The sequence below is a fragment of the Ruminococcus flavefaciens genome, assembly GCF_900119075.1.
Classification (GTDB): Bacteria; Bacillota; Clostridia; order Oscillospirales; family Ruminococcaceae; genus Ruminococcus; species Ruminococcus flavefaciens_Q.
The window spans coordinates 1-115,343 of sequence record NZ_FPIP01000003.1 but is presented as its reverse complement, the minus strand read 5'-3'; the positions used below and the strand labels follow the sequence as shown (position 1 = coordinate 115,343).

The following is a 115,343-nucleotide window of genomic DNA, read 5'->3' as shown; positions in this document are numbered from 1 at the left end:
GTTATGCGATTTTTAAGAGCTTGTGACGGGATTCGAACCTGCGACCTGCGCATTACGAATGCGCTGCACTACCAGCTGTGCTACACAAGCAAATATTAAATTTTAGGGATAAGACTTGTCCATTACGAATGAGCTGCACTACCAACTGTGCTACACAAGCATTATTAAATTTTTAAATTTGTAAGGGTGCTGCACGGTTGTCGCTTTATTTTCAGTCCGAGACCTGCTCATATCCGGTCAGAAATAAGTCGCACTGCTTCGCTTTCGCTCTCATTGCTCCATATTTCTTCCCTTCGCGAACTCCCTTCATCTGCCACTGGCAGCGGTCGTCTGCTCAGCAAATTCGCTGCACGGGGAGCTGTGCTACACAAGCATATTAAATTTTTGAATTTGTAAGGTGCTGCACGGCTGTCGCTTTATTTTCAGTCCGAGACCTGCTCATATCCGGTCAGAAATAAGTCGCACTGCTTCGCTTTCGCTCTCATTGCTCCATATTTCTTCCCTTCGCAAACTCCCTTCATCTGCCACCGGCAGCGGTCGTCTGCTCAGCAAATTCGCTGCACTACCAACTGTGCTAAATTTTAGGGTTAAGACTTACTAATTGTCGGTCAGAAATAAGTCGTTCTGTTCGCATACGCTTCCATTACTTCATATTTCTTTCGCAAACTATGCTCACCCAATATGCATTCGCAACATTAATATTATACACTAAAGCCTGTGAAAAGTCAAGTACTTCTCCCTTATTTACAGCAGGCAGAAAAAAGGACTTCCTATCGGAAGTCCTTTTGTATAATGCTTATTTTGCGGCTTCGATGTATTTATTTTCGCTGTCCCACTTAAAGTTTCCTGTATCTACAAGAAGCTGTAAATTATCCTTAGTGATAACATAAGGAACCAGCAGATAAGACTGTATATATTTTACGCCGTTATTGTAGGACTCGCTATCGTAATTTACCTTGACATCGCCGAAGCTTTCTGTCAGCTTAGCTGTAGGGATACCGCCGTCAAGGAGCATTTTACACACGCCGAAAGCAACAGCAGCCTCATCGTTAACATTCTTATAAACTGTCATTGACTGCTTTCCGTCGACGATATTTTTAAGATTAGCGATATCGCCGTCCTGACCTGTGATTATAGGAGTATTACCGCCCTTATAATCGGAAGCTAAAGCGTTTGCAACTCCGAGGGCAGTTGAATCGTTAGCGCAGAGAACTATATCCAGACTCTTATCGTCATTATAATATGATGCAAGAGTCTCCTTCATATTCTTTTCTGCATTTTCTGTAGTCCAGCCAATGGTAGCGACCTGCTCAAAGGCATTTTTGCCTGAGAGTATATGCAGGGTTCCGTTGTCCACATAAGGCTTTAGAACATCATACGCGCCGTTAAAGAAGTAACGTGCGTTATTATCGCCTTCATCGCCTGCAACGAACTCGATATTATACTCAGTTGTCGTGCTTATCAGGTGAAGCTGATCTCTTACGTATTCGCCCTGAAGCTTTCCTACAGTAAGGTTATCAAATGAAATATAGTATGTAAGAGCGCCGGTGTTCATGATAAGGCGGTCATAAGCGACTACAGGAATATTCTTTTCCTTTGCGCCTGCGAGAGTATCAGAAAGGGTACTTCCGTCAACTGCGGCGATAAGGAGCAGATCAACACCGTCGCTGAGCATACCGCTGATATCCTCATTCTGCTTGTCGGCGTTGTTCTCCGAGAACCTGAGGTCAACCTTATATCCTGCCTTTTCAAACTGAGACTTCAGTGATTCGCCGTCGCTGTTCCAGCGCTCAAGCTCCTTGGTAGGCATTGCAATGCCGATAGTCTTTTTTGTGTCACTGTTTGTCGTCTGAGAATCGGTTTTCTTTTCACCGCATGAAGCCACTGAGCATCCGATAGCCAGTGCAGCCGCAGCAGCTAATAATTTTTTCATAGAGAAATCCTCCTTAAATTTTAATACCCCTAAAAATCATTTTCACTATGCCTTCTTATATTATATTTTACTATATAAAACACAATATGTCAAGGTTGGGGCTGATGATTTGTGTAAAACATTCAAAACCTTTGCTCCTGACTGAGCAAAAACACTGATATATGTTCAAACAGTTATATTTTACCTTGAAGCACCTATATAGATATGCATATGAACGCCCCACCGTTTATATTCGAAGCTTATCGGCGAAGCCGTGACATATGAGGCATCAAAACGCATTTTTCGCCTTGACAAAGCACCAAACTCATGATATACTAAAAAAAATATTAAAAACTGAGGAATCATCATGCTGAATCAATTATTAAATAAGATCGAGCGCAAATGCCGAAAATTCGCTATCTCCAACCTCATGCTCTATATAGTTCTTGCAATGTCTGTTGTGTGGATAGCAAGCATTATACTCGCAACCAATCCCAACAACAACGTAAATCTGCTGGAGCTGATCTCGTTCAACCGTTACAAGATACTTCAAGGAGAGGTATGGCGAGTCTTGTCATTCGTGTTCATGCCGCCTTCGACGCTGTTCATACTTATCCCGATCATACTGTATTTTTACTGGTTCATGGGTTCATCGCTGGAATACAAATGGGGCGCTTTCAAGTTCAATATATTCTACTTTACAGGCGTTATCGGCTGTATCGCCGCAGGCTTCATAATGGGCTACGCTACCAGCTATTACCTTAATCTGAGTCTGTTCCTTGCATTTGCTATACTGTTCCCAAACGAACAGCTTCTGGCGTTCTTTGTTATACCGATAAAGGCAAAATGGCTGGCACTCGTTGACGGTATCATACTGCTGTACGATTTTATCAAGGGCGACAACTTAACGAGAATATTCATTATACTCTCAATAATAAATATCATAATATTCTTCGGCAAGGACTTCTTCTCCATGATATATTATTGGATAAGACGCTTTAAGTACAGACATATCAAGAAAATAAAGTAAGAAAAAAGCTCCCGACGGGAGCTTTTTTTGATACATAATACGAAATCACAGCGTAAATCAGGGCTATTTTACACTAAAAATCACGCACTCTCAGATAAAGTTTGTGAATAATTCGACTTGAATATTTTGAAAAAAACGTGTATCATATATCTTGTATTCGTATAAACAAGCTTTTTTACCTAAAGAAAGAGGGAACATTATGAAAAAAAGAATTATAATGTGCATCATAGCTTCTGCAATGATATGCGGCAGTCTTGCTTCATGCGGCAAAAGCGTCGGCACAGGCAGCAGCAGCTCAAATGCACAGCCTGCAACTACCGCTGCACCTACAGAGGAAGCAACAGCGGCTGCGAGCGAGGAGAGCACAGAGGCACAGGCTGACACAACAGCTCCTGCAAGTCAGGCAGCAACATCAGCTGTTTCAGGCGAGCTTATCGCAGAGGCAGCAAGGGTTCTCAACAACCTTAATTCAATTGATTATATCTGCGGCGGTTCAAGCGTAGAGGTAGACGAGAGCACAGTTCTCAACGTTGATAACAAGTACCCATACACAAAGGTAACAGACTCACGTTTCAGCTCCGTTGAAGATGTGAAGAAATACGTTACAGACGCAGTATGCGGAAGTCTCCTTGAATCAAGATATAAATGTATTTATGAGGGCGAGCCTGCAATGTTCACAGACAGCGAGGGCTCACTGTGGTTCTTGCAGGGCGCAAGAGGCTGCGGCTTCTCATTCAACAGCGATCCTGTGATCTCAGACGTTACAGATGATTCATTCACTATAACAGCTAACTTCGACGATTACGGATCAGATTCCACAATGGTTGTAAAGGCTGTCAAGGAGAACGGTCTCTGGAAAGCAAGTTCATTCAGCATCAACGGCGAAGCAGAAAACAGAAGATAATTCAAAGGCGGTGGTAAAGAAATTTATCACCGCTTTTTTCTTAGCTCTGCCGCTATATGGTTTATACATTATTTTTTTCGTCATTAACAAAAAACTATTGATTTTTCGGTACTTATATTGTATTATAAAAGAAAGAAATGAATAAATACGGAACGGGAATACATCAAGAAAAGGAGCTGATACTATGAAAAATAAAATTATAGCCTTGGCGCTGGCGGCTATATGCTTCGGAAGCGCGGCTGCACCCAATGTTATGCCCGCACAAGTTATCGCCGCTGACAGCGATACATCGCAGACAGTAAAGAATATGACTCTCGACGACGTACAGGAGCTCTCAAAAAAGGGCAAGAAGCTGGACTGGTCCGACTTTTCGGGCTTTAACGTAAAATGGCGCAGTACCATTGCCTATTCCAGATTCGCAAAAATAGAGCTGGGCAATGATCTCTTCCTTGTGGTAGGCGGCGAGCCGAATTACCGTCCCGAGGTAGTATGGCTTTGCTACAAAGACACCGAGACATACGTCGATGTGAAAACAGGCGATGTCAGTGCATTCATAAGCAAATACGCAAAAACAGACACTGTTACCACAACCACAGCCGCAAAAACGACAACGACAACAGCTAAAACAACTACCACAACTGCAAAAGCGACAACTACAACAGCCAAAACTACTACAACTGTTCCAACAACAACTACCGATTCAACGATCAAGGATCTTGGTGTGTTGGAGGAAGGCAAAATAATGACGCTTGATGATGTATGGGAGATATGTCTCAGAAATCGCCTTGAGCTTTCATGGGCAGATTTCAAAGATTTCAAGGGAGAGCGTCTGCCTGACAATAACGGAAATCAGCAATATAAATTCGTCATAGATGATACCTATTCTCTCCTTCTTACAGGTAATCCGCCTAAAAGTCCAATAGACATCTTCATGGTTTATAAAGACCAAAATGGCGTCGATGTCCGTATAGATGATGTTGTTTCATTTTTACTTGAAACAGCAACTGTTAAGGTGACGGCAACGGTTATGGAAATAAACGAAAATACTGTTATTGTAAAGCCGGTTGAAGGATCGGAAGAACTTAAAAGTTATGATAGGTTCAATTTGTCATTAAGATATCTTGGCGATATAAAACCAACTCAAGGCATGAAGCTTGAAATCACATACATAGGCGGTATACTTGAGACTAATCCTCCACAGTTTGTCTATGTACATAATGTAACTGTAGTCTCGGACGTGCCAGAAGTATTAAAGGGCGACGCAAACTGCGACGGTCAGGTTGATATGGCAGACGTTGTTCTCATTATGCAGGCTATGGCAAATCCTAATAAATATGGCATAGACGGTACAGCAGAGCATCATCTTACCGAGCAAGGCAAGATAAACAGTGATATGGACGGAAACGGACTTACTGTCGGTGATGCACTGGCTATACAGAGGAAGCTTCTCGGTATCGAAGAATGCGAAAAGCTGACTATCAAGCTCAATACTCTTATCCCGCAAAACGGCTCGGAATATGTTGAAATGAAAGCCGACGAGACTATGGTGAGCAGCTACGATCAGGCAAGCAGCTCCCTTAACGGAATGGGCGTGTGGTTCAAGTTTGAGTCGCCAAAATATCCTGTTACTGTCAGCACTGAAAACGGCAAATTCAGAATATTCAACTATAAAGGCGGCGGTTTAGGCTCTGTCGACGAGGTGGGCAAGTCCTACACTGTAGGCAGAAGCGGCGAGGTATGCTTTGCTCCCGAGAACGGAAAACTCTCCGACGACTATAAAGCCGAGGTAAAGGTAACAGGCGAGGAAAACGGCAAGACCGCAGACCTCGGAACTCTCGTCATCACCAAGACCGACAAAAATACCAAGGGAGTTTTATCGGTCACATTCAAAAAGGCTGGCAGCGCTTCACTGGCAGGAAAGAAGTTTTATTATGAAAAAGAAGGCTTCGGCGGCTACTGCAATATCGAATTCAATGAAGACGGTACATTTTTATATTCTCCGGGAGTTCTGAGCAGCTATCTCGGCGGAGGAACATGGAAAATATCGGGAGATACTGTTATCCTTACCGAGAAAAACGAGGGCGAAGGAAAAACTATCACCAACCGCTTTAAAATCGCAGGAAATGACATTGTCTATATAGCAGACGGCTCTGACGGCTTGCGATATATGGAAGTCAAGGACGGCGAGAAATTCAGCATAACGGCAGCTGACACATCAGATCTTGAAATAATAAGACAGCAGCTATCTGACTTCTTTACCGCCGAAAAGATAGACTATTCGGTTATCCCAAGAGACAAAATGCCCGAGCAGTTTGCGGATAAGTATGTATTTATACAGGTAAATACCGCTGATACAAGCTATGCTGCACGTTATGGTGCGTTTTTGAAGTCTTCCGACATCGACAGCAGCCTTATAAAGTCTATCCCCTACAAAATAGACAGCGACACAGAGCTCAACAAGATAAGAGCCCTGCTGTACTGCTATATTCTCGAAAACAATATCAATGCAAGCATTGATCCTACAGATGAAGAAGCAGACTTAAAAAACAAGACTGTTCTTGTAAAGTACGCTGATTCTGAAAAAACTCGCACACAGCTGGAAAACTTCCTTAAAGAAAAGAATATCGACCTTAAATTAGTCGAATTTTTTGCAGTTGAATAATAATCGCAAAAAGCTCCGCAAACGCGGAGCTTTTTTGTAGGGGCTGATGCCCACATCAGCCCGTCATATTGATTCGCAACTCACGGGGCGATGTGGGTGACTCCCTGTAGTACAGGGAGATGTCCGCAGGACAGAGGGTACGGGTGCCTGTTAGGCATCGCCCCTACAGGTTAACGGTTAACGGCTAAAAAAGGACTTCCCTGCGGAAGTCCTTTTTTCAATATCAGCCCTCGATCTTAGGAAGATTTGCAATTGACTTTGCAATTTCCTCGTCAGTCGGGATATAGTCGCTCATCTTGCCGTCGTTGTATGCGCCGTAAGCGTACATATCAAAGTAGCCTGTACCTGTAAGACCAAAGAGGATAGTCTTCTCCTCGCCTGTCTCCTTGCACTTGAGAGCCTCGTCGATAGCAACGCGGATAGCGTGGCTGCTCTCAGGAGCAGGAAGGATACCCTCAACTCTTGCGAACATCTCAGCAGCCGCGAATACAGCTGTCTGCTCAACGGAAGTAGCCTCCATGAGTCCCTGATCGTAGAGCTCTGAGAGTGTAGCGCTCATGCCGTGGTAACGGAGACCGCCTGCGTGGTTTGGTGAAGGCATGAAGCCGCTGCCCAGTGTATACATCTTCTGGAGAGGGCAAACCTTACCTGTGTCGCAGAAGTCGTAAGCGTATGTACCTCTTGTAAGGCTTGGGCATGAAGCAGGCTCAACAGCGATGAAGCGGTAATCAGCTTCGCCGCGGAGCTTTTCGCCCATGAATGGTGAGATAAGTCCGCCAAGGTTGGAACCGCCGCCTGCGCAGCCGATGATGATATCAGGCTTGATGTTGTACTTGTCCATAGCAGCCTTTGCTTCAAGACCGATGATAGACTGGTGGAGGAGTACCTGTGCAAGAACGCTTCCGAGAACGTAACGGTAGCCTTCCTTTGTTGTAGCAGCCTCAACAGCCTCGGAGATAGCGCAGCCAAGGCTTCCGCCTGTGCCGGGGAATTCCTCAAGGATCTTTCTTCCTACCTCAGTTGTGGTTGAAGGAGAAGGAGTTACTTTTGCGCCGTATGTACGCATAACCTCGCGGCGGAAAGGCTTCTGCTCGAAGCTTACCTTAACCATGTATACGTTGCAGTCGAGGTCGAAGTATGAGCAAGCCATTGAAAGAGCTGTACCCCACTGACCAGCGCCTGTCTCTGTAGTAACGCCCTTGAGTCCCTGCTTCTTAGCGTAGTAAGCCTGAGCGATAGCGGAGTTGAGCTTGTGGCTTCCGCTGGTGTTGTTGCCCTCGAACTTGTAGTAGATCTTAGCAGGTGTGCCAAGCTTCTTCTCAAGGAAGTAAGCTCTTACGAGAGGAGACGGACGGAACATCTTGTAGAAGTCCTGTATCTCCTTAGGAATGTCGATATAAGGTGTATCCTCGTCAAGCTCCTGCTTAGCAAGTTCCTCGCAGAAAACGCGGCTGAGGTCCTCTAATGTACAGGGCTTGCCTGTAGCAGGATTAAGAAGGGGAGCAGGCTTCTTCTTCATATCAGCGCGTACATTGTACCACTGCTTAGGAAGCTCGTTCTCCTCAAGATAAATTTTGTAAGGGATCTTTTCATCTGACATTGACATAATAATATCTCCTTTTCTGAAATAAAAATATTTATCGGCGTATATATCGGGACATAAAAAAGCTTCTGTCCCTGCAAAAATGCTGGGACAGAAGCTGTATACTTCTGCGGTGCCACCCTGCTTGACGCCTTTGCGTCCTCTCAGTTTGTACGTAAATACAAAGGTTTTGTTAACGCAGACCTCTGCGTCTTACCTACACAAGGAGCCTTTCCCCCTCTTCGGCTCGCCCTCGGAAGCCCATTCACACCTGTTTCGCATACCTGCTCACACCCGCCGCAGGCTCTCTGAAATGCTCACACAAGAGCTACTTACACTTCTTCATCGGTTTACTACTGTAAATTGTAACACAGCAGAGCCATGATGTCAAGGGGATAGGTCCAAATTCTCCAAAAGCGCCGAATATTTAGGCGATGAGCAGAAAAAAACTGTTGTGAAGCTTCAAAATATCACGCATTATATCGCCTTTTCAGATAAATATCAATGGAAAACGGTATATCAAATATCAAAAAAGGACTTTTCAACTGCCTGCAAACGTGATATAATAGTATAACAGTCCTTGCGGACAGGCGGTCACTTGATATCGCTTCTGTACTTTGCACGGGTGCGCGAGATACTTTCCTCACTGCGCTTGATAAGGTTAAGGAGCGATGACGAGTACTGGGCGTAGTCCTTCTGCAAGGTCGCAGTAGTAACATAGAGGGTATCGAAATTATCGACGCAGTCGTTGCCGTCAAGGGCGATTCCGCTGGACGCGGCTTTGATGTTGGCTTCACTCATGGATACGATAGCATTTGCACTGTCGTTTGCGATGACCTTGGGTATGCGGAAAAGCTTCTGGTCATTATGAGGATTTGCGTTGTAAACGATACGGAAAAGCTTGTAAACAGACAGCATAAGATATGATGAAACCTCTTTGATAAGAGTAATGCTGTTAGCCTTCTGCGCAAGGCTGAAGAGCAGACTGATAGAGTTGTTGATGATACGTCTGTTGAAGTTGATGATCTCGGGTGAAGGCATCTTCATGCTGTTGTTTCCGTCGTCATCAGGGATATCCTCGATAGTGATAGTCTTGCCCTCGGGCTCTGGAGTTCTTCCAAGGAGATAGTCACAGGAAACATTATAGTAATCAGCGATCTTAACAAGGAAATTCAGACCACATTCTCTGATACCCTTTTCATAGTGAGAGAGCAGTGCCTGAGATATGCCCAGATCTGTAGCAGCCTGCTTCTGACTGATGTGTCTTTCCTTACGCTGCAGTGTTATTATTCTTGCGAAATCCGAGTTCATTGAAATTCCTCCTAAAAGATTATTTTAAAATCTGTTACTATTATTATAATACAAAATGTATAATTTGTAAATACACAAAAACGTGAAACTATTCGTGGAAATTTGTAGTATTTTTCGTGAATTTTACTAACAGTTAAAAAAACGAGCAGTATTTTTGTGCATATTATCCTATCGGTATGATTGCCGATATATTCAACGCAAAGGAGAAGTCATGAAAGGTTACAGGATAAGTATTCTCCGTCACGGCATGACGGAGGCAAACGAAAAGGGCGTTTACATCGGCAGCACTGACCTGCCCCTTTCCAATAAGGGCGCAGCAGACCTTGCTGCAAAAATGGACGAATTTGACTACCCCACCGTTCACAGGGTATACACCTCGCCCCTCAAACGATGTACCGAGACCGCCGATATACTCTTTCCCTACACTGAGGTAGTCCCCGTGGACGACCTGAGAGAGCTTGATTTCGGCGATTTTGAAAACAAGAGCATTGACGAGCTTGCAAAGCGCGAGGACTACAACAAGTGGCTCCGCGGCGGCAAGGACAACCGTCCCCCGAACGGCGAAAGTCTTGAGGAAATGACCGCCCGCTGCTATAAAGCGCTCCACGCCATAATCATGGACATGATGGAGTCGGGGCTCACCCACTGCGCCGTTATCACTCACGGCGGTATCATCTCAAATATGCTCAGCTGCTTCGGACTGCCCAAGTACGATCCGAAAACGCTCAGCTGCGACTTCGGAATGGGCTTCGAGCTCATGGTAACAGCTCAGATGTGGCTGAATTCACAGGCATTCGAGATACTTGGCTACTGCCCCTACGAGAAGCTTGACGAAGCCGACGACGAGTATTGATAAATCTGTGGGGGGCTGCTTTTGGCAGTCCGCAAGCCGAAAAACAAATATAAACGCCTCTGAATAATATGCCATGCTTTGGCAATAATATCTGCAAAACCATTTTTCGGAGGCGCAGATATGAAAATTCGGGAGCTTATCCGCTTTTCACGTGGCTTGCTCATGGGCAGACGGGCACGGACTATGATGATATGCATTCTCCCTCTCGGCGCGGAGCTCTTCTTCCGCTTCGCAGAGGCGGCGGTGTACAGTATGCTGCTGTATTTCGGCAATATCGAGCCTATACGGCTCTTCGGCGGCAGCAGTCCCGTACAGCTGGGAGTAACAGCGGCGAGCACGCTTCTGCGGCTGCTGACTACAGCTCCCCTTATGTATGCGGCGGCGTACCGCCTTTACGGAATGACCTCGGAGCTGCCGCAAAAGCGCTGTGAAGCCTTTTCGCGGATACTGCTGAGAAAATGCACCTTCAAACGCAGCATTTCCGCGGCGCTGTGGACAAAAGCCGTGGGACTTCTTGCACTTGCTCCTGCGGTGTTCTTCGGAACTGCCGCATACGGACTAACAGGCGAAAAGCTGAGCCCTCGGGAGGCTTTTCTTGCGGCAAACGCCCTGTTTCTCACAGGAGTATCGGTCATTTTATGGCTTTCGCTGAAGCTCTGCTTTGCCGCTGTGCCTTACATTTTAGTGCGATTCCCGAAGATGACAGCTTTTAGGGCTATGATATTCTCGGTAGGCTTCATGCGCGGCAGAAAAAGCGTATTACTGCGGCTTCTGGCGGTGTACCTGCCCCAAATGCTGACAATTGCAGGACTTCCCTACGCACTTACAAAGCTGATGACCGCTTTTTCACTCAGTATCGACATTTTTATCAAGGAGGACGAATACCTTGAAGCAGATAGAGCTTACGGTAGACGCCGAAAGTCCCATAACTCTGGAAAAATTCCTTTTGGCAAAAAAAGGCGTATCAAGGCGGCTGCTGACGAAGCTTAAACGGCAGGAGGGCGGCATTACCCGAAACGGTCAGCTTGTCCGCAGCATAGATATGGTTCAAAAAGGCGAGGTAATAGTCCTGAATCTTGAGGACGACAGCTTCTTAGAGCCGAATCCAAGCCTTAATGTGCCGATAGCCTATGAAAACGACAGCCTTGTGGTGTTCAACAAGCCCAGCGGTATGCCCGTACACCCGTCCATTCGTCATCAGGGCGACACTCTCGGGAATTACTTTGCTTCTCTCTATCCCGAGCTCACATTCCGCTCGGTGAACAGGCTCGACCGCGACACCTCGGGGCTCTGCATAATAGCCAAGGACGCCCACGCAGCAAAGCTCTTGCAGGGCTGCTGTGAGAAGGTCTACTACGCCGCTGTACACGGAGCTATCCCCGAAAGCGGCACTATAGACGCTCCCATAGCCAGAGAGCGCGAGTCCATAATTCTGCGTTGCGTCCGCGAGGACGGACAGCGAGCCGTTACCCATTACAAGCGGCTGATGATGAACGAGAGGTACTCCCTTGCGGAGATACACCTCGAAACAGGCCGTACCCACCAGATAAGGGTGCACTTCGCTCATATCGGAGCTCCCCTCGCAGGCGACGACCTCTACGGCGGACTCCGCGACGATATACCGAGGCAGGCGCTCCACTGCGGTCAGCTAAGCTTCCGCGAGCCGCTGACAGGTGAACCTGTTACCGTTACCTCAGAACTGCCCGAGGATATAAAAAGACTGTTTGACCATACATAAAACTATCCCCGAAGCGGTAAACATAGTACTTACACAGAAATTTTATGCTTATTATTGAGAGAACTCTTTTGATAAAAGGCTTTTCTCGTATCTTTTTCAAGACCGTTATTTCATTTTTTCTATAATAGAGCCCATAAAAAAACTTGCCCCCCTATATTACTATAGGGGGCTCTATTATAGAAAAAATCAGCTAAAAGTCTTTGGAAAGGGGTTCGGGGGAGAACCTTTCCTCAGAAAGGTTTCCCCCGATAAATAACTATAAACTTCTATATGAGTATCACGGTTAGCGCTTCGGGGATAGTTTATATCATGAATCATAGAAATTACGTCCATCATCGGTAACAAGTCTTTCGGACTTGGGATACTCGAATATCTTGGGATCGTTTGCATTCTCGGTCAGGTAATCAGCGAATTTGCGTGCATACCATTTAGCAAATACAAGATTATGCATAAGGTAATTGCCGCAGTTTACTGCTGATGAACCGGGAACATCTTCTGCGTCCTCGACTGATCTGAACGCCTTGATGAGCAGTCCGCACACCTCACTTGGCTTGTGGTTGCCTTTAAGGATAAGATAAAAACCAGTCAGACAGCCCATTGGTCCCCAGTATATTACCTGATCCTTCCATTCATCGTCGTTTCTCAAGTATGTAGCGATAAGGTGCTCCAGAGTGTGCATTGCAGCCACATCAACGGGAGGCTCGATATTTGGTCTTGTGACTCTCACGTCATAAGTAGTTATCATATTATCTCCAAGAGTATCTACTCTGCTGACATAGATACCGGGGATTATCTTAGTGTGGTCAACGGAAAAGCTGGGTATAAGGTCCATATTTATATCTCCTTTCAAATGAAAAACATTGTTTTTTTCAACATTTACATTATATCATACCCCTTTTGCCCTGTCAATAGAAATGCAGAAACTTTTCCGATATGTTTTGTAGGATTACTCTTTTTTAGCATATTTCTTGATATTTCAAATAAAATGTGTTATAATATAATTTGCTTACGTAAAAAGGAAGAAAGGAGACGGTGCAATGAACAGAAAAAGCCGCGAGGAATTCTACAGGCGCTACGGCGAACCGCAGAAGTCATATTCACGCAGTAATTCGGGCTTTTTTGAAAAATTCGGACGCTTTGCCGCAAAAACTATCACGGCTGTTTTCACAGGACTGCTGAAAAGCGTTAAGTTCATTCTTTCCGAGCTTCTCAGCCTTGGCGTTTCTATACTGAAATTCTTCCTCTGGGTTTTAAAGGAGCTTACAGCGCCCTTCCGCGAGCGCTTCAATATAAACAAGGACATGACCAGAAAGGTCAACAAAGCAAAAAAAGAAGGCGCAGAGGAGTACAAAAAGGCTCTCTTTGAGTTCTGGTGCTCATATCTTTTCGGCGAGGACGGAGTTTTCTACACCGCCTTCAACTATATCCTGCCAACTCTTTCAATAGTGTTCCTTGTGGGCATTATCCGCTACGGCTCGGGACTTGAATACGGTCTGAGCGTTGAGTACAACGGCAGAGAGATAGGTATGATAACCGCAGAGGCTGACTTTGAGGAAGCCGAGCGCGAAGTCCAGCAAAGAATCGCATACCACGACAGCGACGAGCCCATTGACCTTTCGGCTAAGTATTCGCTGAAGATCATAAATGAAAACGACACTATAGTCTCCTCGGCTCAGCTTGCCAACGAAATGCTTGAAGCCTCAGACCACGCCCTTACAGAAGCCTACGGCATCTATATCGACGGCAAATTCATCGGCGCTGTCAAGGATAAGGAGCCTATACAGGACGCCCTTAACGAGAGGATACTCAACTTCCGCATAGACGGCATAGTCAAGAACATCGAGTACAAGAACAGTATCGAGTACTCTCACGGTATCTACCTTGCGGACAGCGTCATGGAAAAACAGGAAGCAATCGACCTGCTGACCTCCTCCAAGGAGAAAAAAGCCGTTTACATTGCGAAAAACGGTGATACAGCAGCTACTATAGCCCAGAAATACAACATGGATTACGACAAGCTCATAGAGCTCAACCCCGATATCAAGAACAACTGCCGCAAGGGCACTTTTGTAAACGTTGTCGAGACCGAGAGCTATCTGCCTATACAGTACGTCCGTGAGATAGATCCTATATCCTTCCTTGATTATGAGACTATCGAGGTGGAGACCAGCTCCCTCAACGAAGGTGTAAGGGATATCCTTGTAAAGGGCAGACGCGGCGAAAAGACAAGCCACATCGAGGTAACATACATCGACGGCAAGGAGTACTCGCGCAAGACCATAAGCACAAAGATAACCCGTGAGCCTGTTGTCGAAAAAATAGGAATAGGCATTTACGCCGCAAGACCTGACAGCTCAAGCACTGTTCTTACGGGCTCGGGCGAATTCGGCTGGCCTGTTGACGGCGGCTGGGTAAGCGATATATTCGGCGGCACAAGAAACCACAAGGGTATGGATATCGCCGCAAGCACAGGTACAGAGATATACGCGGCAGCCGACGGCGAGGTAGTTTCCGCAGGCTGGAACACAGGCGGCTACGGCTATTTCGTACAGATAGGTCATACCGACGGCTATCAGACGGTATACGGTCATATGAGCGCTGTTCTGGTAACTGAGGGACAGTTCGTAGCACGCGGTCAGCTTATCGGAGAGGTCGGAAACACAGGTAACTCCGACGGCTCGCACTGTCACTTTGAGGTGCGCCATGAGGGTATATGCCTTGATCCTGCGCTGTATCTGAACACTGTTGACAGCTTCAACGACGACAGAGACAAAAAGGACAGCAAGGATAAGGACAAAAAGAATAAGAAGAACTGACAAAACAGCCTTAGAGATGAACTCTAAGGCTGTTTTTAGTGATTAGTGAGTAGAACTATGATGTAGGGGACGCCGCCCTCGGCGTCCCGTTGGTTACTTATTACGTAAAAGCGGGCGTGACACAAGTCACGCCCGTCATGTTATTCTTCTGTTTCGTCAGTGGTCTCCTCGCTGTCGGTCTCGTTCTCTGTATTTGTCACGGATACGTCCTCAAAGGACTTGGTAGAAACTTCCTCAACAAGCGGTTTCTTGTTCTTGTACACCGTAACGATAAAGCCGTCAACGTTATTTCCCGATATCTCGTATCTTAAGCCGTTTGGCACAGGAACTGTTGTCTTTTCCGCGCCGTCGTCGGACTTAACGAAGTATACCTCATATTCCACGTCCTTGTCGTCCTTGAATTCAAGGTGCTCGCCGTCATACGGGTGATTGCGTATAAGGTCGATGTACTCCTCAAGACAAAGGTCGTTGGAGTCCATATAATAGGCATGGGGAACGCCTACATAGCGGAAATGCCACGGCTCGTCCTCTATCTTGGTTATCTTTTCCTTAGCCTTTCTGTAGCGGACGATAAAGCCGTATTTATAGCAGTTCGCATTGAGCCACGCATAATCGCCTGTGCCGTCGTAATCGTAGTTATCAGCCTCTGTGAAATCGAAAGCAAGTCCCGATTCATGCTCACTGAAGCCAGGCTTTGCCACCTTTGTGGACTTTCCGTCCTCGGACTGGGCAACATCATCGTCATAGAGCTGCTGCTGGAACTCCTTGGTACGGTATGAGCCGTAGATTATGAGCTTGTCGTTGTTGTACTGGTCAGAGAAATCCTGTATCATACGCGCCATTGGCTCATAGACCTGACGGAGTATGGTATAGGTGGAATCTACTGCCGAGAAACAGGTATAGGAGTTCTCCTCATTCATCTCTATAATGCTGACAAGATCCTCGTCGCCGCTGTAGTACTCGTGATCCTCGTTTACAAGGATAAGGTCTCCGCGGAACTTGTCCTTGGTATCAACTGACTTTGATTCAAATATTATCTGGTTAGGATCGGGAACAGTAGTGCTCTCGTTATCCGTTGCCTCTATATCCTTATCGTCAAAATAAGGGGAGGTCTGTACCTCCTTGGCTTCCTTCAGTGCATTTCTGACAAAAAAGCCGCCTGCTCCGACAAGAACAAGGCTTATGACTATTTCTGTCATAGTCTTGGCACGTCTTATGCTTTTTTCCTTGCTTATCTTTTTATTTTTAGACATACGTCTCTCCATTCTGCTGCCGTTTGCAGCTCTTTCTGGGAGTCCATAAAGCTCCCGCAGCTTTTGTTCTTTCTATATCTCTCTTTTACGAATATCGGGACAATTAAATCATGATACAATGTTCGTACAACGAACATTATATCATATTTCGCGGCAAAAAAACAGCCTTTCTGAGTTATATTTGTAAAATTGCGGTATATGCTCAAATATATGGCAGAAAAACTGTGCTTTTTCGACAAGGTCTGCACCTGTATTATCTCCCGTAAAGGGACAGATTTCCCATACATTCTGCATATAACGTTAATGTATACAAAAAACCACCCATGTTCATCACCGTATTGCACAATCTTTTATGAAGCCCTTAAAAACGCTTGAAAATGAATTAAATTAATGCTATAATATATTTGTGAAAGTATAGGCAGAGCCGTATATGAGCGGCTTTACAAACCACCGCTCCAAGCTATGATGGCTCTGTGTTTTTTCTGTATTTTCGCTATAAGGAGTGATGTTTATGAAATGTCCACAGTGCGGAACAGCAAACGAAGCGGGTTTCAGGTTCTGCGTGAAATGCGGCGTCAACCTTGAAAATCCGCAGGATATTAATATTGAACAGGTCGATATGGGCGGCTATCATTCTGAAGAAGATTCTGCAAACGGCGGTTTTACCCTCGGCAGCGGCACCTTCACTATCAGCGATAAACCTTCGAGAGATTCGTCCTCCGACTTATATACAGCAGCCGAACTGAACGATTCCGACGAGGAATTTGATTTCAGCAGTATTGACGAGCCATTTATACCTCACCTTGACACTGGAAGAGTCACACTCCCCGAACAAACAAAGGCTGTAAGACAGGCACAGATGCAGAATGCAGGCTTCCGTCCACAGGGCGGAATGGCAGGAATACCGCCTCAGGGCATGATGCAGGGGCTTCCTCCGCAGGGAGCCATGGCAGGAATACCTGCCCCACAGGGCGCTATGCAGGGTATCCCACCTCAGGGCGGAGCTATGGCAGGAATACCTGCCCCACAAGGCGCTATGCAGGGGCTTCCCCCACAGGGCGGAGCTATGGCAGGAATACCTGCTCCTCAGGGCGCTATGCAGGGACTTCCCCCACAGGGCGGAGCTATGGCAGGAATACCTGCTCCGCAGGGTGCTGTACAGGGCGTCCCACCGCAGGGCGGCGCTCAGATGAACGGTATGCCAGTTTACGGTCAGCCCATGATGTACGCTCAGCCTCAGCTCATCGGATACGACCAGAGCGGCAACCCCGTCTACGGTCAGCCCGTCATGTACGCTCAGCCCCAGATAATCGGCTATGACCAGAACGGTATGCCCATTTACGGTCAGCCCATGATGTACGGTCAGCCTCAGATAATCGGCTATGACCAGAACGGTATGCCCGTTTACGGTCAGCCTATGGTATTCGCTCAGACTCCTATGGAACATCCTGAGCCCGAGCCCGCTGCTCCTCCCGTTGAGGACAAGGAAAAGGTCGAAGTCCCCGACGATTTCTGGGAGTTTTTCGACGGCGGCAAGGCTACAGAACACGCCGAAATGGACTCAGCAGACGATTTCTTCGGAAAGCGCGGCAACGAGATAGAGGGCATGAAACGCTTTGAGAAGAAGAATCAGGCGTATATGAGCGATACTCCCCTTGTTGACGCAAGAGACCTCAAAAAGAACGAGTCTGACAAGTACAGCAAGTATTTCATGCGCTCTGCAGGTACTGCAAACGCCGACGAACTGAGAGCAAAGCAGGATTCACTCCACCTCAACTACATGGGCGTAACCAAAAACGTCGACGCAAATCAGCTCCGCGCTAAAGAGGACAGCAAATCATGGAACCTCATGGGCGGAACCAAACAGGCCAACGCCGCAGACCTTGAAATGAACTCGGTCACACGCCAGGAGTCGCTTATGGCTCAGCCTGATCGCGCTGTAGAGGCTATGCCAAAGAAAGCCAAGACCTATAACGACGAAATAGACGCTATAGAACTTCCCGAAGAAATGAAGGCTAAAAAGACTAACTTAGCGGAAATTCCCGGCTTGCCGGAAATTAAATAAATTTTATTTTATATCTATCAAGGAGATGTTGTAAAAAATGAAGAAGTTTTTACAGGAATTCAAGGAATTCGCACTCAAAGGCAACGTAATGGATATGGCTGTCGGTGTTATCATCGGTGCCGCATTCGGAAACATTGTTACAGCCCTCACTGAGGACTTCATCAATCCTCTCATCGCTTGTATCGGCGGCGCAGAGGTAGCAGGAAGAATAAAGCTTGGTGATACAGGTCAGTACCTTAACTGGGGACACTTTATCACAGCTATCATCAACTTCCTCATCATGGCATTCTGCATTTTCCTCATGGTCAAGGCAGTAAACAAGGTAATGTCTATCGGCAAGAAGAAGGCAGAGGAAAAGCCTGCTGAGCCTCCAAAGGAAGAGGTTCTTCTCACTGAGATAAGAGACCTTCTCAAGGCACAGAACGAGAAGAAGTAATTAGTGCAGGGACGCCCATTGGGCGTCCTTTTTGCGTATTATCCGTATACAGCACAAAGCCTCCGCTATTGCGGAGGCTTTGTTCATCTCATTGAACCCTTAATAAGAATTATTACAAATTATCTTTATCAGAAATTAGCCCATACGTCCTGATCTGTCTTAACACTGTAGCTGCCGACCTGACGTTTTTCGCTCTTATTTACCGTATTTCCTGCTGCATCAGTTACCTGGAAAACAATAGAAGCATTCTGTACATAATGATCGTAGAATGTTCTTACATACCAGCCGGGACCGGATTCATATGTGCTGCCGCTGCCTATATAGTAATCTACTATCTTTGCCCTTGTTCTGTAAACATTTGAGCCAAGATATGAATAAACGCCTGTTGTGCTGTAGCTGCCATATCCGCCCTCTACCTTAAAGTCAACATAGTAATATCCGTTTTCTTTATACTGCTTCACCTCTGTAACCTTAAGAGGTCTTGTTACATTCATAACGCCGCTTCTTACTGATGATGCGATAGTATTGCCGTCCATGCTGCGGATTATGCACTGATACTTCTTGTTGTATGCATTGAGGTAGATAGTTCTTGTATTTGATGTTGATGTTGTTATATCGCTTTTGTAGAACTCAGTCCATGCGTTGCTGTTGATATCTGCTACCTGCCATACATACTGGTAATAGCCTGTACCGCCCTGTACTGATACTGTGAAATCCTTTACAGTTCTTGTGTTTTCGATGTTGTATGTCTTGGGAAGTCCCTGCTTGAGGCTGTAGAAATTGATAGTTGCCTTGACTTTATTGGTTGTTACCCTGGAATTGAGTGAATCTGTGATAACGCAGTAATATGTGCCGGGATTGGTTACCTTGACAGATGAAGTTGTTCCGATAACTGTATTGCCCGAATACCACTTATATGAATAAGGTGCTTTGCCGCCGCTTACGCCTACGGAGATATATCTGCCGTTCTCGTCACAGATAACAACGTCCTTGGGCTGTCTTGTTATTCTGAGGAAGTTCTCGGTAACATAAGCATAATTGCTTGTTAAGGTACTGCCCTTGCTGTCGGTTATCTTGCATCTGTATGTGCCGCCCGATGTAGCTTTATAGGTCTGATTCCTGCCTACTACAGTACCGTTCTTTGTCCACTCATACTTATATGGCGCTGTGCCGCCCTCAACCTCAACAGAAAGCGGATAGGTATCGCCGCTCTTGTAGATATAACCGCTCTTGGGCTGTGTCTTTATTTCAAACTTTTCTGTTACAACGCATTTTTCTGTTGTGAATGAATCTGCAAGAACAAGTCCGCCTCTGGCAAGGCGAAATGCTTTTATTACACAGTGATAGCTGCCTGCTCTTGTTGCAGGATGACTATCAGATGAAGCTCCGCTGATAGCTCCGCCGTCCTTGTACCACTGATATATGACGCTATAGCCTTCCGGTATCGAGCAATCGGAATTCTTGATAAGCTTCATATCGATCTGGCTGACGCTGCTGTTCAGCTGACCGCTTGTAGTATTAAGATGATATGAGAGCTTGCACGTTGCTGTCTGGGTAGTGGTTGTTGTAGTCGTAGTCGTTGTTGTAGTTGTAGTTCTGAGCGGTCTTAAACCTGTAAGCCCTGTCTTTTGTGGTTTGAATACATCCGAAGGAAGAGTTTGCAAAGTCACAATTTCCTTTACGGGAGCAGTAGTTGTAGTAACGATAGGTGTGAGTTCGTTTCCCTTGATTGCCATTTCAAACTCAAGCTCATTTGCAATATCATTCTCCTTCGCCAGCTCAAAATCCTTTATAAGGCCTTTTTCCCTTGTTATCTGAGTATAAGCTGCTGTTGTTGGTTCATCTGGCTCTGCTGCACTTGCAGGGATAGCACTGGCGCCGCAGAACAATACGGCAGTAGAAAGTATACTTAATACTTTTTTCGATAAATTTTTCATATCTGACAACCTCCATTTTTAAAATAAACCTGATATTTTTATAAACAAGTTCGGCGCCTGAACTTTGTTCCCCCTGTGTGGTATGGTCTTATTATATCACGTTCATCGGAGCCTGAAAAGGTGTCATTTGTCACTTTCTGAATGACATTTGTCACTAAAAAAATGACATATGTCACTTCTTTAACTAAAGTTATCCTACCAATCGAGCCGTCAGCCGTTAGCTGTAGGGGCGGTGACTCCCCACAGTGTGGGGAGATGTCCGAAGGACAGAGGGGCGCGGCTCCTGTTGGGAGTTCCGCCGACCTCATAAGTATCGGATACAAAAAACGGGCGGATAATATCCGCCCTTGTAATACACATAAAAAAATCCGCTTCGTTTGAAGCGGATCTTATAATTATTACTTGATATCAGCGTGATGAGCCTGAAGCGACTTGACTCCGAGGTGAGTATTGTTCTTGATAGCCTTGATACCCTCTGCACTTGCCTTTGCAGCAGCCATTGTTGTCATGTAAGGAACTCTGTGCTTGATTGCAGCCTTACGGATATAGCTGTCGTCGTGAACGCTGGTCTTGCCTGCGGGAGTATTGATTATCATCTGTATCTCGCCGTTTGCGATCTCGTCAGCGATATTCGGACGTCCCTCGTAGATCTTGAATATCTTGTCGCATGGGATACCTGCTTCCTTTATCATCTCATAGCTTCTGCCTGTAGCGATGATGTGGAAACCGAGCTCGTGGAAGGACTTAGCGATGTCGATAAGCTCGGGCTTGTCTCTCTCGCATACGCTGAGGAGAACTGTTCCCTCGAGAGGAAGCTTGTTCTTTGTAGCCTCCTGAGCCTTGTAGTAAGCCTCGCCGAAGGAAGGTGAGATACCGAGAACTTCACCTGTTGAACGCATCTCAGGTCCGAGGAGAGGATCTACCTCCTGGAACATATTGAACGGGAATACAGCTTCCTTTACGCCGTAGTGACCGATCTTCTTATCCTTGAGCTCAGGAACAGGCGAAGGTCTGCCTGTGAGCTTTGATGTGATTATATCGGTAGCAATTCTAACCATGTTGATGTCGCAAACCTTTGATACCAGCGGAACTGTTCTTGAAGCACGGGGATTAGCTTCGAGAACGTAAACTGTATCGCCCTCGATAGCGTACTGCATATTCATAAGACCGCAAACGTTCATCTCTACAGCTATCTTCTTGGTGTACTCCTTGATAGTAGCTACCTGCTTCTCTGTGAGGTTCTTTGAAGGCAGGATACAAGCGGAGTCGCCCGAATGTATGCCTGCAAGCTCGATATGCTCCATAACGCATGGAACGAAGCAGTGTGTGCCGTCGGAAATAGCGTCAGCCTCACACTCTGTAGCGTGGTTGAGGAAACGGTCGATGAGGATAGGTCTGTCAGGAGTTACGCCGACAGCCGCATTCATGTAAACTCTCATCATCTCGTCATCGTGAACTATCTCCATTCCGCGTCCGCCGAGAACGTATGAAGGACGAACCATTACAGGATAGCCTATCTTGTTTGCGATAGCGATAGCCTCGTCAGCGTTTACAGCCATACCAGCCTCAGGCATAGGAATGCCCAGCTTGTCCATCATAGCGCGGAAGTGGTCTCTGTCCTCAGCAAGGTCGATAGTCTCGGGAGTTGTACCGAGGATATTTACGCCGTACTTTTTGAGGTCGTTTGCAAGGTTGAGAGGAGTCTGTCCGCCGAACTGAGCGATAACGCCTACAGGCTTCTCCTTTTCGTGTATAGCAAGTACATCTTCAAGTGTAAGAGGCTCGAAATAGAGCTTGTCAGATGTATCATAGTCAGTGGAAACCGTCTCAGGGTTGCAGTTTACGATTATCGACTCGAAGCCAAGCTTTTTAAGAGCAAGTGCAGCGTGAACGCAGCAGTAGTCGAACTCGATACCCTGACCGATTCTGTTAGGACCGCCGCCGAGGATCATTATCTTTGGCTTTTCTGTGCTTACAGGGCTCTTGTCCTCGTCAAGGTGATATGTGGAGTAGTAGTAAGCAGCGTCCTTTGTACCGCTTACGTGAATGCCCTCCCATGCTTCCTTTACGCCGATAGCCATACGAGCGTTTCTTATCTCCTCCTCGGAAACTTCAAGGAGAGAGCTGAGGTAACGGTCTGAGAAGCCGTCAAGCTTAGCCTGCTTCAGAACGTCGTTTGCAGGAACAGCGCCCTTGTTCTTGAGGAGAGCCTCCTCCTCGTCAACAAGCTCCTTCATCTGCTCAATGAAGTACTTCTTTATCTTTGTGAGGTCGTGGAGCTCATCTATTGTAGCGCCCTTGCGGAGAGCTTCATACATAACGAACTGTCTCTCGCTTGTTGGGTAACGGAGCTGTGCAAGGAGCTCTTCCTTGGTCATGCTGTTGAAGTTCTTTGCAAAGCCGAGACCGTATCTTCCTGTCTCCAGTGAACGGATAGCCTTCTGGAAAGCCTCCTTGTAGGTCTTGCCGATGCTCATTACTTCGCCGACAGCTCTCATCTGTGTGCCAAGCTTGTCCTCAGCGCCCTTGAACTTCTCGAAAGCCCAGCGAGCGAACTTGATAACGATGTAGTCACCGTCGGGAACGTACTTGTCAAGAGTACCGTACTTGCCGCACTCGATGTCTTTAAGTGTAAGACCGCAGGCAAGCATAGCCGATACGAGAGCTATCGGGAAGCCTGTAGCCTTTGAAGCGAGAGCCGAAGAACGTGAGGTTCTTGGGTTTATCTCGATAACAACGATACGTCCTGTCTCGGGATCGCGTGCGAACTGACAGTTACAGCCGCCGATGACCTCGATTGACTCGATTATCTTGTATGACATATCCTGAAGAGTCTTCTGAACGTCCTCAGGGATAGTGAGCATAGGTGCTGAACAGAACGAATCGCCTGTGTGAACACCGATAGGATCAATGTTCTCGATGAAGCATACAGTTATCTTGTTGTTCTCAGCGTCGCGGACAACCTCGAGCTCCAGCTCTTCCCAGCCGAAGATACACTCCTCGACAAGTACCTGTCCAACGAGAGAAGCCTGTAAGCCTCTTTCACAGACTACCTTTAATTCATCTACATTGTAAACCATTCCGCCGCCTGCGCCGCCCATGGTGTAGGCAGGACGAAGAACTACAGGATATTTCAGCTTTTCAGCTATCTTTACAGCCTCGTCAACAGAGTAAGCTACCTCGCTCTTTGGCATACCGATACCGAGAGCGCTCATAGCGTTCTTGAATTCGATACGGTCCTCACCGCGCTCGATAGCGTCTACCTGAACGCCGATTACCTGCACGCCGTACTTTTTGAGCACGCCTGCCTGATCCAGCTCTGAGCAGAGGTTAAGACCGGACTGACCGCCGAGGTTAGGGAGGAGAGCGTCAGGACGTTCCTTTTCGATTATCTGAGTAAGTCTTTCGAGGTTGAGGGGCTCGATGTAAGTAATATCAGCAACATCGGGATCTGTCATGATAGTAGCAGGGTTTGAGTTTACGAGAACTATCTCATAGCCCAGCTTGCGCAGAGCCTTGCAAGCCTGAGTACCTGAGTAGTCGAATTCGCAAGCCTGTCCGATGATGATAGGACCTGAACCGATTATCATGATCTTGTTAATATCCTGTCTTTTTGGCATATTATTCTCCTGACTCGTACACGGGAAATGTACGTTGATATATTTGCCATGAAACGTCATGGCGCAACTTCTTACCTTATATAATATCATAATCCAAGGAAAAATGCAATACAGAAAATCCCCTTGATGTGCGGAATAATTTTAGGAAAACTGCAAAAATCCCACTGTTGAACTTTGACTGTCGGCTGTTTATAAAACAAAAAGGACGCACCATGTACGTCCTCAAAATCTAACGGCTGAAAAGCATATTTGTCCTGCCCCATTTTTCGTCCCTGAAGGCAAATGCCTCGGGAGTGGTTATCCTCTCGGCAAAGCCTGCGCTCTCATAGCACTTCCGCGCCCTTTCATTTACGCTGAACACATTGAGCTGTACCGCGTCCGCTTTCAGTATATCTATGCAGTATTCCGTGGCAAGCTGTATCATTTCCCTGCCATAGCCCTTTCCACGCTGTGCAGGATCTATCATCACAAAGGCGAGCATAGCTTCATTGGTCTTTGAGCATACGCCGCAGCATAAGAAACCGACCACAATCCCGTCGTCTGTTGTGGCAACAAAAGGGCAGTCCCCGTGTTTTTCGTACATATCCGCGAGAAACTGGTCAAAAGCTGTCTTTTCAAGAGGGTAGGGAGCATGATTTGCGCTCCACATAGCATTTGTTCTTTCGTCTGTCACCCAGTTTTTTATTGCGTCGAAGTCGTGGCTCGGTATGTATGGTCTTAATCTCATAGTAACACCTCTTTATTCAATGCGTAATTGTAGGGGCGAGTTCCGCTCGCCCGAATAAAAATATTCGTAATGCGAAATTAAAAATGTAGGGGGCGATGCCCACATCGCCCCGTTGGTTTTGAATATTTGGCGGGCTGATGTAGGCATCAGCCCCTACAATCTTAGTTCTTAGCTCTTAGTTCTGCTCACTTCTTATCAGCTGCACGCTGGAAGAACTTTACTATCTCAACAACAGGCACTATGCAGGCGCCTGCAGCGAATGCCCAGAGGTAATTCATGCCTGTGAGGGCTTCAAGTGAGAACATATTTCTCAGTGCAGGGATAAAGAGAACAGGTATAGTCAGAACTGCCGAAAGGGCGATAGCTCCGATAAGAACTATGTTTCTGCTCTTCATTGTGAAGATAGAGCCCTTGAGGCTTCTCATGTTCCATGCGTGGAGCATTTCGCATACGCAGAGTGTGATGAATGCCATTGTTGTGCCTGCCTCGGGAGAGGTCTGCGAACCGATAAGATATGAAACAAAGGTAAGTGCCGCAATAACTGCGCCCTGCCACAGCAGATTAATTCCGAGACCGTCGGAGAAGATGTGTGAATTGCTGCTTCTTGGCTTGCGTGACATGATACCCTGTTCAGCAGGCTCCATGCCGAGAGCTATTGCAGGGAAGCAGTCTGAGATAAGATTTATCCAGAGCAGGTGCACAGGGCTGAATATGCTCTTGCCGCCGCCGATGAACAGTGTTGCTGCAAGTATGCAGAGAACCTCGCTGAGGTTGCTGGAAAGCAGGAACTGTATTGCCTTGCGGATATTGTCATAGATACGTCTGCCCTCTTCCACAGCGCCTACGATAGTTGCGAAGTTGTCGTCGGTGAGCACCATATCTGCGACGTTCTTTGTAACGTCTGTACCTGTGATACCCATGCCAACGCCGATATCAGCGCTCTTGATAGACGGAGCGTCGTTTACGCCGTCGCCTGTCATAGCTGTAGTCATGCCCTTTTTACGCCATGCGTTTACGATACGTACCTTGTGCTCAGGCTGAACACGGGCATATACGCTGTAGTCCTGAACGTGCGCGTTGAACTCATCATCGGGTATCTTTGAGAGCTCCGCGCCTGTGAGAGCCTGCTGTCCCTCGCCGAGGATACCAAGCTCCTTGGCGATAGCAACGGCTGTATCCCTGTGGTCGCCTGTTATCATAACGGGACGTATGCCTGCTGTGCGGCAGAGACCGATAGCGTCCTTTACCTCGGGGCGGACAGGATCTATCATGCCTGTCATACCGATGTAGATAAGGTCATGTTCAAGTCCCTCGGGTGAGATATCGCTTGGGAGCTCGTCGTACTCGCGGTAAGCCGCAAGAAGAACTCTCAGCGCCTGGTCTGCCATTTCCTTGTTGCGGCGGAGTATCTCAAGCCTGTCGGACTCGGTCATTATGCGGACGCCGCCCTCCTTGAACATATGTGTGCAGTTTTTCAGCACCTCGTCGGGAGCGCCCTTGGTGTACTGTACATAGCCATTTTCAGTCTTGTGGACTGTGGACATCATCTTTCTCAGTGAATCAAACGGAGCCTCTGCAACTCTCGGAGTTGCAGCCTCCATTTCGTACTTTTTAAGTCCGCACTTGTGTGCATAGGCTACAAGAGCTGCCTCTGTAGGCTCACCTGTAACGGTATCGTCAGAATTGAGCTGTGCGTCACAGCAGAGAGCCATAGCTCTTGCAAGGAGCTCCTTATCATCTGTATTTTCGTGAACTACTGTCATCTTGTTCTGTGTAAGAGTACCTGTCTTATCGGAGCAGATGACCTCGGCACAGCCTAAAGCCTCAACAGCGGTAAGTCTGCGGATAATAGCTCCGCGCTTTGACATATTGGTAACGCCGATAGAGAGAACGACTGTGACAACGGCTGCAAGTCCCTCGGGGATAGCCGCAACCGCAAGGCTGACTGCTATCATAAAGGATTCAAGGAATCCGGGGAGAGTGATAGAGCCGTTTCTTACAAGCATCTGAACGATGTTCAGACCGAGTATGATAACGCAGATAACGAGAACTGCGATAGAGAGTATCTTGCTGAGCTGGTCGAGGCTCTTCTGAAGAGGAGTCTCATCGTCGTCAGCATTGGCGATAGCACCTGCTATCTTACCCATTTCGGTCTTCATACCTGTAGCGACTACGACTGCTTCTGCACGGCCGTAAGCTATACTGCTGCCCATGTAGAGCATATTCTTTCTGTCGCCGAGAGGTACTTCCTCGCCGCTGAGCACGCCGCTTTCCTTGTCCGAGGGAACGCTCTCGCCTGTGAGGGCGGATTCCTCTGCCTTTAAAGCTGCCGCTTCAAGTATACGGCAGTCCGCAGGGACATTGTCGCCTGCTTCAAGAGCTATGACATCACCGGGGACGAGCTCCGAGCTTGGTATGACTACCAGCTCTCCCGAGCGGTATACCTTGCTCTGTGCGGCGCTCATAGCCTGCAATGCTTCGATAGCGGATTCTGCCTTGTTTTCCTGATATACGCCGAGAACTGCGTTTGCGATGACAACGAACAGGATAATGAATACGTCCGCATCAAGCTTTCCCTCAGAGATGATACCCGTAACTGCGGATATGACCGCTGCTGCAATGAGCACAAGTATCATCGGGTTCTTGAATTGCTCTATGAACCTTGCCAGAAGCGTAGGCTTGGGAGCTTCGTCAAGCTTGTTCCGACCTACCTTTTCAAGGCGCTTTGCAGCTTCTTCGGCTGTAAGTCCCGAAGCCGAGCTTTCGACTTCTTTAAGGACATTTTCTGTGGTTTCGAGATAGTGTTTCATGTTTTTCCTCCAATATCCGTCAGTACTAAAGTATAAAACGGTGGAATCCGCTTTATTACTGTACTAAACAGATAATATTTTATCATTTACTTTCAAAAAAGTCAAGATATATCTGTGACTAAACTGTAAATTGCCGCGAAAAACAAAAAAGCCCGTCCCATAGGAACGAACTTTTCTGCCGGGAGCTGAAGCGGAACTCCCGATGTATGAAAAATCACTGTATGATTTACTGCGAAACAAGCAATTGAAAAGGAAATTCTGAAATTTGGTTTTCTTTCAAGTGTTTTATAGAGATGGTTTTTTTAAGAGAGATCTGAAAGCGTTATGTGTTCATTGTTTGTTCCGAATAAGTAACGGCATACCAATGATAAATCACCGTTAAAAAAGGGGGGTGGACGGAAAAATGTCATGCTATCGGGGGGCGACAGCTCACATTTTTCCGTTCAGGGATATGAATGGTATAGTCTTATAAAGGATCCGACAAGCTAAGTAACAGTCACTTTTTATTTATATGACCTTCGCCTGCGTTTTAAGGTTAGCCGCCCGAAAAGTGACTACGCTCTCATTGCCTGTCATTGTAGATAATTACTGCGTAGTTTTCTGAGAAAATGCTGTGTGTTATGGACTGTTGGATACAGATTAAGTAATAGGACTTAATGGCGTTTTCTGAACGGTAAAGATGCATTATTATTATCAGGAAAATTTAATGAAGTATTTAGGATTAGATGGAAAATTTTTAAAGGGGATCGATGTTTTATGTAAAGTGATGGTTAAAATTTTCTGAGTTTCTTGAGATCCTTGGGGGGCTCTGGTTGATTAAAAAACCATAAGCAAGCGGAATTTGCATTCTGCTCTGCTGCCTTTACAGATTTTGAAACGATTGTCTTCATTATTTTTGATTTGACAGTATTCCGAGTTACCTTCATGTAGAAATACCTCCTGAATAATGATAGTGCAGGCACCTTTGGGGCGACGCCTATGTATATTATTATATTTCTGAAACCCAAAAAGTCAATACCTTTGCACTAAACGCCGTTTATTTGCATTTTTATCCTTATAGTTCATCTTTAACGGTAATTTTCTGACAGTAATAATTTTTTTGTTCAGGTTGAACGTTTTATTTCATATTCCGCTCCGAAAAGCTCATACCGCTGTCTTTTCAGAGACTTTCTCCGCCTGCTTTCCCTCCTTGTCGTCGGGGATAGGAATGAGCAGCTCGGTGATGAAAAGTTCGTTCTCAACGTGGGCGTTAAAGCTGCCGTTATATTTTTCACAAGCACTGCGGATATTGGAAAGTCCTATTCCGTGGTGATCCTTTTTGGTGCTTTTGAATTCGTTCTGCGCGGTGAGCATTACCTTGTCAAAGCTGTTTTCGAGATAAATGAAAACGAAATAGTTTCTGCGGGTAATGGACAGCCATACATGGCGCTTTTCCTCAGGGAGCTCGCTGCAGGCCTCAAAGGCGTTGTCAAGCAGATTTGAGAATATAGCCGTAACGTCAAGGCTCGAAATAAAGCCGATGTCGGTGTATTCTGCGTCAACACGGAAGTCAACGTTCATGGATTCCGCAGTATCGAGCTTATTATTGATAACCACCGTGAGAATGGGATCATCACACTCAAACCGCGGCATGAGCTTGTCCAGCTCGGCTATGAGCATACCCTTGTAACGTCCTGCCTCCTCTGCCTTGTTGGCATTGATAAGCCCTTCAAGAGAGGCGATGTGCTTCTTTACATCGTGGATAACGCGCCTTGAAGCGTTATACTTGTCGTTGAGCTCCTTATAGGCTTTGAGCTGCAATACTGACTGCTGAGATACCAGTTCCAGCTCTCGTTCGGTTTTGTACGCCTTTGAAAGAGTCCTCAGGAGATATGTAAGATACAGATCCAGCGCAAGGAATATGAAAAGGGTAATGACAATGCCGTAGCCTGCCTGTGTCTTCATTATGAACTTGCACATAAAATGGAATACTGCTATCTCTCCTATAATAAGGATAAGGAACATTATGATCTCCTGTGTCCTTATGGAGCTGAATCCGCCTTCGGAAATATAAAGTATGAAGCATTTTGCAATGGCTATCATAAATATCCAGCTCAGCACAGAGCCTGCAATATAGAGATTCAGCGAGTTCTGTACTTCCTGAGGCTGTACGTTTATCATAAACGACAGTATCATCATCGCCAGCATTTCTATTATGACCATGATAACAAGGAATATGGCGTTGTATATCAGGAAATTCAGATATTTAGGCTTGTAGAACAATATCGTCAGTACGAGCAGTGATACATATGCAAAGGAAATATTAAAAACAGGTATCGCAAGGGAATTAACGCCAGCGTGCAGCAAAGCCGCAATAACTGCATATGCTATTTTAAACACTGTTGAACGATTTCTGGATTCATATATCTTGTCAAAGGTGACGAACGCAAAGATATACAGAGCTGCCGAAGAAATAAAATTAGCTGCAAAAAACATAGCTTACTCCTGTCTTATGTAATGTTTGATGAAGCGGCTGAATTCGTTCTGAAACTCCTTGAGCTTTTTCTGAGCTACGGGTATTTCAAGGCCGTTTGTAGTGTATAGTGTAAAGTTGTTGAGTTTATCTATGTGCTCCATATTTATTATAAAGCTTTTATGGGGAGAAACGAAGCTCTCTGAGTTTATCAGTGCAAAAACATCGGAAAGGCTCCCTCTTATGCGGTATTTTTCCGATTTTGTGTATACCGTTATGCGGCGGTTTCCCGTATATTCAAAGACATATATATTTTTCAGCGTAAGCAGCAGAGGTCCGTCCTCGCCCTTAAGCTGTATCACCACGTCCTTTTCGGAGTTCTCCGCAAGATAGCGCATGAGCTCGTCAAGAACGTTGTCTATCCTCACGTCCTCAAAGGGCTTTACCACAAAGTCAAAGGGATGTACTGAATAGCTCCTCAGCGCGAATTCCGAATGGTTTGTGACATAGACTATCCTTGAGCGGCGGTCTATCTGACGTATTGCCTGAGCAGTCTTGAGTCCGTCGATACCGCTCATTTCGATGTCAAGAAAGATAAGGTCGTAGTTCATTTCCGTCTCAAGGAGCTTTTCGCCGCAGCGGAAGCTGTGGACATCAAACTCTACAGAATGGTCGGTGCTGTATTTTGAGATACGCCCCTTTATCTGCGCGATAACGTCCTTATCATCGTCGCATATAGCAATGGAAATCATTTCAATGCTCCTTTCCTGTTGGAGAATATGCCTGCCGGAAGCATTATCCCTGTAAAGAATACTGCCATGGCAGCCGCTGTCATAAGCCGATGTGCCTTAAAAAGGAATAATACAGCTATCACTGCCGCAGATATTGCAGCGGCGATAAGGGAACGTCTGCGGAACACCCTGCGCTCTTTGTCGTCAAAGGGCTTGTTCCGGCTTTCCACAGGCGCTAACAGGATAATGCACAGTAATCCGGCAGCATACATAGCCGCTGCCGCATACAGCGAAGCCCTTGCAGGCATAAGACGAGAAGCCGCAATAACAGAGCTCATTGCAGCCATGGACAATATAAAGCAGGCGGTCCTCGTTTTTGCATGATAGCCGCCGCAGCATGAGCGCAGAGGCGGATACACAGCCATAAAAACAAGCGCCGCAGGAGTACTGCCGAATATGACGGCAGCAATGAGCATAGCAGAAGATATGAGCACCTTCATGATGTTCAGCTCAAGTCCGAACCGAACTATCTCCGCCTCATCTTCTCTGACATAGCCGTCGCTGAGAAGCTTTTCCATGATCGAATCTATTAATTTGTCCATCTCTATATCCTGTATCCCATACACGAATTACTAATCAGTTTAATTATATCACAAATTAGCAAAAAGTCAATAATCTCGGTGAAAAATTCACCTATATTACTTAATATACATGGACGCACACTGCGATATGTCAATGCTCAGACTGACCGTGCGGAAATAAATATCATAAAAGCAAAAATTGTTATCACAAGCTAACCAAATATATAAAAACAACGCAAAACAGGAAAAATCATGTAAAAAAATTTTTTTGATTAAAAACTTGACATTTTTATTTCTTTATGATATAATACCTTACACGTGAGAGGTTCATATGAACTCAATTTGAGTTCATATAACTCTCAGGGATTATTAGGAGGTTTATATCATGAAAAAAATCATTAGTTTATCCGCAGCACACGCAAAGCCCTGAGTCTTTATTCTGTTGTAAATATTGACATAAAAATTGATATATGTTATAATATATAGTACGATCAAACTGCCATATGGCAAAATGATATAGGAGGTTATTATTATGAAAAAGATCATCTCAACACTCGCTGCTCTTTCTTTCATCTGCGGTTCTTTAGGCACAGCCGCACCTGCTTTCGCAGAAACTGTTCTGACAGCTACCGCAAGCACACAAACGGAAGATTTCGACCTTGACGGCGCTCATTCGCTCTCCGAGGCTGACGGTATAACCTATTACGTATACAACAGTTTTGCTGTAATAACCAAGGTCGACAAGGAAGATATCGAGGAATTCACCGTTCCCGAGACCTACAAGGAGCTGCCTGTCGTGGGGTTGACAGATGATCCTTTCACTAACTGCAAAAAGCTGAAGAAGATCAATCTTTCCAAGAATACCGCTGTATTTGACTGGATATACATTGCAATAGAGGGGATTGAAGAGATTACTGTTCCCGAGGACAACAAGTACTTCTCTGCTGTTGACGGAGTCATCTATACCAAGGATATGAAGGAGCTTGTGGCTTGCCCCAGCGCAGGCGGCAAGACCGAGCTTACTATCCCTGACGAGACAGTAAGTATCGACCGCGGAGCTCTTGCCTGCTGCCGTGACCTCAAAAAGGTAACTATGGGTGCAAATGTAGAGAAGATATATCCCTCTGCTTTCTGGGGCTGCAGCGGTCTTACCGAGGTAAACTTCTCACAGAAGCTCAAGGCTATCGGCTTCTTTGCATTTGCAGGCTGCTCATCGCTGGAAAGCGTTGACCTGCCCGACAGCTTAGAGGAAATGTATGAGGGCGTATTCAAGGATACTGCCTGCGTTGAGAACTATAACGGCATACATTATGTTGACAACTGGGCTGTAGGATCGGACAAGAATATACTGCAGGGCGATATCAGAAAGGGCACTGTGGGTACAGCCTGCGGAATTTTCTCTGAGAGATACAGCATGAAATGGATCAATGTGCCAAGCTCTGTAAAGCATATCACAGAATCTCTTATTATCGGTCTGGGACAGAATTATGATATTGATTTTGTTTCCTTCCACAACGACACTATACCCGATCGCTGTCTTGCTATAAACGGCATCAAGGGTATCGAAATATACGATCCTAAATGCAAGATAACAGATTCCAAAACAGCTCTGCCTGCATACTGGGTCGAGCACGACGATTCCTTTGTTCCGAGCGATAAGGAAGAACAGCCAACAGAATACAAGCTGGGCAGAACTACGGTTTCTTCATCGAGTTCGGGCTCAAAAACAGTACAAAAAGCAATAAATACAGAGCTTATCGAGCTTGATGAAGATATCAGCAACGACGATGATTACGTTCAGAAAATGGCTGCGCTCGATGAGAAGATACAGAAGGATAACTCGAGCTTTGCAATAGCTCAGCCTGTTGAGGGCACTGTACACTCGGCACCTATAAAGATAGGCGCACGTACTAAGGTCGACACTCTTATCTACGGTGCACCTGGCTCTACAGCCGAGGACTACGCTGTAAAGTACAGAAGAATGTTCAAGCCGCTGGAGGTCAGAGACGATCTCAAGCCTACAATAATAAACGATGATGACGCAGGCGTTACCTACAAGAAGTACATGGATACCTATGCTACAGCAAATGTATACATTAACAACGGTGATACAATAAAAGAGATCACCATAGCTCCCGAAGCAGACGGTGCTCCCGTAAAGGATATATTCGTAACTCTTGCAAATGCGGATAAGATAAATATCCCTGCAACTGCTGAGCGCTATGTTCATCAGGTGGACTCCGCCGAGGATAATGTGGCATACTACAATGTGGACAAGGACAATCCTTATCTCACATCGGTTGACGGTATCATCTACAGCAAGGACATGACAAAACTCATAAAAGTCCCGTCAAGATACGCAGGCAAGAAGATAGTCGTTCCCGACGGCGTAAAGGTAATAGACAGCTTTGCGTTCTACAGCCTTGACAATGTTGAGAGCATCGAGCTCCCCGACAGCGTTGAAATTATCGGAAAAAAATCTTTTGCCTCAAGCAAGATCACAAGCATAAATCTCCCCGAAAATCTTGATGTTATCGGCGACTATGCTTTCATAGGCTGCACAGGTATCAAAGATATTTCTATCCCTGACAGTGTAAATCATATCGGTTATAATGCATTCCTTGACGTTCCTGCTGTCAAGTCAGAAGACGGACTCGATTATCTCGGAAACTGGTGCGTTGGTGTCACTGAAGTTGCGCCGGAAAAATCAAAGCCTGCAAATATCAAGGAAGGCACTATAGGCGTTGCTAAATTAAACGCTGCCGGTTACATAGCTGTCCCCAAGAGCATTACAAAAATGAGCTGGGAAATGGTTGGCTGCAACAACAATGTAAAGAGAGCCGACGTTTACTCCCATGTTATTGAGGCTGACGCATTCAAGAACGCTAAGTACATGAAGGATATCTATATCTACGATCCCGATTGCGAGATATGTGCAGGTTATTGGACTATCCCTCCACAGCACATCGAGATCGTTGAGAACAAGATAAAAGGACTTCAGGAAGTAAGCAGTAATTCTTATTACAGAACAGTTATGCAGGAGCCTGTAGCAGGAAACGGCGAAATACTGGCTGATACAGTTATCCACGGCTATGCAGGCTCTACCGCAGAGGCTTATGCCAAGATGTACGGCGTAAAGTTCGAGGAGATAAACACATCGACAGTTTATAAGAACGGCGACCTTAACGGCGACGGAGCTCTCAATGTGGCTGACCTTGTAATGATGTCAAGATTTATCAAGGGCATGACTTCGCTGGACGAGGCACAGACCAAGTCCGCTGATCTCAACGGCGACGGAAATGTTGATATATTCGACATGGTGGAGTTCCGCAAGAAGATACTGGAGTCAATGAGAGATAACTAATGCAAAAAGGACGGCAAAGCCGTCCTTTTTAATGCATAATACGAAATTGTATGGAACGGCGAGGGCGCTGTTTTTTCTACTCGCTACTCACTACTTTCTACTTACTTATAATATAAAAAACAAGGGCGCATAGCGCCCTTGTTTTTTATGCCTTACCGAGTATCTGCTTCTGTAACAGCAGTATATCGGCTACGTTGTTTTTATTGTCTGCGTTCATATCCGCATTGGAATATGCAAGTCCGCTGAGAGTTATCTCCTCAATGAGCGCCTTTCTGTAGCGTACCATGTCGAAGATATCCACTACGCGGTCGCCGTTGATATCGCCCTTGATACCGTAGAATCCGAAGTCCTCAACGTTGAACAGATATCCGTCGCCTCCCTTGAACACAAGGTAAACGTCGTGCTTGCCTGTACACTGTGCGGTCTTGCAGGAGGTCTCTGTATATGCGTCCCATGCGTCTGTGCCCGAAACAGTACACTCGCCTATGAGCTCGCCGTCTGCTCCGTCAATGCGGACCTCGATAGTTCCGCCCTCAGTAGCGCTTGCCGCACTTGCGCGGAAGCCCTCAGCTCCGCTCTCAAAGTCGAGACCGCGGAAAACGACATAAGAACCGTCGGTGATATAGCCGATAGCAGTCTTGCCGCTGTCGTCCTTGCGAATCTCGCCGTATTTGAAGTTATAGCCGCTGCAGCCGTATTTCTTGAATGCAGTCTTTGGCACAGGCGGCTTGTCGTCCTTACCCCATACCTCAAGCTCGTAAACTCTCGCGCCGCCGTCGGCATTCTGGGTAGATGTTTTCATTTCAAGCCTTACATATCTTGCAGAAACGCCATTGGTATAACGTCCGCAGGAGCTCTTGGTATTGCCGTATACATTGGCTATGTCCGTCCAGCGCTCGCCGTCGGAGCTTGCCTGTATCACGAAATCACGGGGATTGAACTTTATATTCTCCTGTGTGCCTGCAAATTTAGCGTTCCAGCGCCTGATATCGTAATTAGCACCAAGGTCTACCTGTATCCACTCGCCGCTGAGACCGTCATCGTGACACCACTTTGTGCTGTCGTCGCCGTCAACTGCCTGAGCTGCGTCATCGCCTGATTCAGCGCCCGAAGCTGTAACGTCCTTGCCTATAGCAAGATTCTGGAGGATGTCTCCGCCGTTTTCAAGCTGTAATTCGCCGCTGAGCTTGTATTCCTTGCCCTTTTCGGTGTCGAAGCTTATAACTGTGCCGCCGTATCTGACTGTGCAGGTGCCGCCCGACTTGGAGAGGATAGTTGCTCTGTCAAGTCTGCCGTTCTCCCAGTACATCTCGGTAACTTCAAAGTTTCCGCGGGCGCAGAGACCGTTTGCGTGACCTGTCGACCACTGCTTCGGCAGTGCAGGGAGAAGTGTTATAACGTCGTTCTGGCTCTGGAGGAGCATTTCAGCCACACCTGATGTGAAGCCGAAGTTTCCGTCTATCTGGAAAGGCGGATGTGCGTCCCAGAGGTTGTCGTAGAGTCTGCCGCTCTTATTGACGGGAGAGATAAGGAGCTTGACAAGGTTGTATGCGTGTTCGCCGTCCTCAAGTCTTGCCCAGCAGTTCAGCTTCCACGCCTCAGACCAGCCCGTACCGTCGTCGCCTCTTGCATTCAGCGAAACAGAAGCCGCCTTTGCGGTAGTCGGGTTATCTGTAGGTGTTATCTCATAGCCCGGATAAAGGGCGTACATATGGGAGATATGACGGTGCTTTTCGTTCTTGTTGTCCCAATCCTGAGCCCATTCCTGTATCTGTCCCCATTTTCCGATAGTTTCGGGACGGATATTTGTGAGCTTGCTGTTGAGCATACTGCGGAGAGCCTCGTCTGTGCCCAGTATCTCTGAAGCCTCAGCAACGCCCTTGAAGAGCTCTCTTGCGATACCGTTGTCCATAGTGACGCTCTGGTCTATGCATGAATTCGGGTAAGCAGGGAGATTTATCTCGGGAGAGGTGCTGGGGCTGATTACCATGTACTGCTGACCGTTTATGGTAGCAGGAGTCATGAGAGAGTTAAGGAACTCCGCACTGCCCTTGATAACGGGATAGATATCAGCGAGGTACTCCTCGTCCTGATTGAAGCGGTAAGCGTCGTAGAGCATATTCGATACCCATGCGCCGCCTGTAGGCCACTGTCCCCACGCGCCGTCGATAGCGCCCGTCCTGTTCCACAGGTCGGTGTTATGGTGGAGCACCCAGCCCTTCTGTATGCCGTAATTCACTCTTGCGGTGACGTTTCCTGCCTCTGCCAGTCCCTTGGACTTCTCAACGAAAGGCTGGAAGCACTCGCCAAGATTTGTAGTGAACGCAGGCCAGTAATTCATTTCGTAATTTATATTGGTAGTCATCTTACTGCCCCATGCAGGCGAGGAATACTTGTTCCAGATACCCTGTAAGTTCATGGGCTGAGCGTCACGGGAGGCGCTTATCATAAGGTATCTTCCGTACTGGAAAAGAGTTTCTACCATTTTCGGATCGTTTGATCTGCCAAATTCGGATATGCGCTGCGGAGTTGTCTTTGATACGATATCGGCTGTATTGCCGCCAAGCTCCACGTCAACGCGCTTGAAGAGCTCCTGATAATCGGCGATATGATGCGCATATAGAGTATCATAGGAGAGCTTTTCGGCGTTCTTGATATCAGCCGCCGCGCCGCCCTTTTCGTCGCCGTTGCAGGTCTTGTAGTCCACGAAGTTAGTGCGGACAGATGTGAGAATGACCACGGAATCGGCGCCCGAAACGTTTACTCTGCCGTTTCCTGCGTTGATAGTTCCGCCGTTGGGAATGACCTTGCTCCGTGTGGAGTAGTAAACTGCTCCGTCTATCCAGAGGTCCTTGTCAGCGTGACCGTTGGCAACGATAGTGTCGTTTCCGTCAGTAGTAACGCCTCCGTTGAGCAGACCGTCGTAGCCTGCCGTAAGGGATACCGAGCCTGCGCTGTCGCAGGTTATGCGTGTAACCATGACCTGATCGGGATAGCTTACAAAGCTCTCACGGGTGTATTTCTTGCCGTTTGCGGTATATGTGGTACGGGCAACGGCGTCGTTCATATCGAGGGTACGGGAATAATTCGAGACATTCTCGTGACCGAGGTTGAGCCTTAGAGCGCCCACCTTCTGGTATTTTGCTTCACCGCCGCCTATGAGATATCTGCCGACGAGACCGTTTGCGTCGTTATATTTGCCGTTCTTGATGAGGTCCTGGATCTCCTTGATGTGGTTTCCGCCGCCCTCCTTGTTGTTGCTGCCGGGACCTGAGCTCCAGACAGTACACTCATTGATGTCGATGAGCTCGTTGGGGCAGTTTCCGTAGACCATTGCGCCTATTCTGCCGTTTCCGAGAGGGAGCGCCTTGTAGAACGACTCGTCGTTATTGAAAGCGTTATCTGTGTTGACGTTGCCAGCCTGAGTATTATAGCGCAGTACAAGGTCGTCATCGTGTGGGTACTCGGCTGCCGCCGCAGTATTCTCCGCTGTTAGCTTAGATATGGGAGCTCCGCCTGTTACCATAGGGAGTGCCATACACGCTGAGATGAAAACGGAGAGAAATTTTCTGGTGGATTTAAGTTTCATTCCTTTCCAACTCCTTTTTGGGACAGCCCGAGGGAGGACTGTTCCATAAATTTTAATATCGCCCTTCTGTCTGTTATTTTAATCAAATAACAGATTATATATATCTATGCATAATAATTGTATCATTATTATAAATAAGTGTCAACAAAATATATGCATTTTCTACATTGCCGCTGCAAATAAAGCACTTATTTTGCAAAAAAAGCTGATTTTACTGCAAAATATTATCGTTTTGTCGTCAAAATGCCTATACAGCGGCAAAATATTAATTTTGACTAAAACTGTTCAAGTCAATGAAAGGGATTCCAAAGGGACTGTGTTCCTTTGGCAAAATCCAGAGGCAGCGCCTCTGGCAGGGTTCGGGGCAGAGCCCCGATTCCGACAGGCGCTTCGCAAGGGGTGAATCAAAAAACAGTCCGGCGGACTGTTTTTTGAGAGGGTGACTCCCTACAGTGTAGGGAGATGTCCGAAGGACAGAGGGTGCCGGACACGATTAGTGTCGCCTTGCAAGTGAAGGCGTCCCCTTAATATTGATAGTCAAAAGAAAAAAACCCATGCTATCAAGCATGGGCTTTTAAAGAGAGGGTATATAAGCTTTAAAGCTTTTGATATGTGTCTTGTATGGACCAATACCGTTATTTATTATATACTCCATGACTTATTGTGTCAAGTACTATACATAAAGTAAGCAAAAAAAGATAAATATGAGCAATTTTTGAATAAAGTCAGTTGACTAAACAAACAAAAAAAGCTCCCTTTTGGGGAGCTTATGATACTTATTCGATCGTAACAGAGACCTTCTGGTCCTTCTTAGCTGCGCCTGCACGCATGATAGTACGGAGGGCCTTTGCGATCCTGCCCTGCTTACCGATAACTCTGCCCATATCGTCGGGAGCAACGTTAAGGTGAAAAACGATAACGCCCTCTTCGTCGGGTGCGTCCTCGGTAATATTGATAGCGGACTTGTCTTCTACGAGGCCTGCTGCGATAGCATAAAGTAAGTCTTTCATTGTAATAACCTCCGTAAAGCTTGGGGACAGAGGCAGAGACGCTTAAGCCTCTCCTCCTCCATTAAGCTTTTGAATCAAAGAACTCCCTCTTTCTTGAGGAGAGCCTTTACTGTATCAGTAGGCTGTGCACCCTTAGAGATCCAATCCTTAGCCTTATCTGCGTCGATCTTAACAACAGATGGCTCCTTAGTAGGATCATAGTAACCGATCTCCTCAACGAAACGACCGTCTCTTGGGTATCTTGAATCAGCAACTACTACACGATAGAAAGGAGCCTTCTTAGCACCCATTCTTCTCAGTCTGATCTTTACTGCCATTTTAAATTCACCTCCATATTATTACTTGTATATTCAAGCGGCGGGAGACCGCATTGAAAGCTTTGTCAGAACGGCAGGTTTCCGCCGCCCTTGCCAGTAAGCTTGTCGAAGTTCATGCCTGCAAGGTTCTTTCTTGCCTTGCGCAGTGACATCTTGCCCGACTTGCCTGTGAACTGCTTCATCATCTTCTGCATCTGGTCGAACTGCTTCAGCAGTCTGTTGACTTCCTCTACCTTTGTGCCCGAGCCGTTAGCGATACGCTTTTTACGGGAGGGATTGATGATAGAGGGCTTAGCGCGTTCAGCCTTTGTCATAGAGGTTATTATAGCCTCTATTCTGGTGAGCTGGCTCTCGTCTATATCGGCGTCTTTTATCTTATCACCTACGCCCGGGAGCATTCCAAGTATTGATTTCATTGAGCCCATGCGCTTTATCTGCTTCATCTGGTCAAGGAGGTCGTCCATATCGAACTTGTTCTCCTTGAACTTCTTGGTGAGCTTTTCAGCGTCCTTCTGGGACATGACGTTCTCGGCTTTCTCGATGAGAGTGAGCACATCGCCCATGCCGAGGATACGTGAAGCCATACGCTCAGGGTGGAACTGCTCGAAATCGTCGAGCTTTTCGCCCATACCAACGAACTTGATAGGCTTACCTGTAACTGAGAGTACGGACAGAGCCGCACCGCCTCTTGTATCTGAATCCAGCTTTGACATGAGAACGCCTGTGATGCCCACAGCGTCGTCGAATGCCTTAGCTACGTTGACTGCGTCCTGACCTGTCATAGCGTCTACGACAAGCATTATCTCATCAGGCTGAGTCTCAGCCTTGATGTTGACCAGCTCTTCCATGAGAGCCTCGTCGATGTGGAGACGTCCTGCGGTATCAATAATGAGGATATCGTGGCCGTAGTCCTTAGCGTAGGCAAGAGCCTTTTTCGCAATTTCCACGGGGTTTATCTGTCCCATTTCAAATACCTTTACGTCAGCCTTTGCGCCCACTACCTGTAACTGGTTGATAGCCGCAGGTCTGTAGATATCGCAGGCTGCAAGCAGAGGACGGTGTCCCTCTTTCTTGAGGAGCTTTGCAAGCTTTGCGGCGTGAGTGGTCTTACCTGAACCCTGAAGTCCGCACATCATGATGACCGTGGGAGGCTTCGACGCCATATTTATCCTTGCATTGCTGTTGCCCATGAGCTCTACCAGCTCATCGTTTACTATCTTGATTACCTGCTGAGCAGGAGTAAGGCTTGCCAGCACTTCCTCGCCGACAGCTCTTTCAGTTACCTTTTTTACGAAGTCCTTTACTACCTTGTAGCTTACGTCGGCTTCGAGGAGTGCAAGGCGCACCTCGCGCATAGCCTCTTTAACATCGGACTCTGTCAGCTTACCTCTGGATTTGAGCTTTTTAAAGACGTTATTCAGTTTTTCGGAAAGTCCTTCAAATGCCATGACGAGCCTCCTTCGTATATTTTACAGGAGCTCTCCGCCCTTAGCGGTCTCGGAGAGTATGATATTTCTTGTATTTTCGTCGGTGATATGCTCTGCGGCGGCTTCGATATTGCGGAAGCAGTCCCGCATTTTGCCGAGTCTTTCGGCAAAGCCCAGCTTTTCCTCGTAATTGAGGAGTATCTCCTCGGTACGCTTTATTATACTGCGTACAGCCTGTCTGGTGATATCCAGCGGCTGACCTATCTCCGCAAGGGATAAGTCCTCGCAGTAATACAGCTCCATGATACTGCGCTGGTGCTCGGTGAGCAGGTCTCCGTAGCAGTCGAGGAGCATTACGAATTTTAATTCCTTAGCCATTTTTCGCGTACCTCACTGGGTGTAATGCAAAATCACTTTACACATTATACTACATCTTTTCCCTTTTGTCAAGGGCTTGGGTGAAATTTTTTCTTACAAAATGTAGGGGACGCTACCCTCGGCGTCCCACGTCACGCGCAATATCATCAAACGGAACGGCGAGGGTGCCGTTCCCTACACATGATTCCTCTTGAAGCAAAAACAAAAAAGGGCGGATATCCGCCCTTTCTCACTTTATTGAATAATAAACGCTGACCAGCTCCACAACGCCGTTTTCGTCGAATGAAACGTCCAGCATATTTGCGCGGAGAACGCCGTTTTCGTCCGTACCCTCCGAGATACCGTAGGTAAACATATGCTTGAAAGGCTTTTCCATTTCCTGCACCTCATCGGGCTCGCCGACATGGGCTTTTACGTCCTCAACAGTGGAAACACGGGGAGTTATGCCATATATATTGCTGTCCGATTCGCTGGTGGATATGCTGTATACGGTGCTTTCGTCCTCTTTGCCGTCATAGCAGTTATCCAGCATTACTGTTCCCATTTCCTCGCCGCAGTAATACATCTTAGCCATGCCTCTGCCCTCTTCGAGCCCGTATTTCTGCTTGTCGTAAAGGATATAGGTCCAGCCCACAGGAAATTCGCCCAGTTTTACGGGTATCTGCACCAGCTGTCCCTTTATGTAGATATTCTGGCGGACTATATCCACGTCAAATTCGCCCTCGGGAGCTGTAGGCGGCGGAGTTGTAGGCTCTGTAGGCACAGGGGGCTGTGTTTCAAGCTCTCCCTCGCCGTTTTTACGCGGCGGAGTCGCCACAGGATTGCCGTTATCGTCGTAGTATATGGTCTTTGGCTTCGATTCGGGCATTTTCTTCTCCATACAGCCCGCTGCGCTGAGCATTGAAGCGCAAAGCAAAAGAATTATAGCTTTTTTCATGTTTATCTCCTGTAAAGATATGTTCTTACGCTTTTTTTCCTATTTTTTCGCCGTATTTCACCACAGTTTCGATACCCTCTGCGGAATTGCGGAGTATATCCTCGTCAACTGCAATGCTGTCCTTTCCGAAGAGCATGACTACAGTAGAACCTCCGAACTCGAATTTGCCCTTTTCATCGCCTCTGCGGAAAGCTGTCTCGCCGTGGTGGTTGACTATCCTGCCAACGAGCATAGCTCCCACCTCTACCTGTACCACGTCCCCGAAATTCTCGGTGTGGAGCACGGTATATTCGCGGCAGTTGCGCTTATATATGTTGTATCTTTCAAGAGCTATGGGATTTACGGTGTGGAGCTCGCCTGCGATGTAGGTATTCTCCGATTTCGTACCGTCGTCGATATAGCAGTAGCGGTGGTAGTCGTTGACCTCAAGGCGGAAAATAAGGCAGTATCCGCCGCCGAAGCGCTTTGCGAGGAACTCGTTCTGCAAAAGGTCGCTTACTCTGTAGCGCGAGCCCTTTATGCGGAATATGCTGTTTTTGCCTATCTTATGGACAGTCAGCTTTGAATCGCAGGGGCTTATGAGGTGGCTCGGTACGCGGTCTATTGGGCGCTTATCGGGCTTTATCACGCGGGTGAAGAAGTCGTTGTACGAGCGGAAGCCGTTCATCATGTACTCCGAGGTATCAATGCCGCTTCGCTTGATAAATGGCTTTATGAGCACCTTTGAGGGACGCGAGTCCATAAAAGCGCCTGCGGCTCTCGATATCGCAGGAGCTGTCAGCGTTTTCAGCAGTACTCTGCCGAAAACGTTTCCGTACAGTTTTTTCAGAAGCTTGTTCTGTTTTGCGTTTGTTTCTATGACTTGACCTGTTCTTGTTTTTATCATGTTAAGCTCCTTGTATTGCGGGGCGATGTGGGTGACTCCCTGTAGTACAGGGAGATGTCGCAAAGCGACAGAGGGTACGGGTGCCTGTCAGGCATCGCCCCCCTACAAATGGGTTATATACAATAGTTAAAGCCTTGCGTTGGCAAGCATGAGCTTTATGCGGTTTTCCTGATTTACTCTTGTAGCGCCGGGATCGTAGTCTATTGCGACTATATTTGCGTTGGGGTTGTCCTGCTTGATAGCTCGTGACATACCCTTTGCAACGATATGATTGGGCAGACAGCCGAATGGCTGAGTGCAGATGATATTCTCGACTCCCGACTTTGCAAGAGCCGCCATTTCGGCAGGTATGAGCCAGCCTTCGCCCATTACCACGCCCTGATTGATGTACTTGTCCGCAAGCTTTCTCAGGTGCTCGAAATCGTGGAGGGGCTCAAAGCTGCCCTGCTCCTTCATTACCTTGATGAGCTCCTTCTGCTTTGCGTAGATGAGGTCGTAGCCTATCTTATTGAACAAGGACTGCTTTGTGGGGTGGTCGTATATCTTGGCGTCGTTGAATGTGCCTGCTGCGCAGTACATTACGAACTCCAGAAGTGACGGCACAACAGGCTCGCAGCCCTCGGAAATAAGGAAATCCTCAAGATGATTGTTTGCAAGGGGAGAGTATTTTACGTATATCTCGCCGACTATGCCGACTCTTATCTTCTTTTCATTGCTTAACGGGATAGAAGCGAAGTCGTTGAGAATATCCCTGTATATCTTCTTGGATTTCAGGAACATCTTGCTGCCCTTCAGGAAGATATTACACAGTCTCCTGTGCCATTTATCCAGCATTTTCTTTGATTCGCCCTTGTTTATCTCATAGGCTCTGCACTTGTTGTAGCAGGTCATCAGCAGGTCGCCGTAGAGCACTGCGTACAGCATTTGCAGGAACATAGGCGCGGTTATCTTAAAGGCGCTGTCCTTTTCAAGTCCGCTGAAATTCAGTGATACCACAGGTATCTGGGGATAATTCTTGGCAACAGCCTTTCTCAGCAGGTGTATGTAGTTTGAAGCTCGGCAGCCGCCGCCTGTCTGTGTGATGAGGAGAGCGGTCTTGTCGGGATCGTACTTGCCGCTTTTCAGCGCGTCCATGAACTGTCCTATTACCAGCAGAGCAGGGTAACAGGCGTCATTGTGGACGTTTTTCAGTCCCTCGTCAACCACTGCACGGGAGTCGTTGCGCAGCAGCTCAAGCTTATAGCCCTTGGCTTCAAATATGGATATGAGCATTTTGAAGTGTATGGGCAGCATATCGGGAACGAGGATAGTGTGAGTTTTTATCATATCCTCGGTAAACTTTGCATATTCGGGCATAAGAACCTCCGTAAAATTACTTCAGGTCTGTGTTTCACACAGGCTGTACCACGGGCTTTTTTGCAGGCTTCTGCTCTGCCTGCTCCATAGCGGCAACAAGGCTTCTCAGTCTTATCCTTGCCGCGCCCAGATTGTTTATCTCGTCGATTTTAAGCTGAGTATAGAGCTTTCCGCGGCTTTCGAGGATATGTCTCACCTCGTCGCCTGTAACGGCGTCGATTCCGCAGCCGAAGGATACCAGCTGTATGAGCTGCATATCGGGCTGAGTTGTAACGTACTTAGCCGCACGGTAAAGTCTTGAATGGTATGTCCACTGATTGAGGACGCCCAGCTTGGGAGTTTTTGACAGACCTGCAATGCTGTCCTCGGTGATGACAGCCATGCCAAGGCTTGATACAAGCTTATGTATGCCGTGGTTTATCTCCTTGTCGATGTGATAAGGTCTGCCTGCGATAACGATTATCTTGCGCTTTTCGGCTCTTGCCTGCTCGATTATCTCGAAAGCCTTGCGTGTAACGGTGTTATGGTATGTCTCCAGAGCCTCGTAAGCCTTGTCAACAGCCTCGGGTATCCTGCCCTTGACGTTGTACTTTTTCAGGGCGTGGCTCAGTACCTTTATAACGTTCTTTTTAATATTGAGGTCAAGATACGGATGTATGAAGTTATCCTTGTTGAGTCTCGGGTTGTTTGCGAGAAGAAGCTCGGGATAATAGGCAACAACAGGACAGTTGAAGTGGTTGTCGCTCTCGCCCTCGTCGATGTTGTAGCTCATGCAGGGGTAGAATATGAAGTCTGCGCCCTTGTCGAGAAGATTCTCGATGTGTCCGTGAGTGAGCTTTGCAGGATAGCAAACCGTATCCGAGGGGATAGTGTGCTGACCGAGATAGTACATATCACGGGAGCTTTCATCGGAAATTATCGTTCTGAAGCCCAGACTTGTAAACAGCATATGCCAGAATGGCAGCTGCTCATAGAAGCTCAGTGCAAGGGGAAGTCCCACGGTAGCGCGATAGCGCTTTGGCTGATGAGTCTTAACAGTATTAAGGATACTGTCGTACTTGAATTCATAGAGATTGGGAACGGTGTTCCTGTTGGCTATACCGCCGCCCTTTTCGCAGCGGTTTCCCGAAATGAAGCGTCTGCCCTTGCCGAAGTTGATGATGTTCAGCTGACAGTGAGCAGTACAGCCGCCGCAGTTAGCGGAGCGTGATTCGTAGGTGAAGTTTTCAAGCTCCTGCGCGGAAATGAGCTTCGAGGGCTCGCCGTTTGCTCTCTCCTTAGCGTAGAGGGCACAGCCGAAAGCACCCATAAGTCCCGAAATAGCAGGACGGATAACGTTTCTGCCAAGCTCCTTTTCAAATGAGCGGAGCACTGCGTCATTGAGGAACGTACCGCCCTGTACGACGATGTTTTTGCCTAAATCGTCGGGAGAATTGGCACGGATAACCTTGTAAATGGCGTTCTTGATGATAGACGATGACAGACCTGCGGAAATATCCTCCACGGTTGCGCCGTCCTTCTGAGCCTGCTTTACGGAGCTGTTCATAAATACGGTACAGCGTGAGCCAAGGTCAACAGGGTGCTCCGCAAAGAGTCCCAGCTGTGAGAATTCCGCGATATCATAGCCCAAAGCCATTGCGAATGTCTGTATGAAAGAGCCGCAGCCCGAGGAACAGGCTTCGTTGAGCATAATGCTGTCGATGCTTTGATTCTTTATCTTGAAGCACTTGATGTCCTGTCCGCCGATGTCGATGATGAAGTCAACGTCGGGGCAGAAGTAAGCCGCCGCCTTGAAATGCGCCACGGTCTCAACAATGCCGTGGTCAATGGAAAGACCTGCCTTTATGAGGTCCTCGCCGTAGCCTGTTACCGCAGAGCCCTTTATGGTTATCTCGGGGTTCATAGCGGCGTAGATACGCTTTACCTGGTCAGCTATCTTGTCAAGAGGCTGTCCCTGATTGGATGAGTAATGGTTGTAGAGCATACGTCCGTCCTCGGTGATGAGAACGAGCTTTGTGGTGGTGGAGCCTGCATCGATACCGAGGTATGCGTCGCCCTTGTATGTACGTATATCGGCATATCCGAGGTCGAACTTCTTGTGGCGCTCGATGAACTTGTCGTACTCGGAGTGCGAGCGGAACAGGGGCTCGCCTGTTACTATATCATCAGAAGCCTTGGCGTTGCTTATCTTATCGATTATGTCCTCTATCTTGAATGAATCCTCGGCAGTTGCAGCATATATAGCGCATCCGTATGCCACGAAAACAGGTGCCTCGGGCGGAAATACAGCGTGTTTTTCGTCAAGTCCGAGTGTCTTTGTGAATGCCTTTTTAAGTCCCTTGAGGAAGAACAGCGGACCTCCGAGGAAAAGCACCTTTCCCTCGATAGTACGTCCCTGAGCCAGTCCCGAGACGGTCTGGTCAACTACCGCCTGAAAGATACTTGCGGCAACGTCCTCGCGTCTTGCGCCCTGATTGAGAAGGGGCTGTATATCGGATTTAGCGAAAACTCCGCAGCGCGAAGCTATGGGGTATATCTTCTGAGCGTGGAGAGACAGCTCGTCGAGCTCGTCGGCGGTGATACCGAGGAGAGTAGCCATCTGGTCGATGAACGCGCCCGTACCGCCTGCACAGGTGCCGTTCATACGCTGCTCAACGCCGCCTGTGAGAAAGATTATCTTTGCGTCCTCGCCGCCCAGCTCGATAACTGCGTCAGCGTCGGGCTGCTTCTGCTTTACAGCGAGAAAAGCTGCATGAACCTCCTGTACAAAGGGTATCTTTGCGGAGTTTGCAAGACCGAGACCTGCCGAGCCCGTGATACAAACGGAAAAATCCTCATTAGGGTGATCAGCCTGTATTATTTTGAGCTGGTCTGTAACGGTCTCCTTGACCTTTGAAAGATGGCGCTGATATTTGGAGTAGATTATCTCGCCGTCAGCGTCTGTAATTACTGTTTTTACCGTGGTAGAGCCCACATCTATGCCGAGAGAATATTTATTTGACATTTTACACCTCAGTAGAAGTAATCGTACAGCGGAGCTTTTTTATTCCGCCGCTAATATTTTATTATACCATATTTATAATAATATGTAAAGATTATTTTTGCGAAGAACGCCGTTCCGCCGATTGATTGATCTGTCCAAAAATGGTATAATGGATCAAAATGACCGATATTCAATGCTTTTTCAGTATAGCACGAAAGAATTGCAATGTCAATTTGAAAATTTTAGCTCATTTCTGCTGCTTATGTCCACCCGTTAAAATAAAAAAAGGCAGCAGGGCGATGTGATATCATCGTTTGCAGGGAAGCGCGAGGGCGCTCTCCACTATAAAATAATTGTTGACATAAAATTCCGTAAGTGATATAATAAATTATATATGTATATTTGCGGCTGTATGCCGTATATGATATAAAGTTGAGAGTTGAGAGTTGAGAGTTGAAAGTTGTTCTGCTATTATGTGAGTAAAGCGGATACATTCATTCTCAATTCTGCATTCTCCATTCTCAATTAATAACAGGTTGGAGATAATAAAATTGATAAAAACAGTAAACGGTTTAAAGATAAACTACGAGGAAAAGGGCGAGGGCGACCTCATAGTCCTGCTCCACGGCTGGGGCAGCAATATCACCCTTTTCGCCAATATGATTGAGCTCCTCTCCAAGAAGTACAAGGTCGTGGCTATGGATATGCCCGGCTTCGGCAAAAGCGAGGAGCCCAAGGAAGTATGGGACGTAAGCTCCTATGTGCAGTTCGTCATCGACTTCCTCAAGGACTACGATACAAAGGAAGTTATGCTCCTCGGTCACAGCTTCGGCGGACGTGTCATCATAAAAATGCACAGCCGCAATGACCTGCCTTTCAAGGTGACAAAGGTCATTCTGGTGGACAGCGCAGGCATCATGCCGCCAAAGTCCAACAAAAAGACATGGCGCACACGCTACTACAAAATGGGCAAGACCGTCCTTTCGTGGGGCATAGTTAAGAAGCTCTTCCCCGACGCGCTGGAGAACTTCCGCAAGAAAATGGGCAGCGCGGACTACGCCGCTGCTTCGCCTATGATGAGACAGGTCATGGTAAAGGTGGTAAACGAGGACTTGGAGCCTTATCTGCCTAATATCAAGGCGCCTACACTGCTTGTATGGGGCGTGAACGATACTGCCACACCGCTCTCCGACGGCGAGAAAATGGAAAAGCTCATTCCCGATGCAGGTCTTGTAAAGCTCGAAAACGCAGGACATTATTCATTCCTCGAACAGCAGTTCACCTTTAACCGCGTGATGTGCAGCTTTATGAAAATAGAAGATTGAATCAGGAGATAAATATGAATTTGGTTTTATGGATAATATATGCGGTCATTGCGCTGACTGCAACGGTATTCCTCGGGCTGAGAGAGTTCCATATGCTTCAGCTCAACGGCTACAAGACTCCCGAGCATTCACGCTGGATGAAAAAGAACGCAAGGCGCTATATACTGCCTGCGGTGCTGTTCATAGCGCAGTTTCTGCTCATTCCCTTTCAGCATAAAAGAGGACTTGCAGTTGCTCTTTTGATAGTGCTGTGCTTCTTCAACGCCATAATAGCACTCCTCAACAAGCCGGGGAAGAAGTTCAAAAAGCCTCTGGTCTACACGGCGCGTATGAAGCGCATGATGATAACCTTCGGCATACTCATTGCAGTATTCTATGTGTTTGCAATTATCAACGGAAAGATCTTCGTACAGGTAGACGCTGTCAGCGGAGGATACGAGGAAACCCGTTGGTTCATATCGGCTCTGCCGTATATATTCGTCGGCTCGGCACTGTACCTCACGCCAATACTTGTTCCCCTTTCCAACCTCATAAACAAGCCCGTGGAAAAGGCTGTCCAGAACTGGTATATCAACGACGCCAAGCGCATACTTTCCGAGTGTCCCACGCTCCACAAGGTGGGTATCACGGGAAGCTACGGCAAGACCAGCATGAAGTTCTACCTTGACGAGCTTCTCAATTCTCAGTACAACACGCTGAAAACTCCCGAGAGCTTCAATACTCCAATGGGAGTTACAATAACTATCCGCCGCGATCTGAAGCCCACTCACGAGTATTTCATCTGCGAAATGGGCGCAAGACGAGTTCACGAGATCAAGGAGCTCTGCGGCATTGCAGATCCTCACGACGGTATCATCACTTCCGTAGGTCCTCAGCACCTTGAGACTTTCGGTTCTATCGAGAACGTGGTAAACACCAAGTTCGAGCTTGCCGACCATGTCAAGGCTAAGGGCGGTAAGATATACCTCAACGGCGACAACGAGCTTATCCGCAGGAAAGCTCCCGAGTACCCCAATGCGGTGCTTTACGGACTTCAGGAGGGCAACCACTACCGTGCAACCGATATAAGCGTATCCGACAGGGGCACAGAGTTCACGGTAACTGCTCCCGACGGCGAGACAAAGCGCTTCTCAATGAAGCTTCTCGGCGAACACAATGTACAAAACGTTCTCGGAGCTATCGCCTACGCACACGGCACGGGCATTTCACTCGACAAGCTCACACTTCCCGTTAAGCGTATCGCCGCAGTCCCCCACAGATTACAGCTCCTCGACAAGGGCGGAAATATGACCTTTATCGACGACGCTTACAACTCAAACCCCAGCGGCTGCCGTGCAGCTCTCAATGTTCTGGGACTGTTCGACGCCTGCCGCATACTTGTTACACCGGGTATGGTAGAGCTTGGCGCAAAGCAGGAGGAGCTGAACTTCGAGTTCGGTCAGGAGGCTGCAAAAGCCTGCGACCATATAGTGCTCGTCGGCAAAAATCAGACAGTTCCCATATATAACGGTATCAAGGACGCAGGCTACGATATGGACAACGTTTTCGTTGCGGACAGTCTTAACGAGGCTCTTGCCCACGTAAACGCATATCAGACAGACAAGAAGAAGATAGTTCTTCTTGAAAACGATTTACCCGACAACTATTAAGCAGCGTGACGCTGCACCCTTGCCACGTTGGCACTCGTAAACTCGTTCACTTTCATTAAAAGTGATAATTGTACATCGCTTACAGCACATTAATTATTGTCTTTGTAGGGGCTGATGCCCACATCAGCCCGTAATATAATTACCTGTTAAAACGGGGCGATGTGGGCATCGCCCCGTACACCAGATCATAAGGAGAAATTACAATGAAGATCAATCTTGCAGTTCTTTTCGGCGGAAGAAGCGTTGAGCACGAGGTATCAGTTATCTCGGCAGTTCAGGCTATGGCAAGCATAAACAAGGAAAAATACAACATTATCCCAGTTTATATGACCAAAAAGAGCGAATTTTTCACAAGCGAAAAAATGCTGGACATCAACAGCTTCAAGGACATTCCTGCTCTGCTCAGCGAATCAACAGAGTGCGTATTTGTCCGCAGCACTGAGGGCAAGGTACAGCTTCAGAGCCTGAAAAAGAAGATGTTCGGCTCCAATGTCATCTCCGATATCGACGTTGCTTTCCCTATCGTTCACGGTACTAACGTTGAGGACGGCGCTTTGCAGGGATATTTGCAGACTCTCGACCTGCCCTATGTAGGCTGCGACGTTCTGGCTTCTGCTATCGGCATGGACAAATTCGTAATGAAGATACTCCTCAAGGACGCAGGCTTCCCTGTACTGGACTGCTGCCGTTTCTCCTCATACGAGATAAACGAAATGGACAGAATGGTAGCGGAAGTTGAGAAGAAGTTCGGCTATCCCGTTATCGTTAAGCCTATCAACCTCGGTTCAAGCGTTGGTATCTCCAAGGGCAAGGACAGAGACAGCCTTATCAAGTCTATCGAGGAGGCTTTCGAGTTCGCTGACCGTATCCTCATCGAGCCCTGCGTTGTACAGCTCAAGGAAATAAACTGCGCAGTTGCAGGTGACAGCGAATCCGCAGAAGCTTCCGTATGCGAGGAGCCTGTACAGGCAAGCGGCGACGATATACTCAGCTATGACCAGAAGTACGTCGGCGGCGGCAAGGGCGGCAGCAAGGGCATGGCTACCCTTAAAAGAAAGATACCTGCCGATATTACTCCCGAGCAGGACGAATTCATCAGAAAAACAGCTGTTGATGCATTCCGCTATCTTGGCCTCAACGGCGTTACACGTATCGACTTCATGATAGATATGGCTACAGACAAGGTCTACATAAACGAGATAAACACTATCCCGGGCTCTCTTGCATTCTACCTCTGGGAGCCAAAGGGCGTCAAGTATACAGAGCTGCTTGAGAGACTTATCCAGCTTGCCCTCAAGCGCTACAGACAGGGTGAGAAGATAAGCTATACATTCGATACAAATATCCTCTCAATGGGAGGAAGCTTTGGCTCAAAGGGCAGCAAGAGATAGTTTATTTCTGCTCAATGATATAGGGGAACATAAATGAAAATATTATCAGTGATACCAAAAGCAGAAAGAATATCAGGTGACGAGCTTGATATTGTTGAGCCCAATGACTATGTAATAGGCTTTAAAAAACGTAATTTAATACTTATTGCAATTTATTTATTGATGGGATTTGCGGTGTTAAGCATATTGCTGCCTATTCTTATTGATTTTGTGGCCTTTTTTCTTCCTGCTAAAGCACAGGATTCTATAGATGCATTTTTTGAACAGCATAACTATCTTTGGGAAAAGGGCGGATTGCTGATATTTTTCGGCTCAGTGATATTTCTTCTGATATCGGTGTATTTCTCCGACCTGAAAATAGTTATATCCGATAGACAGCTCATAGAATTTTCTTCAAAAAATCCGAAAACAGGCCAAAGCAACGCCGTGTTCTTCTATATCGGTATAGGTATGTTTATATTGATGTGCACGCTGAAAGCGGCTATTGATGAGAACGGAAGAGGGGACGCTGCCCTTTTCTGGTTCATTCTGCTGGTATTTGCATTGTCATGCATAAAAAACCTTGTTATTCCCATATTGCAGAAAATCAGTCTTAATAAAAGAGCACGCACCTGCACTGTACCTGTTACGGCTGAATACAAAAGATCTATCTCTCTGTGGAGCGACGCCGTCGCTAAGGAACAGCAGTTCAGCAGTTTGCCTGTATACGCTTATTGCTATAACGGACAGAATTATAGTATGAGAGTCAGCAGCAACAACAATATTGCTCCTGATAGTTTTGAGACTATCAGGATAATGATAGATCCTGCAAATCCTGACAGATACTACAGCGACGAGGTGTTTATAAAAGACTTTGGCAAGGTAAAAGCTTTTTTAATGATATTATTAACACTGGCGCTTATGACCATACCGATCTGGGGCATATTCTTGTTCAAACTCATAGTTGATAAAACAATATAAAACAAATAAGGAGGGTTTAAAATGACCGAAAAAGAAAAACAGCAGGCAGGAGAGCTTTACAACTCAAATGACAGAGAGCTCTTCAACGAGAGGATAAAGGCTAAGAAGCTCTGCGCCGAGTACAATGCCGTTGAGTGCAACGACTTCCAGAAGCGCGAAAGGATTCTTGACCGCCTTGTGGCTCTCAGAGGCGAAAACACCGTTATCGAGCCCAATTTCTTCTGCGATTACGGCTATAACATCGTTATCGGAGACAATTTCTACGCAAATCACAACCTTGTTATCCTTGACTGTGCCGATATCGAGTTCGGCAATAACGTCTTTATCGGTCCTAACTGCGGATTCTACGCCGCAGAACACCCTATCGACGCTAATCTGAGAAATCAGGGACTTGAATCCGCAAAGCCCATTAAAGTCGGCAGCAACGTCTGGATAGGCGGCGGAGTTACCGTTATCGGCGGAGTTACTATCGGCGACAATGTTGTTATCGGCGCAGGCAGCGTAGTTACCAAGGATATCCCCTCAAACTGCGTGGCTGTGGGAAATCCCTGCGCTCCCACAAAAACTCTGGAGCCTGTTGGAGCTGCCGAAGCCGTTGCAGAAAAGCCTGCGGAGAAAAAGCCCGAGCCTGCCGAAAAGAAGCCTGCTCCCGAGGAAAAGCCAAAGTCAAGGAGAATCGAGATACGCCGCATTGATTAAGACGAAAGGACGACTGGACCATGAACACACTGCACTTCAAATACGCTGTTGAAATTGAAAAAACTCGCTCTATAACTCAGGCAGCGGAAAATCTCTACATGGCTCAGCCTAATCTGAGCAAGGCTATCAAGGAACTGGAAAGCACCCTTGGCATAACTATTTTCAGACGTACATCAAAGGGCGTTATCCCCACGGATCAGGGACTGAAATTCCTTGATTATGCCAAGCAGATACTTATCCAGATAGATAATATGGAGGCTATACACTCTCCCGACAAGCCGAAAAACAGCCGTCTGCGCATATCCGTGCCGAGAACGGGCTACATCTCAAAGGCTTTCTCGGAGTACATCGCCTCGCTGAACGCTCCCGAGGACATGGAAATATTCTTCTGCGAGACCAATTCCCTGAGAACTATCGAGAATGTCCGCGAAAACGGCTATGATTTCGGAGTTATCCGCTTCAATACCGCTCACGAGAAGTATTTCACCGACTTCCTTGCGGAAAAGAATCTGGACAGCAAGCTCCTCTGGGAGTTCGAGATGCTGGCGGTAATGTCCGCTGAGCACCCTGCCGCAGGAGCTGACAGCATAACCTACGCAGACCTGTCCTGCAATTATACAGAGCTTGGACAGGGCGACGACGCAGTTCCCTATGTTTCAGGAGCTGTGGAGAAGCTCTACGCTTCAAACCGTCCTGCGGACGTACCCGTGAGAAAGGTTTGTATGTATGACCGCGGAAGCGCTCTGGACTTCCTGCTGACCGTGCCGCAGGCGTTCATGATGGACTCGCCTATGCCTGCAAGCCTTTGCGGAAAATACGGTCTGGTGCAGAGAAAATGCGCATTCCCCGACAACAGCTACAAGGACTTGCTCATATACACATCGGGACACAAGCTCTCGGAAAACGAGCTCAAACTGGTGAACCGTCTCTATGAGGTGCGAAACGAGAGCGCCTTTGCAGAGTATAAGTGATATATTCTCTTGGGAATGGATATATTCTATTTAAGAATAGTTATTGTAAGTTAATTTCACGAATAAGAGGACGGCTTTTGCCGTCCTCTTTTACTGTTTTCCACTGTTTTGCCACGGAGACAAGCCAATGTCTGACAATGTCCGATATATAAATCGCTATAAGAATATCGATATCGGAATACCGATATTCCTCTGTTATATTTGTGCAACATTGTTTTGTGTGATATAATATTGAATATATCCTGCAATGCCTGTATCGGCGGAAGTCAACGGCGACGCTCCCCGAAATATCCTGCATTGTAAATCTATTGGCAAGGAAGGTATGGACTAAATGTTTGAAATTCTTGAAAAAAGAAGCCTCAACCCTACTGTTACCCTTATGCGCATAAACGCTCCAAAGGTAGCAAGAAAGGCTGAACCCGGACAGTTCATTATACTCAGAACAGACGCCGACGGTGAGCGTATCCCACTCACTATCGCTGATTTTGACCGCCAGAGCGGCTCGGTTACTATTATTTTCCAGATAGTAGGCGCTACTACAGAAAAGCTCAATCACCTTAACGAGGGCGACTGCTTACAGGACTTCGTAGGTCCTCTCGGCAGAGCTACAGAGACAGAGGGACTGAAAAAGGTCGCTGTCGTAGGCGGCGGCGTAGGCTGTGCTATTGCTTACCCTGTTGCAAAGAAGCTCCACGAACTCGGCGTTGAGGTGCACTCAATAGTTGGTTTCAGAAACAAGGACCTCGTTATCCTTGAAGATGAATTCAAGGCTTCAAGCTCCAAGTTCGTTCTCATGAGCGACGACGGCACAGCAGGCGAAAAGGGACTCGTTACCGACGCCCTCAAAAAGCTCATCGACAGCGGCGAGAAGTATGACAGAGTCATCACTATCGGTCCTCTTATCATGATGAAGTTTGTCTGTAAGCTGACTAAGGAGTACGGTGTTCCCACTGTTGCTTCCATGAACCCCATAATGATAGACGGCACGGGAATGTGCGGCGGCTGTCGTCTGACAGTAGGCGGCGAGACTAAGTTCGCCTGCGTTGACGGCCCCGAGTTCGACGGTCATCTCATCGACTTCGACGAGGCTATGGCAAGAGGAGCTATGTATAAGCCCTTTGAGCGCCATGCTTACGAAGAAGCCTGCAATCTGTTCAAGGAGGTAAAGTGAAATGGCTAATATGTCACCTACAAGAAATGAAATGCCTGTACAGGCTCCCGATGTAAGAAACAAGAATTTCAGCGAGGTAGCTCTCGGCTATACCGAGGAGCAGGCTATCGACGAGGCAAAGCGCTGTCTCAACTGCAAGAACAAGCCCTGCTCAACAGGATGTCCCGTACAGATAGATATCCCTGCATTTATCGCTCAGGTAGCTGAGGGTAATTTCGCAGAGGCTTACAAGATAATCACAAAGTCAAGCTCACTCCCTGCTGTATGCGGCAGAGTATGTCCTCAGGAGACACAGTGCGAGAGCAAGTGCGTTAGAGGAATCAAGGGCGAGCCCGTTGCTATCGGACGTCTTGAAAGATTCGTTGCAGACTGGCACAACGCACAGCCCGAGACAGCTCCCGAGGTACCTGCAAAGAACGGTCACAAGGCTGCTGTTATCGGTTCAGGTCCTTCAGGTCTTGCCTGCGCAGGCGACCTTGCCAAGAAGGGCTATGACGTTACTATATTCGAGGCTCTCCACGTTGCAGGCGGAGTTCTCTCCTACGGTATCCCCGAGTTCAGACTTCCTAAGTCTATCGTTCAGAAGGAGATAGGCGGTCTCAAGGCTCTGGGCGTTAAGGTTGAGACAAACACAGTAGTGGGCAAGACTATCTCAGTTGACGAACTCATGAAGGAAGAGGGCTTCGAGAGCGTATTCATCGGCTCGGGCGCAGGTCTCCCGAGATTCATGAATATCCCCGGCGAGAACCTCAACGGCGTTTATTCCGCTAACGAGTTCCTCACACGTATCAACCTCATGAAAGCCTACAAAGAGGGCAGCGCTACTCCTATCAAGGCAGGCACAAAGGCTGTTATCGTAGGCGGCGGAAACGTTGCTATGGACGCAGCACGCTGCGCTAAGAGACTGGGCGCTGAAGTATACATCGTATACAGACGTACAGAGGCTGAGCTCCCTGCAAGAGCAGAGGAAGTTGAGCACGCTAAGGAAGAGGGAATCATCTTCAGGTTCCTCACAAATCCTATAGAGATACAGGCTACAGAGGACGGCTGGGTAAAGAGCGTTCACTGCCAGCAGATGGAGCTCTCAGAGCCTGACGCTTCGGGCAGAGCAAAGCCTGTTCCGATAGAGGGCGCATTCGTTGACATCGAGGCTGACTGCGTTATCATGTCTATCGGTACTTCGCCTAATCCTCTTATCAAGTCAACTACAGCAGGTCTCGACACCCAGAAGTGGGGCGGTATCATCGCTGACGAGGACGGTCTCACATCCAAGGAGGGCGTTTACGCAGGCGGCGACGCTGTAACAGGAGCTGCTACAGTTATCCTCGCTATGGGCGCAGGCAAAAAGGCTGCTGCGGCTATGGATAAATATATGCAGAACAAGTGAGCCCTCTGACGGAGGTATAATATGGACAAAAATATTACCTCACAGACACTCTCACGTCTGCCTCTTTACTTCAATTATCTCAGGTCGCTGCCCGAGGAAAGAAAAAAGGGCAATATCTCCGCAACGGCTATTGCCGAAGCTCTTGGACTCAACGACGTGCAGGTGAGAAAAGACCTCGCCTCTGTGAGCAGCGGCGGCAGACCGAAGGTGGGGTATATGACCTCGGAGCTCATGAGCGATATCGGCAGATTCCTCGGCTTTGAGAACCGCGACAGGGTAGTTGTGGCAGGCATGGGCAACTTCGGCAGGGCTATGCTGGAGTACAACGGCTTTGAGGCTTACGGCTTTGATATAGTATGCGGCTTTGACCACAAAAAAGAAAGTGTGGGGAGCTCCATAAACGGCAAGCCCGTCCGCCATATAAACCAGCTGGAGAGCTTTTGCAGAGAAAACGATATCCGTATCGGTATCATCACCGTGCCCGAAACAGCGGCACAAGAGGTCTGTGACCGTATGGCAGAGGCAGGGATAAGGTTTATCCTGAACTTTGCCGCAGTACATCTCAACGCTCCCAAGGGCGTTGCGGTGCATAATGAGAATATTTCCCTGACTCTTGCAATGCTTGCAAGGTGTCATGCGAGCTGAGCCAGCTCGAACGCTTACGGCGCTATATGAATCAAATAAAACTAAAAGGGACTGCTTAGGCTGCTCCCCTTAACGGAAAAAGCGGGCTACCGAGCCGTAAACTTACGGCTCATATTTAGTAACCTGCGAATCCGCCAGAGGGGGCTCCCCTTCGGCAGTCTCTTTTCAATTCATAATGCATAATTGCTGTTTAATCAGATGTGTAGGGGACGGCGTCCTCGACGTCCCCGAATTTTAGCAAAACTGACGGGCTGTCGGAGACGCCGGCCCCTACAAGCTATAGCTCTGTGCTGTCCGTCAGCGGCGTACAAGCGTATTCACCAAAAACACAGTTTTTACTGCGGTGAAATTCGACTTTCTGTCAATTGATTTCATACGTGAAATAGCATATAATATATATTGCTATAAAATTATCAATGTTATAAAGGAATGATATATATGAGTAATAAGGTCGTTAAGTTCGGCGGAAGCTCCCTTGCCGACGCAAATCAGTTCAAAAAGGTAGCTGCTATCATCAAGAGCGATGACAAGCGCAGATACGTTGTTCCCTCTGCTCCCGGAAAGAGATTTTCCGACGATATCAAGGTAACTGATATGCTCTACAAGTGCTGCGAGCTGGCAAGCAGCGGCATGGATTTCTCAAAGGACTTCCAGATGATAAAGGACCGCTATAACGGCATTATTTCCGAGCTGGGCATCGATATGTCACTTGACAGCGAGTTCGACGCTATCATTAAGGAGCTCAAGGCTCGTCCTACCAAGGACTTCGCTGCAAGCCGCGGCGAGTACCTCAACGGCAAGGTGCTTGCAAAGTATCTGGACTTTACATTCGTTGACGCAGCTGACGTTATCATCTTCGATACAAAGGGCTCACTTCTCCTTGACGACACTGTAAAGGCTGTACGCGAAAAGCTCAAGGGACTGGATAACGCTGTTATTCCGGGCTTCTACGGCAGAACTACAGAGGGCTTCATCAAGACATTCTCACGCGGCGGCTCTGACGTTACAGGCTCTATCATTGCAAACGCTGTAAAGGCTGATATCTACGAGAACTGGACAGACGTTTCCGGATTCCTCGTAGCTGATCCGAGAATAGTTGACAAGCCCGACGTTATCGAGGTCATCACATACCGTGAGCTCCGCGAGCTTGCTTACATGGGAGCTTCTGTTCTCCACGAGGACGCTATCTTCCCAGTACGCTCAGCAGGTATCCCGATAAATATCAGAAACACAAACGCTCCCGAGGACGCAGGCACTATGATCGTCGGCGACGATTACAACTTCAGCAGGGAGAGCCTCAGCCATACTATCACAGGTATCGCAGGCAAGAAGGGCTTCAGCACTATCAATATCGAAAAGGCTATGATGAACAACGAAGCAGGCTTCGGTATGAAGGTACTCAAGGTGCTCTACGACAACGGTCTTTCATTCGAGCATATGCCCTCCGGTATCGACACCATGAGCATTACTCTCAGCACCGAGAAGCTTGACACAGTACGCGACAAGGTGCTTGCAGACCTCCGCAAGGCTGTTGCTCCAGATCATCTGGAAATAGAGGACGGTATCGCACTTTTAGCAGTCGTTGGACGCAGAATGAAGAACACACGCGGTACTGTTGCACGTATATTTGCTTCTATGGCTCATGCGCGTATCAACGTTAAGATGATAGATCAGGGCTCCAGCGAGCTGAACGTTATCATCGGCGTAAGCGAGAACGACCTCCCAGAGGCTATCCGCAGGATATACGATATGTTCATCAACTCCGAGAAGCAGTAAATTTAGTGATTAGTAATTAGTAGGGAACGCCGAGGGCGGCGTTCCCTGTAGGGGCGGATATTATCCGCCCTTAGTTTTTACCCATTTGTAGGGGCGCCCTTTGGGCGCCCGCGTCTTACGATATTATTAGCACGGGCGGCGGAACGCCGCCCCTACAAAATATACTAATTACGCATTACGAATAAAAAAGGCAGTCCATAACCATGATACTCATATAGAAGTTTTATAATTATTATTGAGAGAACCCCTTTTGAAAAAGGGGCCCTCTGACAGAGGGGCGCGCCTCCGTCAGAGGAACCTTCCCTCAGAAAGGTTTCCCCCATAATTAACTGTAAGCTTCTATATAAGTGTTGCGATTACGGACTGCCTTTTTTGTGGAACGGCGAGGGCGCCGTTCCCTACATTATTACTTAGCTCCGTCTACCAGATAGATGAACTTGACGCTGCCGTCCATTTTATCCGAGATGCCTGAGTAGCTGTTGTACTCCTGCGAAGCCTCTCTCAGCGCCTTGAATGTGTCTATCATCTCAGGCAGAGCCTTGTCAACTGCGCCTGTGAGGACTGATATGCCCTCGTCGTTGAATTTGACCATACCGTCGTTGAGCTCCTTTGCACCGTCCTCCAGCTTCTGAGTGCCGTCAGCAAGAGTCTTGCCGCCGTCCTTTAATGTGCCGATACCGTTGTACAGAGCCACAGAGCCGTCTGAGAGCTTGCCTGCGCCGCCGCTGAGAAGCTTTATTGAATCATACAGAGTCTTTGCGCCGCCGCTGAGCTGTGAGCTGCCGCCGTAGAGCTGTGCAAGTCCGCCGTCAAGGTCTGCTGCTCCTGTGCTGAGCTGTCCAAGTCCGCCGTTAAGTGTGAGTGAACCCTGTGCGAGCTGTGCAAGACCGCTGTCAAGAGCTGCTGCGCCGTTTGAGAGCTGTCCGATACCGCCGCTGAGGTCAACCGCGCCTGCCGAGAGCTTTCCAAGACCTGCATTGAGTTTGGTATTTCCGCCGCTGAGCTGTTCAAGTCCCTTTACAAGAGAATCCAGACCGCCAAGAAGCTGACCGCTGCCCCCTGCGAGAGTACCGATACCGCCGTCAAGTGCAGCCGCGCCTGTGCTCAGGTCTGCCGCGCCCTTTGAGAGCTGTGCTGTAGAGCCCGAAAGCTGTGAAGCTCCTGCTGCCAGTGCCTTGCCGCCCGCGTCAAGCTTTGAAAGTCCCTGCTGTAATGCCGCAGAACCGCCCTGTGCAGCTTCAAGACCTGTGCTGAGCTGTCCAAGTCCGCCGCCAAGCTGTGCTGCGCCGCTCTTTACTGAAGCCGCACCTGTGCTGAGAGCTCCGCCCTCTGCCATAGAAGCCGCTATCTGCTTCTGACCGTCGATAGTCTGCTGTAATGTGCCTATTGCCACAGCAAGCTCCTGTGAAGGAGACTGCTGATATAATGCCTGCAATGCTGCAAGAGCCTGCTCGTTTGCTGTGATAGTTGTGTCAAGAGAAGCTCCTGCCTGTGCTATGCCGTCGCTGAGCTGTGAAGCTCCTGCTGTGAGAGCGTCAGCTCCGCTTACCAGTGAAGCCGCGCCTGTCTTAGCGCTTGCAATACCCTCTGCAAGGCTGTCTGCGCCGCTCTTTGCAGAGCCTATTCCTGTTGACATCTGTCCTGCGGACTCGCTGAGCTTTGCAGCTCCGTCGTTAAGTGCAGCCGCGCCTGTGGAAAGCTTTGCAGAGCCGTCCTTGACCTGCTTGCTGCCGTCTGTGAGCTTGCCAACGCCGCCGCTGAGAGTATCTGCGCCTGTTTTGAGAGCTGCTGCGCCCTCGTTTACCTTTGTGAAGCCCTCCGTCATAGCGTCCGAGCCTGTCTTTGCGTCCTTGAGACCGCTGCTGAGGGCGTCTGCGCCTGCGCTTACCTTGCCGAAGCCGTCGACCAGTGCCGCAGAACCGTTCTTTGCAGAGCCTATACCCTCTGAGAGCTGTGCTGCGCCGCCGCTTACCTGACCGATACCGTCCTTTAATTTAGCGGAGCCGTCCTTTGCGCTGCCGAGACCTGCGGAGAATTTGCCTGTGGAATCCGAGAGAGTCTTAGCTCCGTCAGCCAGCTTCTTAGCGCCGTTATTAAGGTCTGCCGCGCCGTTTTTGAGCTCCGCAGAGCCTGATAATAACTTGTCGATACCGCTTGTAAGGTCGCCTGCGCCGCCGTTGAGCTTCTTGACGCCGTCATAGAGTGAAGCTGTACCGTCGGTGAGCTTCTTTGCGCCGTCACTGAGCTCCCTGAGCTTGCCCATAACGTCGTCTATGTCAACTGTCTCGTCAAGATCCAGCTGTGAAAATATCTCGTTGGATACCACTGTAACAGAGGTGTTCATCTCGAATCCTCTTACGTCTGCGGAAAGCTCGAAGCTCTCGGGGATATCAACGTCCATGCCCTCTATCCTGCCGAGGTCAAGGCTCTCGCCCAGACCGGGGAATGCCATGCCCACAACGATGAGCTTTTCGCCGTCTGAGATGACCTTGCCGTTTGTGACCTCTACGTTAAGGTACTTGTCAGTGCTGAGCAGAGCCGCACTTGCAGCCATGAAAGGAGTATATATCTCCTTGTCAGTGCCGCCTATCTTCTTTGTGACCTTCTGGTTGTTCTTGTATGTCCAGCGGATAACAAGGTGTCCGCTCTTGCCTACGATACTCTCGGGAGTTACCTTTTTGCCGTCGAGGAAGTACTCCATAGTAACATCAACGGGCAGGTCCTTTTTGCAATTGCCCTTGTAGTAGATGTCGTCGCCGTCAGCATTCCAGCTTATTTTCTCACCTGATACCTCAAAGGTCTCGTCGCCCTTTACGTTGACGATGTCGCTGAGGTCGGATATATCGGAAATGCTTGACAGTGCGGGAGCATTTTTCAGCCAGTCGCTTACGACTACGTTCTTGACTGAGGAATCGCTGTTGCAGAGGACGTAAACCGTCTCGTCCTTGTAGGCGTTCTCGCCGTTATCAGCTCTTGAAGCGCTTTCCGCTGTCTCTTTTTTCTCCTTGACCTGAGGAGCGTCCTGCTCCTTGCTGCTGTTTGCGTATGCTATAGAACCTGTAGCGCCTGCGGATACTGCCGCAGCTACAAGTGCTGCCATTATCTTATTTAGCTTTCTCATATCTATCTCTCCTTTATATGTGTATGTGTTACAATTTAGATACGGCTTAATGCGCGGAATAAAAATCGTGCTCCACAAGAAGTGAAACGCGAAAATGCCTGCGGGGGCTCCCCGCTGAAGCCATTAAGCGTTTTTGAATCTGTATGTGTACTTTTCTTCCTTTGGCAGGAAGCCTGCGCTTGTCTTGCAGATAAGCTTATCAAATACCATGAACATTGACGGCAGTGTTACTATTACTACCACCATTGAGATAAGCGCACCTCTTGCAAGGAGCATACACAGCTCCGAGATAAGACCGATATCGGAGTAGAGCGCAACGCCTACCGTAGCGGCGAAGAAGCCCAGAGCCGATGTGATTATGGACTTTATGGAGGTGCTGAGAGCGATACCGACGGACTCCTTTTTGTCCTTGCCGCTGTGTCTCTCGGTGCGGTATCTTGTGGTCATGAGTATCGCATAGTCAACTGTCGCGCCAAGCTGTATGGTTCCTATTACTATAGGAGCTATGAACGACAGCTTTGAACCTGTGTAATAGGCTGTGCCGAGGTTTATCATGATAGCCAGCTCGATGACCGATACAAGTATCACAGGGAGCGATATGGACTTGAATGTGAATGCTATGATAAGGAATATAGCGCCGATAGACAGAAGATTTACTACCTTGAAGTCCCTGTCGGTGATAGTGATGAGGTCCTTTGTTGCAGGAGCTTCACCGATGAGCATACTGTCGGGATCGTACTTATGGGCAATATCATCTATCCTGCCGACCTGAGCATTTACCTCGTCAGAGGCTACCTCGTACTCAGAGCCGATAAGCATTATCTGCCACTCGTCGCTCTTCAGGACATCTCTTATCTCGTCGGGAACGACCTCCTCGGGAACAGCCGAGCCCACCAGCGAATTGAAGCCTGCCGCGAACTGAACACCGTCAACGTCCTTTATCTCGCCGAGCATTTTGTTTGCGTCCTTAGCGCTCATATCCGATTTGACCATGAGGATATGGGTGCTGTTCATATTGTACTCCTCGGCAAGCTTTGTGTTGGCGATAACACTGTCCAGATGCTTTGGGAGCGTGCTGTCCAGCTTGTAGTAAACACCGTAGTGGTTATTGCCGTAAAGAGCAGGTATAAGGGCTACGATAGCCGCTGTAAGGAATATCCATGAGTTCTTTACGATGAATGAAGATGTGCGCTTGAAGCCGGGAAGGAAATCCTTGTGTGAGGTCTTTGCTATAGCCTTGTCAAAGAGAAGTATCATTGCAGGGAGCACTGTTACGCAGGAGATAACGCCGCATACAACGCCCTTTGCCATTACGATACCGAGGTCAAGACCAAGTGTGAATGTCATGAAGCACATTGCAAGGAAGCCTGCAACTGTTGTGAATGAGCTTCCCACAACTGATGTGATAGTAGCCGCGATAGCGTGTGCCATTGCGTCCTGCCTGCTATCAGGGTAGTACTTCTGCTGTTCCTTGTAGCTGTGCCACAGGAATATAGAGTAGTCCATCGTAACGCCAAGCTGCAGAACCATTGCAAGAGCCTGTGTTATAAAGGATATCTCGCCAAGGAGGATATTTGAGCCGAGGTTCCAGACTACCGCGAAGCCTATGCTGAGCATAAAGAATACGGGTATCAGGAAGGAATCCATAGTCACCATAAGAACTATGCTTGTGAGTACCGCAGCAATAGCCGCATATATGAGCGTCTCATTCTCTGTGATATTCTTCATGTCAAGGGTTATGGCAGACATTCCGCTGACGAAGCACTGATTTGAGGCTATTCCTCTTATCTCCTCAACAGCGTTCAGTGTTGAGTCCGCCGATGTGGTATCGTCAAAGAATACCGCCATCATGGTGTTGTCGCCCTTGTTGAAGAAGTCGTAGATATCCGCAGGAAGTATCTCCTTCGGTATAGTACAGCCTGTCATGGACTGGTAGCAGACAACGTTTGAAACGTGGTCGACAGCGGCTATCTTATCGGCAGTCGCCGCCACGTCCTTGTCGCTCATTCCCTCCACCATTACAAGGGAGAAGCCGCCGTTTCCGAACTGCTCTTTCAGTATATCCTGTCCCACCATAGTGTTTATATCCTTTGGCAGATAGGATAGTATATCGTAGTTTACACGGGTTTTCAGGTAGCCCATTGCCGATGGCAGAAGCATTACCACGCCGAATATAAGTATCAGTACGCGGTGCTTTGCTATCCATTCACCGAATTTCAGCATATTATCGATCCTTTCTTTATGATTTTACGAGCATATATTGAAAGTCCGCCAGCCGTTATACCTTTAGGAGAATAATCTTAACTGCTTTGGGAAAGGAAACAGAAAGAGGAAAATGCTCGGCGGACATTCAATATACGCCCGTTTATCGTTGTTATTACATAGTATATTACAAAAATGACCAATAGTCAACCGCAAAAATATTAAAAACTGACTTTCAGTCATATTTTTGTATATCTGCACAAATACGGCTTGATTTTTTCGTGACCGTTAGTCACTTTTATGCCCTTGACAGGCTCTATTTTTCGGGCTATAATAAATACAGCGCAACCAGCTTTGCTGTTTGCGCTGTAAGTTACAAGTGATTAGTGATTAGTGAATAGTGTTGTGACGACATTACACCGTCCGAAAAATACTTCATTCAATAAAAACGGGCGACGGAACGTCGCCCCTACAAGCTAAGGGCTAAAGGCTAACGGCTGAAAAGAAAGGTGTGTACTAATGGGAAAGGTCGATACAAACAAAAAGCTCAAGGAAAACTCACTGCTGAAAACCGCATTCGAGTTCTTCACCACAAAGGGCTTCAGCAAGACTTCCATAACAGACATCGTCAGTAAGGCAGGAGTTGCAAAGGGCACCTTTTACCTTTACTTCAAGGATAAATACGACATAAGAAACAAGCTCATATCCCATAAATCCAGCCAGCTTTTCAAAAACGCCATAGCTGACCTTGGGGACAAGCTGGACGCTCTCCCATTTGAGGAAAAGATAATAAAGGTCAGCGACCATATCATAAATCAGCTCAACGAGAACCAGTCCCTGCTCACATTCATATCCAAGAACCTGAGCTGGGGCATATTCAAGACAGCCATAACCTCGCCTGTTTCCGACGACGACGTGGACTTCTCCAGCATATACGAAAAGCTCCTTTCGGAAGCTCCCAAGGGCATAAAGGACCCCGAAATAATGCTGTTTATGATAATCGAGCTTGTTAGCTCCACCTGCTATTCAGCCATACTCTACAAGGAGCCCTGCTCCCTTGAAAAGCTCAAACCCTATCTGTACAACAATATAAGAATGATGATAGCACAGCATGAGGGAAATGCAAAGTAAGTAGTGAGTAGAAAGTAGTAAATAGTAAAAGGCGAACCTATCGGTTCGCCTTTATTTTGTAGGGGCTGGCGTCTCCGACAGCCCGAAAAAAGGCAGTCCATATGGACTGCCTTTTTATGTAGGGGCGGATATTATCCGCCCGTTTTGCAAGTATCCGATGTTTATGCGGGCGACGGAACGTCGCCCCTACATATTATCTGGTTATGTTCTTCGCCCATTTATACTTCATGTAATGTTTGTATACAGCAGGTATTTTTACAAACTCGTCCAGAGTGAGTATGAAAGCCACCGCAAGAACGGGGAGCTTCAGCCAGAAAGCTCCTATCATACCCATGGGGACTACCACGCACCAGAGCGTCACAATGTCGCATATCATGCCGAATTTCGTGTCTCCGCCGGCAGGGAAGATACCGCCGATAACAGTTGAATTAAGAGCGTTTCCGATGATATAGTAAGCCGCCATGAACATCATATACTTAAGGTAATACTGCGCCTGCTCGTTGAGAGTTATTACTTTGAGAATAAACGGTGTCAGCGCAAGTATGACCACTCCCGAGCCTGCTCCGATAAGTATAGACAGGCGCACGAACTTTCCGCCAGCCTTTTTGGCTTCTTCTATCTCGTTTCTGCCCAGCATACCGCCGATTATGATACCTACTCCTGCCGCGATTCCCCAGCAGAGGCTTGCTATCATGCTCCTGACAATGCTTGCAATGGAATTTGCCGCTACAGCGTCGCTGCCGAGTCTGCCCATAATGACCGAGTACATGGTGACGCCGCCGCCCCAGCCAAGCTGATTCAGCAGAAGCGGCAGGGTATATTTTATGTAGTCTTTGTGCAGAACGGCTTCATTAAGATGAAACAGCATACCCACGCGCAAAGGCGGACATTTGCCGCGAAGCATTACTACAAGAATAAACACGCACTCAAAGGCTCTCGCAAGGACTGTCGCCAAAGCAGCTCCTGAAATGCCCATTTTCGGAAAAGGTCCGATACCGAAAATAAGCAGCCAGTTTACCACAATGTTGAATACAACGGAAAGGCTTCCGATAAGGGAGCTGAGCCTTGCGCAGTCGCAGACCTTCATAATGCCGAAATACGCCTGTGAAAAGCCTGCCAGTACATATGACAGCGCAACGGTGCGGAGGTAAACTCCGCCGAGACGTATGAGCTCGGGCTCGTTGGTGAAGAAGCGCATGATGTGCTCGGGGAAGAACAGCGCTCCCAGAGTAAAAACAGCTCCCACAAGGAGAGAATACCGCATTGTAAGAGCGAGTACCTTCTCGACGGTGGTATGGTCATTTTTGCCCCAATACTGAGCCGCAAGGACGTTGCAGCCCGATATGAACGCCATAAAAAACAGGCTGTACACAAAGGCGACCTGACCTGCCAGCGACGAAGCCGACAGTGAGTCCTGATCCATAAAGCCCAGCATAAAGGCGTCCGAAGCCGATACCAGCGACATCATGAAATACTGGACGGCTATGGGGGCTACAATGGTGAATAATTTTTTATATATACTTTTATCTTTCATAAATCTCCTTTTTCTTATGTGGCGATTATATTACTTGCCGAGCCCATGAATGGGATTCCAAAGGGACTGTGTTCCTTTGGCAGAGTGACTCCCCATAAGATGGGGAGATGTCCGAAGGACAGAGGGGACGTACCGGTAAGGTCAGAGGCAGCGCCTCTGGTGGGGTGACTCCCCACAGTGTGGGGAGATGTCGCAAAGCGACAGAGGGGCTGGGGCGGTTAGCCTGGGGCAAAGCCCCACAGTTACAAAGCGCTCCGCAAGGGGTGAATTCAAAAACAGTCCGGTGGACTGTTTTTGAAGAGGGGACGCCCTGCAAGAGAGGGCGTCCCTTAACGGGCGGATAATATCCGCCCCTACATTAGGTCATTTGAGGTTATTTCGTAAGGCACGGGCGCCCAAAGGGCGCCCCTACAAAATGACGAAAAAGCTGCCGCACATCTGTGCAGCAGCCATATTGCTTATTAAACAGCAGCCTTATCGTTTTCGGGCTTTGTTTCCTCAGCCTTATCAGGTACGCTCACCTTTTCGATATCGGCGCCCAGCGCACGAAGCTTGCCCTCCATGCAGTCATAACCTCTCTCGATATGGTAGATATCCTCTATCTCGGTAACGCCGCTTGCAGCAAGTCCTGCGATTATCAGCGCAGCGCCTGCTCTCAGGTCGCAAGCCTTTACGGGAGCTCCCATAAGCTTGCCTGTGCCCTCGATAAGAGCAACCTTGCCGTTTACTGTGATATCTGCGCCCATTCTTCTGAGCTCGTCAACATAGCGGAAACGCTGTTCCCAGATATTTTCGGTGATAATGCTTGTACCCTCTGCAAGACAGAGAAGCGTAGCTATCTGAGACTGCATATCAGTAGGGAATCCGGGGTGCGGAGCTGTCTTGATGTTGGTCTTCACAAGAGGACCGTCAACCCATACTCTAATACTGTCGTCGAACTGTTCTATGTTCACGCCGATCTTTTCAAGCTTCTTTGTGATCGACTCAAGATGTTTCGGGATTACGTTCTTTATGAGCACGTCGCCCTTTGTAGCGGCAACTGCAACCATGAAAGTGCCTGCCTCTATCTGGTCGGGGATAACAGCGTAGGTAGTACCGTGGAGGTGCTCGACGCCTCTTATCTTGATAACGTCTGTACCTGCACCCATGATGTTAGCTCCCATAGAGTTGAGGAAGTTTGCAAGGTCAACGATATGTGGCTCCTTAGCCGCATTCTCGATGACTGTGAGTCCCTCTGCCTTTACAGCCGCAAGCATAGCGTTCATAGTAGCTCCGACAGTGACAACGTCGAAGAATATCTGATTTCCGCTGAGCTTGTTTGCAGTAAGATCTATCATGCCCTGACTGAGGCTGTAATTCGCACCGAGAGCTGTGAAAGCCTTTAAATGCTGGTCGATAGGACGGTCGCCCAATGGACATCCGCCTGGCATGGAAACTCTTGCCTTATTGAACTTTCCGAGGAGCGCTCCAAGGAAATAATACGAAGCACGCATCTTTCTTGCATACTCATAAGGTACGCAGAACTTGTCTATTGTAGTAGGATCGATCCTGTAGGCGTCCTTGCCTATATTCTCGACCTGTGCACCCATTTCCTTAAGGATCTGGATACAGATTCTGACATCGCTGATGTAGGGTACATTTTCTACGATACATGGTTCATCTGAAAGAATAACTGCGGGAAGAATAGCTACAGCCGCATTCTTGGCACCGCTTATTGTGACTTCACCCTCAAGGCGTCTTCCGCCTTTTACAACAAACTTATCCAAATATTTTCTCTCCTTATTTTTCGGGTATCTTTATCTTTTCCCGAATTTCTTTCTTTTGTTCCCCGGCATAAGACGCCGGCAATTTACACAATTTGGGATTTTGCTGAATAATTAGTTTTTATCGTAATCGGAAATATCAAAGCGAACAGGTTCGCCCTTATATTCCGAAACCTTAACGTACTCTATGGTAACGTCCTTGGTTGGCTTATCACTGCCGTCTACCTCAACGTTCTGGACATCGAATACGATATCAAGTCCGTCGAATACCTGACCGAAGATAGTATAATTGCCGTCCAGCCACGGAGCGCCGCCGTTCTTTGAGTATATCTCCTTTTCGTTTTCGGTGAAGAAATAACCGCCGTCCTCCAGCTGTTTAATCTGGTCTGCGTCATACTTCTGACCTGTAACGATGTAGAACTGGCTTCCGCTTGAAGCAGTAGAGCCGCTGTTTGCATATGCAACAGCTCCTGCGGCATGGATAAGGTGAGAATCTGCACCGTCGTCAAAGCCCTTTTCGTATATGGACTCGCCGCCTGTACCGTCACCCTTCGGATCGCCGCCCTGTATCATGAAGTCCTTGATAACTCTGTGGAATGTAAGACCGTCATAATATCCCTTTTCAGCGTGCTCAAGGAAGCTTGGAACTCCCTTTTCCGCATACTCGGGGAAGAGCTTTATCTTTATCTCTCCGTCATAGCCCTTGAGCTTCATGGAAACTACCTTTTCGCCCTCTTTTGGAGCTGTAAAGTTGGCTATTGAGAGATTTTCCTTGCCTGTAGCCTGTCTGATAGCCTCGCCGTCGAACTTTTCGTACTCGTCGAGATACCAGTGTATATCCTCGCCGTTATACTCGCCTACAGTAACGGATTCAACGATAACATCTCTGTAAGGCATACTGCTCTGAGCGTCTACCGCTACGTTCTGTACCTTGAATATAACATCGAGTCCGTCGATGACCTGACCGAAAACGGTATAATTTCCGTCCAGCCACGGCGCACCGCCGACCTTTTTATATATAGCCTTTGCGTTGTCGGAGAAAGCATATCCTGCCGCCGCAAAGTCCTCGAAGTTCTGATCTGTCGGAACAGTACCTGTTACCACATAGAACTGGCTTCCGTCAGTAGCTGTTCCGCCGCTGTTTGCGTAAGCAAGAGCGCCTGCACAGTGGATAAGGTGTGGATCCGAGCCGCCGTCAAACTTGCCGCCCCAGACGCTTTCGCCGCCCATTCCTGTGCCTTCGGGATCGCCGCCCTGTATCATGAAGTCCTTGATAACTCTGTGGAACTTGAGTCCGTTGTAGTAGCCCTTTTTAGCCAGCTCAACGAAGTTCTCAACGCCCTTGTCCGCATATTCGGGGAAGAGCCTGAACTTTACCTCACCATAATCCTTGATATTCATAGTGATTATGGTATCGCCCTTCTGCGGAGCTGTAAAATTGGCTATATCAACATTTTCTGCTGTAACGGGCTCTGTTGCCGCCTCTGTAGTACCGATCTCGGCAGAGCTCGATGTACCTGAGGTGTCAGAAGCAGAACCGCCGTTTTCCTTGATATTCTTGCCGCATGATGTAAGAGACGAGAATACAAGAGCCATGCAGAAAACGCCTGCAATGATTCTTCTAAACATGATTTCACTCCTTGAAAACGTGAAACTATATGAATAGTATGTTCAAAACAGAACAAAAAACTATACTTCAACTTATATATTATACACCACAAAAACCGTTTTGTAAAGTGTTTTCATAATTTTTTGTATTTTTCAGACAATCACGGCAGTTAAAACATGGTGATTTCTTCCTAAAAGCAACGGTATACTGTTATTTTTCAGATTCTGTCTTTGCTTCTTCAGCTGCGGAATATGTGCTGATAGTGACGGTTTTTATCTTCACGTCCTTTACGGGGACTTTATAGACGCCCATTTCCTGCGCTTCAAGATCTGCAAGCTTCTCGACAACGTCCATACCCTTATAGGTCTGACCAATTACGGTTATCTGCTGTGAGAAATTGGGCACTCCGCCGTGCTCGATAAAGGCGTCGGCAAGCTTTTCGCTCTCGGAGTAGTCCTTGAGCTCCTTCTTGAATTCGTCGTTGAATTTCACGGTATTCAGCGTCATAAAGCGGCTTCCGTTGTAATATGTGCCGCCGCCGAGGAATTTCTGTTTGAAGCTCTTCTTGACAGTGGTATTCATGGCAAGAACAGCGCCCTTGAAAGGCCATAAGTCCTGATGAAGCTCTCTCTCCACCAGCTCATGGGAATTATCATTGGCACTGCCGTTTTTGTTGGGAGCTCCAGCCGCCGAGTACACGCCGCTCTCCGAATGGAAAACATAGGTGTCATTGTAGTAGCCCTGCTTTGCAAGCTCCGTGAAATTCGCCACGGCGTTGGGGGAATACTGCGGATAGAGCACGAAGCGGTATTCTCCGAGATCAGTGTCCACGATAGCGATAGGATCGCCGTCCTTCGGGGGATCAAGCTGTACCAGCTTCATAGTCTCGGCGTCAACGGTGATATAGCTGTTGTTACGTGCCATAAGGGTATTGCTGAGCATTACCACCAGTGATGAAACGCCCATTATAAGAGTAAATATCAGAACGAGTCTGACAACATTATTCTTTTTCAGCATAAAATAGTCCTTTCCTAAGCATATACCCCTTTATTATAACCAAAACTCCTGTTTTTGTCAACCACTTTCAGCGTTAGCTTTTAATCAGGCACGGGCGGATAATATCCGCCCCTACAGGCTAAAAAAAGTGGGCATTTGCCCACTTTTTTACATATCATTTCGATTTTCCAGCGCCTTGAACAGCGTTACCTCGTCGGCATATTCAAGTATACCGCCCACGGGAAGTCCGAATGCAAGCCTTGTGACCTTTATGCCCATAGGCTTTAAAAGTCCTGCTATATACATCGCCGTTGCGTCGCCCTCTACAGTGGGATTGGTAGCCATGATGACCTCTTCCACACCGCCCTCGGCTATCCTCGCAAGAAGCTCCTTTACGCGGAGCTTATCGGGAGTTATGCCGTCCATAGGGGACAGCAGTCCGTGGAGCACATGGTACACGCCGCCGTACTCTCTGGTACGCTCAAAGGCTGTAACGTCCTTGGGGTTCTCGACTACACAAATAACGCTCCTGTCGCGCTCGGGATCGTCGCAGATAGGGCAGATGTCCCTCTCTGTGAGATTCTGGCAGCACTTACAGCAGTGAACGTTTTTCTTTGCGTCGATGAGCGCCTTTGCGAAGTCCTCCACCGCTTCGGTATCCATAGACATTACGTGATACGCAAGTCTCTGGGCAGATTTCATGCCGATACCGGGCAGCGACGCGAACTTCTCCGCCAGTATGACCAGCGGCAGCGCGTTATGATCCGCCATTATTTATCAGAAAAGACCGGGGAGAGATACTCCGCCTGTGATCTTGCTCATTTCAGCCTCTGTTGTAGTCTCAACGTTGTTGATAGCTTCGTTTACAGCGCTGATGATGAGGTCCTGAAGCATATCGATATCCTCGGGATCAACTACCTCGGGCTTGAGTGTGAGAGACTTGATAGTCTTCTTGCCTGTGATAGTTACTTCAACTGCGCCGCCGCCAGCTGTAGCAGAGAACTCTCTTCCCTCGATATCCTCCTGAAGCTCAGTGATCTGATCCTGCATCTTCTGAGCCTGCTTTATCATCTGGTTCATGTTCTGAGCGCCGCCGCCGTTGATATTCTTAGGTATTCTTGCTTTCATTTTAAAATTCTCCTTTGAAAATATTAGTTTCTATGTTTTATATAAAGCAAATTATTCTTGTTTCAGTCTGTCCATAAACGTATTTTAAGGGAACGCCTTAACTTGCAAGGCGTTCCCTCTCAAAAAACAGTCCGCCGGACTGTTTTTTGATTCACCCTTTGCGAAGCGCCTTCGATATTTGGGCTCTGCCCAAACCCGCCAGAGGCGCTGCCTCTGGACTCTGCCAAAGGAACACAGTCCCTTTGGAATCCCTTTCTTAGGTAAAACCGTTTTTCAAGCTGAACCAAATCATATTTGCTTTTAAACTTACTGATTCTCCACCGCAGTCTCTATCTGGCTGTCCATAGCCTTTTTTATAAGGCTCTCGGCGAGGTTTTTCTGCTCCGCAACAGTTGTGGCGCACCTTGCCTTGATTATGAAGCGCTGTCCCAGTACGTTTGCGATAGCCGCACCGAGGGAATTCGCGTTCTCCTTGACCTTGAAAAGCTCCATAAAGAAGCGGTTCTGAGCTGTGATAAAGATGTAGTTTCCTGCTGTACCTGCAAAAGAGCCGTCAAGGCTTCCTGCAACGGCAGGATTGATATTCCTGAACTCGTCGAGAACTTCGTTCCAGCGTTCGCAGGGGATAATGTCCTCGGGCTTGAGCTTCTTGATATCAATGGTGGGAACAATTTTCTCGTCCGCAGGAACGGCGCTTGCTTCAAGCACCTCGGGCTTTTCCTCGGCAGGCTTGCCAGCCGCGGGAACAGCTCTCGGGACGGTGTTTATCTTATCCTCCAACTGTTTTATTTTATCATATATTTCAGAATTGTCAATACTTTCTGTTGTATTCTTTACATTTCCGCAGAGCTTTATGAGAGACATCTCGAACTCTACGCGCTTATTCATAGCCCTTTGCATACGCTCACGGCACTCCTGCAAAGCTGAGAGCCTGTCCATGACCGTAGGCAGGTCGGACTTTTCCGCGATAGCCTTTAAGCGTTCCAGCTCGTCGGGCATACAAACTATGAGCTTGTCTGCCGTATCGGGAGAGGCCTTTATGAGCATAACGTTTCGGAGCTGTGTTATGAGCTCCTCGCAGAGCCTTGTGAGGTCCTTTGACATATCGTAGAGGTCTGCGGTTATGGATAACGCCTTTGGAGTATCGGAGTCCGATACGGCGTCAAGCATATCATAGAGGTAGTCTCTGCCTGCGATACCTGCGGCATTGGAAACAGCCTCGGCGTTTATGACCTCCGCGCACACCGAGCACTGGTCAAGAAGGGATACCGCGTCACGCATACCGCCGTCGGCAAGCTTTGCTATCATAGCCGCGCCGTCCTCGGTGAGGTTCAGCTCCTCCTGCTGGGCGATATAGCTTATTCTGGCGGCAATGTCCTCCGCCTTTATCCTGCGGAAATCGTAGCGCTGACAGCGTGAGACGATAGTTGCAGGAACTTTGTGTATCTCGGTAGTTGCGAGAATGAATTTCACATACGGGGGCGGCTCCTCCATAATTTTCAGCAGGGCGTTGAATGCGCCTGCGGAGAGCATATGCACCTCGTCGATAATGTATATCTTGTATGCGCCGCGCTCGGGAGTATAAACTGCCGCGTCGCGCAGGTCGCGGATATTGTCTACGCCGTTGTTTGAAGCCGCGTCTATCTCAACGATATCGGTAAGAGCTCCGCTGTCTGCGTCGCGGCAGATGTCGCATTCGAGACAGGGATTGCCGTTTTTCATATTGCGGCAGTTGACGGCTTTTGCAAGGATACGGGCGCAGGTGGTCTTACCTGTACCGCGTGAACCTGTGAAAAGGTATGCATGGGCGGTCTTTCCGCTGATTATCTGGTTTTTCAGAGCTTCTGTGGTGTATTGCTGGGATATGACGTCGTCGAATGTCATTGGTCGCCATTTGCGGTAAAGCGCCTTGTACACAGCCTTTCCTCCTTTACAGTTTTTTGATGAATTCGTCCTTTTGCAGGGCAACCGTGCCCTTGTAGTATTTTATGAAGTCCACGGGATTGTCGATATTGTGGACTATCGCCAGCTTGTAGAGCTTCTCGGCTTCTTCATAGTGTCCAAGGAGCACATTTGCGATAGCCGCGCCGCCGAGAGCGTTTGCGTAGTCCTCATGGCGCTCGATAGAATCGTTGAACCACTTGAGAGCGGACTCGCCGTCGTATTCCTTTAAATATACGTTGCCCATCTCACAGCGGAGCTTATTGCTGTATTTGTAGTCTTTTTCGTCCATGAGCCCCTCATAGATAGCCACAGCACGCTTGGGATCGCCGTTTATGGAGTAGCACCGCGCTATGAAAATAGGGAGCTCGGGAATATAGAAGCCGTTCTCCTGCGCGTTTTTATAGCATATTATAGCGTTGGGATAGGCGTCAAGGATATCGTAGCAGCGTCCGCGGTAGAACTCGTTTACGGCAGTTTCCTGCTTGGAGAGGCTGTTTTCCTCTCTGCCCAGGTCGGTAAAAGCTTCAAGAGCCATGCGGAAGTTGTTCTTGTGGAAGAGGTTCAGACCTTTCTCGAAGCGCCTTGACTTGCGGTTTATGCCCGTAAAGGCGTTGCCAATAAGGTCGTCGTCGAACTGGTGGAAAATGCTCTTCTTGAACCTGATTATCTCAATAAATGAAATGCCTATCCAGTGCAGGAGAAAAATGACCGCCATATACATGACCACAAAGGAGAAAGCAGTTTCTTTCTCGCCGAAAAATATCATTGCGGTGAATATCGCCAATGATAATACAAAGGAGGCTGCAAGAGCCTTCGGGATACTGCGCCAGAAACACAGCAGGACGCGCCTTGTCCGTGCTGCAAGAATGGAACGGAACATTCTTATCCCCCCTATCAAAGAAAAATTCCGGAACATAGATGTGCAGGCTTGCTGCGGCACACAACACGCACCGCTTAATGCTGCTCGGTCTCCCGCCTGACATGGTTCACGGGGTCTTGTTGCACAGGGCCCACACATCTATATTTCGGAATTTCACACCCGTTTATACGAGCAGACGATGCTCTTTTAATATGATATCATAAATGTGGGACTTTGTCAAGCAAAAATTATAATATTTAAATCGAGCCCATAACCAGAACTAAGAACTAAGAGCTAAGAACTAAGAATGTAGGGGCTGGCGTCCCCGACAGCCCGTCAGTTCCGTTGCAATTATGGGACGTCGAGGACGCCGTCCCCTACAATTGGTTTTAAATGACCGATTGTAGCCCGTGCCTGACGAAACAGCTCAAAAAAACAATGCAAACCGTCGGGCGAACGCTGTTCGCCCCTACAATGGTTTCATTAAGTCTTTCCGAGATTTGCGGACTGCCAAAGGCAGCCCCTACAAGTTTTTACGGTCATTAGAAGTCGTTTCGTCAGACACGGGCGGCGAAACGCCGCCCCTACAGGCTATAGGCACGGGCGGATAATATCCGCCCCTACTATGCACTACTCACTAACCACTTAAAAAGCGCAAACTTTCAAATATTATGGGATTTATTGACATATTTCAGCGGCTGTGGTATACTTATTCCAATAATATAAAAATATCGAAAGGAAAAGACCTAAATGGCTCCCGAAAAACTATATATGGTAGTTCCCTGCTACAACGAGCAGGAGGTGCTCCCCGAGACCTCAAAACAGCTCAGGGCTAAGTATACCGCCCTTATGGAACAGGGACTTATCTCCCGTGAAAGCCGTATCGTGTTCGTCAACGACGGCTCCTCAGATAAGACATGGAGCATTATTCAGGAGCTCCACAGCACCGAGCCCCAGTTCTTCTCTGGTATCGACCTTGCCCACAACAGCGGTCATCAGAACGCCGTTCTCGCAGGTCTCATGACCGTCAAGGATATCTGCGATATGTGCATTACCATGGACGCCGATTTACAGGACGATATCAATACTATCGACGAAATGGTCAGGAAGTACTACGAGGGCAATCAGGTGGTATACGGCGTAAGAAGCGCCCGTGATACCGATACTTTCTTCAAAAAGACCACCGCCGAGGGCTTCTATAAGTTCATGAAGGTCATGGGTGCGGACGTCATCTACAACCATGCGGATTTCCGCCTTATGAGCAGCAGGGTTTTGCAGGAGCTGGCAAACTTCAAGGAAGTGAACCTCTTCCTCCGCGGAATGGTGCCGCTCATCGGCTTCCAGAACTGCAAGGTTTACTACGAGCGCCATGAGAGAGCCGCAGGCGAAAGCAAGTACCCTCTGAAAAAAATGCTCTCCTTCGCTATAAACGGCATAACTTCATTCAGCACCAAGCCGCTGAAGCTCATAACAGGTCTGGGACTTATCATGTCCGCAGTCAGCATAATCGCCTTTATATGGGCGTTCATCACGAAGATAGTGGGCTTTACCGAGCACGGCTGGTCAAGCACCATGTGCTCCATATGGCTCATTGGCGGCTTGCAGCTGTTCTGCCTCGGTATCATAGGCGAGTACATAGGCAAAATTTACGCCGAGGTCAAGCAGAGACCGCGTTATATCGTCGCGGAGTTCCTCAGCGATGTGAATGAAAAGGAGAAAAAATAACAGCGGACAGCGCTCATACAGGGCTTTTTCTCCCTACCCCCTTGACAAACAGCAAAAACTGTGCTAAGATAATGTACATATTATAAAAAACGTTGATGAGGAAGGCTTTTCCGATACCGTTTCAGAGAGCAGCCGCTTGGTGCGAGGCTGTACGGTCAGGATATCACAGCACACCGCCTCTGAGTACGCCCAATAAGCGTCGGGAGCTCCCGTTACAGAGCACTTGAGATACGGAGCTTTCTCCGTGTGAATCAGGGTGGAACCACGGTGTATCATCGTCCCTTGTGCCTAATACAGGCGTGAGGGGCGTTTTTTGTTATCTTTTGCAGGGGAGGTGAGATATTGAGCAATATCAGCTACAACAAACAGGAAGAAGCCTTTGAGCTGCCTTATAAGCTCTGGGGCGAGACCATGACTGTCCGCTTCTACGTGGACGACGAAAAGCAGATAATGGATAACCTTTCCTCTATCGCAAAAAAGCTTGCAAAGCTGGACGGCAGCCGCCGTCAGATAGCGGAGATAATAATAGACGAGGGCTACTACGAGGGTGCAGATCCCGACGCTCTTGCGAAGCTTCTGGAGCTCCGCAACGTCCATATAGACCTTGACGACGGAGACGTTATCGTGTGCTTCGATACGGGCACAAATGACGGATATATGCAGAATTTCGTGTACGTCGAATTGTTCGCCGAGATGTTCGAGATAACAGGCTGGGCGGATTGATATGGACAGACCGGTACGAAAAGAACACAGATTGACGGGTTATGATTACAGCCGAAACGGAGCGTATTTTATAACGATATGTACCAAGGATAAGCAGCATTATTTCTGGGATTACAGTAAACCTGTAGGGGGCGATGCCCACATCGCCCCGTTCGTTGATAATATTAATGACATTTCCACGTTATTGCCATTTGAATTATCAGAAATCGGGAAGATCGTTCAGAAATATGTCGTAAGCATAGACGGAATAATAAAATACGTTATAATGCCGAATCATGTTCATATTATTCTGAAAATTGAAAATGATTACGTACCCAATAGCGGGGCGATGTGGGCATCGCCCCCTACACAATCGTTACCCAAGCTGATTCGTTCATTTAAAATCCTCGTAACCAAAGAATTAGGTTTTTCACCTTGGCAACGTAATTATTATGATCATATAATTCGCAGTGACAGGGAATTATCCGATATTTGGAATTACATCGAAAACAACCCGATAAATTGGGAAAATGATGAATTATTCTGCAAGGAATAACAGTCATCGCAAAATGGATAAGATAATTATGCATTACGCATTATGAATTATGAATTAAATAAAAGGAGAGATCATCATGATCAAATTAACATTACCTGACGGCAGCACACGCGAGATCGAGGCTGCACAGTCAGCCGCAGAGGTCATCAAGGGCATAGGCATGGGACTTTACAAGGCAGCCTGCTGTGTAAAGATAAACGGCGAGGTCTGCGACCTCCGCACTGTTATCGACAGTGACTGTCAGTTCGAGGTATGCACCTTCGACAGCCTCGACGGCAAGAAGACCTTCTGGCACACAGCTTCTCATATCCTTGCACAGGCTGTAAAGAGACTTTACCCTGCTGCAAAGCTGGCTATCGGTCCTGCTATCGAGAACGGCTTCTACTACGACTTTGACCTTGAAAAGCCTTTCACTCCCGAGGAGCTTGAAAAGATAGAGGCTGAAATGAAGAAGATAGTCAAGGAAGGCATCGAGCTTGAAAAGTTCGAGCTTTCACCTGCTGACGCTATCGCTAAGCTCAAGGAAATGGACGAGCCATACAAGGTAGAGCTCTGCGAGGAGCACGCTGACAAGGGCGAGCCTATCTCATTCTACAAGCAGGGCGAGTTCATCGACCTCTGCGCAGGTCCTCACCTTATGGACACAGCTCCCGTAAAGGCATTCAAGCTCCTTTCATGTACAGGCGCTTACTGGCGCGGCAATGAGAAGAACAAGATGCTCAGCCGTGTATACGCTATCGCATTCCCCAAGGCTTCACAGCTTGACGAATATATCAAGATGATAGAGGAAGCAAAGCTCCGCGACCACAAGAAGCTGGGCAAGGAGCTCAGCCTCTTCATGTTCGACCACACTGCTCCGGGTATGCCTTACTGGCTCCCAAGAGGCTGGAAGCTCTTCAATGCTCTCCTTGAATACTGGAGAGGCGTTCACGAGGATCACGGCTATACCGAAATTTCAGGTCCTGTTCTCTCAAAGAAGGAGCTCTGGGTAACATCAGGTCACTGGGACCACTATCAGGACGGTATGTTCGTTATCCCTGCCGAGGAGGACAACGAGGTTTACTGCGCTAAGCCTATGAACTGCCCTAACGCTATCAAGGTATACATGAACAAGCAGCGTTCATACAAGGAGCTGCCCCTTAAATTCAATCAGGTAGACGTTATCCACCGTAAGGAGAAGTCAGGCGAGCTCAACGGTCTCTTCCGCGTTCAGCAGTTCAGACAGGACGACGCTCATATCCTCGTAACAGAGGAGCAGATCGCTTCCGAGATAAACGATATCATGGATATCGCTACAGAGATTTACAAGACATTCGGTCTGGAGTACAAGGCTGAGCTGTCCACACGTCCCGACGACTACATGGGCGATATCAACGTATGGAACAAGGCTGAAGCTGACCTCAAGGCTATCCTTGAAGAGAAGTACGGTCCCGACGGATACGAGCTCAACGAGGGCGACGGCGCATTCTACGGTCCTAAGATAGACCTCAAGATGAAGGACGCTATCGGACGTGAGTGGCAGATGGGTACTATCCAGCTCGACTTCCAGCTCCCGCTCAACTTCAAGATGAAGTACATCGCTTCTGACGGCTCAGAGAAGCAGCCTGTAATGATACACAGAGCTATATTCGGTTCATTCGAGAGATTCATCGGTATCATCACCGAGAACTTCGCAGGCGCATTCCCGTTCTGGCTCTCACCAATGCAGGTAGGTATCGTTCCTATCAGAACAGACCACAACGACTACGCTAAGAAGGTAGCAGACCTCCTCAAGAAAAACCACATCAGAGCAGAGGTAGACTACACCGACGACAACATGAAGAACAAGATAAGACGCTTCAAGGACTACAAGGATCCGTATGTTGTCATCATCGGCGACAACGAGGCTGAAAACGACCTTATTTCTATCAATATCCGCGGAAATAAGCAGCTCAAGAACATTCCGCTGGACAAGTTCATCGAGATGTGCAGAACTATGAACGAGGAGCACTCTCTCGATATCATAGACACTCTTTGATAAGCAAATTAAGGGGCTGCCGTTAGGCTGCTCCCCTTAACGGAAAAAGCGGGCTACCGAGCCGTAAAGTAACGGCTCATATTTGGTAACCTGCGATTCCGCCAAAGGGGGCTCCCCTTGGCAGCCCCTGCTTTATACAGAATTATCATGTACAGGGCGGATTTTTTCCGCCTGTAAATAAAAAACAAACGGAGGGATATTTATGAACGAGCTTTGCATGATAATCAAGGACATGGTAATACCTAACTTTATGAACATAAGGACTTCACTGCGAACTTACGACCGTGACGCGCTCTGCTGCGGAGCTCCCTGCTGGCGCTGGGCTTATCACGCTATCCATTCGGCGGACAAGTGGTTCATAAACCCCTGCGTTTACGATGAACCGCCTTTCCATGAGGAGGGCATGGACAACCCCGATAATCCTACATCGGTAGTCCTCTCCGATGAGCAGCTTTTAGAGTACCTCGACGCGGTAGAGAAGAAAACTCTGGACTACATCGACACGCTCACAGATAATATGCTCTATGAGAAGCCCGAAAACTGCGAACATACACGCATGGAACTGGTGCTCAGACAATTCAGGCATATCTCATTCCACACGGGAATGCTCAACGGTCAGACGGCTCTGGCTACAGGAAAATTCCCAATGTGGGTATCACAGGCTGATAAATACGTCGATGACGGCATATTCTTCGGCAGATACCGCAAGGGACAGGTAACTAAATGATAAAAGGACACCTTTAGGCTGCTCCCCTTAACGGAAAAAGCGGGCTACCGAGCCGTAAACTTACGGCTCATATTTAGTAACCTGCGAATCCGCCAGAGGGGGCTCCCCTTTGGGTGTCCTTTTTTATGCATAATTAAAGGGCGGATAATATCCGCCCCTACTTTTTTGTGAATTGCGGAACTCCGAGAACGGCGTTCCCTGCAATCAGAATATCATCTTAGCTTCGAGGTAAGCAACGAGGTCGTCGATAGCAACTCTCTCCTGCTGCATTGTGTCACGGTCGCGGACAGTTACGCAGTTGTCCTTCTCCAGTGTATCGAAGTCGTATGTGATGCAGAACGGAGTACCTATCTCGTCCTGACGGCGGTATCTCTTACCGATAGTACCTGCCTCGTCGAAGTCTACCATGAACTTCTTGGAGAGCATATCGTATACTTCCTCAGCCTTTGGTGTGAGCTTCTTGACGAGCGGAAGTACAGCACACTTGAAAGGAGCAAGTGCAGGGTGGAAGTGCATAACTGTTCTTGTCTCTCTCTTCTCCTTGCCGTCCTTGTCTGTTGATACCATTTCTTCCTCGTCGTAAGCCTCTGTAACAACTGAGAGGAAGAGTCTCTCTACGCCGAGAGAAGGCTCGATAACGTATGGGATATACTTCTCGTTTGTCTCGGGATCGAAGTATTCAAGTGACTTGCCGCTGGTATTGATGTGCTGTGTGAGGTCATAGTCTGTTCTGTCAGCAACGCCCCAGAGCTCGCCCCAGCCGAATGGGAAGAGGTACTCGAAGTCTGTTGTAGCCTTTGAATAGAAGCAGAGCTCCTCCTTGTCGTGGTCGCGGAGACGGATATTCTCCTCCTTGAGACCAAGTGAGAGCAGGAAGTTCTTGCAGTAGCTTCTCCAGTAGTCGAACCACTCAAGGTCAGTGCCCGGCTTGCAGAAGAACTCAAGCTCCATCTGCTCGAATTCACGTACACGGAAGATAAAGTTACCGGGTGTTATCTCGTTACGGAAGGACTTACCTACCTGAGCAACGCCGAAAGGAACCTTTTTACGTGTGGTTCTCTGGATATTTGCGAAGTTTACAAAGATACCCTGTGCAGTCTCGGGGCGGAGATAGAGCTCGGACTTGCTGTCCTCGGTAACGCCCTGGAATGTCTTGAACATGAGGTTGAACTGACGGATATCAGTGAAGTTCTGCTTGCCGCAGTTAGGGCAGCAGATGCCTTTTTCCTTGATGTAGTTCATCATCTGCTCGTTGGACCAGCCTGCAACGTTTGTGCCGTCGAAGTCCTCGATGAGGTTGTCAGCACGGTGACGAGTCTTACACTCCTTACAGTCCATGAGAGGATCTGAGAAGCCGCCGATATGTCCCGAAGCAACCCATGTCTGTGGGTTCATGAGGATAGCGGAGTCAAGACCTACGTTGTACTTGTTCTCCTGAACGAACTTTTTGAGCCATGCCTTCTTGATGTTGTTTTTGAGCTCAACGCCCAGCGGACCGTAGTCCCATGTATTAGCAAGACCGCCGTAGATCTCGGAGCCAGGGTATACGAAGCCCTTTGACTTACAAAGGTCAACTATCTTGTCCATTACTTTTTCATTGTTTTTAAGCATAATAAGCAACCTCGCTTTTATTTTTTAATAGTCAACTTATATTTTACCGCAAACGCGCGAAAAAGTCAAGTATTTTGTAAATACGGATAATACCCACCCGAGTCTTTCAATGATACTCCCCGTATTGAGAAGCAGCTGTCCTTTTTTATGAACAGAGAGGACTATGTTTGAGCACCTCAATATCATTTTTTATTTGTAAAATGTTTCGCCAGACTTTAATTTAAATATTGACTTTTAATCAGTCTAATGCTATAATGTAATCGTTTAGAAAAAATACACTATTTTTATCTGAACTAATTATATGGCTAACATAATCACAACAACACTACATTACGGAGGAAAAAATGAAAAAATTATTCAAAAAACTAACAGGCTGTACACTTGCATTTACTCTTTTAACAGGATCAGTTTCCGCAACAGATCTTATAACCCCGAAAAGCACCGCTGCTTTTTCTATCTCATTTTCATGGATAAATAATGCTGTATCAGATAAAAATGCTCCATTTATTGCTCATTGTCAAACATATGGCTGGCAGGATACAAGGTGGATACTCGGGAATTGTTATGCACAACAGTCTTATTTAAAATCGCTTAAACTAGAAGAAGTATATGACCAGATAAATACATACATCGGTACTACAGGCAAAGCAAAAAGGTTAGAAGCATTTATAATCGGTGATCCTAATGTAGAATACTGTGTGCAGTATGCTAATGAAACAGGCTGGCAGGAGTGGACAACCGGTGCGCCCACATGCACTATCAAGGGTTACAATATGAACGAATGGCTTGAGTCTGCTATGCTCAAAGAACATATGGCAGGAACAACAGGTCAGGCAAAAGCTATTCAGGCAATCAAAATTAGAAGCAAAGAAAACTACTATGATGTTTTTTATCAGGTCCATATACAGGGAAGAGGTTGGCTGAACTGGACTAAAAACGGCAATCCCGCAGGCAACGGACATGGCGTAAGGGTAGAAGCTATCAGAGTAAAATTTATGGAAAAAAACACCTGTGCGATAGCTCCACAATCAGAAGACGGACAAGCTTACGCTTATTATAATTGATTCGGATCACATCTTAATTGTAAGCCAATAAATTAAATTTATTTTACAAGCTCCTCAGTCATAGAGGAGCTTTTTCATGCTCAAAATTCAACGCTCTGTTGAATACAACGTTAAAAATACCAAATTGACGGGTTGAAATGTGCCAAAAAATGTGATATAATATCAGTATAACTGATGTTACATCATTACTGATTTTCACGGCGGCGCAAGCAGAAGCTCCGCTGAAAAAAAATAAACATACAGGAGACCTTTAATGAATATTGAAATAGCAAGAATAAATCAGGAAATAGAAAAAGATCCGAAAGACTATGTAAGGGCAGTCAACGAGGACTACCTCTACAAGCTCACACAGATAGCCAACGATATCGCCGAAAATTACAGCGAAAAGCCTGTAATACTCCTCTCGGGGCCTTCGGGCTCGGGCAAGACCACTACGGCGATGATGATAGAAAAGCTCCTTGACGACATGGGGCACGAAACTCACACCCTTTCCATGGACAACTGGTTCTGTCCGCTGACAGAAGCCGAAAAGGCTCTTGCGGCAGAGGGCAAAATGGATCTGGAGTCCCCACTCCGCGTGGACAGTCAGCTCCTCAATCAGCAGATAGAGGCTATAAGCGCCTGCCGCGAGATAGAGCTGCCGAAATACGACTTCAAGACCTCTACCCGTACAGGCTCGGGCAGAAAATTCAAGAGAAACAAGGGCGAAATAGTTATTTTCGAGGGCATACACGCCCTGAATCCTGCTGTTATCACCGTTCCCGACAGCATGATAAGCAAGATATACGTCAGCGTCCGCACCAGAATATCGGGCGAGAACATACTTCTTCACCCCTCAAGGGTAAGACTTATGCGCCGCATGATACGCGACAGGAACTTCCGCAAGCGCTCTCTCCGCGAGACAATGAATATGTTCCACAGCGTTGAGGCAGGCGAGAACAAGTACATAATGCCCTACAAGTACCGCTCGGACTACGACGTGGATACCTTCATGTCCTACGAGCTTTCGGCATACCGCAACGACCTCCTCGGACAGCTCGGGGAGCTTTCCGACGTTCCCGAGGTAAGGGAGTGCATAGCCGTACTGGAGCAGCTCACTCCGCTTGACAAGGCGGATATAACTCCCGATTCGCTAATATGCGAATTCATAGGCAACGGACAATTCAAATACTGATGATCGGGACGGATAGTCCCATATAGAATAGGAGACAGAATAATATGGAATATCTCGAAAACCGAGAGCTTTCTTGGATAAAATTCAATAAAAGAGTCCTCGAAGAAGCCGTCGATCCCGATACGCCCCTTCTTGAAAGACTTTCATTTTCCGCAATATATCAGAGCAATCTGGACGAATTTTTCATGGTCCGTGTGGGCTCTATAACAGAAAAAGCTAAGAAAAAAAATACTAAGCCCGACAAATTCTCGGGAATGACTCCCGACCAGCAGCTTGACGCTATTTTCACGGCAGTCCGCAGACTACAGCCCTCCGTTGAGGGAGCTTTCCTCACTACCATGAGCGAACTGGCGGAATTCGGCTATGAGCACGTTTCCTTTGACAAGATGACAAAGGAAGAGCTGGCACAGCTTGAGCTGTACTTCAAGCGCGAGCTGAAGCCCTTTATCTCGGGCATAGTCATAAATGACGCCCTGCCATTCCCGTTTCTCCATAACAAGGAGATATACGCAGTAGTACAGCTCGGTGCGAAAAAAGGCATATCCATAGGTCTGATACCTGCCACCATAAACCGCTCAGAGCGCATAATCCCACTGGACGGCAACGGCAAGCGCTTTATCCTCGCAGAGGAAGTTATACTGCACTTTGCCCACCAGATGTTCAAGAATTACAAGGTCATAGACCGTACTCTCATAAGAGTTACCCGAAGCGCCGCTATTACGGCTTCGGGAACAGGTCCCGAGTTCCGCAGACGCATGGAGGAGCTTGTCGACAAACGCCAGAAGCTCCAGCCTATGCGCCTTGAAATGACGGGAGTTTTCAGCCGCGACGCACTGGATTACCTCTGCAAGAAGCTGAAAATAAAGAACGCCCGTGTATTCACATCAAGGATACCTCTCGACCTGTCGTACCTGTTCACATTGCAGGAATACGACGATAATCCCAAGCTCCACTATACCCTCCGCACTCCGCGGAAGCCTGCGGCTCTCTCGGATACGCGCCCTGTGTTCTCGCAGGTCAAGTCAAGGGATATACTGCTGAGCTACCCCTTTGAGTCCATAAATCAGTCGTTTATCAGGCTCTTGCAGGAGTCCGCAAACGATCCCAAGGTGACTTCAATAAAGATAACTCTCTACCGTCTTGCGCGGAACAGCAAGGTCATAGACGCACTGTGCACCGCCGCTGAAAACGGCAAGGACGTACTCGTTATGATAGAGCTCCGCGCCCGATTTGACGAGGAAAACAACATAGAATGGTCAAAGCATTTGCAGGAGGCAGGCGTAAATGTCATTTACGGTCCCAAGGAGTACAAGGCTCACTCGAAGCTCCTGCTCATCACACGCAAGGCGCAGGGCGGCAGCTTCGACTACGTGACGCAGATAGGCACGGGCAACTATAACGAAAAGACAGCCGCACTCTACACCGACTTGATGCTGCTCACAGCCGACAGAGACATCGCTGCCGACGCAGAGGCAGTATTCGAGTCTCTGCAAAATGGCACATTCGTTGAAAAGACCAACAAGCTCCTTGTGTCGCCCCTTGCTCTCAGACCACAGGTGCTGGCTATGATGGACGAACAGATAGCTATTGCCAAAAGCGGCGGAAAGGGCTATATCGCCGCAAAGATAAACTCCCTCAACGACTCCGCCATTATCGCAAAGCTGGTCGAGGCTTCGCAGGCAGGTGTCAGGGTAGAGCTCATAGTCCGCGGACTTTGCTGCCTTATCGCAGGAGTTCAGGGCTATACCGAGAATATCTCCGTCCGCAGCGTAGTGGGACGTTTCCTTGAGCACAGCCGTATATTCATATTCGGCGAGAACGGTCCCGACCAGAAAATTTACATCGGCTCAGCCGACTATATGAGCAGAAATACTATACGCAGAGTCGAGGTCGCGGCTCCTGTTGAGGACGAGCGCCTGAAAAAGCGTATCCGCGAGATGTTCAGCGTTATCATGCGTGACAACACCAAGGCAAGGATAATGCTCAGCGACGGCACTTATATCCGCGAGCGCAGAAACTCCGATATACCCTTCAATTCGCAGGAATACTTCTACGAAGAAGCATACAAAGCCCTTGAAAACAAGAGCAGCCGTCAGGAACAGCTCCGTAAGAACCGCGAAAAGGGCGCTGAGAAGAAAGCTGCGGCTAATAAAGCTCCTGCAAAGAGAACAGCGGCAAAAACCACAGCATCAAAGACCTCGGGCAGAAAAAAGACGGCAAAGCCTGCTCCCGAAAAGACCGAAACGGCTCCTAAGAAGCGCGGCAGACCGAAAAAGGCGTAATAACCGCATTTTTGCGTAAAATTCACAAAAAATCCATATTTTACTTGCAGCATTTGAAAGAAAATACTTGAAACGAGTCGGATTTTGTGATATAATGAACGCAGTGCGTTCATAATGATTATAATGTCCGCGCAGATATGCAGATCAGATATCCGCTCCCTGCGTATCGGGCATCATATCACAATGCTGCGCCTGTGTTATAATTATTATTAATCAAGCAATTAAGCTGTCTGAGGTTTTGATAAATGATTGGATTCTATAACTATACGGTTATTCTTACATATATGAGCCTCGTTTCCTCCGTTATCGGTATGCTTTTCGCAGTCGGCTACGGCGGCACGAGACCTCACCCCGAATACGCCATAATATGCCTTATGGTCTCGGGACTGTGTGATATGTTCGACGGTAAGGTCGCCCGTACAAAAAAAGACCGTACCGAAAGCGAAAAGAAATTCGGAATACAGATAGATTCCCTTTGCGACGCTATCTGCTTCGGAGTTCTTCCTGCGGTCATAGGCTATTCCGTAGGAATGAAGGACTGGTGCGACCTGCCTATTCTCGTGCTCTTCCCTCTGTGCGCCGTCATAAGACTTGCGTACTTCAATGTAGCCGAGGAGGAACGTCAGAAAAAGACCTCCGAGAACCGCAAGGTCTATGAAGGTCTGCCCGTTACCAGCGTTGCGCTGATAATACCGCTGATTTACAGCTTCCATAAGGATATCGGCGGAGACTGGTTCCCCGAGATATACGGCGGAGCTCTGCTGCTCATCGCTATCGCCTTCATCACAAGATTCAAGGTGAAAAAGCCAAGCATGAAGACCATGCTGTGCTTCATCGGAGTAGGCGTTATCGAGCTCATCTGGATGCTCTACAAGACCAAAACAAGGTAAAAACACAGGCTGCCGCGCACTGCGGCAGCCTTTTTCGCAAAAAAGGACTTTACAACAGTTAAAATTTAATGTATAATACATATAATCAAGTCAACAGCAGATGACCTGCTGTAAGAAAGGACAGCATATATGAAAAAGCAGTTTTTCTGCATCTGCGCTGCGGCGGCACTCGCTGTCTGCGGAGCCTCCTGCGGCAGCCGACCTGTTTCAAACAGCGGAATAAAGGCGTCCGTAGAGACTGTGAACAACCTCTCGATGAACGAGCTGAAAACCAATACCACAGGCAAATGGGAGACCGCAAGAGAATACCTCGACGGCAGAGAGATCGACAAGACCGAGATCAATTGCAGCCGCTATGAACTGGCTGCCGACGGCAGCGGCTTCTGGTGGGATGCTGACGGAAATAAACAGCAGGTAAGCTGGGAGGTCACCTCCGACGGCGGCGTAAGGCTCCTTTACGAGGAAATGGGCGAGCTCACCGAGTATTATGACTACATGGGCTGCGACCTTGTAATGAAAAAACAGACCAACGAGGGAACTCTCGATATATACCTCGCCAAGGTCACTAAATTTACGGAAAAAGGAGCTGAAACATGAAAAAGATAATAGCTTTTACTCTTTCAGCCATAGTTCTTCTCTGCTGCCTTGCAGGCTGCGGTGCAAAGCGCGATCCCAAGTATTACGGCAAATGGGAGGCGGACTACATGACCATTGACGGCAAGAAGTATGAGGATCTCATGCTCCCTGTGGGTGCGCTTTTCCGCTTTGAGCTCTCAAAGGAGGGCAAGGTGACATGGAACTCCGCAGTAAACAATGCCATTATCCAGAATGCCAACGAGGACAAGGACATTATATGGAAGGGCATCGACGAAAACAGGATAGAAATAAGAGTAACCGACCTTAACGGCAAGGAGGATACTCAGACCATGGAGCTTGCATACGTTGACGAAGCCCTTGTCATAGATATGGACAGCTCTCAGATACACCTCGTCAAGGTGGACGAATTCAGTGAGATAGATCCTTACCTGCTAAACAGCGCCGCAAGCGCTATACAGAATTTCGGCATTACAGAATAAAAAGGAGATATTATGAAAAAGATAATTTGTTTTTGCTTATCAGCCTTCCTGCTTGCAGGTACCTTCTGCGGCTGTTCCGACAAAAAGCCCAGGGGCTCCGCTAAGGAGAGCGCTACAGAATCCGCAACAGCAGAGGCAACCACTAACAACGAGCCCGTAGACAACGAGGGAAAGCAGTTCCTCGGTAAATGGGAGTCATACAAGGCTCTTGTAATGGACGTTGAATACGAGACAGAATATGCAGGCTATCCTCTCAGCGCAGTTGCAAAGCTTGAGGTAAATGACGACAAGACCGCTACAATGATAGTCGCTCTCAATCCGCACGGCAAGGAGAATACCTTTAATTTCTCATGGAATATCACCAATATCGACGGCGATGACGTGCTTCATCTGGCAAGTCCCACGGACTTCTACGACTGTACCATAAAACAGGGACAGATGCTTATGAGATACGGCGATTACGACGACGGAACTATCATCTATCTCATGAAGACCAATAAATTCACCGAGATAGAGCGTCCTACAGAGCCGGGACTTGACAAAGCGGATTTCAGCGGCTTCATGGGCAGGTGGGAGGCTGAGGAAGTGACCTCGGACGGCACCGTCTATACCGATAAGCTGGGCGAATACCCCATAAATGCGGCATTCAGGCTCGAAGTCTTCGAGGACAACAATGCGGTAATGTCCATAATCGGCGAGAACTCGTCCTATGAGTGGGAGCCCGACAAAAAGGATCAGCTCTATATGTGGCGTGATTACGAGGGCTTCACCATGAAGATAACCGACGGAAAGCTTTATCTCGACAATGAAAACGGTCTTAAAATAAGGCTCAAAAAAGTCGAGAAATTCTCGGAGTATGACTTCAATGTAACTCCCGAGGATATCCCCGAGGAGGATATTATCCTCAATCCCGAGGAAGAAACAGAAACCACAACATGATAAGCCTTGCGCTGATGCGCAAAGTTCAGAGTTGAGAGTGAAGAGTTTAGAGTTAATGTGTTCGCTCACATTATTTAAATCTTGTCGCTGCAGGCGACTCCATAACTCTCAGCTCTAAACTGAATAATGATCTCAAAAACAAGCGCAAAGTAACCGCAACACTTATATAGAAGCTTACAGTTAATTATGGGGGAAACCTTTCTGAGGAAAGGTTCTCCCCCATACCCCTTTCCAAAGACTTTTATCTGGTTTTTTCGCAGATAGGGCGCTTCTTAAATAAAAAAAGACCTGCAAAAATGCAGATGCGCCCTATCTGTGAAAAAACAAAACGAAAGTTTTAGGGAGAGAGTTTGAGAGAAGCCCCTTTTTCAAAAGGGGTTCTCTCAATAATAATTATAAAACTTCTATATGAGTATCATGGTTATCTTTTGCGCTTGTTTTTTTTGTGGTTTTTTTCAACATTCCCTTTGACATTGAACATCAAGGGTGATATAATAAATTAAGTGTTGATTATTAGCGCAGTTTTCTGCGCTTATCCTATATTGTAAAAAAGGAGAGATCATATGCATAAGGAATTCTTAATGGGCAATGCCGCTATCGCAAGAGGCGCTGTGGCGGCAGGCCTGAACCTTGTTTCGGGCTACCCCGGCACTCCCTCAACGGAAGTCCTCGAAACTACCGCAAAAGTAAACGACGGCTCTATCTATGTTGAATGGTCGGTAAACGAAAAGGCTGCTCTGGAGCTTGGCGCAGGCGCTGCCTACAGCGGCGCACGCTCAATGGTCACCATGAAGCAGGTAGGTCTTAACGTGGCGTCCGATCCGCTTATGAGCCTTGCCTACATCGGCGTAAAGGGCGGCATGGTCATACTTGTTGCCGACGATCCGGGCCCCATATCGTCTCAGACCGAGCAGGATACCCGTCATTTCGCTTCTTTCTCGAAGCTCCCCTGCTTCGATCCGTCGTCCGTACAGGAAGCCTACGACATGATACAGGAGGCTTTTGAGTACTCCGAAAAATACTATACCCCCGTTCTTTTCAGACCTACCACAAGAGTCTGTCACGGCTATGCTTCTATCGAGGTCAAGGACAAGGAGGAGTACAAGGTCAACAAGCCCGAGGGATTCGTAAAGGACTCCTCAAAATGGGTAATTTTCCCACGTCTTTCCTATAACGCCCATATAAATATCGAAGCCAGAAATGTTGAGCTTTCGCAGGTATTCTCCGATTATGAGCGCAATATCATTACCGAGGCTGCCGACAAGAGCTGCCGCAATGGTATTGCTACTCACGGTATAAGCTATACATACACTATGGAGGCTCTCCGCGGGAAGAGCGCACCAAGAGTATTCAAGGTATCTACTCCTTTCCCGTTCCCCGAGCAGGCTGCTGTGAAGTTCTTAGAGGGACTTGACGAGGTGCTCTGTATCGAGGAGCTCGATCCCATAATAGAGCGCGAACTCACCTATATCTGCGGAAAGTATCACCTTAACACAAAGATACTTGGCAAGCTCACCCACCATGTAAAGAACGCAGGCGAGAACACCTGTGCTTCTGTGGCTGCAAATATCGCCGATTTCATGGGCTGGGAGAAGCCTGCCACCGCTGAAATGGAAGCTCCTCCTGCACTTCCTGTAAGACCTCCTGTGCTCTGCGCAGGCTGTCCCCACAGAGCTTCATTCTTCGCCGTAAAGGAAGCAATGAAGGGCAAGAAGTCCGTATTCTGCGGCGATATCGGCTGTTATACTCTCGGAAACGCAATGCCCCTCGATATGGTAGACACCTGCCTCTGCATGGGCGCAGGCGTGAATATAACACAGGGTATCGGCAAGATAGAGCCCGATACAAACTGCTTTGCATTCGTGGGAGACTCCACATTCTTCGCATCAGCTATCACGGGAGCTGTCAACGCCGTATACAATCAGGCGGATATGACTCTGGTAGTGCTGGATAACTCCACAACTGCCATGACAGGTCATCAGCCACACCCAGGCACAGGACGCACCATGATGGGCGAGGTAGTGGAAAAGGTCAGCATACAGGAAGTCCTCAAGGGCGTCGGCGTAAAGACCGTTGAGACCGTAAATCCACTTGAGCTCAGCAAGGCTATTGACACGGTAAAGCGCGTTTCCGCTGAAAAGGGCGTAAAGGCTATCGTGTTCAAGTCACCGTGCGCAGTTCTCATCAAGGGCAACAAGCCCGCCGTTATCGACAGCGCTAAGTGCACATCATGCAAGAAGTGCATAAAGACTCTGGGCTGCCCAGGTATCGTACTCAGGGACGGCAGGGTAACTATAGAAAATTCGCTCTGTACAGGCTGCGGACTCTGTTCGCAGGTATGTCCTTTCGGAGCAATAGGAGGTGGCGAAGATGCAGAGTAATATCCTTATCTGCGGCGTAGGCGGTCAGGGCATAGTCCTTACGTCAAAGCTTATCGCGGCAACTGCCATGGAGCATGATATCCCCGTAATGAGCGCCGAGACTATCGGTATGGCTCAGAAGGGCGGAAGCGTTTTCAGCTTCCTGAGACTGGGCGACGATATCTACTGTCCTATGTTTCCCGAAAAGACCGCTGATATCATCATCGGCTTCGAGCCTGCGGAGGCTGTTCGTATGCTGCCCTATCTTAAGGACGGCGGTCAGGTGGTAGTCAATACCCACCCGATAATGCCCGTAACAGCTACCCTCAGCGGCTCAGATTACACAGGCAGGGAAATGATAGAATACCTCCAGCGCAACGTTAAGAACGTGCTTCTCGTTGACGGCACCAAAGCCTGCGAGGAGATAGGCTCCCCTAAGGTACTTAATATGATAATGCTGGGAGCTTCAGTGCGCAACGACGTGCTGCCTTTCTCAGTGGACGACATAGAGGAGACCATGAAAAAGACAGTAAAGCCCCAGTTTGTAGAGCTAAACAGCAAGGCCCTCAGATACGCTTTATAATTGCGCTATCTTTTGCAGGGAACGTCGCCCCCGCCGTTCCGCCTGCAAGATAAACGTTTATAATGGAACACCGAGGACGGAGTTCCCTACAGAAAACAACGAAAGGAATAAGAAAAATGCAGATATCACAGAAACAGCTTGACCTTGTAAACGACCGTATACGCGCACTCGTTGAGGCAGGCAGTTTTTACGGAAAAAAGCTTGCAGAGGCAGGCATAACACACGTTGATTCACCCGAGGACTTCACAAAGCTCCCGTTCTCCGAGAAAAAGGACCTCCGCGACGCTTATCCTCTGGGACTTATGACAGCTCCCGAAGAGGAGATAGTCCGTATACACTCATCATCGGGAACTACAGGTACTCCTGTAATTATCCCCTATACAGCCAAGGACGTTGACGACTGGGCTATCATGTTCAAGCGCTGCTACGAGACAGCAGGCATCACAAACATGGACAGGATACAGATAACTCCCGGCTACGGACTCTGGACAGCAGGCATCGGCTTCCAGAACGGCGCTGAGAAGCTTGGCGCTATGGTAATACCTATGGGCCCCGGAAATACCGACAAGCAGCTCCAGATGATGCAGGATATGAAGAGCACAGTCCTCTGCTCTACTTCTTCATACGCACTGCTTCTCGCTGAGGAGATAGAAAAGCGCGGTATCAAGGACAAGATACACCTGAAAAAAGGCGTTATCGGCTCTGAGCGCTGGAGCGACAAAATGCGCGAGCGTATCCATAACGAGCTTGGTATCGAGCTCTTTGATATCTACGGACTTACCGAGATATACGGTCCCGGTATCGGTATAAACTGCCCAGGCGAGACTGCTATGCACTATTGGGACGACTTCATCTACATAGAGATAATCGATCCTAAGACAGGCGAGCCTGTTCCCGACGGCGAAATGGGCGAGATAGTCATCACGACTCTCGTCAAGGAGGGCGCTCCCCTTATCCGTTACAGAACTCACGACCTTTCAAGGATAGTCCCCGGCAAGTGCAAGTGCGGACGCTGCTACCCGAGAATAGACGTTATCATGGGACGTACCGACGACATGATGAAGATAAAGGGCGTAAACGTATTCCCAAGCCAGATAGAGGAGGTACTCGCTAACTTTGATGAAATTTCCAGCGAGTATCAGATACGTATCTCTCACCTTGACGGCAAGGACACTATGCGTATCTACGTTGAGTCTACAGGCGATGTGGACTTCGCAACTCTCAGCAAGAAGATAGCCGAAAAGGTAAAGAGCCGTATCGGATTTACTCCTATCGTAAAGGTAGTCGAGATAGGCGTGCTCCCGAGAAGCATGAAGAAAACTGCCAGAGTTATCGACGAGAGATACGACTGATAAAGTCACTGCAGGTACGCTAAAAAACGGTCATAAAGAAGCATTTCTTTATGACCGTTTAAAAATTAAGAAAGAACAAATGTAATTATAACATGAACGTAAACGAATTTATTGCACTTCTCGTTATCGGGCTTATAACAGCCTTTTGCATATGGCTTTACAGGAGACTTCACAAGCCCGATATCACCAAGCTCTACAACGCAAAGACCGTTCTCACCGACCGCGAGTACGAGTTCTACAAAAAGCTCAAGCCCCTCGCTGACGAGTACGGGCTGAGTATCTTCACAAAGGTGCGGCTTGCCGACCTTATCGAGCCAAAGCCAAAAGCCGAGAACCCTTTCTGGATGGAGTGCTTCAACAAGATAAAGGCTAAGCATATCGACTTTGCACTTGCCGACGAGGACACGTCCATAGTGGCGCTTATCGAGCTGGACGACAGCTCCCATGCACGTCCCGACCGCGTGGAGCGCGATGACTTCGTAAATGCGGTGCTGGCGAATACGGGATATACCCTGCTCCGCACATACGGGGAGCTGGACGTTATCGAGGAATACCTTCGGTAATTTAGAACTAAGAGCTAAGAACTAAGATTGTAGGGGCTGATGCCTACATCAGCCCGATAAAATCAATCATAGATCACGGGGCGATGTGGGTGACTCCCTGTAGTACAGGGAGATGTCCGCAGGACAGAGGGTACGGGTGCCTGTTAGGCATCGCCCCCTACAATTCGTTTTTTCGATGTTTTGCGCGGGCGCACAATGTGCGCCCCTACAGCTAAAGGCTAACGACTAAAAAAGGTGCGGAAAGGGGAGCAGCCTAACCATGATACTCATATAGAAGTTTTATAATTATTATTGAGAGAACCCCTTTTGAAAAAGGGGCTTCTCTCAAACTCTCTCCCTAAAACTTTCGTTTTGTTTTTTCACAGATAGGGCGCACCTGCATTTTTGCAGGTCTTTTTTTATTTAAGAAGCGCCCTATCTGTGAAAAAACCAGATAAAAGTCTTTGGAAAGGGGTATGGGGAAGAACCTTTCCTCAGAAAGGTTTCCCCCATAATTAACTGTAAGCTTCTATATAAGTGTTGCGGTTAATCCGCACCTTTTTTTATTTCATCTTTACTGTATAGACCTTGTCTATCCTGTTGTATGCATGAGAATAGCCGCCTGCATAGAAAATTGCTCCGTTATCGTCGGTTATCTCATAGCCGTTTATCTCCTGCACGTCCTGACTTGTTTCGTTAAAGGTCACGCCGTCGGGAGCTTGGCTTATATCGCTGTATGTACCGTCCTCAACTATGGGAAAGGTTATTCCGAGCTCGGGTATCATGCAGTACACAGGCATTCTGAAATCTTTTCCCCTGTTTCCGATGAACAGCATACCGTCAGACATCGCCATATCATTGCCCATATCCGATATATCCATAATGCAGTGCTCCATTTTTTCAAGATTGTAGATATGGAGCTTCACGTTATTGTACAGCAGGGCTATCTTCTCGTCGGCATAGACGATACGTCCTGTAGTAAGAGCCGTACCGATACGGTAATAGTCGTTGACCAATTCATATTTGCGCTTGCCCTCGGGCTTTACGAGATAGGAATATACTCCGTTGAAACGGTCACTTGCCACTATTTTTCCCTCGGGAGCTTCTGTACCGTTCTCTTTCACGAATTCACCCTTTTCGCTGTCGTAAATATATATTACAGTATCCTCATGGCTGACGTTATGATGCTCCTGAAGCAATATATTCCCCGAATAATCCTCGTTGAGCCATATGCCCACATCTATGCCCCTGTCCTCGTAAATCACGGTCTCTTTGCCTGTTTCAAGGTCGAACCGCTTGACCTGCTTCAAGGAGTCGTTTTCATCGTTCTTGTGATATGTATAGAACATAGCTCCGTCGCAGAAATAGCTCATGCTTTCGCAGTATTCATCGGGAGTTTCCGCCGACCAGCTGTATATCTCCTCGGGCTTGCCCCCTGCCATATCATAGCTGTAGAGCTCCCAGTCATATATATTTAAATTATCATACAAGACGTAGATATAGCATTTTCCGTTCCATATACAGCATTTATATGGGGCACCCTTTATTGGCTTATTTACGAAATTCTGCCACCTGAATAAAGGGTGTCCGTTGTACTGCTCTTTGTTGTTGTAGTAGTCCTCGGCGAACTCCTCCTTGTTGCAGACAGGGACTTTCTCGCCGAAGTCAAAGCCGCTGATATCAACGGAGCTTACCTCAACGGGAGGCTCCTTGTCCACTATGTTCACGGAAAGGGTGATGTCCTTGAAATCGGACTCGGCAAACTCCCTGAACACGGGCTTTTCCGTCACATCGGGAGCTTCGCTGTTCTCCTCGCGGTAGTCGCCCCCTGTCTCGCTCTCTGTGGGGACGGGCTGGGGCTTTTTCTTGTCATCGCAGCCCACATTTGCCGATACTGCGGCAATTACAAGAGCCGCCGCAAATGCTCTCAGCTTCCTTTTATCCATTCATTTCATCTCCGTTCACCCAGTATATATTTTCCTCGTAATCATAATTCGTGTAGATTACGTTATTGGTCTCGGGATCTCGTTTCTCTTGTTTGTTCATGGCAATACCCTGCTGAAAACCGAAGCTTCCGTCGCCTCTGTACGCATTGATATAGCTGCTATAGCTCTCATCAATTTTTTCATGGAACTTGTTAAAAGTGAATGTAAGTCCTAATTCGGGCATAATATAGTAAATATTACTTTCGATATTGTTGGCATAGACGAAAATTCCACCCCCGAAATACTGGCTCATAGGCGCTAAGCCCGAACAATCCAACACATAATGCTCCATTTTTGCCATATCGAAGACGTGAACGATATTTTTGTTGCTGAGCTTGACCACCAGTCTGTCATGGTCTGCATAGAGGATATCCAAGCCCGTGATACCCGTACCTACGCGGTATTCGTCGGTAACGACGTCCAATTTGCGCTTGCCCTCGGGCTTTTCCGTATGGGCAGCAAGCTTGCCGTATACACGCGGTAAGTTTTCATACTCGATCCCCGAGTTTATCTCCTCAGGCGTGTATGTTCTTCTCGATATCTCTTTCCATTCGTCCTTATCGGGAAGATATTCGCTTATAACCTTTTCTTCCCCTGTATTCAGATATCTTTTTCCGTCCTTTTCGGGCACTATATCGCCAGACTGCGGCTCATAATCGTCGGGAACTTCCTTTAAAAATGTTTTTGTGCTCATAAAAACTAATTTATCCGAGGAATCCCCCATAAGAGAATGGGAATAGCCTTCAAGATAATGCATTGGTACCAGCTTATCGCCGTCAAGGTACATGAGACCTTTATCCTTTACAGAAAGATATACCTTTCCATTGGGCACAGCGATAGTTTCAACATTAAAGCTTTCCTCGGGATCGGAATGGCGGTATATCTCCGTGGCTTCGCCTGTGAGACCGTCAACGCGGAAGATGGATACCTCATGGTCTCCCCCTGAGCAGTAGGTGTCATAGCCTACAGCGGCGTATATATCGTTTCCGCACTGACGCCAGAATTGAATAGCGCCCTTTGCGGGCACCTTACAGATATTCTCCCATTCCGTCCTGACACTCTCCATATATTCCCTGTATTCATCATCTATATCAGGATCGTCGATGTCGCTGAAATCCGGTTTGTATTTGTCGCGGTACTCGCCCTGCTTGCATGGCGAGATACGCTCGCCGAAGTCCAGCTCGCTGATATTAAGGCTGTGGAGCTTGAACGGCGGCTCCTTGTCGGTCTTGGTGAGGTTTACGTTGATAGTCTTGAAGTCCTCGGCTTGGTATTCGCGGAACTCCGCCTGCTGCTGAACTACGGGCTCGTCCACCGAGCCGTCTGCTTCGGATATAGTTGTATCAGCCTCAACAGGCTTGCTGTCGGACTTTGAGTCCTTTTCCTCGCTGCAGGAAAAACAGCCTGCCATAAGTGTAAGAGCTGCTAATATACTGATGAATTTTTTCATAATACTGCCCCTTTCGGATAGTTATTCTATAATAAGTGATTTCTGAAGGCAAAAAAGACGAAGTTTTTTGTTGTTAAAATAAAAAAATATATCTGTTTTATTTTGCTTAAATATGAATGGGATTCCAAAGGGACTGTGTTCCTTTGGTCAGGTCAAGGGTGACTCCCCACAGGGTGGGGAGATGTCAGCAAAGCTGACAGAGGGTGCCGAGCCCGATTAGGGACGCCCTGCAAGAGAGGGCGTCCCTTAAATAAACACATTAATTACCATTATATTTTACATTTTTTTCGCCAATGTGTCAATGTGCTGCAATTATGGGACGTCGAGGACGCCGTCCCCTACATGGGCTAAGGGCTAAATCCGCCCATATATGGCTATTTTTTCCGTAAACTTGATATTTTTTTTAAGATGTGTTATAATGTGTTTTGGCAAACGTTTAACAATGTCTATAGGAGATGAAATATGAGTACTGAAACTTTAATGAAATACGACTTCCCAGCTGAGAGCTTCAGCGAAGCTCTCCCTATAGGTAACGGACGAATCGGAGCTATGATATATGGCACTCCTGCCAAGGAGTCTATAGTCCTCAACGAGGACTCCATATGGTCAGGCGGTCTGCGCCACAGGATAAATCCCGAGGCAAAGGACGGCTTCATGGAGGCAAGAGCGCTCCTTATGGAGGGCAAGCCCCACGAAGCTGAGGAGGTCGCTCTCAGCAAAATGCAGGGCGTAACTCCCAATATGAGGCGCTATATGCCCCTCGGCGAGCTCCACATCGACCTTGAGCTGGGCGGTAAGGCTCTTAGCTACTCACGAAGCCTCGATATCGGCAGCGCCGTTGCGGACGCTTCATTTACTGCGGCTGATATCGTCTATACCAAGGAATATTTCGTATCAGCACCCGATGAAGTCATGGTAGTGCGTATCTCGGCTTCACAGCCTCAGTCGGTGTCCCTTTCATGCTATATGGACAGCCGCGAGGATAACTTCGACGACAACCGCCCCTGCGGCAGCAATATGATACTCTTTAACGGCGGCACAAACAGCCGCGGCGGTATCCTCTATGCAGCCTGTCTCGGCGCAAATGCTAAAAACGGCGAGGTCAGAACGTCAGGCAGTAAGCTCTGCGTGAAAAATGCAGACGAGGTACTGATAGTCCTCTCTGTACGCACAAGCTTCTATAGCCAGATGTTCGAGGAATCCGCTCAGCTTGACGCGGAAATGGCTATGCAGTGCGACTTCGATGAGCTCTACTACCGACACGTTAACGACTACAGGGAGCTTTTTGACCGCGTGGAGCTCTCTCTCAACGACAACAGCGACAACGAGGAGATAGCCTTCCTCAATACAAACGAGCGTATCGACCGTCTCAAAGGCAACGAGCTGGACAATCTGGACTGCCGCCGCCTTATCAATGATAACAAGCTTTTCGAGCTTTATTTCAACTTCGGAAGATACCTCCTCATATCATGCAGCCGTGCAGGCACTCAGCCTGCAAATCTACAGGGACTGTGGAACGAAATGACAGCTCCCCCAAACGGCAGCCGCTATACTCTCAATCTCAATACCGAGATGAACTACTGGCTTGCTGAAAGCTGCAACCTTTCGGAATGCCATATGCCGCTGTTTGACCTGCTGGAGCGCGTCTGCGGCAACGGCAGAGTCACCGCAAAGGAAATGTACGGCATAAACAAGGGCTTTGTATGCCATAATTCTACGGATATATGGGGAGATACAGCTCCTCAGGACGAGCTTGCCACATCAAGCATATGGCCTATGGGCGGCGCTTGGCTGGCTATCCACATATTCGAGCACTATGAATATACTCTCGACAGGGACTTCCTTGAAGAGAAATACCATATATTAAAGGAAGCGGCGGAGTTCTTCACGGAATACCTCACCGCCGACGAAAAGGGCAGACTGCTGACAGGTCCGTCGGTGTCTCCCGAAAACACCTATATCGACAAAAACGGCACTTCGGCAAGCATATGCATGAGCCCTGCAATGGATTCGCAGATACTCACCGTGCTCTTTGCCGATACCATAAAGGCTGCAAATATCCTCGGAAAAGACGAGGCATTTGCCGCAAAATTAGCGGATATGCTTAGAAAGCTGCCTATGCCGAGCATCGGCAGATACGGTCAGATAATGGAATGGCTGGAGGACTACGACGAGACCGATATAGGTCACAGACATATATCCCAGCTCTTCGCCCTGTATCCCGCAGACCTTATAAATCCCTATAAAACGCCTAAGCTTGCCGACGCGGCAAGAGCTACCCTTGTACGCCGACTTATCAACGGCGGCAGCCACATGGGCTACAGCTGCGCATGGGTGACCAATATGTGGGCGAGACTTTACGACGGCACTATGGTCTCGGAAAACCTCAAACGCATGATATCACATTACTGCAACCCGAATCTCACCGACTCCAAGCCGCCTTTACAGTTAGAGGGCAACTTCGGAGCTACAGCCGCTATAGCAGAGGCTCTTATGCAGAGCTGCGGCGGCGAGATAAATCTGCTGCCTGCACTTCCCGAGGAATGGACTAACGGTCACGTCAAGGGACTCCGTGCAAAGGGCGGCTTCACAGTTGACATATACTGGGCTGAAAGCAGGCTCTGCTATGCCGATATCACATCTGACTTCGGCGGAGAGCTGCGCCTGAGAGCTAACACCGCTGTAAGCGTATCCTGCGGCGGAGAAGCAGTTGACTATGTTATAGAGGACGGCGTTGTCATCATCGCTGCCGAAGAGGGTAAGACATATAATATCAAAGCCTGATAAAACAGGAGGAATAAATGGATATTCGCAAGATAATAGCTCTCGCCTGTGCTGTGGGAGCTGCCGCTTCGGCTTTTGCAGCCTGCGACAAGAAAAACAAAATGACGGCTTCTGTGCCTATAGTGGAGGAAACTACCGCTAAAAAGACCGCAGAGCCAACTACTGCCGTACCTGTTGAGACCTTTCCCGACTATCCCGTGACCTATCCCGAGATAGAAAAGAAAGCCTCTGGCAATCTTTACGAGGCTGAAAAGGCTGAGCTGAAAGGCGGCGCCAAGGCTGCCACAGACCTGCCCGAATTCAGCGGCGACGGCTATGTTACAGGCTTCGGCAGCGAGGGCAAGGCTTCGGTGGTATTCGAGATAGACGTGCCCAGCAATCAGCACTACGACCTTTCCTTCAATATCTCAACGGACAAGGCTGTTACCTGCCGCTTGAAGCTGGGCGACGAGCAGCTCACCGAGTTCAAAACTACCGACAACGGAAAGTTCACTTATATCACCATTTACGGCGTTTTCCTCACAAAGGGCAAGCAAAAACTGGAAATTACTCCCGAAAACGGCGATATGTGCCTTGATTATCTCAAAATCGAGAACAATACCTCCCTCAGCGATATAAGCTACGACGCAAAGGGCGAGCTTGTAAACAAAAAGGCAGGGGAATCCGCAAAGGAGCTCATGTCATTCCTCTCCGAGAACTACGGAAAATATATGATAACAGGTCAGTATGCCTACGGCGGCGACAACTCCGAGCTTGACCTTGTTTACCGCACAACAGGCAAATACCCTGTTATACGCTTCTCGAATTTTGAAGTCCCCGACAACAGCTACGACGCAAGCTTCAAGGAAGTGGACGCGGCTGCGGAATGGTACCTGAACGGCGGTATTTCCTGTGTAAGCTGGTACTGGAAGGCTCCCTCGGAGAAAAAGAGCGCCGTCCGCACAGAGGATACTGATTTCGATATTTCCAAGGCTGTCACCGACAAGGAGATCGCCGAGCTTACGGAGGAAGAGCTCCGCGAGCTCTACAGCAAGGGCGATATTTCCAAGGAATGCTACGGACTTTTACTTGATATAGACAATATGGCAGGTCAGCTCACCTCGCTGAAAAACAGAGGAGTACCCGTGCTGTGGAGACCTCTCCCCGAGGGCTGCGGCGACTGGTACTGGTGGGGCGCAAAGGGCTCTGAGAGCTACAAGTGGCTCTGGAAGCTCATTTACGACCGCTTTACCAAGTATTTCGAGCTGGACAACCTCATCTGGATATGGAACGGTCAGAGCAACACCGCTATGGTTGACAAGCGCACATTCGATATAGCTTCAGTTGACCTTTATTTCAACGGCGAAAAAGACTACGGCAGCCGATTCTATGAGGAATTTGCCGCTGTACAGAAGTTCACGGGCACGGATAAGCTCATCGCTATCAGCGAATGCGGAAGCGTTCCCGATATGGACACGGCTTTCCGCGACAACGCAGTATGGTCATTCTTCGGCGTTTGGTACGGCAAGTACGTTCAGAACGAAAAGGGCGAGTACAACGAGGAATTCACCAGCAAGGACGCTCTTATAAGAGCATACAACTCCGACGGCGCCATGACTCTTGACGAGTATCAGAAAATGCGCGGCATCGAGCCAAAGGAAAAGGAAAAAGAAACGGAGACATCATCAGCTCCGACGACAACCGCAAAATAACGAAAAGAGGTGCGGCATGAACGACGAATTTTCACCACTGCGGCATAATTCTCCGCCGCAGGACGAACTGACCGTGAAAATGCTCCATGAGGTGTCCCGCAACGACCACTCCGCCACGAGCTTCAAGATGTGGGATACGCTGGTGCTTATGCCGTTTTCACGGAATGAGGACATCTTCCTCTTCATGGAGGAGGACTTCGCAATGTTCAGTACGGGCAGCAAGACCTTTTCCGAGCTGAGGATCGAGGCGCAGAAGGCTGCCGAGAAGAAATACGCCCTCAAAAGCAACGTCACCCTTGAAAAGATATACGACATATTCATGAAGATAAGCGGACTCCCTCCGACGGCAAGGGAAAAGCTGATGACAAGGGAATGCGACCTTGTTGAGCATTTCGCCTTTCCGCGAAAAATGGGAAAGCTTCTCTTCGATAAAGCCAAGGACTGCCGCCATAAGGTCATAATCGTTTCGGATTCATACTATCCGAGAGATGTGGTGGTCAAGGTGCTCTGCAACTGCGGATACGGCTCATATGACGCCATAGTTATCCCTGCCGAGCAGAATATCCCCGATTCCGCAGGAAGCGCCTATCTCGACGCCGTTATCAAGAAATCGGGCACAAGTGCAGGGAATATCCTCCATATCGGCGGAAACTTCACCAATGACGTTGAAGCCCCCATTGTCAGGGGTATGCGCTCGCTTATGCTTCAGCCCGTGCTCCAGCTCATGGTAAAGTCGGGCAGGCTCCGCGGCTACGTTGAGGAGGAACACCTCTACGATATCGACGAGGATAAGTTCATGGCGCTGAGATGTGCATTTGCCCTTTATGCCGCCTACGGCTTCGATATACCGCAGACAAAAGCGCCAAAGAGCGACTTCTGCGGCGATGACCACATGATAGGCTTTATAGTGCTGGGACCTCTGGGCTTCATTGAGGACTTTGAGCCCGAAAACGACCAGCAGAAGGCTCTCATCGAGGGCATGAAGAACAATAAGGGCATTATGGACGGAAAAAGGGATTTCGAGGAGATGCTGGACTTCCACTTCGGCGACTTCCTCGGGAAATACGGCGGCGAAGGCTGTCAGCTGCCGCTAAAATTCCTCGAATTGCACAGCTATATCGGCGATAGAAACAAGATAATACCCTATCTTTCCGATAATGTGAAAAAAAAGTGGAGTAAAGCCGCCAGCGAGCCTAAGCTTGCTCCCGTTCATACAGAAACAGTCAAAAAGAACGCTTTGCAGAAGCTTGCCGACAAGCTTTTCCCCGAGGGTACAAGGGTAAGAGAAATGTCGGAGGGCGTCCTTCACAGAAAAAAGCGGAAATAACCGCTTTATTCATAGATTTTCAGTTTTATGCGACAGCGGCTTTCGACGGCGATTTATTACACTTATAATTTGCGGCATTTCCCGAATAAATAACGCAGAAAGTCCTATAATTAGCCGTTGCTGCTCCTTTTGCGATGTGATATCATTGATATTGCGGTCATGAGACTGCCATGCAAAAGGAGGTATAAAATATGAATAACAAGATCAAGGTACTTATCGGCGACGACTCTGCCGAAACAGGCGTGAGCACAGCCAATAAGCTCCGCGAAAAGGGTATGTATGCCTATACAAGGCGCAAGGACTGCGGCGTTATACTGGAATCCATAAAAAAGGATCCCCCCGACGCTGCTGTGCTGGATATATCGTCACAGAACGGCGATATCATATCCCTTATGAAAACTGTACGTGAAATGGGCGTAAAGCCGCCTGTTTTCATCGTCACCTCTGCCTACGACAACGAGTTCATCGAAAAACAGGTCATCGAGAACGGTGCTTCAAAGTTCCTGCTCCGTCCTTGCAGTGCAGACGACCTGTGTGCCGCTATAAACTCCGCACTCGGCGACAGAGCAAGCAGCTTCAGCGACGATATGGAGGTAGTAGTCACCGATATGATACACCAGCTGGGCGTTCCTGCCCATATAAAAGGGTATCACTATCTGAGAACAGCTATACTCTACTCCATAGAGGACAAAACTCTGCTGGACAGCGTTACAAAGCTGCTTTATCCCACTGTGGCAGGTATCTACGATACTACGTCCTCACGCGTTGAACGCGCTATCCGCCACGCTATCGAGATAGCATGGGACAGGGGCAACGTGGATACTCTCAATTCCTTTTTCGGCTACACCGTAGATACGGGAAAGGGAAAGCCCACAAATTCGGAATTTATCGCACTTATCACAGATAAGCTGAGACTGCGCTATAAATCAGCGCTGAGAACCCACTGACGCTGTATAAGCCGTGATGATCCCGAATATCATATTAAAGTAAAAAGCCTCACCCCGACCTACAGCGGAGAAGAGACTCGACATAACAAAAAATAAAAAAGGAGATTTATCATGGCTTTCAAAAAAATCGAGATCAATGAGCTTTCATTCAATCCCTTTGAGAAGATCGGCAAGCAGTGGATGCTTCTCACAGGCGGAAACAAGGATAATTTCAATACCATGACCGCTTCGTGGGGACAGCTTGGCGTTCTCTGGAACAAGAACGTACTTACCTGCTATGTAAGACCTACACGCTATACCTACGGATATATCGAGGATAACGAGTGCTATACGGTATCATTCCTCGGCGAGGAATACAGAAAAGCCCTTTCCTTCTGCGGCTCACATTCGGGCAGAGACTGCGACAAGGCAAAGGAAACAGGTCTCACTCCTGCTGAGATAGACGGCTGTGTGACATTTGCAGAGTCAGAGCTGGTACTTGTATGCCGTAAGCTCTACAGCTACGACTTACAGGAGAGCGGCTTCATCACAGACGACGGTATCCCTGAGAAGTTCTTCAACGGCGACGCTTATCACCGCGCTTACATCTCAGAGATAGTCGGAGTATACGTAAAGGAATAAAACACTGTTTTAAAGGAGAGGTCGAATGAAAAGCAACGATATTTTCAAAAGCATCGCAAAACAGAATGGCGTAAGTGAAGAGGAAGTAAAGCGCGAGATAGAGAAATCAATTGCAGAAGCCTGCAAGAACCCCAACGCACCTATCAATAATATCGGCAAGGGAAAAGTCCCTACTCCCGAAGAAGTTATGGAGCACGTTCTCCGCGAAGTCGCTAAATCTAAGATGAGCTAAGAAAAATGCGTGATAAACAAAGTTTATCACGCATTTTTAGTGATTAGTTGTTAGTTATTAGTGATTAGAAGCTGTAGTGGTGCCAAAATGGCGCCACTACAATGATTTATCAGGAACTCACGGGCGAGCGGAACTCGCCCCTACATGATTAATGACTAATCACTAATAACTGATAAAAAAACGTCCCCTTGCAGACCGTGAGTCGTCCGCAAGGGGTTTTTGATTCTTATATTAAAGAGACCGATTACTCAGCAGAGTTGAGCTTCTTAGCGAGCTGTGACTTCTTTCTTGCAGCCTTATTCTTGTGCATAAGACCCTTTGCGCAAGCCTGGTCAACTCTCTTGATAGCAACCTTGATAGCCTCTGCCTTATCAGCAGAACCTGTTGCTACAGCAGCGTCAGCCTTCTTGAGGATAGTCTTGAGATTAGACTTTCTTGCCTTGTTAGCAGCAGCCTTTGTTGCATTAACCTTTACTCTCTTCTTAGCAGACTTAATGTTTGGCATTTTGTTACACCTCCTTGGATAATGCAGACTGTATATTCGTCCGCATCTTACAGATAATAGGAGCAAACACGGGTTCGTTCACTCCCGACAGCTGCAACGCACAGCTGCCATACTGAGACAAATATAATTATAGCATTTTTCCACATTGTTTTCAATAGTTAAAAGTGAAATTATCCTTAGAAATATTTTCCACAATTAAAGCAATATGCACAATATGGAGGAAATCATGGAAATACGCACAGATTTAGCGCTTGAAAGCTTCTCTGCCGACAGTCTTCCCGAAAACGTTCACATCTATACTCGGGGAGAAGCCTTCGACATTACGGAGATCATCATCGACGACGACAGCTGCCTTGACGCTATCGGCAAGGGCAGGGGGCGCTACATCACCCTTGAGGGTAGCAGTTTGAGCCGATTTTCCGACAATTATCAGCTCATGGCTCAGGAGCTTTCGCAGGAGCTCGCCGCACTTCTGCCCGAGGGGGAGGTCCTTGTAGTGGGGCTTGGCAACAACGATATAACTCCCGACGCCATAGGTCCGCAGACTGCCGCAAAGGTGCTTGCTACGCGGCATCTGCGCGGTGAGCTTGACAGCGGCGAGGAGCACTTCCTCACATCCCTGCGCCCTGTCAGCGCCTTTGCAGGGGGAGTCATGGGACAGACGGGTATCGAGACTGCGGAGATAGTCCGCGCAATATCGGCGGAGCTCCGCCCTGCCGCCATAATCGCCATTGACGCCCTCGCCTGCACGGATATTAGCCGTCTCGGCACCACGATACAGCTCACGGACACGGGAATTTCCCCGGGGAGCGGCGTTTCCAACCGTCGGCAGGAGCTCTCGGAGAAGCTTTTCCACATTCCCGTCATAGCTGTGGGAGTCCCCACAGTTGTGGATATGCATACCATAGTGAGAAGCCTCACGGGAAAAAGCATAAACGGGGAGCTGCCCAACATGATGGTAACTCCCCGTGATATAGACCGACTGACCGAAAGAGCCTCTCAGCTCCTTGCATTCGGGATAAATCTCGCATTGCAGCCGACTCTCAGCTTTGAGGACGTAAGAGGGCTGTTTTAATTCATAATTATTGTAGGGGCGAGTTCCGCTCGCCCGTTATTTTTGCCGCATTTACGGAACGCCGAATGCGGCGTTCCCTACAAATAACCTACACAACATATAATCGACGGGCGGATAATATCCGCCCCTACAGATTTGATTCGTTCCGCATATAATATACAATGTGCCGTAAGCGATGTACAGGTAACGTTTTTGGAAAAAGTGAGCGAGTTTACGAGCGACAACGTGGTAAGGCAGCGCGGGCTCCGCGCCGAGCGACAACGTGGCAAGGCAGCGCGGGCTCCGCGCCGAGCGGCAACGTGGCTGCGGTCGAGCTGGCTCAGCTCGCGTGGCAAGGTTGTGCGGGCTCCGCGCTACCACATGAATTCAACATCGGGAGCTTTTACCATGTTTATCTCGGGCTCGGGCTCTGTTTGGAGCTTGTCCTCTTTTTCAAGAGCCTTTGCAAGCTCCTCAATTTCAACAATTTCGTGGAAATAGTCGTTTACAGGCTGCAGCGCCTTGAACACCTCGGCGGTGTGCTCGGCTATTTTTCGGGAGAAAAGCTCCGCTGGCTCGCTGACCTTTGTGTAAAGGCTCAGCCCTTTTTTAATAAAGAAGCGCTCAAGCTCGGGTACGGGACAGGACTTTTTCCGCTTGTACTCGTCACCGCCGAGAGTAAGTCCGTAGTTTTCAACAAGTTCATCTACCATGTTGATAAACGGCTCCGATTCTTCAAGAAGTCCGCTGCGGAAACGCTCCATAACGGCGGCTTCGGGCTTGGAGATACGGAAACCGAACTCTGCCCCCTCGGGAGAAAGCTCGAAATACAGGGTGGGAGTCTTGTTCCAGTACCATGCGTCATAGCGGACATATATCCACATGGTATCGCGGTAGTGGAGATAGGGCGCGAAATTCTCGTCGCGATATATCCTGCCAACCTTGTACATCATGCCGTCGACATCGGCAAAGGGCGCGAAAAGCTCCTCACCGAGAGCCTTCATGGGCTCGAATATCTTCTCGGTGTATATCTTTTTCCGCGGCTCGAACCAGTCCTTATTGTTGTTGTGTCTTATGCCAAGCAGGAATTCCAGAGCTTCCTGTGAAAAACCTTGAAACATTGTCTTCTCCTTTATTAATATTTGCTGAACCTATGAACGGGATTCCAAAGGGACTGTGTTCCTTTGGCGGAGTCCAGAGGCAGCGCCTCTGGTGGGATTGGGCAAAGCCCAAAAGACGTAAGGCGCTCCGCAAGGGTGAATTTCAAAAACAGTCCAGTGGACTGTTTTGGGAAGAGGGACGCCCTGCAAGAGAGGGCGTTCCCTTAACGGGACGCCGAGGGCGGCGTCCCTTACAAGTTGTAATGCTATTCGCGGGCGGATAATATCCGCCCATACAATATGATACCCTATATTTACGGGGACGTCAAGCGGTTTTTTCTGGATATTCAGTACACCTTTTGTGCACAGAACGTTTCATTTATTGCTGACTTTTTCATAATTTATTCAAAATTTGCGCTGTTAGTTGACTTCCTTTGGTGATAATGATATACTGAAATTGCCAGATATCCCGATATATTGAACTTTAAGTTCATTTTCCACATTTTTCATTTTCAGTTTACTTTAAGATTATTTTAAGACTATTTATTTATTATCTACTTAAAGATTAATCGAAAAATCGGGCGGTATCACGCTCAAAAACATGAAAAATCATTATGGAGGGACGTATTATGTTCAAGAAATCAGCTATGCGTACAGGCGCAGGTATCATGAGCCTTGCTATGCTCCTCGGCACAGCAGGTCTTATGCCTGCAAGTCAGGCTGCTGCGGCAGGCACTGTTACTATCAACGAAGTTTGTCCAAAGAACGATTCATATGCTGCACGCGACGGCGGCACATATGACTGGATAGAGCTCTACAACGGCTCGGGCAGCGCTGTAGACATCAGCGGCTGGGGTATCACAGACAAGGCGGAGACACCCTATCGCTTCACTATCCCCGAGGGCACTACTCTTCAGGCAGGCGGCAGAAAGATAATCTTCTGCGACGGCACAGCAGGCGAGACCAACAAGGAGATAGCTCCTTTCGGTCTTTCAACCAGCGGCGAGACTCTCACACTTACCGATAAAGCAGGCAATATAGCTTCACAGGTAACATTCGGCGATATGGCTAAGGATACCTCATATGGTCAGTATCCCGACGGCAGCGGCGAGTTCTATGTGCTGGCAGGCACTCCAAACGCTGAAAACAAGGCTCCCGAGGGCTCAAACGCTGTAAGAACTCCCTCTTTCTCAGCAGAGAGCGGATTCTATGACAACGGCTTCTCACTCTCTATAGAAGTACCGCAGGGCACTACAGTTTACTATACAACAGACGGAAGCGATCCTACAGCTTCCTCAGAAAAGTATTCCTCTCCTCTTACAATAAAGGATATGACAAGCGAGCCCAACAAATACAGCGCAAGAACTGATATCACAGCTTATACAGATATCCTCGCTCCCGATGAGGGCGTTCTCAAGGCTGCTGTAGTCCGCGCTGTAGCTGTTGACTCGCAGGGCAGAGCAAGCGATATCATCACAAAGACATACTTCGTTGGCTCAGCTAACGTTGAAAGATACAAGAAGATGAAGGTCATCTCACTGGTTACAGATCCCGATAACCTCTTCGATTACGACAAGGGTATCTATGTACTGGGCAAGGTTTACGACCAGGGCGGCGGAGGCATGACCTTCCCCGGCATGGGCAACTGGGGCAACCCGGGACAGGGACAGCCTGCTCAGGGACAGAACGGACAGCAGCAGGGCGGCTTCAACATGGGCAACTGGAACATGGGCGGTCAGCAGCAGGGCAACGGTCAGCAGGGCGGCTTCAATATGGGCGATATACAGCTCGGCGGCGCCGGCGGTCCTGTAGTCAATGCAGATGAAGATACACAGCAAGGAGGCGCTCAGCAGGGCGGCTGGAACATGGGCGGTCAGAACGGCGGATTTGACTGGAGCCAGTTCGGCGGCGCAGCTGGCGGTGACGGTGCAGCAGCAGGCGGTGCAGGCGGATTTGACTGGAGTCAGTTCGGCGGCGCAGCTGGCGGCGACGGTGCAGCAGCAGGCGGTGCAGCAGCAGGCGGTGCAGGCGGATTTGACTGGAGCCAGTTCGGCGGCGCAGCTGGCGGCGACGGTCAGCAGGGCGGCGCTGGCGGATTTGGCGGCATGGGCGGCTTCGGCGGCGGCGGAATGGGAGATTTCGCATTCATGTCGCAGGCTAACTACAACCAGAAGGGCTCAGAATGGGAGCGTCCTGCCAATATCGAGATATTCGAAAACGGCAAGAGCGTTGTTTCCCAGAACGTCGGCATCAGAACCAAGGGCGCAGCTTCCCGTGCATGGGCTCAGAAGAGCTTCAACATCTTCGCTCGTCAGGACTACGGCAAGAGCAGTGTTGAGTATGACCTCTTCGAGGGCAAATCAACCAAGGAAAAGAATAACAAGGTCATCGACACATTCGACGGCTTCACTATAAGAAACGGCGGAAACGACAACATGGCTGGCTTCTTCCGTGACTCAGTGAACCAGTCTCTCGTTGGCGACAGAGATATGGCTACTCAGGCTACAAGCGAGTGCATACTCTTCATCGACGGCGAATTCTGGGGCATCTATCAGCTCATGGAGAAGTACAACACAGATTACTTCAAGTCACATTACGGTATCAAGAAGAACGACGTTTCCTTCATCAAGAACGGTTCTCTTGAGGACGGCAACGATCAGGATCTCACCGAGTGGAACAGCCTCCTCAGCCAGATTTCAAGCGCTGATATGACAAGCGGCGCAGCTTATCAGCAGATAGCTGAAAAGCTCGATATCCAGAGCTTTATCGACTACTTCGCAGCTCAGATATACTGGGCTAACAAGGACTGGCCAAGCAACAACACAGGCGTATGGCGTGCAAATACAGTCGATCCCGAGAATCCTTACGCAGACGGCAAATGGCGCATGGTGCTCTTTGATACAGAGTATGCTGCAAATCTTGCAGACAAGGTAAACGAAACAGGTCCTACCTACAACAGCTTCAGCCAGTTCGGCGGCGGCGGCGGTATGGGAGGCTGGGGCGGCTTCATGGGAGGCGGCGCATCTCTCAGCGGAGCTTTCACAAACCTCATGAAGAACGCTGAATTCAAGAAGCAGTTCGAGCTCAGCTTCATGGATATGGCTAACTATAACTTCGATACCAAGAAGACTACAGAAGCTATCAACTACTACAAGGGCTTCAAGCAGCAGATACTTGATACATACAAGCGTTTCCCGTCATCCAAGCACACTCACAATGAGTCTACTTTCGATCAGGATTATCAGCTCCTCGAAACATTCTACAATACAAGATACAGCAACGTTACAAGCCAGATGAAGAGCTACATGGGCCTCACAGGCAGTCTTGCAAGCGTATCAGTAAGCAACGACGGCAGCAAGGGCTCTGTAAAGTTCAATACTATTAAGCTTGACGATTCTCTCAGCACATGGAGCGGAAAGTACTTCACAGACTATCCTGTAACCGTAAAGGCTACAGCCAAGGAAGGCTACAGCTTCGACCACTGGGAGGTAACAGGCGCTACAGTAAGCGATACTTCATCAGACGAGATAACAGTTCCCGTAAGCGAGGGCGTATCTATCAAGGCTGTATACAAAGAGGGCGGCGCTCCTGCAATCACAACAACAAAGCCTGTAACTACTACAACTACTTCCAAGACAACAACCACATCAGTACAGGTAACATTCACTACAACAAAGTCAGGCGATACTAAGGTAACAAAGTACGGCGACGCTAACAACGACGGCAGTGTTGACCTTTCAGACGCAGTTATCATCATGCAGAGCCTTGCTAACCCCAATAAGTTCGGCATAAACGGTTCAGATTCCCACCACATCACCGATATCGGATATGCAAACGCTGATGTAGCAGGAAACAATGACGGTGTTACTACAGAGGACGCACTGGCTATACAGAAATATCTCCTCGGTCTTGTAAAGAATCTCCCAACTAAGTAATCTTCTATACCATCTTCATAAAAAAAACAGCGAAGAATCACTCTTCGCTGTTTTTTTACGATGTATACTTCATTATATATTGACAATAATAGAAATGTGGTGTAAATATCAATGAAAAGATATGATGTACTCCATGCGAGTTACACCAACAAAGAGCCGGAGGGTGCGACCTCCGGCTCTTTGTGCTTATGCCTTGACTTCCGTGTAATAATATACTGCAAGCTGTGTCCTGTCGCGGAGCTCCAGCTTATCGAGGAGATTGCTGATATAGTTTCGGATAGTTCCCTCGCCGAGGAATATCTTCTCGGATATCTCCTTATTGCTGAGACCTAACGCCACAAGCTCCATTATCTCGCGCTCCTTGTCGCTTATGCCGTGAGCAGCAAAGTCGAACTTCTTGGGTACTGTCAGCTCGGGGAGCTTATTTATTATCTTGTCGCCGAATATGCTCTGTCCGCGCATTACCGCGTCAAGGGCAGGAGCTATTCCGTCGAAGTCCTGCTTGAGTATGTAGCCCTTTGCACCCATATTCAGCGCCTTTACTATGTATTCGTCGTCGGAAAATGTGGTGAGGTAGAGTATCTTAGCCTCGGGAGCTTCTTTCAGTATGACCTCGCCTGCTTCGATACCCGTCATGCCCTCCATGCGGATATCCATGAGCATTATATCGGGACAGTGCTGACGGTAGAGCTCTATTGCCTCCTCGCCGCTTGAACCCATAGCGGCAACTGTAATACTGCCCGTGCTTTCAAGAATTGTTTTCAGCGACAGCGCTACAAGCTTGTCGTCGTCTATCACTACTATATTCATAATTTCTCCTTTTATGTAATAACTTAATGAACCCATGAACGGGATTCCAAAGGGACTGTGTTCCTTTGGCAGAGTGACTCCACATAAGATGGGGAGATGTCCGAAGGACAGAGGGGACGGACCCGATTAGGGGACCCTGCAAGATAGGGCGTCCCTTAATGGGCTGTCGAGGACGCCAGCCCCTACAAAATCTACTGCTTCGGAATCGAAACAAAAATTTTAAATCCTTCGGCAGAAGGCGTAAAGCTTATCCTGCCTTTCAGCGCCTCCACACGGTCATGCATATTCTTCAAGCCTATGCCGCTTTCCTTTATCTCCGAGCAGCTGCCGTTGTCCTCCAGCATAAGCTGATAGAACGCAGGGTGCTCGCGGACGATAATGCTTATCTTATCTCCTGCGGAGTGCTTCACCGCATTGGACAGCCCCTCCTTGATAACGCCTATCATGCAAAGCTTCACATTGCCTGCCATGTACTCGCTTACGTCGCAGTCCAGCGTAACTGTGAACCTGCTGTCAACAGTTTTGATACTGTCCTCGATGACCTTTTTCAGGTCTATTGAATCGTCATGGAGGTCGTGTACGCTCTCGCGGATACTGGTCATGGCGCTGTCGAGAGTGGCTTTCAGACTCTCCAACGGCTCGCGGAGCTGCTCGTCCTTGTTGATGACGATGAGAGCTCCAGACTGCAAAAGAGAGCGCGTGAGCATATGTCCCACATTGTCGTGTATCTCACGGGCGATACGGTTGCGCTCCTTTAGTGTGGCAAGATGTATCTCGTTGTCCTGAGCCTGCGCAAGTCGGAGGTTTTGCTCGCCCAGCTGTCGGTTCTTTCCTGCTATCTCATCACGGAGCAGTGTGAGTTTCGTGACGGTCTGTTCAAGTCCCGAAACACGAAGATATATTATAACGGTAACTGCTATAGCTGCTGCGGTCATGGCTATCTGAAGTATCTTCATATCGCCGATATTTATCAAAACTGCCGCCGCAGGCAGCACCAGCCACCATTTTTTCTCCCACAATGCGTCGTACAGCATCAGCGGTATCATACATAGGAACAGCGGAAATACTCCGCAAGCCAACGAACAGGCGACTATGATAATTGAAGCTTCCGCTTTGCCCGTCAGGAGCTGCGCAGCCGCAGAAGCCGTGACTGCCGTTATGACCACGATAACAGGCTCAATGAAGCTGTCGCTCATAGCAAGGCTCATCATGCACAAAAGAAGTATTGCAAGTTTGTCGATAAGTCTGTTCAATCTCACACCGCCTTTCTGATTTGATAAATGCTTTGCATCAATTATAGCATAAAAGCGAAGCTTTATGCTATAATCGCCCGATTGCAGGGAGCAAATCTATGATTTGCGTATCTGCAAGGGC

The 115,343-nt window shown here is 48.1% G+C and carries 85 protein-coding genes, 1 tRNA gene, 1 other RNA gene and 1 other annotated feature; of the genes, 45 read left to right on the top strand and 42 right to left on the bottom strand.

Features of this window, described 5'->3' with window-relative positions:
• Positions 1–17: 17 nt before the first annotated feature.
• A tRNA-Thr gene (locus BT105_RS05475) sits at positions 18–90 on the bottom strand.
• Positions 91–796: 706 nt separating this feature from the next.
• A complete protein-coding gene (locus BT105_RS05470) occupies positions 797–1,933 on the bottom strand; it encodes a substrate-binding domain-containing protein (protein WP_072299801.1) in 1,137 nt (378 codons plus the stop codon).
• A 346-nt stretch (positions 1,934–2,279) separates the two neighbouring features.
• On the opposite strand from BT105_RS05470, the gene BT105_RS05465 reads away from it, so the two are divergent.
• The 3 genes from BT105_RS05465 to BT105_RS14985 all read left to right on the top strand — a co-directional run bounded on the left by BT105_RS05465 (position 2,280) and on the right by BT105_RS14985 (position 6,508).
• Complete coding sequence (locus BT105_RS05465; protein WP_072299800.1) at positions 2,280–2,942, top strand: hypothetical protein; 663 nt, start codon at positions 2,280–2,282, stop codon at positions 2,940–2,942.
• A gap of 199 nt (positions 2,943–3,141) precedes the next feature.
• Positions 3,142–3,846 (top strand): hypothetical protein, encoded by a 705-nt coding sequence (locus BT105_RS05460; protein WP_072299799.1) that lies wholly within the window; start codon positions 3,142–3,144, stop codon positions 3,844–3,846.
• Between the two features lie 184 nt (positions 3,847–4,030).
• Complete coding sequence (locus BT105_RS14985) at positions 4,031–6,508, top strand: dockerin type I repeat-containing protein (protein WP_072299798.1); 2,478 nt, start codon at positions 4,031–4,033, stop codon at positions 6,506–6,508.
• Between the two features lie 223 nt (positions 6,509–6,731).
• Here the strand turns inward: BT105_RS14985 and BT105_RS05450 are convergent, their stop codons facing one another.
• On the bottom strand, positions 6,732–8,108 hold the full coding sequence (locus BT105_RS05450) for a TrpB-like pyridoxal phosphate-dependent enzyme (RefSeq protein ID WP_072300048.1): 1,377 nt from the start codon (positions 8,106–8,108) through the stop codon (positions 6,732–6,734).
• Positions 8,109–8,194: 86 nt separating this feature from the next.
• Positions 8,195–8,445 (bottom strand) — a binding site (T-box leader).
• A gap of 239 nt (positions 8,446–8,684) precedes the next feature.
• On the bottom strand, positions 8,685–9,401 hold the full coding sequence (locus BT105_RS05445; RefSeq protein ID WP_024861164.1) for a helix-turn-helix domain-containing protein: 717 nt from the start codon (positions 9,399–9,401) through the stop codon (positions 8,685–8,687).
• A gap of 211 nt (positions 9,402–9,612) precedes the next feature.
• Here BT105_RS05445 and BT105_RS05440 point away from each other — a divergent pair, with 211 nt between their 5' ends.
• The 3 genes from BT105_RS05440 to BT105_RS05430 all read left to right on the top strand — a co-directional run bounded on the left by BT105_RS05440 (position 9,613) and on the right by BT105_RS05430 (position 11,992).
• Positions 9,613–10,254, top strand: coding sequence for a histidine phosphatase family protein (locus BT105_RS05440; protein ID WP_072299797.1), 642 nt, complete (start codon positions 9,613–9,615; stop codon positions 10,252–10,254).
• 183 nt (positions 10,255–10,437) lie between these two features.
• Positions 10,438–11,244, top strand: coding sequence for a hypothetical protein (locus BT105_RS05435; RefSeq protein WP_177243935.1), 807 nt, complete (start codon positions 10,438–10,440; stop codon positions 11,242–11,244).
• Positions 11,141–11,992 carry an RluA family pseudouridine synthase gene (locus BT105_RS05430; protein ID WP_072299795.1) on the top strand — a complete coding sequence of 284 codons (852 nt, stop codon included), beginning with the start codon at positions 11,141–11,143 and terminating at the stop codon, positions 11,990–11,992. The genes BT105_RS05435 and BT105_RS05430 overlap by 104 nt, the downstream gene beginning before the upstream one ends.
• A gap of 307 nt (positions 11,993–12,299) precedes the next feature.
• Here the strand turns inward: BT105_RS05430 and BT105_RS05425 are convergent, their stop codons facing one another.
• A complete protein-coding gene (locus BT105_RS05425; RefSeq protein WP_028515097.1) occupies positions 12,300–12,824 on the bottom strand; it encodes an S-ribosylhomocysteine lyase in 525 nt (174 codons plus the stop codon).
• 205 nt (positions 12,825–13,029) lie between these two features.
• Between BT105_RS05425 and BT105_RS05420 the strand changes: the two genes are divergently transcribed.
• Entirely contained in the window at positions 13,030–14,808 is a 1,779-nt protein-coding gene (locus tag BT105_RS05420; protein ID WP_081367808.1) for a peptidoglycan DD-metalloendopeptidase family protein, read from the top strand.
• 140 nt (positions 14,809–14,948) lie between these two features.
• Here BT105_RS05420 and BT105_RS05415 read toward each other — a convergent pair whose 3' ends face one another.
• Positions 14,949–16,061, bottom strand: a complete 1,113-nt coding sequence (locus BT105_RS05415; RefSeq protein ID WP_072299794.1) for a M15 family metallopeptidase — start codon at positions 16,059–16,061, stop codon at positions 14,949–14,951.
• Positions 16,062–16,572: 511 nt separating this feature from the next.
• Between BT105_RS05415 and BT105_RS05405 the strand changes: the two genes are divergently transcribed.
• The gene (locus BT105_RS05405) at positions 16,573–18,126 is read left to right on the top strand and encodes a DUF7577 domain-containing protein (RefSeq protein ID WP_072299792.1); all 1,554 of its coding nucleotides are present in this window, start codon (positions 16,573–16,575) and stop codon (positions 18,124–18,126) included.
• A 37-nt stretch (positions 18,127–18,163) separates the two neighbouring features.
• Complete coding sequence (mscL, locus tag BT105_RS05400) at positions 18,164–18,562, top strand: large conductance mechanosensitive channel protein MscL (RefSeq protein ID WP_072299791.1); 399 nt, start codon at positions 18,164–18,166, stop codon at positions 18,560–18,562.
• A gap of 128 nt (positions 18,563–18,690) precedes the next feature.
• Here mscL and BT105_RS05395 read toward each other — a convergent pair whose 3' ends face one another.
• From BT105_RS05395 to BT105_RS05360, 9 genes are all read right to left on the bottom strand, one after another.
• The gene (locus tag BT105_RS05395; RefSeq protein ID WP_072299790.1) at positions 18,691–20,499 is read right to left on the bottom strand and encodes a hypothetical protein; all 1,809 of its coding nucleotides are present in this window, start codon (positions 20,497–20,499) and stop codon (positions 18,691–18,693) included.
• Positions 20,500–20,709: 210 nt separating this feature from the next.
• Entirely contained in the window at positions 20,710–20,859 is a 150-nt protein-coding gene (locus tag BT105_RS14980; RefSeq protein WP_177243934.1) for a hypothetical protein, read from the bottom strand.
• Between the two features lie 38 nt (positions 20,860–20,897).
• Entirely contained in the window at positions 20,898–24,119 is a 3,222-nt protein-coding gene (gene carB, locus BT105_RS05390; protein WP_072299789.1) for a carbamoyl-phosphate synthase large subunit, read from the bottom strand.
• A 229-nt stretch (positions 24,120–24,348) separates the two neighbouring features.
• Positions 24,349–24,846 (bottom strand): GNAT family N-acetyltransferase, encoded by a 498-nt coding sequence (locus BT105_RS05385; RefSeq protein WP_072299788.1) that lies wholly within the window; start codon positions 24,844–24,846, stop codon positions 24,349–24,351.
• Positions 24,847–25,031: 185 nt separating this feature from the next.
• Positions 25,032–27,656 (bottom strand): cation-translocating P-type ATPase, encoded by a 2,625-nt coding sequence (locus BT105_RS05380; protein ID WP_072299787.1) that lies wholly within the window; start codon positions 27,654–27,656, stop codon positions 25,032–25,034.
• A gap of 770 nt (positions 27,657–28,426) precedes the next feature.
• On the bottom strand, positions 28,427–28,663 hold the full coding sequence (locus BT105_RS15265; protein WP_242940091.1) for a cyclic lactone autoinducer peptide: 237 nt from the start codon (positions 28,661–28,663) through the stop codon (positions 28,427–28,429).
• 136 nt (positions 28,664–28,799) lie between these two features.
• Positions 28,800–30,131 carry a sensor histidine kinase gene (locus BT105_RS05370; RefSeq protein WP_072299786.1) on the bottom strand — a complete coding sequence of 444 codons (1,332 nt, stop codon included), beginning with the start codon at positions 30,129–30,131 and terminating at the stop codon, positions 28,800–28,802.
• A 3-nt stretch (positions 30,132–30,134) separates the two neighbouring features.
• On the bottom strand, positions 30,135–30,860 hold the full coding sequence (locus BT105_RS05365; RefSeq protein ID WP_072299785.1) for a LytR/AlgR family response regulator transcription factor: 726 nt from the start codon (positions 30,858–30,860) through the stop codon (positions 30,135–30,137).
• The gene (locus BT105_RS05360; RefSeq protein ID WP_072299784.1) at positions 30,857–31,441 is read right to left on the bottom strand and encodes an accessory gene regulator ArgB-like protein; all 585 of its coding nucleotides are present in this window, start codon (positions 31,439–31,441) and stop codon (positions 30,857–30,859) included. Before BT105_RS05360 ends, BT105_RS05365 begins: the two co-directional genes overlap by 4 nt.
• A 511-nt stretch (positions 31,442–31,952) precedes the next feature.
• On the opposite strand from BT105_RS05360, the gene BT105_RS05355 reads away from it, so the two are divergent.
• Positions 31,953–34,784 carry a leucine-rich repeat protein gene (locus BT105_RS05355; protein ID WP_072299783.1) on the top strand — a complete coding sequence of 944 codons (2,832 nt, stop codon included), beginning with the start codon at positions 31,953–31,955 and terminating at the stop codon, positions 34,782–34,784.
• A gap of 145 nt (positions 34,785–34,929) precedes the next feature.
• On the opposite strand, the gene BT105_RS05350 is transcribed toward BT105_RS05355, so the two are convergent.
• The 9 genes from BT105_RS05350 to BT105_RS05305 all read right to left on the bottom strand — a co-directional run bounded on the left by BT105_RS05350 (position 34,930) and on the right by BT105_RS05305 (position 47,688).
• Positions 34,930–38,373 carry a glycosyl hydrolase family 95 catalytic domain-containing protein gene (locus tag BT105_RS05350; RefSeq protein ID WP_072299782.1) on the bottom strand — a complete coding sequence of 1,148 codons (3,444 nt, stop codon included), beginning with the start codon at positions 38,371–38,373 and terminating at the stop codon, positions 34,930–34,932.
• 776 nt (positions 38,374–39,149) lie between these two features.
• A complete protein-coding gene (locus BT105_RS05340; RefSeq protein WP_024861192.1) occupies positions 39,150–39,383 on the bottom strand; it encodes a KH domain-containing protein in 234 nt (77 codons plus the stop codon).
• A gap of 74 nt (positions 39,384–39,457) precedes the next feature.
• Positions 39,458–39,700 (bottom strand): 30S ribosomal protein S16, encoded by a 243-nt coding sequence (rpsP, locus tag BT105_RS05335; protein ID WP_028514015.1) that lies wholly within the window; start codon positions 39,698–39,700, stop codon positions 39,458–39,460.
• Between the two features lie 65 nt (positions 39,701–39,765).
• A complete protein-coding gene (ffh, locus tag BT105_RS05330) occupies positions 39,766–41,148 on the bottom strand; it encodes a signal recognition particle protein (RefSeq protein ID WP_072299780.1) in 1,383 nt (460 codons plus the stop codon).
• Positions 41,149–41,169: 21 nt separating this feature from the next.
• Positions 41,170–41,505, bottom strand: coding sequence for a YlxM family DNA-binding protein (gene ylxM / locus BT105_RS05325; RefSeq protein ID WP_028514013.1), 336 nt, complete (start codon positions 41,503–41,505; stop codon positions 41,170–41,172).
• Positions 41,506–41,734: 229 nt separating this feature from the next.
• A complete protein-coding gene (locus tag BT105_RS05320; protein WP_072299779.1) occupies positions 41,735–42,442 on the bottom strand; it encodes a hypothetical protein in 708 nt (235 codons plus the stop codon).
• A gap of 25 nt (positions 42,443–42,467) precedes the next feature.
• Complete coding sequence (locus BT105_RS05315; protein WP_072299778.1) at positions 42,468–43,328, bottom strand: phosphatidylserine decarboxylase; 861 nt, start codon at positions 43,326–43,328, stop codon at positions 42,468–42,470.
• Positions 43,329–43,454: 126 nt separating this feature from the next.
• The gene (locus BT105_RS05310; RefSeq protein WP_072299777.1) at positions 43,455–44,684 is read right to left on the bottom strand and encodes a 2-hydroxyacyl-CoA dehydratase; all 1,230 of its coding nucleotides are present in this window, start codon (positions 44,682–44,684) and stop codon (positions 43,455–43,457) included.
• A 34-nt stretch (positions 44,685–44,718) separates the two neighbouring features.
• The gene (locus tag BT105_RS05305; protein WP_072299776.1) at positions 44,719–47,688 is read right to left on the bottom strand and encodes an acyl-CoA dehydratase activase; all 2,970 of its coding nucleotides are present in this window, start codon (positions 47,686–47,688) and stop codon (positions 44,719–44,721) included.
• 530 nt (positions 47,689–48,218) lie between these two features.
• Between BT105_RS05305 and BT105_RS05300 the strand changes: the two genes are divergently transcribed.
• From BT105_RS05300 to BT105_RS05255, 10 genes are all read left to right on the top strand, one after another.
• Entirely contained in the window at positions 48,219–48,992 is a 774-nt protein-coding gene (locus BT105_RS05300; RefSeq protein WP_072299775.1) for an alpha/beta fold hydrolase, read from the top strand.
• A gap of 14 nt (positions 48,993–49,006) precedes the next feature.
• Positions 49,007–50,641 (top strand): Mur ligase family protein, encoded by a 1,635-nt coding sequence (locus tag BT105_RS05295; protein ID WP_081367806.1) that lies wholly within the window; start codon positions 49,007–49,009, stop codon positions 50,639–50,641.
• Positions 50,642–50,844: 203 nt separating this feature from the next.
• Positions 50,845–52,032 carry a D-alanine--D-alanine ligase family protein gene (locus BT105_RS05290; RefSeq protein ID WP_072299774.1) on the top strand — a complete coding sequence of 396 codons (1,188 nt, stop codon included), beginning with the start codon at positions 50,845–50,847 and terminating at the stop codon, positions 52,030–52,032.
• A 33-nt stretch (positions 52,033–52,065) separates the two neighbouring features.
• Complete coding sequence (locus BT105_RS05285; protein ID WP_072299773.1) at positions 52,066–52,992, top strand: hypothetical protein; 927 nt, start codon at positions 52,066–52,068, stop codon at positions 52,990–52,992.
• A 21-nt stretch (positions 52,993–53,013) separates the two neighbouring features.
• On the top strand, positions 53,014–53,691 hold the full coding sequence (locus tag BT105_RS05280; protein WP_072299772.1) for a sugar O-acetyltransferase: 678 nt from the start codon (positions 53,014–53,016) through the stop codon (positions 53,689–53,691).
• A 20-nt stretch (positions 53,692–53,711) separates the two neighbouring features.
• On the top strand, positions 53,712–54,662 hold the full coding sequence (locus tag BT105_RS05275) for a LysR family transcriptional regulator (RefSeq protein WP_028514005.1): 951 nt from the start codon (positions 53,712–53,714) through the stop codon (positions 54,660–54,662).
• Between the two features lie 331 nt (positions 54,663–54,993).
• Complete coding sequence (locus tag BT105_RS05270) at positions 54,994–55,833, top strand: sulfide/dihydroorotate dehydrogenase-like FAD/NAD-binding protein (protein ID WP_028514004.1); 840 nt, start codon at positions 54,994–54,996, stop codon at positions 55,831–55,833.
• Position 55,834: 1 nt separating this feature from the next.
• Complete coding sequence (gltA, locus tag BT105_RS05265; RefSeq protein WP_072299771.1) at positions 55,835–57,220, top strand: NADPH-dependent glutamate synthase; 1,386 nt, start codon at positions 55,835–55,837, stop codon at positions 57,218–57,220.
• Positions 57,221–57,241: 21 nt separating this feature from the next.
• Complete coding sequence (locus tag BT105_RS05260; RefSeq protein WP_072299770.1) at positions 57,242–57,865, top strand: redox-sensing transcriptional repressor Rex; 624 nt, start codon at positions 57,242–57,244, stop codon at positions 57,863–57,865.
• A 438-nt stretch (positions 57,866–58,303) separates the two neighbouring features.
• Positions 58,304–59,641, top strand: coding sequence for an aspartate kinase (locus BT105_RS05255; RefSeq protein WP_072299769.1), 1,338 nt, complete (start codon positions 58,304–58,306; stop codon positions 59,639–59,641).
• 406 nt (positions 59,642–60,047) lie between these two features.
• Here the strand turns inward: BT105_RS05255 and BT105_RS05250 are convergent, their stop codons facing one another.
• Together BT105_RS05250 and BT105_RS05245 are read right to left on the bottom strand one after the other, a co-directional pair.
• On the bottom strand, positions 60,048–62,762 hold the full coding sequence (locus BT105_RS05250) for a YhgE/Pip domain-containing protein (RefSeq protein WP_072299768.1): 2,715 nt from the start codon (positions 62,760–62,762) through the stop codon (positions 60,048–60,050).
• 123 nt (positions 62,763–62,885) lie between these two features.
• Positions 62,886–64,985 (bottom strand): efflux RND transporter permease subunit, encoded by a 2,100-nt coding sequence (locus BT105_RS05245; RefSeq protein ID WP_072299767.1) that lies wholly within the window; start codon positions 64,983–64,985, stop codon positions 62,886–62,888.
• A gap of 498 nt (positions 64,986–65,483) precedes the next feature.
• Here BT105_RS05245 and BT105_RS05240 point away from each other — a divergent pair, with 498 nt between their 5' ends.
• Positions 65,484–66,095 (top strand): TetR/AcrR family transcriptional regulator, encoded by a 612-nt coding sequence (locus BT105_RS05240; RefSeq protein WP_072299766.1) that lies wholly within the window; start codon positions 65,484–65,486, stop codon positions 66,093–66,095.
• Positions 66,096–66,288: 193 nt separating this feature from the next.
• Here BT105_RS05240 and BT105_RS05235 read toward each other — a convergent pair whose 3' ends face one another.
• From BT105_RS05235 to ffs, 9 genes are all read right to left on the bottom strand, one after another.
• Complete coding sequence (locus BT105_RS05235; RefSeq protein WP_072299765.1) at positions 66,289–67,629, bottom strand: MATE family efflux transporter; 1,341 nt, start codon at positions 67,627–67,629, stop codon at positions 66,289–66,291.
• Between the two features lie 461 nt (positions 67,630–68,090).
• A complete protein-coding gene (locus BT105_RS05230) occupies positions 68,091–69,395 on the bottom strand; it encodes a UDP-N-acetylglucosamine 1-carboxyvinyltransferase (protein WP_072299764.1) in 1,305 nt (434 codons plus the stop codon).
• Between the two features lie 111 nt (positions 69,396–69,506).
• Positions 69,507–71,021, bottom strand: coding sequence for a peptidylprolyl isomerase (locus BT105_RS15350; RefSeq protein WP_207646760.1), 1,515 nt, complete (start codon positions 71,019–71,021; stop codon positions 69,507–69,509).
• A 190-nt stretch (positions 71,022–71,211) separates the two neighbouring features.
• A complete protein-coding gene (locus tag BT105_RS05215) occupies positions 71,212–72,018 on the bottom strand; it encodes a peptidylprolyl isomerase (RefSeq protein WP_072299763.1) in 807 nt (268 codons plus the stop codon).
• A 147-nt stretch (positions 72,019–72,165) separates the two neighbouring features.
• Positions 72,166–72,768, bottom strand: coding sequence for a recombination mediator RecR (gene recR / locus BT105_RS05210; RefSeq protein WP_024861208.1), 603 nt, complete (start codon positions 72,766–72,768; stop codon positions 72,166–72,168).
• 6 nt (positions 72,769–72,774) lie between these two features.
• The gene (locus tag BT105_RS05205) at positions 72,775–73,125 is read right to left on the bottom strand and encodes a YbaB/EbfC family nucleoid-associated protein (RefSeq protein ID WP_028513994.1); all 351 of its coding nucleotides are present in this window, start codon (positions 73,123–73,125) and stop codon (positions 72,775–72,777) included.
• Positions 73,126–73,431: 306 nt separating this feature from the next.
• Positions 73,432–75,042, bottom strand: coding sequence for a DNA polymerase III subunit gamma/tau (gene dnaX, locus BT105_RS05200; protein WP_072299762.1), 1,611 nt, complete (start codon positions 75,040–75,042; stop codon positions 73,432–73,434).
• Positions 75,043–75,055: 13 nt separating this feature from the next.
• Positions 75,056–75,949 carry a tetratricopeptide repeat protein gene (locus tag BT105_RS05195; RefSeq protein WP_072299761.1) on the bottom strand — a complete coding sequence of 298 codons (894 nt, stop codon included), beginning with the start codon at positions 75,947–75,949 and terminating at the stop codon, positions 75,056–75,058.
• Between the two features lie 37 nt (positions 75,950–75,986).
• An RNA gene (gene ffs, locus BT105_RS05190) (signal recognition particle sRNA small type) lies at positions 75,987–76,085 on the bottom strand.
• A 593-nt stretch (positions 76,086–76,678) separates the two neighbouring features.
• Between ffs and BT105_RS05185 the strand changes: the two genes are divergently transcribed.
• The 5 genes from BT105_RS05185 (at position 76,679) to BT105_RS05165 (ending at position 81,655) form a co-directional block, all read left to right on the top strand.
• Positions 76,679–77,653 (top strand): glycosyltransferase family 2 protein, encoded by a 975-nt coding sequence (locus BT105_RS05185; protein ID WP_072299760.1) that lies wholly within the window; start codon positions 76,679–76,681, stop codon positions 77,651–77,653.
• Between the two features lie 342 nt (positions 77,654–77,995).
• A complete protein-coding gene (locus BT105_RS05180) occupies positions 77,996–78,376 on the top strand; it encodes a hypothetical protein (protein ID WP_072299759.1) in 381 nt (126 codons plus the stop codon).
• Position 78,377: 1 nt separating this feature from the next.
• Complete coding sequence (locus BT105_RS05175) at positions 78,378–78,911, top strand: transposase (protein WP_072299758.1); 534 nt, start codon at positions 78,378–78,380, stop codon at positions 78,909–78,911.
• A 76-nt stretch (positions 78,912–78,987) separates the two neighbouring features.
• Positions 78,988–80,928 (top strand): threonine--tRNA ligase, encoded by a 1,941-nt coding sequence (thrS, locus tag BT105_RS05170; RefSeq protein ID WP_072299757.1) that lies wholly within the window; start codon positions 78,988–78,990, stop codon positions 80,926–80,928.
• Between the two features lie 202 nt (positions 80,929–81,130).
• Positions 81,131–81,655 (top strand): hypothetical protein, encoded by a 525-nt coding sequence (locus BT105_RS05165; RefSeq protein ID WP_072299756.1) that lies wholly within the window; start codon positions 81,131–81,133, stop codon positions 81,653–81,655.
• A 204-nt stretch (positions 81,656–81,859) separates the two neighbouring features.
• Here BT105_RS05165 and BT105_RS05160 read toward each other — a convergent pair whose 3' ends face one another.
• Positions 81,860–83,266, bottom strand: coding sequence for a glycine--tRNA ligase (locus BT105_RS05160; RefSeq protein WP_072299755.1), 1,407 nt, complete (start codon positions 83,264–83,266; stop codon positions 81,860–81,862).
• Between the two features lie 344 nt (positions 83,267–83,610).
• On the opposite strand from BT105_RS05160, the gene BT105_RS05155 reads away from it, so the two are divergent.
• From BT105_RS05155 to BT105_RS05105, 11 genes are all read left to right on the top strand, one after another.
• Positions 83,611–84,330: a hypothetical protein gene (locus BT105_RS05155; RefSeq protein ID WP_072299754.1), complete on the top strand. Its 720-nt coding sequence runs from the start codon at positions 83,611–83,613 to the stop codon at positions 84,328–84,330.
• A gap of 253 nt (positions 84,331–84,583) precedes the next feature.
• A complete protein-coding gene (locus BT105_RS05150; RefSeq protein ID WP_072299753.1) occupies positions 84,584–85,504 on the top strand; it encodes a uridine kinase family protein in 921 nt (306 codons plus the stop codon).
• Positions 85,505–85,548: 44 nt separating this feature from the next.
• Positions 85,549–87,786 (top strand): polyphosphate kinase 1, encoded by a 2,238-nt coding sequence (gene ppk1 / locus BT105_RS05145; RefSeq protein ID WP_072299752.1) that lies wholly within the window; start codon positions 85,549–85,551, stop codon positions 87,784–87,786.
• Between the two features lie 245 nt (positions 87,787–88,031).
• Complete coding sequence (locus BT105_RS05140) at positions 88,032–88,676, top strand: CDP-alcohol phosphatidyltransferase family protein (protein ID WP_072299751.1); 645 nt, start codon at positions 88,032–88,034, stop codon at positions 88,674–88,676.
• A gap of 129 nt (positions 88,677–88,805) precedes the next feature.
• Positions 88,806–89,273, top strand: coding sequence for a hypothetical protein (locus tag BT105_RS05135; protein WP_072299750.1), 468 nt, complete (start codon positions 88,806–88,808; stop codon positions 89,271–89,273).
• The gene (locus tag BT105_RS05130; protein WP_072299749.1) at positions 89,270–89,752 is read left to right on the top strand and encodes a hypothetical protein; all 483 of its coding nucleotides are present in this window, start codon (positions 89,270–89,272) and stop codon (positions 89,750–89,752) included. Before BT105_RS05135 ends, BT105_RS05130 begins: the two co-directional genes overlap by 4 nt.
• 12 nt (positions 89,753–89,764) lie before the next feature.
• Positions 89,765–90,691, top strand: coding sequence for a hypothetical protein (locus BT105_RS05125; protein WP_072299748.1), 927 nt, complete (start codon positions 89,765–89,767; stop codon positions 90,689–90,691).
• A gap of 563 nt (positions 90,692–91,254) precedes the next feature.
• Positions 91,255–93,072 (top strand): indolepyruvate ferredoxin oxidoreductase subunit alpha, encoded by a 1,818-nt coding sequence (iorA, locus tag BT105_RS05120; RefSeq protein ID WP_072299747.1) that lies wholly within the window; start codon positions 91,255–91,257, stop codon positions 93,070–93,072.
• Positions 93,062–93,634: an indolepyruvate oxidoreductase subunit beta gene (locus tag BT105_RS05115; RefSeq protein ID WP_072299746.1), complete on the top strand. Its 573-nt coding sequence runs from the start codon at positions 93,062–93,064 to the stop codon at positions 93,632–93,634. The genes iorA and BT105_RS05115 overlap by 11 nt, the downstream gene beginning before the upstream one ends.
• 116 nt (positions 93,635–93,750) lie before the next feature.
• On the top strand, positions 93,751–94,986 hold the full coding sequence (locus BT105_RS05110) for a phenylacetate--CoA ligase family protein (RefSeq protein ID WP_072299745.1): 1,236 nt from the start codon (positions 93,751–93,753) through the stop codon (positions 94,984–94,986).
• Between the two features lie 92 nt (positions 94,987–95,078).
• A complete protein-coding gene (locus BT105_RS05105) occupies positions 95,079–95,549 on the top strand; it encodes a DUF2726 domain-containing protein (protein WP_072299744.1) in 471 nt (156 codons plus the stop codon).
• 542 nt (positions 95,550–96,091) lie between these two features.
• Here BT105_RS05105 and BT105_RS05100 read toward each other — a convergent pair.
• Both BT105_RS05100 and BT105_RS05095 read right to left on the bottom strand, forming a co-directional pair.
• Complete coding sequence (locus tag BT105_RS05100) at positions 96,092–97,474, bottom strand: hypothetical protein (RefSeq protein ID WP_072299743.1); 1,383 nt, start codon at positions 97,472–97,474, stop codon at positions 96,092–96,094.
• Complete coding sequence (locus BT105_RS05095) at positions 97,467–98,963, bottom strand: hypothetical protein (protein ID WP_072299742.1); 1,497 nt, start codon at positions 98,961–98,963, stop codon at positions 97,467–97,469. The genes BT105_RS05100 and BT105_RS05095 overlap by 8 nt, the downstream gene beginning before the upstream one ends.
• Before the next feature lie 462 nt (positions 98,964–99,425).
• Here BT105_RS05095 and BT105_RS05090 point away from each other — a divergent pair, with 462 nt between their 5' ends.
• From BT105_RS05090 to BT105_RS05065, 6 genes are all read left to right on the top strand, one after another.
• Positions 99,426–101,747: a glycoside hydrolase family 95 protein gene (locus tag BT105_RS05090; protein ID WP_072299741.1), complete on the top strand. Its 2,322-nt coding sequence runs from the start codon at positions 99,426–99,428 to the stop codon at positions 101,745–101,747.
• 17 nt (positions 101,748–101,764) lie between these two features.
• The gene (locus tag BT105_RS05085; RefSeq protein ID WP_072299740.1) at positions 101,765–103,438 is read left to right on the top strand and encodes a glycosyl hydrolase; all 1,674 of its coding nucleotides are present in this window, start codon (positions 101,765–101,767) and stop codon (positions 103,436–103,438) included.
• A 16-nt stretch (positions 103,439–103,454) separates the two neighbouring features.
• Positions 103,455–104,765: a hypothetical protein gene (locus tag BT105_RS05080; RefSeq protein ID WP_072299739.1), complete on the top strand. Its 1,311-nt coding sequence runs from the start codon at positions 103,455–103,457 to the stop codon at positions 104,763–104,765.
• A gap of 191 nt (positions 104,766–104,956) precedes the next feature.
• On the top strand, positions 104,957–105,712 hold the full coding sequence (gene spo0A, locus BT105_RS05075; RefSeq protein WP_028513925.1) for a sporulation transcription factor Spo0A: 756 nt from the start codon (positions 104,957–104,959) through the stop codon (positions 105,710–105,712).
• Between the two features lie 111 nt (positions 105,713–105,823).
• A complete protein-coding gene (locus BT105_RS05070) occupies positions 105,824–106,333 on the top strand; it encodes a flavin reductase family protein (protein ID WP_072299738.1) in 510 nt (169 codons plus the stop codon).
• A 25-nt stretch (positions 106,334–106,358) separates the two neighbouring features.
• Positions 106,359–106,565, top strand: coding sequence for a hypothetical protein (locus BT105_RS05065; protein WP_072299737.1), 207 nt, complete (start codon positions 106,359–106,361; stop codon positions 106,563–106,565).
• A gap of 244 nt (positions 106,566–106,809) precedes the next feature.
• Here the strand turns inward: BT105_RS05065 and rpsT are convergent, their stop codons facing one another.
• Entirely contained in the window at positions 106,810–107,070 is a 261-nt protein-coding gene (gene rpsT / locus BT105_RS05060; RefSeq protein WP_028513928.1) for a 30S ribosomal protein S20, read from the bottom strand.
• Positions 107,071–107,296: 226 nt separating this feature from the next.
• Here rpsT and gpr point away from each other — a divergent pair, with 226 nt between their 5' ends.
• Positions 107,297–108,145 (top strand): GPR endopeptidase, encoded by an 849-nt coding sequence (gpr, locus tag BT105_RS05055; RefSeq protein ID WP_072299736.1) that lies wholly within the window; start codon positions 107,297–107,299, stop codon positions 108,143–108,145.
• Positions 108,146–108,498: 353 nt separating this feature from the next.
• Here the strand turns inward: gpr and BT105_RS05050 are convergent, their stop codons facing one another.
• The gene (locus BT105_RS05050) at positions 108,499–109,245 is read right to left on the bottom strand and encodes a DUF2461 family protein (RefSeq protein ID WP_072299735.1); all 747 of its coding nucleotides are present in this window, start codon (positions 109,243–109,245) and stop codon (positions 108,499–108,501) included.
• Between the two features lie 608 nt (positions 109,246–109,853).
• Here BT105_RS05050 and BT105_RS05045 point away from each other — a divergent pair.
• On the top strand, positions 109,854–113,159 hold the full coding sequence (locus BT105_RS05045) for a CotH kinase family protein (protein ID WP_072299734.1): 3,306 nt from the start codon (positions 109,854–109,856) through the stop codon (positions 113,157–113,159).
• Between the two features lie 186 nt (positions 113,160–113,345).
• Here the strand turns inward: BT105_RS05045 and BT105_RS05040 are convergent, their stop codons facing one another.
• Entirely contained in the window at positions 113,346–113,969 is a 624-nt protein-coding gene (locus BT105_RS05040) for a response regulator transcription factor (RefSeq protein ID WP_072299733.1), read from the bottom strand.
• A gap of 191 nt (positions 113,970–114,160) precedes the next feature.
• On the bottom strand, positions 114,161–115,222 hold the full coding sequence (locus tag BT105_RS05035) for a sensor histidine kinase (RefSeq protein ID WP_072299732.1): 1,062 nt from the start codon (positions 115,220–115,222) through the stop codon (positions 114,161–114,163).
• Between the last annotated feature and the right edge of the window lie 121 nt (positions 115,223–115,343).

Coding starts and splice junctions, on each gene's coding strand:
- gltA (WP_072299771.1), top strand. CDS start 55,835: ATGGCTAATATGTCACCTACAAGAAATGAAATGCCTGTACAGGCTCCC.
- BT105_RS05040 (WP_072299733.1), bottom strand. CDS start 113,969: ATGAATATAGTAGTGATAGACGACGACAAGCTTGTAGCGCTGTCGCTG.
- BT105_RS05090 (WP_072299741.1), top strand. CDS start 99,426: ATGAGTACTGAAACTTTAATGAAATACGACTTCCCAGCTGAGAGCTTC.
- BT105_RS05275 (WP_028514005.1), top strand. CDS start 53,712: ATGAACACACTGCACTTCAAATACGCTGTTGAAATTGAAAAAACTCGC.
- BT105_RS05310 (WP_072299777.1), bottom strand. CDS start 44,684: ATGCCCGAATATGCAAAGTTTACCGAGGATATGATAAAAACTCACACT.
- mscL (WP_072299791.1), top strand. CDS start 18,164: ATGAAGAAGTTTTTACAGGAATTCAAGGAATTCGCACTCAAAGGCAAC.
- BT105_RS05070 (WP_072299738.1), top strand. CDS start 105,824: ATGGCTTTCAAAAAAATCGAGATCAATGAGCTTTCATTCAATCCCTTT.
- BT105_RS14980 (WP_177243934.1), bottom strand. CDS start 20,859: ATGTGTATTACAAGGGCGGATATTATCCGCCCGTTTTTTGTATCCGAT.
- BT105_RS05385 (WP_072299788.1), bottom strand. CDS start 24,846: ATGAGATTAAGACCATACATACCGAGCCACGACTTCGACGCAATAAAA.
- rpsP (WP_028514015.1), bottom strand. CDS start 39,700: ATGGCAGTAAAGATCAGACTGAGAAGAATGGGTGCTAAGAAGGCTCCT.
- spo0A (WP_028513925.1), top strand. CDS start 104,957: ATGAATAACAAGATCAAGGTACTTATCGGCGACGACTCTGCCGAAACA.
- BT105_RS14985 (WP_072299798.1), top strand. CDS start 4,031: ATGAAAAATAAAATTATAGCCTTGGCGCTGGCGGCTATATGCTTCGGA.
- recR (WP_024861208.1), bottom strand. CDS start 72,768: ATGGCGGATCATAACGCGCTGCCGCTGGTCATACTGGCGGAGAAGTTC.
- BT105_RS05380 (WP_072299787.1), bottom strand. CDS start 27,656: ATGAAACACTATCTCGAAACCACAGAAAATGTCCTTAAAGAAGTCGAA.
- BT105_RS05150 (WP_072299753.1), top strand. CDS start 84,584: ATGAATATTGAAATAGCAAGAATAAATCAGGAAATAGAAAAAGATCCG.
- BT105_RS05370 (WP_072299786.1), bottom strand. CDS start 30,131: ATGTTTTTTGCAGCTAATTTTATTTCTTCGGCAGCTCTGTATATCTTT.
- BT105_RS05130 (WP_072299749.1), top strand. CDS start 89,270: ATGAAAAAGATAATAGCTTTTACTCTTTCAGCCATAGTTCTTCTCTGC.
- BT105_RS05045 (WP_072299734.1), top strand. CDS start 109,854: ATGTTCAAGAAATCAGCTATGCGTACAGGCGCAGGTATCATGAGCCTT.
- BT105_RS05250 (WP_072299768.1), bottom strand. CDS start 62,762: ATGAGAAAGCTAAATAAGATAATGGCAGCACTTGTAGCTGCGGCAGTA.
- BT105_RS05340 (WP_024861192.1), bottom strand. CDS start 39,383: ATGAAAGACTTACTTTATGCTATCGCAGCAGGCCTCGTAGAAGACAAG.
- BT105_RS05365 (WP_072299785.1), bottom strand. CDS start 30,860: ATGATTTCCATTGCTATATGCGACGATGATAAGGACGTTATCGCGCAG.
- BT105_RS05085 (WP_072299740.1), top strand. CDS start 101,765: ATGGATATTCGCAAGATAATAGCTCTCGCCTGTGCTGTGGGAGCTGCC.
- BT105_RS05445 (WP_024861164.1), bottom strand. CDS start 9,401: ATGAACTCGGATTTCGCAAGAATAATAACACTGCAGCGTAAGGAAAGA.
- BT105_RS05050 (WP_072299735.1), bottom strand. CDS start 109,245: ATGTTTCAAGGTTTTTCACAGGAAGCTCTGGAATTCCTGCTTGGCATA.
- BT105_RS05295 (WP_081367806.1), top strand. CDS start 49,007: ATGAATTTGGTTTTATGGATAATATATGCGGTCATTGCGCTGACTGCA.
- BT105_RS05285 (WP_072299773.1), top strand. CDS start 52,066: ATGAAAATATTATCAGTGATACCAAAAGCAGAAAGAATATCAGGTGAC.
- BT105_RS05245 (WP_072299767.1), bottom strand. CDS start 64,985: ATGCTGAAATTCGGTGAATGGATAGCAAAGCACCGCGTACTGATACTT.
- BT105_RS05240 (WP_072299766.1), top strand. CDS start 65,484: ATGGGAAAGGTCGATACAAACAAAAAGCTCAAGGAAAACTCACTGCTG.
- BT105_RS05080 (WP_072299739.1), top strand. CDS start 103,455: ATGAACGACGAATTTTCACCACTGCGGCATAATTCTCCGCCGCAGGAC.
- BT105_RS05420 (WP_081367808.1), top strand. CDS start 13,030: ATGAACAGAAAAAGCCGCGAGGAATTCTACAGGCGCTACGGCGAACCG.
- BT105_RS05355 (WP_072299783.1), top strand. CDS start 31,953: ATGAAAAAGATCATCTCAACACTCGCTGCTCTTTCTTTCATCTGCGGT.
- ppk1 (WP_072299752.1), top strand. CDS start 85,549: ATGGAATATCTCGAAAACCGAGAGCTTTCTTGGATAAAATTCAATAAA.
- ffh (WP_072299780.1), bottom strand. CDS start 41,148: ATGGCATTTGAAGGACTTTCCGAAAAACTGAATAACGTCTTTAAAAAG.
- iorA (WP_072299747.1), top strand. CDS start 91,255: ATGCATAAGGAATTCTTAATGGGCAATGCCGCTATCGCAAGAGGCGCT.
- BT105_RS05405 (WP_072299792.1), top strand. CDS start 16,573: ATGAAATGTCCACAGTGCGGAACAGCAAACGAAGCGGGTTTCAGGTTC.
- BT105_RS05115 (WP_072299746.1), top strand. CDS start 93,062: ATGCAGAGTAATATCCTTATCTGCGGCGTAGGCGGTCAGGGCATAGTC.
- BT105_RS05125 (WP_072299748.1), top strand. CDS start 89,765: ATGAAAAAGATAATTTGTTTTTGCTTATCAGCCTTCCTGCTTGCAGGT.
- BT105_RS05195 (WP_072299761.1), bottom strand. CDS start 75,949: ATGTTCCGTTCCATTCTTGCAGCACGGACAAGGCGCGTCCTGCTGTGT.
- BT105_RS05460 (WP_072299799.1), top strand. CDS start 3,142: ATGAAAAAAAGAATTATAATGTGCATCATAGCTTCTGCAATGATATGC.
- BT105_RS05450 (WP_072300048.1), bottom strand. CDS start 8,108: ATGTCAGATGAAAAGATCCCTTACAAAATTTATCTTGAGGAGAACGAG.
- BT105_RS05140 (WP_072299751.1), top strand. CDS start 88,032: ATGATTGGATTCTATAACTATACGGTTATTCTTACATATATGAGCCTC.
- BT105_RS05160 (WP_072299755.1), bottom strand. CDS start 83,266: ATGCTTAAAAACAATGAAAAAGTAATGGACAAGATAGTTGACCTTTGT.
- BT105_RS05470 (WP_072299801.1), bottom strand. CDS start 1,933: ATGAAAAAATTATTAGCTGCTGCGGCTGCACTGGCTATCGGATGCTCA.
- BT105_RS05415 (WP_072299794.1), bottom strand. CDS start 16,061: ATGTCTAAAAATAAAAAGATAAGCAAGGAAAAAAGCATAAGACGTGCC.
- BT105_RS05065 (WP_072299737.1), top strand. CDS start 106,359: ATGAAAAGCAACGATATTTTCAAAAGCATCGCAAAACAGAATGGCGTA.
- BT105_RS05155 (WP_072299754.1), top strand. CDS start 83,611: ATGAAAAAATTATTCAAAAAACTAACAGGCTGTACACTTGCATTTACT.
- BT105_RS05205 (WP_028513994.1), bottom strand. CDS start 73,125: ATGAAAGCAAGAATACCTAAGAATATCAACGGCGGCGGCGCTCAGAAC.
- BT105_RS05095 (WP_072299742.1), bottom strand. CDS start 98,963: ATGAAAAAATTCATCAGTATATTAGCAGCTCTTACACTTATGGCAGGC.
- BT105_RS05320 (WP_072299779.1), bottom strand. CDS start 42,442: ATGAAAAAAGCTATAATTCTTTTGCTTTGCGCTTCAATGCTCAGCGCA.
- BT105_RS05165 (WP_072299756.1), top strand. CDS start 81,131: ATGAACGAGCTTTGCATGATAATCAAGGACATGGTAATACCTAACTTT.
- BT105_RS05100 (WP_072299743.1), bottom strand. CDS start 97,474: ATGGATAAAAGGAAGCTGAGAGCATTTGCGGCGGCTCTTGTAATTGCC.
- rpsT (WP_028513928.1), bottom strand. CDS start 107,070: ATGCCAAACATTAAGTCTGCTAAGAAGAGAGTAAAGGTTAATGCAACA.
- gpr (WP_072299736.1), top strand. CDS start 107,297: ATGGAAATACGCACAGATTTAGCGCTTGAAAGCTTCTCTGCCGACAGT.
- BT105_RS05255 (WP_072299769.1), top strand. CDS start 58,304: ATGAGTAATAAGGTCGTTAAGTTCGGCGGAAGCTCCCTTGCCGACGCA.
- BT105_RS05175 (WP_072299758.1), top strand. CDS start 78,378: ATGGACAGACCGGTACGAAAAGAACACAGATTGACGGGTTATGATTAC.
- BT105_RS05440 (WP_072299797.1), top strand. CDS start 9,613: ATGAAAGGTTACAGGATAAGTATTCTCCGTCACGGCATGACGGAGGCA.
- ylxM (WP_028514013.1), bottom strand. CDS start 41,505: ATGGCTAAGGAATTAAAATTCGTAATGCTCCTCGACTGCTACGGAGAC.
- BT105_RS05425 (WP_028515097.1), bottom strand. CDS start 12,824: ATGGACCTTATACCCAGCTTTTCCGTTGACCACACTAAGATAATCCCC.
- BT105_RS05360 (WP_072299784.1), bottom strand. CDS start 31,441: ATGGACAAATTAATAGATTCGATCATGGAAAAGCTTCTCAGCGACGGC.
- BT105_RS05465 (WP_072299800.1), top strand. CDS start 2,280: ATGCTGAATCAATTATTAAATAAGATCGAGCGCAAATGCCGAAAATTC.
- BT105_RS05290 (WP_072299774.1), top strand. CDS start 50,845: ATGAAGATCAATCTTGCAGTTCTTTTCGGCGGAAGAAGCGTTGAGCAC.
- BT105_RS05185 (WP_072299760.1), top strand. CDS start 76,679: ATGGCTCCCGAAAAACTATATATGGTAGTTCCCTGCTACAACGAGCAG.
- BT105_RS05110 (WP_072299745.1), top strand. CDS start 93,751: ATGCAGATATCACAGAAACAGCTTGACCTTGTAAACGACCGTATACGC.
- BT105_RS05395 (WP_072299790.1), bottom strand. CDS start 20,499: ATGAAAAATTTATCGAAAAAAGTATTAAGTATACTTTCTACTGCCGTA.
- BT105_RS05435 (WP_177243935.1), top strand. CDS start 10,438: ATGATGATATGCATTCTCCCTCTCGGCGCGGAGCTCTTCTTCCGCTTC.
- BT105_RS05135 (WP_072299750.1), top strand. CDS start 88,806: ATGAAAAAGCAGTTTTTCTGCATCTGCGCTGCGGCGGCACTCGCTGTC.
- BT105_RS05260 (WP_072299770.1), top strand. CDS start 57,242: ATGGACAAAAATATTACCTCACAGACACTCTCACGTCTGCCTCTTTAC.
- BT105_RS05235 (WP_072299765.1), bottom strand. CDS start 67,629: ATGAAAGATAAAAGTATATATAAAAAATTATTCACCATTGTAGCCCCC.
- BT105_RS05270 (WP_028514004.1), top strand. CDS start 54,994: ATGTTTGAAATTCTTGAAAAAAGAAGCCTCAACCCTACTGTTACCCTT.
- thrS (WP_072299757.1), top strand. CDS start 78,988: ATGATCAAATTAACATTACCTGACGGCAGCACACGCGAGATCGAGGCT.
- BT105_RS05350 (WP_072299782.1), bottom strand. CDS start 38,373: ATGAAACTTAAATCCACCAGAAAATTTCTCTCCGTTTTCATCTCAGCG.
- carB (WP_072299789.1), bottom strand. CDS start 24,119: ATGCCAAAAAGACAGGATATTAACAAGATCATGATAATCGGTTCAGGT.
- BT105_RS15350 (WP_207646760.1), bottom strand. CDS start 71,021: ATGTTTAGAAGAATCATTGCAGGCGTTTTCTGCATGGCTCTTGTATTC.
- BT105_RS05215 (WP_072299763.1), bottom strand. CDS start 72,018: ATGCTGAAAAAGAATAATGTTGTCAGACTCGTTCTGATATTTACTCTT.
- BT105_RS05305 (WP_072299776.1), bottom strand. CDS start 47,688: ATGTCAAATAAATATTCTCTCGGCATAGATGTGGGCTCTACCACGGTA.
- BT105_RS05105 (WP_072299744.1), top strand. CDS start 95,079: ATGAACGTAAACGAATTTATTGCACTTCTCGTTATCGGGCTTATAACA.
- BT105_RS05280 (WP_072299772.1), top strand. CDS start 53,014: ATGACCGAAAAAGAAAAACAGCAGGCAGGAGAGCTTTACAACTCAAAT.
- BT105_RS05315 (WP_072299778.1), bottom strand. CDS start 43,328: ATGATAAAAACAAGAACAGGTCAAGTCATAGAAACAAACGCAAAACAG.